This is a genomic window from Amycolatopsis pigmentata, from assembly GCF_042684065.1.
Taxonomy (GTDB): Bacteria; Actinomycetota; Actinomycetes; order Mycobacteriales; family Pseudonocardiaceae; genus Amycolatopsis_E; species Amycolatopsis_E pigmentata.
Window position 1 is genome coordinate 1 of sequence record NZ_JBHUKR010000023.1, and the last position, 114316, is coordinate 114316.

100 protein-coding genes and 3 pseudogenes (1 of these 103 cut by a window edge) are annotated in these 114316 nt (G+C 67.8%); 44 read left to right on the top strand and 59 right to left on the bottom strand.

Going from position 1 to position 114316, the window contains the following annotated elements; translation table 11 throughout:
- The first annotated feature begins 143 nt into the window (after window positions 1-143).
- Window positions 144-449: a hypothetical protein gene (locus ACFSXZ_RS35800; RefSeq protein WP_378270452.1), complete on the top strand. Its 306-nt coding sequence runs from the start codon at window positions 144-146 to the stop codon at window positions 447-449.
- A 142-nt stretch (window positions 450-591) separates the two neighbouring features.
- Here the strand turns inward: ACFSXZ_RS35800 and ACFSXZ_RS35805 are convergent, their stop codons facing one another.
- From ACFSXZ_RS35805 to ACFSXZ_RS35840, 8 genes are all read right to left on the bottom strand, one after another.
- Entirely contained in the window at window positions 592-1605 is a 1014-nt protein-coding gene (locus tag ACFSXZ_RS35805; RefSeq protein ID WP_378270453.1) for an NADP-dependent oxidoreductase, read from the bottom strand.
- 28 nt (window positions 1606-1633) lie between these two features.
- Window positions 1634-2848 (bottom strand): TetR/AcrR family transcriptional regulator, encoded by a 1215-nt coding sequence (locus ACFSXZ_RS35810; protein WP_378270455.1) that lies wholly within the window; start codon window positions 2846-2848, stop codon window positions 1634-1636.
- A gap of 84 nt (window positions 2849-2932) precedes the next feature.
- The gene (locus ACFSXZ_RS35815; protein ID WP_378270457.1) at window positions 2933-3814 is read right to left on the bottom strand and encodes an SMP-30/gluconolactonase/LRE family protein; all 882 of its coding nucleotides are present in this window, start codon (window positions 3812-3814) and stop codon (window positions 2933-2935) included.
- A 42-nt stretch (window positions 3815-3856) separates the two neighbouring features.
- On the bottom strand, window positions 3857-5458 hold the full coding sequence (locus tag ACFSXZ_RS35820) for an AMP-binding protein (protein WP_378270458.1): 1602 nt from the start codon (window positions 5456-5458) through the stop codon (window positions 3857-3859).
- A gap of 24 nt (window positions 5459-5482) precedes the next feature.
- Entirely contained in the window at window positions 5483-6460 is a 978-nt protein-coding gene (locus ACFSXZ_RS35825) for an LLM class flavin-dependent oxidoreductase (RefSeq protein WP_378270459.1), read from the bottom strand.
- A gap of 233 nt (window positions 6461-6693) precedes the next feature.
- On the bottom strand, window positions 6694-7269 hold the full coding sequence (locus ACFSXZ_RS35830) for a carboxymuconolactone decarboxylase family protein (RefSeq protein ID WP_378270460.1): 576 nt from the start codon (window positions 7267-7269) through the stop codon (window positions 6694-6696).
- Window positions 7266-8498: an acetyl-CoA acetyltransferase gene (locus tag ACFSXZ_RS35835; RefSeq protein WP_378270461.1), complete on the bottom strand. Its 1233-nt coding sequence runs from the start codon at window positions 8496-8498 to the stop codon at window positions 7266-7268. Before ACFSXZ_RS35835 ends, ACFSXZ_RS35830 begins: the two co-directional genes overlap by 4 nt.
- A 154-nt stretch (window positions 8499-8652) precedes the next feature.
- On the bottom strand, window positions 8653-9402 hold the full coding sequence (locus ACFSXZ_RS35840; RefSeq protein ID WP_378270462.1) for a glucose 1-dehydrogenase: 750 nt from the start codon (window positions 9400-9402) through the stop codon (window positions 8653-8655).
- A 147-nt stretch (window positions 9403-9549) separates the two neighbouring features.
- Here ACFSXZ_RS35840 and ACFSXZ_RS35845 point away from each other — a divergent pair, with 147 nt between their 5' ends.
- The gene (locus ACFSXZ_RS35845) at window positions 9550-9900 is read left to right on the top strand and encodes a Dabb family protein (protein ID WP_378270463.1); all 351 of its coding nucleotides are present in this window, start codon (window positions 9550-9552) and stop codon (window positions 9898-9900) included.
- On the opposite strand, the gene ACFSXZ_RS35850 is transcribed toward ACFSXZ_RS35845, so the two are convergent.
- The 5 genes from ACFSXZ_RS35850 to ACFSXZ_RS35870 all read right to left on the bottom strand — a co-directional run bounded on the left by ACFSXZ_RS35850 (window position 9884) and on the right by ACFSXZ_RS35870 (window position 15685).
- On the bottom strand, window positions 9884-10909 hold the full coding sequence (locus tag ACFSXZ_RS35850) for an ABC transporter permease (RefSeq protein WP_378270465.1): 1026 nt from the start codon (window positions 10907-10909) through the stop codon (window positions 9884-9886). The two genes, ACFSXZ_RS35845 and ACFSXZ_RS35850, sit on opposite strands and share 17 nt — an antisense overlap.
- Window positions 10906-11889 carry an ABC transporter permease gene (locus ACFSXZ_RS35855; RefSeq protein ID WP_378270467.1) on the bottom strand — a complete coding sequence of 328 codons (984 nt, stop codon included), beginning with the start codon at window positions 11887-11889 and terminating at the stop codon, window positions 10906-10908. The genes ACFSXZ_RS35850 and ACFSXZ_RS35855 overlap by 4 nt, the downstream gene beginning before the upstream one ends.
- The gene (locus tag ACFSXZ_RS35860) at window positions 11882-13429 is read right to left on the bottom strand and encodes a sugar ABC transporter ATP-binding protein (RefSeq protein WP_378270469.1); all 1548 of its coding nucleotides are present in this window, start codon (window positions 13427-13429) and stop codon (window positions 11882-11884) included. The genes ACFSXZ_RS35855 and ACFSXZ_RS35860 overlap by 8 nt, the downstream gene beginning before the upstream one ends.
- 29 nt (window positions 13430-13458) lie before the next feature.
- On the bottom strand, window positions 13459-14487 hold the full coding sequence (locus ACFSXZ_RS35865) for a sugar ABC transporter substrate-binding protein (protein ID WP_378270470.1): 1029 nt from the start codon (window positions 14485-14487) through the stop codon (window positions 13459-13461).
- 169 nt (window positions 14488-14656) lie between these two features.
- On the bottom strand, window positions 14657-15685 hold the full coding sequence (locus ACFSXZ_RS35870) for a LacI family DNA-binding transcriptional regulator (RefSeq protein ID WP_378270471.1): 1029 nt from the start codon (window positions 15683-15685) through the stop codon (window positions 14657-14659).
- Window positions 15686-15748: 63 nt separating this feature from the next.
- Between ACFSXZ_RS35870 and hisD the strand changes: the two genes are divergently transcribed.
- The 5 genes from hisD to ACFSXZ_RS35895 are packed head-to-tail and all read left to right on the top strand — an operon-like array spanning window position 15749 to window position 20900.
- Window positions 15749-17071 (top strand): histidinol dehydrogenase, encoded by a 1323-nt coding sequence (hisD, locus tag ACFSXZ_RS35875; RefSeq protein ID WP_378270473.1) that lies wholly within the window; start codon window positions 15749-15751, stop codon window positions 17069-17071.
- Window positions 17068-17529, top strand: a complete 462-nt coding sequence (locus tag ACFSXZ_RS35880) for an acyl-CoA thioesterase (protein ID WP_378270475.1) — start codon at window positions 17068-17070, stop codon at window positions 17527-17529. The genes hisD and ACFSXZ_RS35880 overlap by 4 nt, the downstream gene beginning before the upstream one ends.
- On the top strand, window positions 17529-18266 hold the full coding sequence (locus tag ACFSXZ_RS35885; protein ID WP_378270477.1) for an SDR family NAD(P)-dependent oxidoreductase: 738 nt from the start codon (window positions 17529-17531) through the stop codon (window positions 18264-18266). The genes ACFSXZ_RS35880 and ACFSXZ_RS35885 overlap by 1 nt, the downstream gene beginning before the upstream one ends.
- Before the next feature lie 36 nt (window positions 18267-18302).
- Window positions 18303-19073: an SDR family oxidoreductase gene (locus ACFSXZ_RS35890; RefSeq protein ID WP_378270479.1), complete on the top strand. Its 771-nt coding sequence runs from the start codon at window positions 18303-18305 to the stop codon at window positions 19071-19073.
- Window positions 19074-19097: 24 nt separating this feature from the next.
- Window positions 19098-20900, top strand: coding sequence for an acyl-CoA dehydrogenase (locus ACFSXZ_RS35895; RefSeq protein WP_378270480.1), 1803 nt, complete (start codon window positions 19098-19100; stop codon window positions 20898-20900).
- Window positions 20901-20961: 61 nt separating this feature from the next.
- On the opposite strand, the gene ACFSXZ_RS35900 is transcribed toward ACFSXZ_RS35895, so the two are convergent.
- A complete protein-coding gene (locus ACFSXZ_RS35900) occupies window positions 20962-21555 on the bottom strand; it encodes a TetR/AcrR family transcriptional regulator (protein ID WP_378270481.1) in 594 nt (197 codons plus the stop codon).
- A gap of 105 nt (window positions 21556-21660) precedes the next feature.
- On the opposite strand from ACFSXZ_RS35900, the gene ACFSXZ_RS35905 reads away from it, so the two are divergent.
- Together ACFSXZ_RS35905 and ACFSXZ_RS35910 are read left to right on the top strand one after the other, a co-directional pair.
- Complete coding sequence (locus tag ACFSXZ_RS35905; RefSeq protein ID WP_378270483.1) at window positions 21661-22407, top strand: SDR family oxidoreductase; 747 nt, start codon at window positions 21661-21663, stop codon at window positions 22405-22407.
- A gap of 198 nt (window positions 22408-22605) precedes the next feature.
- A pseudogene (locus ACFSXZ_RS35910) lies at window positions 22606-22665 on the top strand (hypothetical protein); the annotation flags it as partial.
- On the opposite strand, the gene ACFSXZ_RS35915 reads toward ACFSXZ_RS35910, so the two are convergent.
- Window positions 22661-23476 (bottom strand): NADPH-dependent F420 reductase, encoded by an 816-nt coding sequence (locus tag ACFSXZ_RS35915; protein WP_378270485.1) that lies wholly within the window; start codon window positions 23474-23476, stop codon window positions 22661-22663. The pseudogene ACFSXZ_RS35910 and the gene ACFSXZ_RS35915 sit on opposite strands and share 5 nt — an antisense overlap.
- A 142-nt stretch (window positions 23477-23618) precedes the next feature.
- On the opposite strand from ACFSXZ_RS35915, the gene ACFSXZ_RS35920 reads away from it, so the two are divergent.
- Window positions 23619-24464, top strand: a complete 846-nt coding sequence (locus tag ACFSXZ_RS35920; RefSeq protein ID WP_378270487.1) for a LysR family transcriptional regulator — start codon at window positions 23619-23621, stop codon at window positions 24462-24464.
- Here the strand turns inward: ACFSXZ_RS35920 and ACFSXZ_RS35925 are convergent.
- Window positions 24431-25324 carry an NADP-dependent oxidoreductase gene (locus ACFSXZ_RS35925; RefSeq protein ID WP_378270488.1) on the bottom strand — a complete coding sequence of 298 codons (894 nt, stop codon included), beginning with the start codon at window positions 25322-25324 and terminating at the stop codon, window positions 24431-24433. The two genes, ACFSXZ_RS35920 and ACFSXZ_RS35925, sit on opposite strands and share 34 nt — an antisense overlap.
- 70 nt (window positions 25325-25394) lie before the next feature.
- Here ACFSXZ_RS35925 and ACFSXZ_RS35930 point away from each other — a divergent pair, with 70 nt between their 5' ends.
- Entirely contained in the window at window positions 25395-26003 is a 609-nt protein-coding gene (locus tag ACFSXZ_RS35930) for a TetR/AcrR family transcriptional regulator (protein ID WP_378270489.1), read from the top strand.
- A 65-nt stretch (window positions 26004-26068) separates the two neighbouring features.
- Here the strand turns inward: ACFSXZ_RS35930 and ACFSXZ_RS35935 are convergent, their stop codons facing one another.
- The 10 genes from ACFSXZ_RS35935 to ACFSXZ_RS35980 all read right to left on the bottom strand — a co-directional run bounded on the left by ACFSXZ_RS35935 (window position 26069) and on the right by ACFSXZ_RS35980 (window position 38014).
- Window positions 26069-26623 carry a hypothetical protein gene (locus ACFSXZ_RS35935; RefSeq protein ID WP_378270491.1) on the bottom strand — a complete coding sequence of 185 codons (555 nt, stop codon included), beginning with the start codon at window positions 26621-26623 and terminating at the stop codon, window positions 26069-26071.
- Between the two features lie 7 nt (window positions 26624-26630).
- Window positions 26631-30956, bottom strand: coding sequence for a DUF6531 domain-containing protein (locus tag ACFSXZ_RS35940; RefSeq protein WP_378270492.1), 4326 nt, complete (start codon window positions 30954-30956; stop codon window positions 26631-26633).
- An 88-nt stretch (window positions 30957-31044) separates the two neighbouring features.
- A complete protein-coding gene (locus tag ACFSXZ_RS35945; protein WP_378270494.1) occupies window positions 31045-31671 on the bottom strand; it encodes a hypothetical protein in 627 nt (208 codons plus the stop codon).
- A 206-nt stretch (window positions 31672-31877) separates the two neighbouring features.
- On the bottom strand, window positions 31878-32339 hold the full coding sequence (locus tag ACFSXZ_RS35950; protein ID WP_378270738.1) for a phage tail protein: 462 nt from the start codon (window positions 32337-32339) through the stop codon (window positions 31878-31880).
- Window positions 32340-32429: 90 nt separating this feature from the next.
- Window positions 32430-33803 (bottom strand): acetyl-CoA carboxylase biotin carboxylase subunit, encoded by a 1374-nt coding sequence (locus ACFSXZ_RS35955; protein WP_378270495.1) that lies wholly within the window; start codon window positions 33801-33803, stop codon window positions 32430-32432.
- Window positions 33800-34327 (bottom strand): acetyl-CoA carboxylase biotin carboxyl carrier protein, encoded by a 528-nt coding sequence (locus tag ACFSXZ_RS35960; protein ID WP_378270497.1) that lies wholly within the window; start codon window positions 34325-34327, stop codon window positions 33800-33802. Before ACFSXZ_RS35960 ends, ACFSXZ_RS35955 begins: the two co-directional genes overlap by 4 nt.
- Before the next feature lie 42 nt (window positions 34328-34369).
- Window positions 34370-35860: a hypothetical protein gene (locus ACFSXZ_RS35965; RefSeq protein ID WP_378270499.1), complete on the bottom strand. Its 1491-nt coding sequence runs from the start codon at window positions 35858-35860 to the stop codon at window positions 34370-34372.
- A gap of 108 nt (window positions 35861-35968) precedes the next feature.
- Window positions 35969-36430, bottom strand: coding sequence for a hypothetical protein (locus tag ACFSXZ_RS35970; RefSeq protein ID WP_378270501.1), 462 nt, complete (start codon window positions 36428-36430; stop codon window positions 35969-35971).
- 194 nt (window positions 36431-36624) lie between these two features.
- Window positions 36625-36939, bottom strand: coding sequence for a hypothetical protein (locus tag ACFSXZ_RS35975; protein WP_378270502.1), 315 nt, complete (start codon window positions 36937-36939; stop codon window positions 36625-36627).
- Window positions 36940-37075: 136 nt separating this feature from the next.
- On the bottom strand, window positions 37076-38014 hold the full coding sequence (locus ACFSXZ_RS35980; protein ID WP_378270503.1) for a DMT family transporter: 939 nt from the start codon (window positions 38012-38014) through the stop codon (window positions 37076-37078).
- 80 nt (window positions 38015-38094) lie between these two features.
- Here ACFSXZ_RS35980 and ACFSXZ_RS35985 point away from each other — a divergent pair, with 80 nt between their 5' ends.
- The 4 genes from ACFSXZ_RS35985 to ACFSXZ_RS36000 all read left to right on the top strand — a co-directional run bounded on the left by ACFSXZ_RS35985 (window position 38095) and on the right by ACFSXZ_RS36000 (window position 41698).
- The gene (locus ACFSXZ_RS35985) at window positions 38095-39036 is read left to right on the top strand and encodes a LysR family transcriptional regulator (RefSeq protein WP_378270504.1); all 942 of its coding nucleotides are present in this window, start codon (window positions 38095-38097) and stop codon (window positions 39034-39036) included.
- 159 nt (window positions 39037-39195) lie between these two features.
- Window positions 39196-39822 (top strand): GntR family transcriptional regulator, encoded by a 627-nt coding sequence (locus ACFSXZ_RS35990; RefSeq protein ID WP_378270506.1) that lies wholly within the window; start codon window positions 39196-39198, stop codon window positions 39820-39822.
- A gap of 20 nt (window positions 39823-39842) precedes the next feature.
- Window positions 39843-41084 carry an alpha-hydroxy acid oxidase gene (locus ACFSXZ_RS35995; RefSeq protein WP_378270508.1) on the top strand — a complete coding sequence of 414 codons (1242 nt, stop codon included), beginning with the start codon at window positions 39843-39845 and terminating at the stop codon, window positions 41082-41084.
- A gap of 26 nt (window positions 41085-41110) precedes the next feature.
- Window positions 41111-41698: a nuclear transport factor 2 family protein gene (locus tag ACFSXZ_RS36000; protein ID WP_378270509.1), complete on the top strand. Its 588-nt coding sequence runs from the start codon at window positions 41111-41113 to the stop codon at window positions 41696-41698.
- Here the strand turns inward: ACFSXZ_RS36000 and ACFSXZ_RS36005 are convergent.
- Window positions 41683-42588 carry an NAD(P)-dependent oxidoreductase gene (locus ACFSXZ_RS36005; protein WP_378270510.1) on the bottom strand — a complete coding sequence of 302 codons (906 nt, stop codon included), beginning with the start codon at window positions 42586-42588 and terminating at the stop codon, window positions 41683-41685. The genes ACFSXZ_RS36000 and ACFSXZ_RS36005 overlap by 16 nt on opposite strands.
- On the bottom strand, window positions 42585-43673 hold the full coding sequence (locus ACFSXZ_RS36010; protein WP_378270511.1) for an alcohol dehydrogenase catalytic domain-containing protein: 1089 nt from the start codon (window positions 43671-43673) through the stop codon (window positions 42585-42587). Before ACFSXZ_RS36010 ends, ACFSXZ_RS36005 begins: the two co-directional genes overlap by 4 nt.
- Window positions 43674-43976: 303 nt before the next feature.
- On the opposite strand from ACFSXZ_RS36010, the gene ACFSXZ_RS36015 reads away from it, so the two are divergent.
- Window positions 43977-45020 carry a LacI family DNA-binding transcriptional regulator gene (locus ACFSXZ_RS36015; protein ID WP_378270512.1) on the top strand — a complete coding sequence of 348 codons (1044 nt, stop codon included), beginning with the start codon at window positions 43977-43979 and terminating at the stop codon, window positions 45018-45020.
- Between the two features lie 397 nt (window positions 45021-45417).
- On the opposite strand, the gene ACFSXZ_RS36020 is transcribed toward ACFSXZ_RS36015, so the two are convergent.
- Window positions 45418-46272 (bottom strand): LLM class flavin-dependent oxidoreductase, encoded by an 855-nt coding sequence (locus ACFSXZ_RS36020; RefSeq protein WP_378270514.1) that lies wholly within the window; start codon window positions 46270-46272, stop codon window positions 45418-45420.
- 59 nt (window positions 46273-46331) lie between these two features.
- Complete coding sequence (locus ACFSXZ_RS36025; protein ID WP_378270515.1) at window positions 46332-47354, bottom strand: methyltransferase; 1023 nt, start codon at window positions 47352-47354, stop codon at window positions 46332-46334.
- 93 nt (window positions 47355-47447) lie between these two features.
- Between ACFSXZ_RS36025 and ACFSXZ_RS36030 the strand changes: the two genes are divergently transcribed.
- Window positions 47448-48431 carry a helix-turn-helix domain-containing protein gene (locus tag ACFSXZ_RS36030; RefSeq protein WP_378270517.1) on the top strand — a complete coding sequence of 328 codons (984 nt, stop codon included), beginning with the start codon at window positions 47448-47450 and terminating at the stop codon, window positions 48429-48431.
- 50 nt (window positions 48432-48481) lie between these two features.
- On the opposite strand, the gene ACFSXZ_RS36035 is transcribed toward ACFSXZ_RS36030, so the two are convergent.
- Together ACFSXZ_RS36035 and ACFSXZ_RS36040 are read right to left on the bottom strand one after the other, a co-directional pair.
- The gene (locus ACFSXZ_RS36035; protein WP_378270518.1) at window positions 48482-48874 is read right to left on the bottom strand and encodes a hypothetical protein; all 393 of its coding nucleotides are present in this window, start codon (window positions 48872-48874) and stop codon (window positions 48482-48484) included.
- A 281-nt stretch (window positions 48875-49155) separates the two neighbouring features.
- Complete coding sequence (locus tag ACFSXZ_RS36040) at window positions 49156-49974, bottom strand: SDR family oxidoreductase (protein WP_378270519.1); 819 nt, start codon at window positions 49972-49974, stop codon at window positions 49156-49158.
- 345 nt (window positions 49975-50319) lie between these two features.
- Here ACFSXZ_RS36040 and ACFSXZ_RS36045 point away from each other — a divergent pair, with 345 nt between their 5' ends.
- Window positions 50320-50778, top strand: a complete 459-nt coding sequence (locus tag ACFSXZ_RS36045; RefSeq protein WP_378270520.1) for a hypothetical protein — start codon at window positions 50320-50322, stop codon at window positions 50776-50778.
- A gap of 90 nt (window positions 50779-50868) precedes the next feature.
- Here the strand turns inward: ACFSXZ_RS36045 and ACFSXZ_RS36050 are convergent, their stop codons facing one another.
- The 4 genes from ACFSXZ_RS36050 to ACFSXZ_RS36065 all read right to left on the bottom strand — a co-directional run bounded on the left by ACFSXZ_RS36050 (window position 50869) and on the right by ACFSXZ_RS36065 (window position 54918).
- Window positions 50869-51552 carry a TetR/AcrR family transcriptional regulator gene (locus ACFSXZ_RS36050; RefSeq protein WP_378270521.1) on the bottom strand — a complete coding sequence of 228 codons (684 nt, stop codon included), beginning with the start codon at window positions 51550-51552 and terminating at the stop codon, window positions 50869-50871.
- Window positions 51553-51923: 371 nt separating this feature from the next.
- Window positions 51924-52097 (bottom strand): hypothetical protein, encoded by a 174-nt coding sequence (locus tag ACFSXZ_RS36055; protein WP_378270523.1) that lies wholly within the window; start codon window positions 52095-52097, stop codon window positions 51924-51926.
- Between the two features lie 343 nt (window positions 52098-52440).
- Entirely contained in the window at window positions 52441-54141 is a 1701-nt protein-coding gene (locus tag ACFSXZ_RS36060) for a DEAD/DEAH box helicase (protein WP_378270525.1), read from the bottom strand.
- A 213-nt stretch (window positions 54142-54354) separates the two neighbouring features.
- Entirely contained in the window at window positions 54355-54918 is a 564-nt protein-coding gene (locus ACFSXZ_RS36065) for a MarR family winged helix-turn-helix transcriptional regulator (RefSeq protein WP_378270527.1), read from the bottom strand.
- Between the two features lie 27 nt (window positions 54919-54945).
- On the opposite strand from ACFSXZ_RS36065, the gene ACFSXZ_RS36070 reads away from it, so the two are divergent.
- Window positions 54946-55704: an SDR family NAD(P)-dependent oxidoreductase gene (locus ACFSXZ_RS36070; RefSeq protein ID WP_378270529.1), complete on the top strand. Its 759-nt coding sequence runs from the start codon at window positions 54946-54948 to the stop codon at window positions 55702-55704.
- A 77-nt stretch (window positions 55705-55781) separates the two neighbouring features.
- On the opposite strand, the gene ACFSXZ_RS36075 is transcribed toward ACFSXZ_RS36070, so the two are convergent.
- Both ACFSXZ_RS36075 and ACFSXZ_RS36080 read right to left on the bottom strand, forming a co-directional pair.
- A complete protein-coding gene (locus ACFSXZ_RS36075; RefSeq protein ID WP_378270530.1) occupies window positions 55782-56606 on the bottom strand; it encodes a helix-turn-helix transcriptional regulator in 825 nt (274 codons plus the stop codon).
- Window positions 56607-56708: 102 nt separating this feature from the next.
- Window positions 56709-57290 (bottom strand): TetR/AcrR family transcriptional regulator, encoded by a 582-nt coding sequence (locus tag ACFSXZ_RS36080; RefSeq protein WP_378270531.1) that lies wholly within the window; start codon window positions 57288-57290, stop codon window positions 56709-56711.
- Window positions 57291-57374: 84 nt separating this feature from the next.
- Between ACFSXZ_RS36080 and ACFSXZ_RS36085 the strand changes: the two genes are divergently transcribed.
- Together ACFSXZ_RS36085 and ACFSXZ_RS36090 are read left to right on the top strand one after the other, a co-directional pair.
- Window positions 57375-58079: an SDR family NAD(P)-dependent oxidoreductase gene (locus tag ACFSXZ_RS36085; protein ID WP_378270533.1), complete on the top strand. Its 705-nt coding sequence runs from the start codon at window positions 57375-57377 to the stop codon at window positions 58077-58079.
- Window positions 58080-58209: 130 nt separating this feature from the next.
- The gene (locus ACFSXZ_RS36090; RefSeq protein ID WP_378270534.1) at window positions 58210-58539 is read left to right on the top strand and encodes a hypothetical protein; all 330 of its coding nucleotides are present in this window, start codon (window positions 58210-58212) and stop codon (window positions 58537-58539) included.
- Here the strand turns inward: ACFSXZ_RS36090 and ACFSXZ_RS36095 are convergent.
- Window positions 58515-58943 carry a MarR family winged helix-turn-helix transcriptional regulator gene (locus ACFSXZ_RS36095; protein WP_378270535.1) on the bottom strand — a complete coding sequence of 143 codons (429 nt, stop codon included), beginning with the start codon at window positions 58941-58943 and terminating at the stop codon, window positions 58515-58517. The genes ACFSXZ_RS36090 and ACFSXZ_RS36095 overlap by 25 nt on opposite strands.
- Window positions 58944-59032: 89 nt before the next feature.
- Here ACFSXZ_RS36095 and ACFSXZ_RS36100 point away from each other — a divergent pair, with 89 nt between their 5' ends.
- Window positions 59033-59674: an MBL fold metallo-hydrolase gene (locus ACFSXZ_RS36100; RefSeq protein WP_378270536.1), complete on the top strand. Its 642-nt coding sequence runs from the start codon at window positions 59033-59035 to the stop codon at window positions 59672-59674.
- 52 nt (window positions 59675-59726) lie between these two features.
- On the opposite strand, the gene ACFSXZ_RS36105 is transcribed toward ACFSXZ_RS36100, so the two are convergent.
- Window positions 59727-60581, bottom strand: coding sequence for an EamA family transporter (locus ACFSXZ_RS36105; RefSeq protein ID WP_378270537.1), 855 nt, complete (start codon window positions 60579-60581; stop codon window positions 59727-59729).
- Window positions 60582-60664: 83 nt separating this feature from the next.
- Here ACFSXZ_RS36105 and ACFSXZ_RS36110 point away from each other — a divergent pair, with 83 nt between their 5' ends.
- The 4 genes and pseudogenes from ACFSXZ_RS36110 (at window position 60665) to ACFSXZ_RS36125 (ending at window position 65122) form a co-directional block, all read left to right on the top strand.
- Window positions 60665-61552: a LysR family transcriptional regulator gene (locus ACFSXZ_RS36110; RefSeq protein WP_378270538.1), complete on the top strand. Its 888-nt coding sequence runs from the start codon at window positions 60665-60667 to the stop codon at window positions 61550-61552.
- Between the two features lie 313 nt (window positions 61553-61865).
- Window positions 61866-62009 (top strand): annotated as a pseudogene (locus ACFSXZ_RS36115) (SDR family NAD(P)-dependent oxidoreductase); the annotation flags it as partial.
- Between the two features lie 276 nt (window positions 62010-62285).
- The gene (locus tag ACFSXZ_RS36120; RefSeq protein ID WP_378270740.1) at window positions 62286-64553 is read left to right on the top strand and encodes an ATP-binding protein; all 2268 of its coding nucleotides are present in this window, start codon (window positions 62286-62288) and stop codon (window positions 64551-64553) included.
- 146 nt (window positions 64554-64699) lie between these two features.
- On the top strand, window positions 64700-65122 hold the full coding sequence (locus ACFSXZ_RS36125) for a maltose acetyltransferase domain-containing protein (RefSeq protein WP_449224303.1): 423 nt from the start codon (window positions 64700-64702) through the stop codon (window positions 65120-65122).
- A 157-nt stretch (window positions 65123-65279) separates the two neighbouring features.
- On the opposite strand, the gene ACFSXZ_RS36130 is transcribed toward ACFSXZ_RS36125, so the two are convergent.
- From ACFSXZ_RS36130 to ACFSXZ_RS36145, 4 genes are all read right to left on the bottom strand, one after another.
- Window positions 65280-67097 (bottom strand): FtsX-like permease family protein, encoded by a 1818-nt coding sequence (locus tag ACFSXZ_RS36130; protein ID WP_378270541.1) that lies wholly within the window; start codon window positions 67095-67097, stop codon window positions 65280-65282.
- Window positions 67097-67843: an ABC transporter ATP-binding protein gene (locus tag ACFSXZ_RS36135; protein ID WP_378270543.1), complete on the bottom strand. Its 747-nt coding sequence runs from the start codon at window positions 67841-67843 to the stop codon at window positions 67097-67099. Before ACFSXZ_RS36135 ends, ACFSXZ_RS36130 begins: the two co-directional genes overlap by 1 nt.
- 169 nt (window positions 67844-68012) lie before the next feature.
- Window positions 68013-69026: a Leu/Phe/Val dehydrogenase gene (locus tag ACFSXZ_RS36140; protein WP_378270544.1), complete on the bottom strand. Its 1014-nt coding sequence runs from the start codon at window positions 69024-69026 to the stop codon at window positions 68013-68015.
- Window positions 69027-69063: 37 nt separating this feature from the next.
- Entirely contained in the window at window positions 69064-71355 is a 2292-nt protein-coding gene (locus tag ACFSXZ_RS36145) for a hypothetical protein (RefSeq protein ID WP_378270545.1), read from the bottom strand.
- 531 nt (window positions 71356-71886) lie between these two features.
- On the opposite strand from ACFSXZ_RS36145, the gene ACFSXZ_RS36150 reads away from it, so the two are divergent.
- The 15 genes from ACFSXZ_RS36150 (at window position 71887) to ACFSXZ_RS36220 (ending at window position 92095) form a co-directional block, all read left to right on the top strand.
- Window positions 71887-73209 (top strand): lysine N(6)-hydroxylase/L-ornithine N(5)-oxygenase family protein, encoded by a 1323-nt coding sequence (locus tag ACFSXZ_RS36150; protein WP_378270546.1) that lies wholly within the window; start codon window positions 71887-71889, stop codon window positions 73207-73209.
- Complete coding sequence (locus ACFSXZ_RS36155; protein WP_378270547.1) at window positions 73206-74279, top strand: NAD(P)/FAD-dependent oxidoreductase; 1074 nt, start codon at window positions 73206-73208, stop codon at window positions 74277-74279. The genes ACFSXZ_RS36150 and ACFSXZ_RS36155 overlap by 4 nt, the downstream gene beginning before the upstream one ends.
- A complete protein-coding gene (locus tag ACFSXZ_RS36160; protein ID WP_378270548.1) occupies window positions 74276-76537 on the top strand; it encodes a class I tRNA ligase family protein in 2262 nt (753 codons plus the stop codon). The genes ACFSXZ_RS36155 and ACFSXZ_RS36160 overlap by 4 nt, the downstream gene beginning before the upstream one ends.
- On the top strand, window positions 76534-79827 hold the full coding sequence (locus tag ACFSXZ_RS36165; RefSeq protein WP_378270550.1) for a non-ribosomal peptide synthetase: 3294 nt from the start codon (window positions 76534-76536) through the stop codon (window positions 79825-79827). The genes ACFSXZ_RS36160 and ACFSXZ_RS36165 overlap by 4 nt, the downstream gene beginning before the upstream one ends.
- Window positions 79824-81368, top strand: coding sequence for an AMP-binding protein (locus ACFSXZ_RS36170; RefSeq protein ID WP_378270552.1), 1545 nt, complete (start codon window positions 79824-79826; stop codon window positions 81366-81368). Before ACFSXZ_RS36165 ends, ACFSXZ_RS36170 begins: the two co-directional genes overlap by 4 nt.
- The gene (locus ACFSXZ_RS36175; protein WP_378270553.1) at window positions 81355-81639 is read left to right on the top strand and encodes an acyl carrier protein; all 285 of its coding nucleotides are present in this window, start codon (window positions 81355-81357) and stop codon (window positions 81637-81639) included. The genes ACFSXZ_RS36170 and ACFSXZ_RS36175 overlap by 14 nt, the downstream gene beginning before the upstream one ends.
- Window positions 81640-81702: 63 nt before the next feature.
- A complete protein-coding gene (locus ACFSXZ_RS36180; RefSeq protein ID WP_378270555.1) occupies window positions 81703-82314 on the top strand; it encodes a GNAT family N-acetyltransferase in 612 nt (203 codons plus the stop codon).
- On the top strand, window positions 82311-83369 hold the full coding sequence (locus ACFSXZ_RS36185; RefSeq protein ID WP_378270556.1) for a C45 family autoproteolytic acyltransferase/hydolase: 1059 nt from the start codon (window positions 82311-82313) through the stop codon (window positions 83367-83369). Before ACFSXZ_RS36180 ends, ACFSXZ_RS36185 begins: the two co-directional genes overlap by 4 nt.
- Window positions 83362-84123, top strand: a complete 762-nt coding sequence (locus ACFSXZ_RS36190; RefSeq protein WP_378270557.1) for a thioesterase II family protein — start codon at window positions 83362-83364, stop codon at window positions 84121-84123. The genes ACFSXZ_RS36185 and ACFSXZ_RS36190 overlap by 8 nt, the downstream gene beginning before the upstream one ends.
- Before the next feature lies 1 nt (window position 84124).
- Window positions 84125-85069 (top strand): hypothetical protein, encoded by a 945-nt coding sequence (locus ACFSXZ_RS36195; protein ID WP_378270559.1) that lies wholly within the window; start codon window positions 84125-84127, stop codon window positions 85067-85069.
- Window positions 85070-85074: 5 nt separating this feature from the next.
- Window positions 85075-87303: an iron-containing redox enzyme family protein gene (locus ACFSXZ_RS36200; RefSeq protein ID WP_378270561.1), complete on the top strand. Its 2229-nt coding sequence runs from the start codon at window positions 85075-85077 to the stop codon at window positions 87301-87303.
- A complete protein-coding gene (locus tag ACFSXZ_RS36205; RefSeq protein WP_378270563.1) occupies window positions 87303-88355 on the top strand; it encodes a saccharopine dehydrogenase in 1053 nt (350 codons plus the stop codon). The genes ACFSXZ_RS36200 and ACFSXZ_RS36205 overlap by 1 nt, the downstream gene beginning before the upstream one ends.
- Window positions 88348-89547: a saccharopine dehydrogenase family protein gene (locus ACFSXZ_RS36210; RefSeq protein ID WP_378270564.1), complete on the top strand. Its 1200-nt coding sequence runs from the start codon at window positions 88348-88350 to the stop codon at window positions 89545-89547. Before ACFSXZ_RS36205 ends, ACFSXZ_RS36210 begins: the two co-directional genes overlap by 8 nt.
- Entirely contained in the window at window positions 89544-90863 is a 1320-nt protein-coding gene (locus ACFSXZ_RS36215; RefSeq protein WP_378270565.1) for an ATP-grasp domain-containing protein, read from the top strand. The genes ACFSXZ_RS36210 and ACFSXZ_RS36215 overlap by 4 nt, the downstream gene beginning before the upstream one ends.
- Window positions 90860-92095 (top strand): MFS transporter, encoded by a 1236-nt coding sequence (locus ACFSXZ_RS36220; protein WP_378270566.1) that lies wholly within the window; start codon window positions 90860-90862, stop codon window positions 92093-92095. The genes ACFSXZ_RS36215 and ACFSXZ_RS36220 overlap by 4 nt, the downstream gene beginning before the upstream one ends.
- Window positions 92096-92164: 69 nt before the next feature.
- Here the strand turns inward: ACFSXZ_RS36220 and ACFSXZ_RS36225 are convergent, their stop codons facing one another.
- The 8 genes from ACFSXZ_RS36225 to ACFSXZ_RS36260 all read right to left on the bottom strand — a co-directional run bounded on the left by ACFSXZ_RS36225 (window position 92165) and on the right by ACFSXZ_RS36260 (window position 99775).
- Window positions 92165-93724: a beta-N-acetylhexosaminidase gene (locus ACFSXZ_RS36225; RefSeq protein ID WP_378270567.1), complete on the bottom strand. Its 1560-nt coding sequence runs from the start codon at window positions 93722-93724 to the stop codon at window positions 92165-92167.
- Window positions 93725-93939: 215 nt separating this feature from the next.
- Window positions 93940-94239: a response regulator transcription factor gene (locus tag ACFSXZ_RS36230; protein ID WP_378270741.1), complete on the bottom strand. Its 300-nt coding sequence runs from the start codon at window positions 94237-94239 to the stop codon at window positions 93940-93942.
- Between the two features lie 7 nt (window positions 94240-94246).
- Window positions 94247-95260, bottom strand: coding sequence for an LCP family protein (locus ACFSXZ_RS36235; RefSeq protein ID WP_378270569.1), 1014 nt, complete (start codon window positions 95258-95260; stop codon window positions 94247-94249).
- On the bottom strand, window positions 95257-95775 hold the full coding sequence (locus ACFSXZ_RS36240) for a SigE family RNA polymerase sigma factor (RefSeq protein WP_378270570.1): 519 nt from the start codon (window positions 95773-95775) through the stop codon (window positions 95257-95259). The genes ACFSXZ_RS36235 and ACFSXZ_RS36240 overlap by 4 nt, the downstream gene beginning before the upstream one ends.
- A 281-nt stretch (window positions 95776-96056) precedes the next feature.
- The gene (locus ACFSXZ_RS36245) at window positions 96057-97124 is read right to left on the bottom strand and encodes an aldo/keto reductase (RefSeq protein ID WP_378270572.1); all 1068 of its coding nucleotides are present in this window, start codon (window positions 97122-97124) and stop codon (window positions 96057-96059) included.
- A gap of 58 nt (window positions 97125-97182) precedes the next feature.
- Window positions 97183-98073 (bottom strand): helix-turn-helix transcriptional regulator, encoded by an 891-nt coding sequence (locus tag ACFSXZ_RS36250; RefSeq protein ID WP_378270574.1) that lies wholly within the window; start codon window positions 98071-98073, stop codon window positions 97183-97185.
- Window positions 98074-98186: 113 nt separating this feature from the next.
- Entirely contained in the window at window positions 98187-98999 is an 813-nt protein-coding gene (locus ACFSXZ_RS36255; protein ID WP_378270575.1) for an SAM-dependent methyltransferase, read from the bottom strand.
- Window positions 99000-99070: 71 nt separating this feature from the next.
- A complete protein-coding gene (locus ACFSXZ_RS36260; protein WP_378270576.1) occupies window positions 99071-99775 on the bottom strand; it encodes a histidine phosphatase family protein in 705 nt (234 codons plus the stop codon).
- Window positions 99776-100394: 619 nt separating this feature from the next.
- Between ACFSXZ_RS36260 and ACFSXZ_RS36265 the strand changes: the two genes are divergently transcribed.
- The gene (locus tag ACFSXZ_RS36265; protein WP_378270577.1) at window positions 100395-101429 is read left to right on the top strand and encodes an SAM-dependent methyltransferase; all 1035 of its coding nucleotides are present in this window, start codon (window positions 100395-100397) and stop codon (window positions 101427-101429) included.
- Window positions 101430-101663: 234 nt separating this feature from the next.
- Here the strand turns inward: ACFSXZ_RS36265 and ACFSXZ_RS36270 are convergent, their stop codons facing one another.
- Window positions 101664-102764, bottom strand: a complete 1101-nt coding sequence (locus tag ACFSXZ_RS36270) for a GlxA family transcriptional regulator (protein WP_378270578.1) — start codon at window positions 102762-102764, stop codon at window positions 101664-101666.
- 121 nt (window positions 102765-102885) lie between these two features.
- Between ACFSXZ_RS36270 and ACFSXZ_RS36275 the strand changes: the two genes are divergently transcribed.
- Complete coding sequence (locus ACFSXZ_RS36275) at window positions 102886-103815, top strand: NADP-dependent oxidoreductase (protein ID WP_378270743.1); 930 nt, start codon at window positions 102886-102888, stop codon at window positions 103813-103815.
- A gap of 227 nt (window positions 103816-104042) precedes the next feature.
- Here ACFSXZ_RS36275 and ACFSXZ_RS36280 read toward each other — a convergent pair whose 3' ends face one another.
- Window positions 104043-104666: a TetR/AcrR family transcriptional regulator gene (locus ACFSXZ_RS36280; RefSeq protein ID WP_378270579.1), complete on the bottom strand. Its 624-nt coding sequence runs from the start codon at window positions 104664-104666 to the stop codon at window positions 104043-104045.
- 76 nt (window positions 104667-104742) lie between these two features.
- Between ACFSXZ_RS36280 and ACFSXZ_RS36285 the strand changes: the two genes are divergently transcribed.
- Window positions 104743-105558 carry an alpha/beta fold hydrolase gene (locus tag ACFSXZ_RS36285; RefSeq protein WP_378270580.1) on the top strand — a complete coding sequence of 272 codons (816 nt, stop codon included), beginning with the start codon at window positions 104743-104745 and terminating at the stop codon, window positions 105556-105558.
- Here ACFSXZ_RS36285 and ACFSXZ_RS36290 read toward each other — a convergent pair.
- From ACFSXZ_RS36290 to ACFSXZ_RS36310, 5 genes and pseudogenes are all read right to left on the bottom strand, one after another.
- Window positions 105499-105822, bottom strand: coding sequence for an MFS transporter (locus ACFSXZ_RS36290; protein WP_378270581.1), 324 nt, complete (start codon window positions 105820-105822; stop codon window positions 105499-105501). The two genes, ACFSXZ_RS36285 and ACFSXZ_RS36290, sit on opposite strands and share 60 nt — an antisense overlap.
- A gap of 512 nt (window positions 105823-106334) precedes the next feature.
- Window positions 106335-107174 (bottom strand): SAM-dependent methyltransferase, encoded by an 840-nt coding sequence (locus tag ACFSXZ_RS36295; protein ID WP_378270583.1) that lies wholly within the window; start codon window positions 107172-107174, stop codon window positions 106335-106337.
- Between the two features lie 17 nt (window positions 107175-107191).
- Window positions 107192-110146, bottom strand: coding sequence for a non-ribosomal peptide synthetase (locus ACFSXZ_RS36300; RefSeq protein ID WP_378270584.1), 2955 nt, complete (start codon window positions 110144-110146; stop codon window positions 107192-107194).
- Between the two features lie 94 nt (window positions 110147-110240).
- Entirely contained in the window at window positions 110241-111287 is a 1047-nt protein-coding gene (locus ACFSXZ_RS36305) for an LLM class F420-dependent oxidoreductase (RefSeq protein ID WP_378270586.1), read from the bottom strand.
- 34 nt (window positions 111288-111321) lie between these two features.
- Window positions 111322-114316 (bottom strand): annotated as a pseudogene (locus ACFSXZ_RS36310) (SDR family NAD(P)-dependent oxidoreductase); its annotated part runs 8171 nt beyond the window's last position; the annotation flags it as partial.

The following is a 114316-nucleotide window of genomic DNA, read 5'->3' on the forward strand; positions in this document are numbered from 1 at the left end:
GCCGAAGGCGAGGCGGTAGTCGTCGCGTTCGCCGGTGTGGGTGGCGGCCTGTTGGGCTTCGGCGAGGTGGGCATCGGCGGTGTCGGCATCGCCCGCGCGGGCGGCGGCGAGGCCGGATTTGAGGTGCAGGTTTCCCCAGGTCGGTGCTGCGACGTCTGCTGGACCTGCGGGAGAGCGGCGCGTGGTTCTTCCAACCCGTGTTCTCCGACAGCCGGTTGGTGGTCGTGGCCGGGGCGCGTTTGTGGCCGGGTGGGTGGTCGGACGCGATCGCGATCCGCACCGAGACCGACGCGAAAGGCTTCCGCTGCGACCCGGTGGGCGGGGTGGTCTGGAACCGCGATGGCGGTGTGGCCGATGTGCTCGACGGCTTGCTCGAGCTTCCGGCCCCGCACGAACCGAACGCCCCACGACTGGTCACGGCACACGGCCCCCGCCTGTGGACGCCCTAATCAACCGCCTGCAGCGCTGGCTGTTCCCTGCTGTCCTTGAATCGGCCTGCGAAATGCCGGGTGAGCCGGCACGATGGACGACCAGTCGATCATGGTCACCGACCATGGGCCGCCCGGGGCCCGAAGCCGGAACCTAGGGAATTCAGTGCGCGATCCTGACCAGCGCCTTGCCGGTCGTCTTCCCGGTGAGGATCGCCAGGAGCGCTTCGGGCGCGTTCTCGAGGCCCTCGAAAATCGTCTCGTCGTAAACCAGACGGCCGCTGCGGACCAGCGGCGCCACCGTCGCGATGAACTCATCGCGGATCGCCTCGTGGTCGAACACCAGTAGTCCCTGAAGCCGGAGGCGCTTCTGGAGGACCATGACCAGGTTGCGCGGGGCGGGTTGCGAAGCGGTCGGGAGGTTGTAGGTGGAACTGGCGCCGCAGAGCGCGAACCTCGCGTGGAGGTTCGCCGCGCCGATCGCGGCCTCCAGGTGCTCGCCGCCCACGTTGTCGAAGTACACGTCGAGCCCGTCCGGCGCTGCCTTGGCCACCTGGTCCTTCAGACGTCCCTCGTGGTAGTCGAACGCGGCGTCGAAGCCGAGCCGTTCGGTCAGCAGCGCGACCTTTTCCGCGGAGCCCGCGCTGCCGATAACCTGCGCGGCACCACCGATTTTGGCGAGTTGGCCGGCGATCTGGCCGACCGCGCCCGCGGCACCCGAGACCCACACGGTGTCCCCGGCGCGGACCTCCGCCACCTTGTGCACGCCCACATAGGCGGTCATGCCGGTCATGCCGAGAACACCCAGGTACGCGCCCAGCGGTGCCTCGTCGGCCGACACCTTCTCCACGGAGCCGGCGTCGAGGAGCGCGTATTCACGCCAACCCGCGGAATGCAGGACGATGTCACCCTTACTCAGGCCGGCCGCCCGCGACGCGACGACCTCACCGATCGCGCCACCCTCGAGGGGCGCGCCGAGCGCGTAGGGTTCGATATAGGTCTTGACCTCGTTCATGCGCCCGCGCATGTACGGATCCACGCTCATCAGGAGATTGCGGACCACGAGCCTGCCTTCGCCCGGATCCGGCACCTCGGTTTCGGCGAGCCGGAAGTTCGACGGTTCCGGCCAGCCGGACGGACGGGAAGCCAATTCGATCTGACGTGACCGATAGCTCACGGGGAACTCCTCTTGAAATAGTGAGAACTCAGGTTTTTTCGCGTTGTCCGACGCGGTCCAGTCCCAGCGTGGCGAACGCGGCGGACGTCAGTTCGGCGGCGAAATTCGGATATTCGCGGAGGTGCGGGATCCGCACGCAGTCGTCGACGATCGTCTTGGCGGTGTTGACCAGCACGGCCGCCAGTGCTTCGGGAACCTCGGGCCGGGTGACCGCCATCCAGCGTTGCCATTCGCCGAGATAGTCGGCCCGGATCCGGTCGAACCGCTCGTTGACCGGTTCCGGCAGGTAGAGACGCTCGGTGAGCGAGACCGCCAGGAGGTCGGTCGCTTCGAGCGCGACACGGAGATAGCCCTCGACCAGAGCGGCGAGTACGCACTCGTCGGAGCGCGCTGTGCGCATCGCGCGTGTCATCTCCAGTGCCTGCCATTCCTGGAGCCGCATGACCGCGGCGACCAGGATGTCGGCCTTGTTGTCGAAGTACCGGTACAGCGCCGGCCCGACGACACCGATTTCGCTTCCGATGTCATCGATGCTGACTCCGGCGTAGCCGTGATGCCGGAAGGCATTCGCCGCCGAAGAAATGAGTTGTTCACGGCGTGAGCCCGACGTTCTGGCCACGCCGTCGTCGCCGGCTTCCGCGCCCGGAACCGCCGCGGGTTCCGCGAGAACCCGTTTGCTCGCGGCGATCAGTTCGCGGGTGATGCGCTGGCGCGAAAGCGCATGCTCGTAGTGGCCGTGGCTCGACAGAAGACTCATCAGGACCCAGCTCCTGATATCCGCGGCCGCGTCGCCGAGATCGGCGTACTCGGATTTGATCAGCAGCGCTTCGAATTGATTCGCGATCCACCGTGTCTGGGCACGCACGCGGCGATAGTCGTCGGCGCCGAGATGGCGGGCTTCGCGTTGCCACAACAATGACAGCCGGCGACTCTCCAGCGCGGCCTCGGTGAGCGCGGTGAGACTGTCGTCGAGGTCGCGTTCCTCGGCGGGCTTCACCGTGAGCTCGGTCAGCGTCTCGATCATCCGCTGTTGATCCTCGAGCACGACGTGGGCCAGCAGCGCCTGTTTGTTTTCGTAGTGACGATAAAGGGCGCGTGCGGTGATCCCGCTCGCCTCGGCGATGTCGTCCATGCGAACGGAATGGAAACCGCGTGCGCTGAAGAGCTCGCCCGCGTTCTTGGCGATCTGAAGCCGCCGGTCGCGGGGGCGTGCCCTGGCTGGTTCCGCGATTTCCTTGTCCATTGCTGCTGTCTCCTTTTGGCCGGTCGAGTGATCATATCGACCGCGTGTCGTCCCGACTCGTCGTCGCGGAGGAACACCTCGGCCTCAGACCGCCGCGACGCCCGACCTGGCCGGCGCACCGACGCGCCCGACGTCGGCGGTGGCGATCACCCCGGACGAGCGCCCCTCGCTGTAATCCTCCGGCGTGGTGTAGTTGAGGCTCATGTACAGCGTGCCGAGGTTCTCACCGCCGAAGGCGCAGGCGGTCGACTGGGCGCCCGAGACGGGGACCTTGTCGGTGATCTCCCCACCCTCCACGACGCGGTAGAACCCGCAGTCGTCGCCCAGGGCCGGAGAGTTTCCGAACCACACGCCCCCGTCGCTGTCGAGGGCGATGCCGTCGGGGTGATACGAATCGCCGAGTTGCGCCCACACTCGTTTGCCCGACAACGAACCGTCCGGCCTTACGTCGAAAGCGCTGATCCGGTGTAAGAAGGTTTCGGCCACCAGGAGAACCCCTTCGGGGTCGAAAGCCATCCCGTTGGGGAAGACGACCTCGCCGTCGACACGGTGCACGCCCCCTTGCGGATCGATGTGGGCCAGGTTGGTCGGTTTGGGATCCTCCGCGCCGAGGGCGAATCCGAAGTTGCCGGCGTAGGCATGCCCGCCCGGGGTGACGAGCATGTCGTTGCCGAGGCCACCGGCGATACCGCTGAAGTCCGCGTACGTGCTCACCGTCGAATCGGTGGCGATCCGTTGCACCGTGGCGTCGGCCTGGGACACCACCAGGACGGAACCGTCGGGAAGAAAGCCCAGCCCCCCGGGCGCGCCGGGAATCTCCGCGACGACGTTCGCCGTTCCGTCGGCGGAGAAGGTGAGGACTTCCTTGCTGAAGAAGTCACTGGCCCACAGCGCTCCCGCGTGCCAGCGCAGGGCTTCGAGGAACTGGTGGCCCGACGCGAATCGCGTCAGATCGTGCGGTTTCATCGTTGTCTCCATTCCGGATTGGACGGTTGCCCGCCGAAGGTCCTACTGGGCTCGAACCGGGGCGCTCTCGGCGCGCGCGAGTTCGCGGAGCTTGAACTTCTGCACCTTGCCACTGGCATTGCGCGGGAGATCATCGAGCAGGATCAGGCGTTCGGGCAGCTTCTGACGCGCGATCTGCCGGGCCGCCAGCCAGTCGACGATCTCGGGCAGGGTGACCTGCTCTCCCGGCTGGGGGACGACCACCGCGCAGATACGCTCGACGAGGACGGGATCCGGCGAGGCGACGACGGCGATCTCCGCGATCTTCGGGTGTTCGAACAGGTGGTCCTCGATCTCCCTGGCGCTGATGTTCTCCCCGCCCCGGAGGATGATGTCCTTCTTCCGGCCGACGATCTCGACGTAACCGTCCGGATCGATGCGGGCGAGGTCGCCGGTACGGAACCAGCCGTCGGCGGTGAAGGCGTCGGGGTTCAACGAATGGTCGAGATAGCCGAGGAACATCTCCGGCCCCCGCAACAGAAGCTCCCCATCGGATCCCAGACGAGCTTCGGTCTCACCGTAGGGCCGCCCGTCCGTGTGAGCACGCTTGTCGAGCACGTCCTCTTCGTTGCTGCCGATGGCCGTGGGGAACTCGGTGGACCCGTAGCCCCGGCTGACCGTGCAGTCCAAAGTGGTCGTCGCCGCCTTGATCAGTTCCGGGGGCACGTCCGCGCCCCCGCAGGCGAAGACCCGGAGCGAGCGGAGATCGTACTCGGGCCGCGACGGGTGATGGAGAATCCCATGGAGGAACGGCGTGGCCGCCACGACGAAGCTGCACCGGTGGTCACTGATGAGCTCCAGCGCCTTTCCGGGCTCCCAGATGTCGAGCAGGACGACGGTGGTGCCGAGCATGAACGGCAGCTGTATCCCGCAGAGTAGACCCGTGATGTGGCCGACCGGGGAGGGCATGAAGACGATGTCGTTTCCCGACAGGCCATAGAAGTCGATGATGCTGCGGTTCTCGAAGTCGATCGTGTTGTGACTGTGCAAGGCGCCTTTGGGAGCCGACGTCGTGCCGGAGGTGTAGAGCAGCAACGCGATGTCGTTGCCGTCGCGGCCGGGCGTCTCGACGGGGCCGGCCTGCCCCTCGTCGAGCAGTTCTTCGAATCGGCAGAAGGAATCGCCGGGCGCGGCGCCGACCACGACGACGGTCCGCAACTCGGGGAGGCCGGCCCGGATGTCGTCGATCATGCCCGGATAGTCGAAGTTCCGGAACCGCCGCGGGACCACGACGATCCTCGAACCGGCCTGGTGCAGGATGAACTTCGTCTCGTTGTGGCGATAGATGGGGATGATCGGGTTGCTGACCGCCCCGAGCCGCAGCGCGGCGAGATGGACGATGACCGCCTCGACCCAGTTCGGAAGCATCCACGACACGACGTCACCGGCGACCACGCCACGGCCGTGCAACGCGGAAGCCAGGCGGTTGACGCTGTCGTTCAGCTCGCCGTAGGACCAGGAACGACCCCGGTCCACGACCGCGATCTTCTCCGGTGCCTTGACCGCGGACTCGGCCAGGTAGTCGTCGGTCAGGTTCCCCTGCCAGAAACCCTGTGCGGTGTACCGGTGGATGAGGTCCGCGTCGAGCCTCGTTTTCGCCTTCATTGCTGTCTCCTGGAGTCCCTGGCGTCACCGCCCGTGGAAGGCCGCCGCGAACGCTTCCAGCTCACGCGCGATGTCGCGGCCGGCTGGCTGGAAGGACACCGTGGTGCACCCGTTGGCTTCGAATTCCGCGAACCTGTCCTGCCACTGCTTCGCACTGGCCCCCAGGCCGGAGGCGGCCATCAGCTCGCTCGTGACGAACGGCCTGTCGACCTCGTTGACCTCGACGAGGTGACGATCGTGGACGGCGAGATGGCGGACATTCTCCGGAATGGCGTCGTACGCCGCGGCCCATTCCCCACCGCCATCGGGGAGAAGCTCGTCGAGCTTCCCGTGCTCCAGCGCCCAGTGCAGGAGTTGCCCGGCGCCATGTCCGGCCGCGTCGATGACCCGCTCCGATCCCGGGTCCTCCCCCTCTTCCAGGACCGTCCCCACGGTCATCATCGACTGCCGGGCGAAGCCGGGCACCGGGCTGGAAATCCGCAGCACCTCCGCGTCCAGGTCACGCGCCACCTGGAGACCCTTCGGTCCTTCGGCGGCGATCGCCCACCGCACGGTGATGGGCCGGGCAGGCGCGAACCGCTCGTCCGGGTGGATCATCCGGGTGATCGCGCCGTCCCACTCCACCTGCTCACCACGAAGAAGCGCGCGCACGACCTCCACATAGCGCCGGACCTTGGCCCAGGGCACCGGAGGCCGCCCCATCGCCAGCTGCCCGGTGAACCCGGAGCCGACTCCCACGATCACGCGCTCGGGGCCGATCGCGGCCACGAGGGTGGCGATGGCGGACGCCGTGACCATGGGGTGCCGCAGACTCGGGATCAGGACGCCCGACCCCAGTTGGATCCGCTCGGTGATGTCGGCGGCGCGACACAACTGGACCCACATGTCCGGATAGAGCGCGGGCGAGTCGTAACAGACCGCCCTCTCGTATCCGAGCTCCTCGGCGATTCGCATGTGCTGCGGCGTCTCGAGCGACGTGGCGAGGGAACAGGCCAGCTTCATTGCTTTGTCTCTTTCGGTCGAGGTGAACCCGGGGATGGTTGGAGGATCACCGCGGTTTTCTTGCCGAAGTGTGCCGACGGTCACCAGTTAAGGTGACTCGTACGCCAATGTCAATCGTCAATAACTTTTAAACTCCATCAAGGCTTGGTGATCGAGTGACGCCAGAATCCACATATATTCCCTACTTGAAGGGCTGTATGAGCGTTCAACAGCCAAGGTGGTCTCCCGTTAGTCTATGAACGCTCACGAACCGAATCGCTGGAAGGCAAAGTGGTGAGGTCGCGGACTCCGGCGAAGTCTCCGGAGATGCCCAGGGTGTTGACGACCGCCGCGACCATAACGGTGTTGCCCGCGATGAACAGGACCTCCAGCACCTCCCGGATGGAGAAGTGACCGGACAGCCTCGTGAGCAGATCCCCTCCGATCGCTCCGGTGTCCCACAGTTGATCGGCCGCCTCGATGACCGTCCGCTCCCGCGCGCTCCACCCAGTGGAAGGCTCCTCCCCCGCCAGGGACGCGATCTCGTCCGGCACAAGGCCTGCCCGGAGACCGGCCCCCACGTGCTCGCCCCACTGGAGCGGAGTCCCCGTTCGCCACGACAGGCGAAGCGTCAACACCTCGCGTTCGCGGTCGGTCAACGTCGTCCCAGCCATCAGCCGCCCGGTGAACCGGTACCAGTTGCGCAGCAGCGGTTCGTGGTGGGCCAGAACGAGGAACAACGGACTTTCGTACTCCGACGGATCGAGCAACGCCCGGGTCTTGCGTTCCCACTGACCGGGCGCGACCGGAGGGAGGCCAGGGCCGGTCATCCAGCGCGCTCCACGACGAAGGAAACCGCCGAGGTCGCCGACCCACCGAGATTCAACGTCCCCGCTCGCGCCGCGCCCTCGACCTGGTAGTCACCGGCGGTCCCGGACACCTGCCGGGCGGCGTCGAGCAGCATTCGCACGCCCGTCGCGCCGAGCGGGTGCCCCAGCCCGATCAGCCCTCCGCTCGGATTGACCGGCAGCGGCCCGTCGAAGTCGGTCTCGCCCTTCTCGACCGCGACCCAGGATTCGCCCGGCGCCGTGATCCCGAAGTGGTCGAGCGCCAGGTATTCCGTGATGGAGTAGCAGTCGTGGGTTTCGATGACATCCAGGTCGCGCGGGCCGTCGACACCCGCCCGGCGGTAGGCGCTCGTGATCGCCGACCTGACGAACGGGAAGACGTAGCGATCATCCTGGCTGGCGCGGAACTTGTCCTCGAGCAGGAGAGGTGCCGTGCTGTGGCCCCAACCGCCGATGACCGGAACGCCGGCCATCGAGATCGACCGCCGGGCGAGGTGACGTTCGGTGAATGACGCCGAGGCCAGCACCACCGCGGCCCCGCCGTCGGTGATGCGTCCACAGTCCTGCTTGCGCAGCAGTCCCGAGACCACGGGGTTGGTCTCGTCATCCTCACCGAAACTCACCGCGTCGAGATCCCAGGAACGCGTCTGCGCCTTCGGGTTCCGCCGGGCGTTGGTCAGATTCTTCTCGGCGATCCGGCCGAGATGGGCATGGTCGATCCCGTAGCGCCGCTGGTACTCGTCGGCCATCTTCCCGAAGAGCCGTGTCACCGGCAGGGACTCGTCGACGACCTCCCTCCCCAGCCAGGTGCCGGCACGCATGCGCTCGGCCGCTTCGCGCCCCGGGACGTTCCGCATGATCTCCACGCCGGTGACCACGACGACTTCGCTGCGACCCGCTTCGATCTCCGCCATCGCCTGCAGGATGGCGACGCCGCCCGAGGCACACGCCGATTCGTGCCGCACGGTGGGCAGTCCGGCGAAGTCCGGGTGCACCGAGACCGCCATGCCGCCGAGAAGCGCCTGGCCGGAGAAGATCTCCGCCCCGAAATTGGCGATGTGGATCGAGTCGACGGCCGAGGTCTCGACCTCCGCGTCCCGCAGGGCACCGAGAATCGACGCCTCGAGCATGCCGAACAGGTCGTCGGCAGGCCACTTGAGCTGGAAGTCGGTCTGGTGGCCGCCGAGGATGAAAACTCGCCGATCGGACACGTGAAGCTCCTTTGTGGAGGGAGAGAACCACGGGGACCGGGGAGCGTGTATCGAGCATCCCCGCTAGTCCATCACTGCTAACTTTGTATCATCAGTCAACTTCTTGTCAACCAAGAGAGCACGCGCCTATGTCAACCACAACTAACGCGATGCACTACTGGGCGAGCATCGCGCCATCGACCACGAGTTCGGTGCCGGAAACGTAGGACGCGGCGTCCGAGGCGAGGAACGCGACGGCCTCGGAGACCTCGCGGGGAGCCGCCATGCGGCCGATCGGGATGTCCGCCACGACTTTCGCCTGGACCTCGGCCGAGAACGCCTCTTGCAGCATCGGCGTCAGGATCGCGCCCGGGTGGATCGAGTTCGCGCGGACGCCGTACCGGCCGTACTCGGACGCGACGGACTTCGTCATGCCCCGCACCGCGAACTTCGAGCCGGTGTAGGCGATATTGGGCGACTGGGGCTGGTGGGCGAAGCCGGCGATCGAGGAGATGTTGACGATCGAGCCACCGCCCTGTTCGACCATGCCGGGCAGAACCGCCTTCATGCCAAGGAAGATCCCGCGCATGTCGACGTCGACGGTTCGCTGGTACTCCTCGGCCGAGAGGTCGGCGGTGCGCGTGTTGGACCCGGCCAGGCCCGCGTTGCCGACCAGCACGTTCGGCGCCCCGAACCGCCGGGTCGTGGCATCGACGGCGTGAGCCCAATCCTGCTCGTCGGCCACATCGAGGCGGACGAAGAACGCGTTCTCGCCGAGTTCCGCGGCCAGCGCCGCACCCAGGTCGTCGGCGATGTCGGCCAGGACGACCTTGGCGCCGCGTTCGACGAACAGCCGCGCGTGCGCCTCGCCCATGCCCATCGAGGCACCGGTGATGACGGCGATCTTGCCGGAGAGCTGGTTCATGACTCCTGCTTCCTGATAGAGGTCGACTGTGACACAGTCGTTTCCGTTAGCGATCGTTGACAAGGTATCGTTCTCATTGCTCATAGCAAGGTAGTCTTGTCCTGATCAAGATTAGTGATCAGAGACTTAACCCCGGAGGTCGACCGCATGCTGATCCACTGCCTGACCGTCAGGTTCAAGGAAACGGCGACGCCCCAGCAGATCGAGACGTTCCACGCGGCCCTCGCGGCCCTGCCGGACCAGATCGACCTGCCCTTCCACGCACGGCACGGGCACGACCGCGGTGAGCGGCCGGCGAACGCCGACTACGCGGTGGTCTCCGAGTTCGAAAGTGCCGAGGACTTCTCCCGCTTCCTCGAACACCCAGCGCACAAAGCCATTCCCCGGGACGCCGTGGAATCGTTCAACAGCGTCCAGTTCATGGTCGAGCCTTACAGTGCCGATCGTTACCAATCCGACCACAGCCACGGCGGAAACGGTTCTATCCAGCCAGATTGATTGGGGTCCGTCTCCGCCTACTTTTGGTCGGATTGGTAACCCTGCCGCGAGCCCGCGCCTGCCGCAGGAGGTGCGGGCTGACCGCGATTCCGATGAGGACGAGCAGGCCACCGGTCAGCAGGTCCTGGACGTAGGACTGGGCCTCGGTCACCACGAGAAGCTCTTCCAGCAGTGCCATCGAGAAGACACCCGCCGCCATTCCGGCCGCACTCCCCTCGCCGCCGGCCAGCCGGACTCCGCCCAGCAACACGGCGGTCGCGGCGAAGATCAGGCTGGAAAAGCCGCCATAGGCCGGATTCGCGCTCGAGAGCCCGTACCCGAGGAGCGCCCCCGACAGCCCGGCCAGCCCGGCGCTCAGCCCGAAGGTCTCGATCAGGATCCGCTGGGTCCGGACTCCGGCGACCTCGGCGGCGCGGCGATCGCCGCCCGTGGCCTTCAGGTCACGCCCCCACCGCGTGCCACGGACGAGAAGCCCTGTCGCGACGAACAAACCCACGGCGACGAGGCTTCTGATCGACGCGAGTCCGGCGATGGGCTCATCGAGTCGCAAGCCCACCGTGTAGTTCTCGTACGGAACGCTCTTCCCGCCGCCCAGCACCAGGATCAGGCCACTGACCACAATGAACGCTCCGAGTGTCACGGGTACCGAGTTCAACTTCGCCGCCGCGACCAGGAATCCGTTGACCAGACCGATCGCGGCCGCGGCCGTCACGGCCAGAGCCAGTCCGGCCCACGGGTTCGCCTGACCGGTCTGGACCGCGATCATGGCGCCGAGGCCGTAGATGGCGGGCAGCGACAGGTCGAACTCGCCCGCGACCATCAACAGGCCGAGCCCGAGCGCCAGCGGACCGTAGGCCGCGAACGTCTGCCCGATGTTGAAGAAGTTCACGGCCGAAAGCGCCGTGCCACCGAAGGCCGGAGCGAGGACCAGTGCGATGAGGAACGACGACGTCAGCCAATAAGGCGCCGGAATTCTCCTGGTGATACCAACGACTTCTCGCGCGCTCATCGGGCCGCCCTCGACTTCGCCGACAGGAAAACGAACACCATGACCAACAGTCCTTTGAGAGCGAGTTGCATTCCCGTGGAATAGCCCCGGATCAGGAAGAGATCGGTCACCGTCGCGATGATCATCACACCCGCCAGTGTCCGTGGCACGGAACCTCGTCCGCCCTGCACGGCATTGCCCCCTACCACGGCCGCGGCGGTGGCGTCGAAGGTCAGGGTGCCCTGCGCGGCCAGGTTCGCGCTGGTGATCGAGGCCGCCTGCACCAGGCCCGCCAAGGCGACGCACACACCGGCCACGGCGAACGCGGCGGTGAGGATGGCCGTCACCGGTAGACCGGCAACGTAGGCGGCCTGCCGGTTCTGGCCCACGAGGTAGATCCCCCGTCCCCATGAAGTGCGGCTGAGCAACCCGTGGACGGCGGCCGCCACGGCCGCGAACAGGTAGACGCCCATCGGGAGTCCCAGCACGTTCCGGCTCAACAAATCGAGCCCGGGGAAACCGGCGGGCGCCAGGACATTGTTGCCGCCGGACAGTTCGGCGGCGACGGCCGCTTGGAGGGAACCCGCGCCGATCGTGATGATCACGGGGTTGACGCCCCATGCGCCGATCGCCCACCCCTGTGCCGCGAAAACCAGCGCACCGGCCACCAAGGTCACGACGATGGCGATGAGCAGCCCCCGGTCGAGCAACGACAGGAACAGCATTCCCGAGGTCGCCGCGGTGACACCGAGCGACAGCGAGAACAGGCTGCCACTGACCATGATGAGGGTGGCCGCGATCGCGACCGGTCCGATGACCGCGACCGAGGCGACGATCGCCTTGGCGTTCTCCCAGGTCGCGAAACCGTCCGTGGTGACCGACGCGATCACGAGCAGCCCGATGGCCACCGGCGCGGCGATCCAGCGCCGTGAAACGCGTTTCCGGGCAGAGCCTGGCCTTGTGCTCGCGCTGGGCGGTGCCGCGCTGATCTGCTCAGTCATCCTGGCCCCCTCCAGCGAGTGGTCTGGTCATCGCGTGGAGCACGTCACCCGGACTCACGTCACCGGTGTCGGCCGCCATCACGACACGTCCCGATGCCATGGCGATGATCTTCGAGCCCAGATCGAAGATCTCGTCGAGTTCGGTCGAGGCGACCAGCACGACACTTCCAGCCGCCGCCGCCCGCTTGATCACCTGGTGGATCTCCGCCCTTCCGGCGACATCGACCCCGCGCGTCGGTTCGTCGAGCAGCAAGACGTCCGGACGTGGTTCGAGCATGCGGCCGATGAGCACCTTCTGCTGGTTTCCTCCGCTCAGATCACCCACGGCGGTGTGCAGTTTGTCGTCGCTGACGCCGACCAGCCGCGCCATCGCGCGGGCGATGGCAAGGGTTCTCCGCCGGATGAGAACGCCCAGCCGGGCGATCTCGGTCAGCCGTGTCGCCGTGAGGTTGTGGTGCACCGTGTCGGCGAGGAACAACCCCTCGCCACGGCGGTCGTCCGTCACGAAGCGGACACCGGCCCGTCGCGCCCGGCGTGGGGAACCGAGTGGCGACATTCCGCCGGCCCGAACCGTTCCCCGCGCCTCGGGAATGAGACCGGCCAGCGCGCGGAGCACCTCGCCGGCGCCGGAACCCACCTGTCCGGCGAGGGCCACGATCGTGCCGCCCGGCACGTCGAGGTCGAACGGTCGCACCCGGCCGGGGACGGTCAATCCCTCGACGACCAGTGAGGTCGTGACCGGCACGGGCTCTGGTCCGGGCAGGGGCGCCCCGGGCGTGCTCACGGTCCCGGCCTCGCCGATGATCAGCCGGACGAGCTTCTCGCGGTCGAGGTCGGCAACGGGATGATCGCCCTTGAGCTCTCCGTCGCCGAAGACCACGACCCGATCGCAGAGATCGAGAACCTCACCCAGCCGATGCGAGACATAAAGCACGCTACGGCCCTGGCGGACCAGGCTCCGCACCGCGCGGAACACGTGCTCGATCTCGACGTCGCTCAACGTGGCGGTCGGCTCGTCGAGGATCAGCAGCTTGGCATCGCGAGCGATCAGCCTCCCGATCTCGACGAGTTGCCGCTCCCCGATGCGCAGTGTCCCGGCCCGATCACGGGGAGAGACACGCTCGAGGCCCAACTCACGCAGGATCTCGTGACACCGCGCTCGACGGGCCGGACCACCCCCGATGAAGCGGGTGTCGCGGTGCCCCAGGAACATGTTCTCCTCGACGGTCAGCTGGGGCACCAACGACAGCTCCTGGTCGACGATCGCGATCCCGGCGATCTGGCTGTCGAGCGTGCTTTTGAAGCGCCGTGGAGCGCCCTCGAACTCCAGGGAACCGGCGTCAGGATGGACCAGGCCGGTCAGGATCTTGACGAACGTGCTCTTGCCCGCGCCGTTCTGGCCGCAGATGCCCACGATCTCGCCGGCCGCCACGTCGAGCGAAACGCCGCGCAATGCTCGGACCGCCCCGTAGGACTTGCTGAGATCCGACGTGACCAGCAACGGCCGGTCGTCCGCTTTCGACTGGTAGGACTCCGTCATGACATCAGGCTGAGTCATGTCACCAGCCCTTAGAACGTGCACACGTCGGCGAATTCGTCGACGTTGGACCGAGTGATTTTCTCCTCCTTGACGAAGGAGTTCTTCTCGAACTGCTGTCCATTGAGGATCGACAGGACTACCTTCGCCGCGGCCTTGGCCTCGGTCGAGGGAGCCGAGGTGCCCGTGCCGTACAGTTCGCCGGAACGCAACAACGCGGGCCCCTCGGCCGAGCAGTTCGAAGCGACCACGATCACGCCGTCCTTGGCCGACGCGCCGAGCGGCTTACCCGCCTGCTTGACGGCGCGAATCGCCCCCGCGGCCATGTAGTCGGCGTTGGCGTAGATGCCCTGGATCCCGCCCTTGGCGTTGTATTCGGCAAGCAGTTGCGCGGCAAGCTGCTGAGTCTTCTGTGGATCCCATTGCGCGTCCTGAAAGGACACGATCTTGTACTCGGGCGAATTCGCCATCTCTTTCCTGAACCCGTCCAGGGTTTCCTGCACGGTCGGCGACGATTGTGTCCCCTGCAGGACGACGACGTTGCCGGCGGCGTATCCCGCTTGCTTCAAGCCCGCGACCAGATTCTGCGCGGCGAACTTCCCGAGCGAGGGATTGTCGCTGCGGACGTTGGCCGTCAAGTCCTTCTGGACCACCTCGGGCAGGGGGCCGACGACGTTCACGAGCTTCACTCCGGCGGCGGCCGCCCGTTCGATCGCGGGAATCGCGGCATTGCCGTCGGCCGCGCCCATGACCAGCACATCCGGCTTCTTGGCCACGAGCTGACTGATGTGCTGGTTGTCCTCCGCCTGGTTGAAATTCGACGTCAGCACCGTGGTCTTGACGCCCGCGGCGCTCATCTCGGCCTCGAAGGCCTTGATCCAGGCCGCGCACCACGCGTTGCTCTCGGCGCACATCTGCACCCCGACCGACTTCGCGGAAGCCCCGCTCGCGTTGCCGGATCCGTTGCCCTGACCACCACAGGCCGCGAGACTCACGGCCAGGGCCGTGGCGGTCGTCAGCCGCACGATGCGCTTGAGTCCGGTGAATTGGTTGCCGTCCATGTATCCGCTCTCCTTTGAGCCACCACGCGTCCGCGACGACGCCCTGGTTCCGGCGCCAAGTAAGACAGGCCACCTCAGCGTTGTCAATAGTCGCTCATCACGAGCGATGGTGACTTCTTGACAAAAATCCCTTAGATTCAGGGCGAAAGAGTAACTATGTCAGGGACGGCTAACTCGCTTGTCCACCTGCTGGAGGCGCGTGCGTGCCACGTGCGACCAACTCGACCGGCACGCGCACGAGAGTGTTGTCCCGCGACTCGCCCAGGAGGCGCCCAGTGAGCAGGTCGACACTGCGCGAAGCGAGATCTTGGAGGTCGCAGCGCACCGTCGTGAGATCGACCAGCGGCCACGCGGCCATGGCGATGTCGTCGAAGCCCACCACGGTGACCTCCGACGGCACGGCCAGGCCCAGTTCGCGGGCCGCCGAGAGCGCGCCCAGGGCAACGACGTCGTTCGCGCAGACGATGGCCGTCGGTCGAGGACTCAGGGAAAGCAGCTCACGCGCCAGCCGGCACGCCGTGTCGTGCTCGAAGGCGGAAGCGCGACGGATGAAGCGGCGCGTCAACGGCTTTCCGAGCGCGCGCAGGGCATCCCGCAAACCGGCCGCCCGGTCTCGCCCGGTCGAGGTGTCGACCGGACCGAAGACGGCGCCGATCGCCTGATGCCCGAGATCCACGAGAAGACGCGCGACCTGCGCCGAGCCGTCGACGTTGTCGAACGTGCAACTGGGCGACTCGGGGTGGTCCAAGACCCGGTTGACGAGCACGTGGGGCACCGCTCGCTCGGTCAGGTCCCGGGGCAAAGTGGAGTCGCGCGTGGTCGTCGTCAGCATGACGCCGTCGTAGGACCCATCGGCCAGCTGATCCACCAGCGCTCTGGAGTCCGAAGGGTCGGGACGATCGCTCACCAGCACTGTGCGGAGATTCTGGGCGAGCAACGCCTGCCGCAGAGGCTCGACGAGCTCCGGGTAGTACGGATTCGTCAGCTCCGCCGCCACCACGGCGACGCGGCGGGTTCGCTGAGTGGAAAGAGCGCGGCCACTGTCGCTCGGAAGGTAGTTCAAGGCCTCGGCCGCGGCGAGGACGGCTTCCCGGGTTTCCGGAGAGGTGCCCGGCAGATTCCTCAGCGCGCGCGACACCGTCGCCTGCGAGACACCGGCAAGCCGGGCGACGTCGTGCCCGGTCACGGTCTTCGCCATATCGCCTCCTTTGACATGTATACGTATACAAGCCAGAGTGCGTTCTGCGAAGGGAGACCGCACATGCCCACCTATCTCAAACAGGCGGCCGAGCCGGCCGCCGGCCACCGCCCCTCGTCCGGCTCCGTGGCGGACGTGGTCCGCGATGTCATCGCCGACGTCCGAAAGCGAGGCGACGAGGCGGTCCGCGAGTACTCCGCGAAGTTCGACTCGTGGTCACCGGACGACTTTCGCCTCGCTCCGGCCAAGATCGAGGAAATCGTGGCCGGGGTCGATGCCGGAGTCATCGACGACATCCGGGCGGTCCAGTCGCGGGTGCGCGCTTTCGCCCGGCACCAGAAGGACTCACTGCGGGACTTCGAGGTGGAGTCCGAGCCCGGTGTCCTACTTGGACAGAAGAACATCCCGGTAGGGCGGGTCGGCGCCTATGTTCCGGGCGGACGGTATCCGCTCGTGGCGTCGGCGCACATGACCGTGGTCACCGCGAAGGTCGCCGGTGTCGAGCATGTCACGGCGTGCACTCCGCCTATCCGCGGAGAGATCCCGGCCGCCACGGTGGCCGCGATGCATCTCGCCGGGGCCGACGAGATCCTGCTTCTCGGTGGAACGCAGGCGGTGGCGGCGATGGCCGTCGGTACCGAGACGATCGGCAAGGTCGACCTGCTGGCCGGTCCCGGCAACGCCTATGTGGCCGAGGCCAAGCGCCAGCTCTTCGGTGAGGTCGGCATCGACCTCTTCGCCGGGCCGACGGAAACCTTGATCGTCGCGGACGACTCCGCCGATCCCTTCGTGGTCGCGGTGGATCTGTTGAGCCAGGCCGAACACGGCCCTGATTCGCCGGCGGTCCTCGTGACGACGAGCCGCGCGCTGGGGGAACGCGTCATCGCCCTGGTGGAACGGATCCTGGTCGAAATGCCCACGGCCGACTTCGCGGGTCCGGCTTGGCGGAACCACGGCGCGGTCGTCGTCACCGGCGACCTCGACGAGGCCTATCGGGTGGCGGACGAGTACGCGAGCGAGCATGTGCAGATCCTCACCCGGGAGCCGCGGCGGGCGCTGGAGCGGATGCGCAACTTCGGCGCCCTCTTCCTGGGGGAAGGCACCTGCGTCTCCTACGGTGACAAGGTGATCGGAACCAACCACACCCTCCCCACGCGCGGCGCCGCCCGGTATACCGGCGGGTTGTGGGTCGGCAAGTACCTCAAGACAGTCACCTACCAGGAGGTGACGGACCCGGCGGCCAGCGCGAGGCTTGGTGCGCTCTGCGGCCGCGCCGCCCGCGTCGAGTTCTTCGAGGGACACGCCCGGTCGGGCGATGTGCGAGCGTGGAAGTACGCGGGAGCGCCGCTTCCCTGGGCGCCCTCGGGCATCTCCGGAGGTCGATGATGGGCAACGACGGACAGCTGCGCGAACGACGCAAGAGTGACTACCCGGTGCTTCGCCCGGCGCCGCTGCGCTGGTCCGATGTGGACACCTACGGCCATGTGAACAACGCGGTCCACTACCTGCTGATGGACACCGTGATCAACGGGTGGGTCGGCGAGGCCGTCGGCGTGGACATCCGCACGGAGCTCTCGGGGTTCGCCGTCGTCGCGGAAACCGGCTGCCGGTACTTTCGCGAGATCCACTTCACCGCCACGCCGGAGCTCGGGATCCGGTTGGAGGGCACCGGTCGCTCGAGTGTCCGGTACGAGGTCGGCTTCTTCATCGACGACGAAGGGCCGGCCGCGGTCGGGCGATTCGTGCACGTGTACGTCGATCACGTCACGCGCCGCCCCACCGGGATACCCGCGGAGGTCGGCAAGGCACTCGAAGCACTGCGAGAACCCGGAAAGGCGTCCTGATGGCAAACCTGAGCTTCGACTTCAGCGGCCGCACGGTCGTGGTGACCGGCGCCGCGCGCGGAATCGGCCGGGCGATCGGCGAACACTTCCATGCCGCCGGGGCGAAGGTCTATCTGGTCGATTTCGACGCCGCGGAGGTCGAATCGGCGTCGCGGGAGATCGGCGCGATCGGCTTGGCCGCCGATGTCTCCGACACCGGCCAGGTCAACGCCGTCGTGGAGCGGGTCATCGCCGACACCGGCCGGATCGACGTGCTGGTCAACAACGCGGGGATTCTCCGTGACGCGATGGTGTGGAAGCTCACCGACGAGGACTATGAAGCCGTCATGGCGGTCCACGCCGGCGGCACCTTCCGCTTCACCCGCGCCGTGGTCCCGCACTTCCGCGAGCGAGGAACGGGCAGGATCATCAACGTGACGTCCTACACCGGCCTTCGCGGTAATCTCGGCCAGTCCAACTACGCCATGGCGAAGGCCGGGATCATCGGCTTCACCAAGACGACGGCCAAGGAACTCGCCCGTTTCGGGATCACCGTGAACGCGATATCGCCGAACGCGCAGACACGGATGATCGAATCGGTTCCCGCCGACAAGCTGGCTCAACTGACCGAGGCGACCCCGATGGGCCGCTACGGGACTCCCGAGGAGATGACGGCCGCGGTCGCCTTCCTTGCCTCCGACGAGGCCGCCTATGTCACCGGCGTCGTGCTGCCCGTCGACGGCGGCATTTCCATCTGACCGGGTCCAACCGGCCACGATCTCTGTGGAGCGCGCATGAACACTCTCTTCGATCTCACCGGGCGCACCGCCGTCGTCACCGGCGGCAGTCGCGGCGTCGGCCTGATGGCCGCACGCGGCCTGCTCCAGGCCGGTGCGAAGGTCGTCATCTCCTCCCGCAAAGCGGACGCCTGCCGGCAGGCCTGCGAAGAACTCTCCGACTTCGGCGAGGTCAGTGCCGTGCCGGCCGATCTGTCGACCGAGGACGAATGCCGGAGACTGGCGTCGGAGGTCGCGCTTCGCCACGACGCCTTGCACATCCTGGTGAACAACGCCGGCGCGACCTGGGGCGCGCCACTCGCCGAGTTCCCGGCATCGGCCTGGGACAAGGTTCTCGATCTCAACCTCAAGTCGCCGTTCTACCTCACACGCGCCTTCCTGCCGCTACTGGAGAAAGCGGCCGACGCGGCCGATCCAGCGCGCGTCATCAACATCGGGTCGATCGACGGGCTCAGCGTGCCCGGTATGCCCACCTACGCCTACTCCTCCAGCAAGGCTGGTCTGCACCACCTGACCCGTGTCCTCGCCGCCGAACTGGGGCCCCGCGCGATCACCTGCAACGCCATCGCTCCCGGCTGGTTTCCCTCGAAGATGATGGCGAAGACGCTGGAAGAGCACGGTGAGGAGTTCAGGGCCCGTGCCCCGCTGGGACGCGTCGGCGAACCTGACGACATCGCCGGCGCGGTCGTCTACCTTGGATCCCGGGCCGCCAGCTACGTCACCGGGATCGTCCTCCCGGTCGACGGCGGCGTCACCTTGACCCGCTGACCCTCCTCGCATCGGAAGCCGCCCATGCCCACGCGATCACTGCTGCTGTCCCGCCGCGACATCGACTTCCTCCTCTACGACTGGCTCGATGTCCAATCGCTGACTTCCCGCAAGCGCTTCGCGGAACATGCACGCGAAACTTTCGACGCCGTACTCGACGTTTGCGCCGACCTCGCCGAGGAGAAGTTCGCACCGCACAACAAGAAGAACGACACCGACGAACCCGAAATCGCCGACGGCGAGGTCCGGTTGAACCCCGAGGTCAAGCCGGCGCTCGACGCCCTCGCCGAGACCGGCCTCCTGGCCGCCACCGCGGATGCGGAGGTCGGCGGGCTCCAGCTCCCCCAGGTGATCCAGACCGCCTGTGCCGCGTGGTTCGCGGCGGCGAACATCGCGACCTGGAGCTACGCGATGCTCACCATCGCGAACGCCAACCTCCTGCTCGAACACGGTTCGGCCAAGCAGGTCGAGATGTTCGTCCGTCCGATGCTCGAAGGCCGCTTTCACGGCACGATGTGCCTTTCGGAACCCCAGGCCGGCTCGTCACTCGCCGACATCAGCACGCGCGCCGAACCCCGCGACGACGGCACCTACCGGATCTTCGGCAACAAGATGTGGATCTCGGGCGGCGACCACGAACTCGGGGAGAACATCGTCCACCTCGTGCTCGCGAAAATCCCCGGCGGACCGCCTGGCGTCAAGGGAATCTCGCTGTTCCTCGTGCCGAAATACCTGGTGGCAGAAGACGGTTCGCTCGCTGATCGCAACGATGTCGTCGTCGCCGGACTCAACCACAAGATGGGCTACCGGGGCACCGTCAACACGTTGCTGAACTTCGGCGAGGGCGCGCACACGCCCAGCGGACAGGCCGGAGCGGTCGGATACCTGGTCGGCGAACCGCATCGCGGGCTCGCCTCCATGTTCCACATGATGAACGAGGCCAGGGTCGGCGTCGGAATGGGCGCGACAGCACTGGGCTACACCGGATATCTGAAGTCACTCGCGTACGCACGCGACCGGACACAGGGCAGGCTTCCCGCCGCCAAGGACCCGGCTTCGCCTCCGGTCGCGCTGACCGCGCATGCCGACGTGCGCCGAATGCTCCTCGCACAGAAGTCCTTTGTGGAGGGTTCTCTCGCGCTGATCCTGTTCTGCGGTAAGTTACTCGACGATCAACGAACAGCCGAGACCGAAGCCGAACGCGCTCGGATCAGCCTGCTTCTCGATGTCCTCACCCCGATCGCGAAAAGCTGGCCGTCGCAGTGGTGCCTGCACGCGAACGACCTCGCGATCCAGATCCATGGTGGCTATGGCTACACGCGTGAGTACGACGTCGAGCAGCACTACCGCGACAACCGGCTCAACCCGATTCATGAAGGTACCCACGGTATCCAGGCCATCGACCTGCTCGGGCGCAAGACCACCATCGCGAACGGTGCCGCACTCGGCGCACTCGAAGCACTGATCCGGTCCACTGTGGACAGATCTCGCACCGCGGGCACCGAAGCGGCCGAACTCGGCGCCGAACTGGACGGCGCGCTGACCCGGCTGATCGACGTCACCCGGCGGCTCCACGCCGAGCCGGACACGAACCTCAAGCTCGCGAACGCCTCCGTCTATCTCGAGGCGGCCGGCCACATCGTGCTGGCCTGGATCTGGCTCGAACAATTCCTCGCGGCCGGAACGGGCGACGACGACCTCCGGCGCGGCAAGCGGCATACCGCCCGCTACTTCTACCGCTACGAACTCCCCCGCACCCGGCCACAACTCGACCTGCTCGCCACGCTCGACGATACGACCGTCGACCTCGACCCGGACTGGCTCTGACCGCGAATGATGCGCCATGCTCTCTTCGGATTGAGGGCATAAAGGGGTGTACCCGGCGCTGTCAGCGTCCGACGGAGCGCTCGATCATCTCGAGCGCGGCGGTCTTGGCGAGCCACAGCTCTTCCTCGCCGATGCCTGACTTGTGCAGGAATTCGATCCCTTGCATGACGGCGATCAACGCCCGGGCGGTCGACTCCGGATCGATGTCGTCGTCGATCTCGCCGCTCTCCTGAGCCTCGGTGATCCGCCGGGCGAACAAGGCGAGCGTTTCGGAGTAGGCCCGGCACGCGCGGGCTCGGACCCCCTCGTCCCGCGCGCTCAGAGCCGCGGCGCTGTTGGCCATCAGGCAGCCCTGCGGCGGTAGGTCCAGGCGGCCGCCGTCCTCGAACGTGACCGCCGACATGACCCCGTGCCACGGGCTCGGGTCCTGGCTGACGGCGGTCTCCAACCCCGTGGACTGACGGGCGCAGTAGTCGTCGAGGATCCGGAGGAACAGGTCACGCTTGCTGCCGAAGGCACCGTAGAGGCTCTGCGTCCCCAACCCTGTCGCATCCGTGAGGTCCTGGACCGACGTGGCCGCGTAACCGCCCTGCCAGAACGTGTCCCGCGCGGCCTCGAGGACGGCCTGCTCGTCGAACTTCCTCGGCCTCGCCATGGGCCGACCGTACCAGTTATGGATCGATCGCTCAAATTTGACAAACGGCGGAGGTCTCGTGTGTATTTGAGCGAACGTTCCATAATTTGCCGAAGGGACACGCACATGACGACACGACCGCTCGAGGGCAAAACCGCGCTGGTGACCGGGGGTTCCAGAGGCGTCGGCGCCGGTATCGTCGCCCGACTGGCAGCGGACGGCGCGAAAGTCGCGTTCACCTACGCCCGTTCCGCCGACCGCGCGAAGGCCGTGGCGGCCGAGGCCGTCGCGGCGGGGGGCATCGCCCACCCGATCCACGCCGACAGCAGGCACGAGCAGGACATCGAGGCCGCCGTCGCGCGGACCGCCGACCGCTTCGGCGGCCTGGACATCCTCGTCAACAATGCCGGCGTCGGCAGCTTCGCCCCGATCACCGACCTGAAGATCGACGAGATCGACGCGATGCTGACGATCAACGTACGGTCCACCATCATCGCCATCCGCGAGGCGCTCGCACACATGGACGACGGCGGACGGATCATCAACATCGGCAGCATCAACGCCGACCGCACGCCGTTCCCCGGTCAATCCGTCTACGCCCTGACCAAGGGCGCGGTGTCGAGCCTCACCCGCGGGCTCGCGCACGAACTGGCGCCGCGCGGAATCACGGTCAACAACGTCCAGCCCGGCCCGATCGACACCGAAGCGAACCCGGCCGACGGCCCCTTCGCGACGGCCTTGCTCGGAGTCATGGCGACCGACCGATTCGGCACCGCGGCCGAGATCGGCGCCTTCGTCTCATACCTCGCCGGGCCTGACGCCGCCTACATCACCGGCTCCAGCCTGAACGTCGACGGAGGCTTCACCGCGTGATCTCCGAAGGCACTTCATCGCGCGGCCTTCCCGGTGGGCCGAGCGCGTGCACCCGAGCTGTCGCGACGGCGCTCATGAGCGGGATGCCGACGGTGATACCGACCTGCTGACTCATCGCCCGGGGGCTCGATCTCGACGACGACGAGACACCGCAACTGGAAGGACGAGGCGACGCGGGCGGTCGCGTCCCTGCGCCTGGTGGCGCGGCGGCACAAGGACGACCGCCAACTGGCGGAACTCATCGGCGAACTGATCATGAACAGCCAGGAGTTCGCCGCGTTGTGGGCGAAGCACCGGAGTCACTGGGCCGGAACGGGCCCAGCAGTCGATGGAGCCCCGCGGCCGTGCGGTTGAGCGCCACGATGTCCTCGAAGATCGCGTCGCTCGGTTCCCAGGAACGGATGATCGCGAGGATCGCCTCGCGTCGCACCCTCGCGGCGTCGTGATCGGCGAGCGCGAGGGCCTTCTGTAGCTGTTCGGCGTTCAGTTCGGTGCAGTAGGCCGGTGTTCCCGCTTGCATGCGCCAGGCGTCGTCGACGGTACCCGCGTCGACCGGATCGAACCCGGTGTCATCGACCAGTCCCATCACGAGTTTCTTGGCAGCGGGATCGGTTCCCGCGACGGGCAGGGCGAGCCGGTCGGCGGCTCCCGGCGGCCTGCCCTTGTCCGCGAGTGTCGTCTGGACGAGCGCGTTCCACGCTCGGACGACCGGGCGGCCGAGTTGCCGCTCGATCCAGACGGCTTGGGGTGTGCCGCTGTCCATCTCCTCGATGCGGCCGTCCCGGCTCGGGAGGTAATTCGATGTGTCGGCAACGGGAACCTCGTCAGGAAGGCGATCGCCGATCGGCTTGAGGTCCGGCACACGACCGAACGGGATGGACGTGATGAGCACTTCGACGCCGCGGTGAACCTCGTCGAGGGTGGTCGCGACGACTCCCGACTCCGCCGCCAGCTCGGTGATACTCGCCGGCCCGCGCGTGTTCGCGATCCGCACGGCATGTCCGGCCGCGCTGAGCTTGCGCGCGAGATTGGCCCCGATACCGCCGGTGCCGATGATACCGATCCTCAAGGCACTGCCCCTTCTCCGTTTTCCAGCCGGGCCGGGGCCCGGTCCGCGTTGCTCCGTGCTCGCTGGTGTTCCCCGGCAAGGGTGGCAACCGAGGCAGCCGGGCGCGATGACGAAGAAGGCTTCGATCATTACCCTGTGAGTCATGAAACGGATCGAGGTCCGCGAGCTCGAGTACTTCTTGGCCGTGGCCGGCACGCTGCACTTCGCCCGCGCGGCAGAACAGCTCGGCATCGAGCCTCCTCCGTTGTCCCGGGCGATCGCACAGCTCGAACGGCGGCTGGGCGTCAGCCTCTTCGAGCGGACGAGCCGCCGCGTGGAACTGACCGCGGCCGGCCGTGTGTTCAAGGCCGAGGCGCGCACCACGCTGCGCTCCCTCGACCGCGCTGTCCGCCGGGTGCGGCAGGTCGGCCGTGGCGCGCTGCGCATCGCGACTCCGCCGGGAACCGGCTCGGGTCTGTTGCGCGAGATGGTCCGTGGCTACGTCGCCCTCTTCGGCCGCGACACCATCGAACTCGTCTTCGCCACGGACCAGACCGTCGCGGTCCGCGACGGCCGGGCCGACATCGCACTGGTCTGCTCCACCGAGGACCTGACCGGCTTGGACGTTCAGAACGTCACCACCGAACACCCGGTGGCCCTCGTTCCGGCCGACCATCCTTTCGCGACCCGGGAAACGCTGACCCCGGCCTGCCTGCTCCGCGACCCGGCCTACGCCACCGAACTCCCACCCCTCGGCTTGGACGCCCTTGTCGACCTGGTGGCCACCGGGCAACTGATCGCGGTCGTCGGCGACAGCGCCGTCGACCGGCTCGGACGGCATGTCGCCGCCGTGCCGGTGACCGGGCTTTCTCCCACCGATGTCCTGCTGGCCTGGCCGGCCGACTCGCATGACCCTCGAATCGCAAGCCTGCTCGAACTGGCCGGACAGCTCGCGATTCAGGATCCCCAACGAGTTCAGACGACCACGACCCGCCGCCCGCGGGTGTGACCGGCGCGGCTGTCGATGTGCGCCTGCGCGGCCTCGGCGAGCGTGTACGACTTCTCGACCGGGATGGAGAGCCTTCCCCGCGAAATGAGGTCGACGGCCTCGGCGAGCGCTTCGTGCCTGTTCCCGGCCACGCCGGAGAACCGGACACCGAACTCCGGCGCACCGAGATCGGCGATGGAGATCACCTTCCGCGGATCCCCGGTCAGCTCGACGAGTTCGCGGATCACGCCCGAGCCGGCCAGATCCAGAGCCGCGTCGACAGGGCCGAGTCGCCGCACCCGCTCGACCCAGCCCTCGCCGTAGGTCGTGGCAAGGGCACCAAGGCCACGCAGATAGTCCTGGTTCGCCACGCCCGCCGTGCCGATCACCGTGATGCCGCGGTCGCGGGCGATCTGCAGCACCGCCGATCCGACTCCTCCGGCCGCACCGCTGACCAGCAGCGTCTGCCCTGACCGCACGCCGACCTCGCGGATGATGCGCAGCGCGGTCTCCACCACCGACGGGTACCCGGCCGCTTCTTCGAACGTCAACTCCTCGGGCATCCGGGCCCAGGCCGACAGCACGGCGAACTCGGCATAGGTGCTCGCGCCTTCGCCGAACACGTGGTCGCCGACCTCGACCCCGCTGACGCCCTCGCCGACCTCGTCCACCACACCGGACGCGTCCTGCCCGACTCCGGCCGGCAGTTCGATCGGACGGGACGCCTGGAACTGGCCTTCACGAATCCTCCAGTCGACGGCGTTCACGCCCGCCGCCCGCACGGCGATACGCACCTGGCCGGGGCCCGCGTGAGGCTCCTCGGCGTCTACGAGTCGCAGGACGTCCGGACCCCCGAACTCGGCGAAGCTCACCTTCTTCATGCCGCCGACCGTAACACTAACGGTTAGCTTTTAACAACGGATACACCTTTGTATCTGTTAGTATCAACACATGACCGCGCCGTCCGGACGTCGTGAACGCAAGAAGGCGGCGACCCGTCAGAAGATCGCCGACACCGCCCTGCGGCTCTTCCTGGAACGCGGGTTCGACGCGGTGGGCATCCGCGACGTGGCCGCCGAGGCCGACGTGGCCGTCACCACGCTCTTCTCCCACTTCGCCTCGAAAGAGGCGCTGGTGTTCGAGCAGGACGAAAACTTCGAGCAACGCCTCACGCAGGCGGTCACCGACCGGGCGCCACACGAACCGCTCATCCCTGTGCTGCGCCACGAGATCCAGGCCATCGTGCGACATTGCACAGCGAAGGACGCCGCCCCGATCTGGCGCCTCATCGACGAGTCACCTGCCTTGCGGCAGTACGAAGACTCGATGAGGCGGCGCCATGCCGCCTCGCTGGCAACGGCCATCGCCGCCGATCCCGACCTGGCACAGACCACGACGGCCTGCCGGACGATCGCGCTGTTCGCGGTCGATGCCGTTTCGCTGGCCCGTGAGGCGGCCGACCCGGAAGCCGCGGTGGAGGAGATCTTCCGGATGATCGAAGCGGCCTGGGAGGTCACCTGCCCGTCTCGACCCGCGCGAAAAACCGTTTCGTCGCGATAGGACGTGCCCGGCCATCACGGGTCGCTGACGTTGCCACGCGCGGCCCGCCCATGGACTCGCGGGCTCTACTTCGTTTTCGGCTCCAGGCTCCTGGCCCGGTTCTTCGCGATGTTCCGTGTCTTCTTGGTCCTGGCGGACTCGGCGAGCAGCGCGAGCACCGGCAGCGACGTCGACTCTTCGGCCAGGACACGTTGCATCCAGTCCGTGACTTCCGCCAACTCGGCCGCCCCGGGCACGTGACCGTCCTTTATGGACAGATAGCACGACCAATCGTGGACGCGGCGGCGGATGAACTCCCGGTTCCCCTCGGTCGCGAGCCGGTTCGCCTCGGTCAGGATTCCGGCGGACCACTCCCGGAACACGGCGGGATCGGTCGTGTCCATCGCGACCTTGTCGATGAGGTCGACGACCGCCGTCTTGGACACCATCTCGACGGGATCGCGCAGGATCGCGGCCACGATCGCGCGGTCGCGGTCATGGCTCCGGGAGCCGGCGACCACCGAAACGACGCGCTGGTAGGCGGACGAGCGCACGTGCTCGTCCGCGATCGCCTCGTCGACATCCACGTCGACGAGGCCGGCCTCGGTCAGCAATGCGGTCAGATCGGTGCGTAGCGTCATGCGTCCATCACTTGTCACAGGGTTTGGCGTTGGCGGCCTCACGCCGCTCGCGTTCGGCCCGCTCCTCCGCCTGGTTGCGCCTGCCGAGCTTCCGGACGGCCTTCCTGACCTCCGACTTGTAGTGTTCCACCACTTGCCGCTGCGTGCGCGTGAGCTCCGGCTGGCCGTCGATGGGATGACCGTTCGGGCCGATCCGGACCTCGCGGCCGCCGCCGGTGACGTGGGCGTGCGCCGGTTTGTCGACGTCGTACTCGTGCACCACGATCCGCACGCCGTTCTTGATGACATCGAGAAGCGACAGCCCGACCGGGTCCAGCCACGTGAAGGGGTTGGGGACGTAGCTGTGCGGCGTGTAACCACCGGCGAGACCGACCGGGTCAGCGCTGAAGTACCGCGCGGTTTCCGGGTCGTAGTAACGGAAATAGTTGTAGTTGAGCCCGGATTCCGGATCGGCGTACTGGCCGGGGAACCGCAACGGCGTCATCGCGGTGCCGCCGTGCGCGACCGGCAGTCCCCACGCGGTGTTCTGCCCGAACCACGCCAGATTCCCCTGCTCGTCCAGCAATTCGGTCGGGGTACCGACCAGATCCGTGACGATCGCGAAGAATTTCTCGTCGAGTTCCCGCCGCCCGCCGGTGCGGCTTCGCTCCACCTGGACCAGTGGCCGGTGGGAGGACGGATCATAGTCCCAGCTCACCGTCTGCCGGTTGGTGATCTGCTCGGCGAGCGTGGTGCCGTCCCAGATGAAGTCGACCCGCTCGACGACCTGGCCGTGGGCGTGCCGCTCCTTCGCGATCCGCCTGCCCAGGGCGTCATAACGGTAGCGCCAGTGGGTTTTGTCCGGCGTGATCAGACCGACCAACTGGTCATCGGCGTTCCAGGTGTACTCCCACACCTCGCCGCCACGCTCCTTGCGCGTGACCCTGCCCTGGCCGTCGTACTGGTAACGCAACGCCCCCGCCTCCTGGAGCAGGGTTCCCGTGTATCGCCACTGCGCGGACGGTGCGTCGCCCGTCCTGCCCGCGTCGGTCAGGTTGCCCGCCGCGTCGTAGGTGTAATGCTCGGACCACCGTTGGCCGTCCACCCGCTCGATCCGGCCGAACCGGTCGAGGCCGAACCGGCGCGATCCGTTGATCCGGTCGGCGATCGCGGTGAGGTTGCCGTCCGTCCGGTACTGGAAAACCCTGTGCTGCACGGGTTTGTCCGCGGCGCCGCCGTTTCCGGCCAGCACGGTCTGGCTGACGAGCTGATCATTCACGTCCCACGCATGCGCCAGGCGGAGACCCGCTGGAGTCGTCCGGACGATTTCGCGGCCCGCGGCGTCGTAGGCGAACGCCAGTGTCCGGCTGCCGTTGCGCAGGGCCACTGGTGAGCCGGCGTCGTCGAACTCCCATTTCGAGACCGTGCCACCCGGGGTCCGCCTGCCGACACACCGGCCCAGCGCGTCGTATTCCGACGTGACCGTCCGGCCGTTCACCGTCTCGGTCAGCACGCGACCGAGGGCGTCCCTGGTCAGCACGATCTCCGAGTCACGACTGGACGCGGACACGAGCCGGCCGGCCGCGTCGTAGGCGAAGGTCATCGTGTCCGTCGGAGACCGTGTCGCCACGATCTGGCCGCGAACATCGCGTTGGTAGGTGGTGGTCTGCCCGGCGCCGTTCGTCCTGCCGACGAGCCGGCCTGCCGCGTCCCGTTCATAGGTGGTCACGCGGCCGTTGAAGTCGGTCTCGCGCACCAGCAGGCCGGCCGGGTCGTACTCGTACCGCCATACGGCGCCCTGCGCGTTGGTGACCGTGGTCAGATTCAACTCGGTGTCGTAACCGAACTCGATACGGCTGCCGTCCGCGTTCACCTGTGCGATCGGAAGATCGAAATGGGTGGTGGCGACCGACAGCAGCGGGCCGTCCCCGACGGAGTATTCGGCGAAGTTGCCCTCCGGGTCGTGCCGCCACCGTTCGACCGTCCCGTCCGGCCTGGTCCTGGTCAGTGGCTGCCCCTCCACGGTCCAGGTCGTCCTGGTCGTGTTGCCCAGCGGGTCGGTCTCTTCGGTTACGCGGCCGAATTCGTCCCGGATGATCCGCGTCGTGTGGCCGAGCGGGTTGGTCACCGCGACCGGGAGGCCACGGGCGTCCGTCTCGATCCGGTGCACGCGGCCCAGCGCATCGGTTTCGGTCCGGCGATGTCCGAGTTCGTTGTAGCCGTATCGGGTGACCGCGCCCGTGGGATCCGTTTCCTCGATGATGTTGCCACGCTCGTCACGCCGGTAATGCCATCGCGCGCCGTCCGTGCCGGTGATCGCGACGGGCAGGCCGTGTTCGTCCTGGATCATTCCGGTGCTGCTGCCGTCCGCGTAGACGATCCGCACGGGCTCGTCGGTCAGGCCGTACTCGTACCGGGTGGTGCGGCCCGACGGATCCGTTTCCGCGGTGACCCGCCCGTAGTCGTCGTGCTCGAACCGGCTCGTCGCACCGAGCGGGTCGACCTGGCGGATCAGCTGCCAGTTCCGGTCGAAATGGTAGGTGCTGCCCGCACCGAGCGAGTTGCGGTAGGTGGTGACCTTCGCCTGCCGGTCGTACTCGATCGAGCAGGCGAGCGCCCCGCCACTGCCCTCGGTGCGGACGACCTGGCCGGCCTGGTTGTAGTGGTAGGAGTACCAGTGGCCGTTGCGGTCGGTCCATTTGGTGACCCTGCCGTGGCCGTCGTATTCGAACCGCATCGCGCGTCCGGACGAGTTCCCGACTTCCGACAGGTTCCCCTCGGCGTCGTAGGTGTAGCTGACCAAGGGGATGTCAGCGCCTGCCGCGCGGGTCATGCGCAGCCCGGTCAGCCGGCCGTCCACCGTGTCGACGGCGATGCGGTAGCCGCCGGAATGTTCGATCGCCGTCGGTGTCCCCGCCGCGTCCCGGGCGACGGTGATGCGATTCCCGTTGCGATCGGTGATCGCGGAAAGCAGCACCCGCGTGGTCGCGCCGGTTCCCGCCGTGAAGCCGAAATGGCGGATGTGCCCGTCGGCCGGGCTGGTGATGGTGAACTCGCGGCCGGAAAGGGCGTGCAACGGCCAGCGCGCGCCGTGCGACGGGAGCACCGGCGTGCCGTCGGCCGACGGCGGCGGGTAGGTCAGCGTGACCCCGTCCGCGCCGACGTAACAGACGCCGTCCGCGTCCAGCTCGACCCTTTGGTCCAATGTGGACGCCCAGGACGAGCCGAACGACCGCCCGAGACGGTAGGACGAGAGGTGCGTCCGGCGAAGCAACAGCGGCAACACACCAGGAAGTTCGACATCGGTCTGGGACATCAGCATTTCGCCGGTGGCGAGGTCGATCGGGTCGCCGCCGGTGCACTTCCCGTCGTTGGGGCGGCCGTCCTTCGCCGGATCGGTGCCCTCGCGCGCGTTGGTGTCGTTCGGCTTACCGCCCGGCCCGTCGCCGGAGGGCGTGGTCCCGGTGTCGTCGGCACCCGATGGCTGGGTTCCGTCGCGGGTGGTGCCGTGTGGCTCGTCGCCGTGTGTGGTGGGAGTGTCCCCGGCGGAGGAGGCGTGGGTCGAGCCGTCGCCTGCGAGGTGGGGTTCTTCGCCCGGGCGGCCGTGCAGCTCGGCCATGACCTTCTTGACCGCGGCGAAGATCTCTTCGAGCTTGCTCATCATCGGCCGGAGCTTCTCGACCGAGTTGATCAGCTTCTTGATGACACCGGTGATCTTTTCGATCCAGGCGGAGACCTGTTCGACGACCTGAGCCACCACCACGGGGGTTCCCAGGCCCAGCGAGCAGACCTCTTCGAGGGCGTCCTGGATGAAGTCGCCGACGGCCTGGGTGACCATGTCGCGGACCAGGCCGCGCACGGCGCCGGTGATCACCCCGACGATCTCCACCACCGTGGAAATCGTGTTCGCGCAGGTCGCGGCCGCGTTGATGTGGTCGATCTTGTTCTTGAGGTTCGCGCGGTAGGTGTCGGCGGCCTGACCGGTCCAGTTCGCGGTGTCCTTCTCCACCGTGGCAGCCAGATCCCGCGCCGCCTTGCTGACGGCCTCCCCGACGTTCTTCCACGTCGCCGAATACGCCGCGATCTGATCCGCGTCCCCCGCCAGATGGTTCAGCGCGTCCTGCAACGGCTGCACATGCTCGATCAACCAGTTCAGGCCGTAGGAGATCAGCGTGCCGACCGGGTTCATCGCCATCGTCAGCAGGTCCATCCCGGCCCCGAACGCGGCGATCCCGCCCTCGATCCAGGACCCCGACTGCACCCCGTCATACACCCCGGCGGCGTCGTCGAGAACGTTGATACCGGTGTGCCAGTTCGTCGAGTCCTGCTTCTGCGCCACCAGCGGATTGCTCATGACAGGCCCAGGCCCGGATCGGTCATCGTATCCCCCAGTGGTTCGGTCGGCTGCTCAGTCGGACGCAGCCAGCATGCCATCCGGTTCCCTAGTTGGGGCGCGGATGAGGGGTGCGACCGTCCGCGCGTTCCACGATGCTGTATCTGTCGTAGGAATCCAGCGGTTTGGTCCGGTCCAGGTCGGCCATCGTCACCGTAGCGGCAGCGAGGTCGAGTCTCAGGAAGGTCGAGCGGCTGACCACCTTGGGATAGACACATTCGAACCAGAGCTCGACGAGCATTTCGTCCCCTTCGGACGACCGGTCGAACGAAATCTTGTCGGTCGTCTCATGGGTGATGCCGGAGTCGAGGGTCCACTGGATACCGCCGGGCTCCATGATCGACGGCCAGTACTTGACGGGTGTCAGGTCCGCCGCAACCGGCTCGTAGTAGGTACCGCAACCGCGAATCGGCTTGTCTCCCACGTTCTGCAGGGCGTAGTCGATGCTGACGATGACCCTGCCTGCCTGTTGAGGATCGGGTGCCGCCGACCAGCTGGCCATGGTCGAGTCGACCTTGACGACCTGTCTCTGCTCGTCCTGCACCTGTTTTGTGAGGTTGAGGGAGCGGGTCGTCAGCACGATGTTCGCGACGACTGTGGCGACTCCGGTCAGCGCGATGACGACCTGCGAGGCCAGCCCCAAGCGCCCGTTGGCCTTACTGTCGGACTCGGCCACTGGGTCTCCTTGGCTTGATCGCTGTACCGGGTGCGGGATCGTAACGCGCACGGTCCCTGTTACCAATCCGACCAAAAGGAGGCGGATACGGTCCGCAACCGAACCGCTTGCGGAGACCCGTTTCCGCCGTGGCTGTGGTCGGGTTGGTAACGATCGGCACAGCACAGCCAGTCAGCGACGCCGGTTCGGCCCGCCGGTCCCCGAGATCAGTGCTCGTTCTTGATCACGAAGTAGGAGCCGCGGATGGTCCCGGCCAGCTTCGACTTCTGCCGGGCGAACTTGAACGAGGAGAGTTCCTCGGGGATTTCCATCCCGTCGGAGAGCTTGAACCCGACCGCCCGTTTCCCGGAGTCGCCGAGGGCGTACATCACGTTGACCGACAGACCGTTTTCATAGAAGACGTAAGCCATCCGGATGTTCTCGACCTCGAACTCGGTCGCCTCGAGCGGGCGAGCGGAGATGACGATGCCGCGCTCCTCCTCGAGGATCCGGTGCACCCAGTCGATGGTCGGCGTGGCGTCGCTCGCGGCTTCGACGGTGAAGACGTGGCCGTACTTGTTCTTGAAGTACCGGGCCTCGTTCGCCCGCAGGCCGGCCAGCGCGTCCGCGACGGGTGACGACTCCAGGCCGATGGTCGACACGGTGCCGAAGTCCACGGCATAGGGCATGACGAAATCCTCCGCGTTCACTTCCGGTCGGTGGCGTCGAACCACACCAGCGTATGCGCTGGTAGCGGCGTCAGGCGACCCGGAAACCGGTTACGAGGCCGCCACCGGCACGGGAACGAAGTCGTCCAGCACGTCCGCGATCAGATGGGTGGTGACGGCGCCCGCGGCGAACTCGGGGCGGCTCACGAGGAACTCCAGGAAGTCCACTGTGGTGTCGACACCCTCGACGACGAACCGGCGCAACGACCGGCGCATCCGCTGCACCGCCTCCTCGCGGGTCGAGCCGTAGACGACGAGCTTGGCCAGCAGCGAGTCGTAGTGAATCGGCACGAGGTAACCCTCGTAGGCGTGCGTGTCGAGCCGCACGTTCGGCCCGGCGGGCGGCTGCCAGCGGGTGATCCGGCCCGCGTTGGGACGGAACCCCTCCGCCGCGACCTCGGCGGTGATCCGGCACTCGATCGCGTGGCCCCGGAAGGTGAGATCGTCCTGGCCGAACCGCAGCGGCTCACCCGCGGCGACCCGGAACTGTTCTCCGACGAGGTCGATCCCGCTGATCATCTCGCTGACCGGGTGCTCCACCTGGATACGGGTGTTCATCTCCAGGAAGTAGAACTCGTGAGTGTTCGCGTCGTAGAGGAACTCCACCGTGCCGGCGTTCTCGTAGCGCAGGCTCGCCGCGAGCTTGACGGCGGCCGCGCGGATCTCCTCCCGTACCGGCTCCGGGATCCCGGGCGCGGGGGCCTCCTCGACGACCTTCTGGTTGCGCCGCTGCAGCGAGCAGTCCCGCTCGCCGACGTGGACGACGTGGCCGTGGCGGTCACCGAGCAGTTGCACCTCGACATGGCGGGCGTCGGCCACGAACCGTTCGAGGTAGAGGGTGGAGTCGCCGAACGCGGCCTGCGCCTCGGCGGCCGCGGCGGCGAGCACGGTCGGCAGATCGGCCACGTCCGTGACGACCTTCATGCCGCGGCCGCCACCGCCGGCCGACGCCTTGACGATCACCGGCAGGCCGATCCGCAGGGCGAGTTCGACGGCCTCGTCGACCGACTCGATGCGCTCGCTGCCCGGCAGCGTGGGCACCCCCAGCTCGCGAGCGAGCTGCCGGGCACGGATCTTGTCCCCCATCCGCCGCAGGTGTTCGGGCCCCGGCCCGACGAACACGATCCCGGCCGCGGCGCAGCCTTCGGCCAGCGCGGGCGACTCGGCCAGGAAGCCGTAGCCGGGGTGCAGCGCGTCGCATCCGGTGCCGACGGCGGCGGTGATGACCGCCCCGACGTTGAGATAGCTGTCCGCGGGCCGGGCCGGGCCGATGCACACCGTGCGGTCGGCCATGCGGGCCGGCAGACTCTCGCGGTCCGCGTCGGACACGGCCAGCACGGTCTCGAACCCGAGTTCGTGACAGGCATTCAGGACCCGGACGGCGATCTCACCACGGTTGGCGACGAGGACCCGCGACACGCTCATTCAAGGCCTTCCGGCCGGACCCGGAACAGGACCGCGCCGAACTCCACGAGTTGGGCGTCGGACACGCAGACCTCCGCGACCGTGCCCCGCACCCCGGCCGGCACGGCGTGGAAGGTCTTCATGACCTCGACCAACGCCACCGTCGTGGTCTCCTCGACGACGGCGCCGACCGTCACGAAGGGCGGTTTCCCGGGCTCGGGCTGGGCATAGAAAATCCCCATCGTCGGCGCGGTGATCTCCAGGAGACCGGGAGCCGACGGGCTCGGGACGGCGGCCGGTTGGGCTTGCTGGGGCGGGGCCTCCGCGGGGACAGCCGCGGCGGTGGCGACGACCGGGGCCTGGGCGGGCACCGTCAGGGCGGCCGGAGCGGACGCCGGCGGCTCGCCCTTGCCGATCGTCACTTTGAGCTCGCCGACCTGAACCTCCAGGAAGTCGAACGTCGAACGGTCCAGGCTCTCGACGAGCCGGACCACCTGCTCGACCGTCGTGTCGTCCAGGGCGCCCCCGTTCAGGGCTTCGCTCATGTCAACTCCCAACTTCGAGGCGATTACCGGCGTTCAAGGCGGTTACTGGCGGACGACGACCGAGTCCGGCCCGCGCTGGACCCGGACATACCGGATGGAGGAGGTGTCGCGCAGGCGCTCGACCAGTTCGACCAGGGGCAGGCCGGCCGAGGAGTACCGCCGCGGTGGGCCGGCGGCCCGCATCCGGTCGATCTCGGTGGTGCCCTGCATGATCGCTCGCAGGATCATCTCCTCGTCGGAGAGTCCGGGAGCGCCGAACACCTGCCGGGCCTCCTGCAGCGTCAGGTCCGCGGACGGCCGCCGGTCGAGCACCTCCAGCTCCTTCGCCCGGGGCAGCGAGAGGAACCGGTCCCGCAGGTTCTGGTCCATCCAGGTGTAGCCGGAGTCCTCGCCGTAGCGACCCTGCGCGAAGCGGACGAGTTCGTCGATCACCACCCCGTACCGCTCCCCGGAGGCGACGTTGATGGCCGCCTGGGTGGCCACGTACTGCGAGTAGGGCGTGATCATGATCGGGTAACCGAGGTCCTCCCGGATCTGCACACACTCCTCGAGCACCTCGTCGATGCGGTGGTCCATCCGGATCTCCGCGAGCTGGTGACGCAGGTTCGAGATGACGCCACCGGGGATCTGGTGGCGGTAGTGGTTCAGGTCGTGCCGCAGCGGGGCGCCCAGGGGAAGTCCGTCCTGCCGGGCGAACCCTTCGAGCCGCTGCGAAACGGACCTGAGCAGTTCCTCGTCCACCGTCGGGGTGAGCCCCATGACGCGGGCGTTGCGGGCCACGTCGAGCACTGACGGCTGCGCCGAGCCGTCGGCCAGCGGCGGCACGCCGCAGTGCACCGTGCGAACCCCGAGCTCCAGCGCCGCCAGGTAGACCAGGGGCGCGAGCCCGGTGATGCAGTGCGAGTGCAACTCCACCGGGATGTCACCGGCCTCGGCCAGCACCACGGGCAGCAGGTTGCGGATGCGGTCGACGGTGAGCAGCCCACCCGCGTCCTTGATGTAGATGACGTCCGGCCGCAAGGCCGCGCACCGGCGGGTCACCTGGGCGAAGTGCTCGTCGGTGTGGCGCGGGGAAATCGTGTAGCAGACCGCGATTGCGACCTTCAGGCCCAGCTCACGAGCGAACGGCACGGCCGTCGGAAGCTGCCGGGACAGTTGGTCGGCGGTGTTGGCCGAAAGCTGGGCGCGGTTCAGCACACCGATCTCGGCGAGTTGCCGCGAGAACAGTTCACCGAGCACCGGCGGGGTCGGCGTGCCGAAGCTGTTGAGGTTGCCGCCCGCGCCGCCCATGCACGTTTTCGGCGTGCGGGTGATGGTGCGGGCGAGCATGCGCATGGTCTCCCACGGGTCCTCGCGCAGGTCCCGCACCATCTTCTTGAAGAAGATCGGGTTCGCCGGCACCTCGATGACGTCGAAACCGGCGCGGTCGAGATCGCCGCCCAGCGCCTCCATCATCCCGTGCCGGATGCCCATCGCCCACAGGCTCTGCGAGCCGTCGCGAAATGTCGTGTCGACGAACCGGACTTCGTTCACCAGCGCTCCTTTTGCTGCTCAGCGAGTGACGCCGAAACCGGCGACCGGGATGATGGCGAGGGCTTCGATCGGGAACGATCCGGGAAACTCTGATCAGTTTTAAAATAATTAGCGGCAATCGTGATGGCAATGATCCTTCCGCCACGTGGAACCCACCGGTCGCTCCCCCTCAGGCGTTGATTCGGCCGGCCGCGCTGGACCGCCCGCTCGGCGGACACGTCCGATACCACCCACCACGGCAACCCCGCCCGCGATCGGGCGTCCACGGCGCATGCGCACGACTTCGCCGAACCGGCGCCGCGCCGTGTCCCGGGCCATCGCCCTGCTGGCCGCCGCGGCCACCACGGCCGTGATGGTGGCCGCCCGCGCGACCGCGGCCGACGACGGCCCCGTGATCACCCGCGTGAGCGAGGCCGACCGCGCCGCGGCGCTGGCCCACTGGACACCCGAGCGGATGCGGCAATGGGCGGACCACGACTCCCTGCCCCCGGCGTCCTCGTCGACGACAACGAAAACGTCCTGCTCACCCAACGGCGCGACTCGAACCCGGCCTTCGACGGGCTCTGGCACCTGCCCTTCTTCCCATCCAGGGCTTCGCGGTTCTGCCGCATTTCTCCGACTTGTTGTTCATTCTCAGAATTTTGGAGCTGGTCAACTCGTTCCACCAAATCAAATTCACGGAAGTGTTTGAGATACTGCCGCAAAATTCCGATCGCGAGCCCCTCGGTGAGCAGGTCACTCGCCACCACATTCATGCCCCGGCATCAGTTCAGCCCTTCCCGGATCTCCGCGCTGAGATGCGCATGGCCGCCCAAGCCACGGCCACCACGGTCAGCAGTGGTGCGATACCGGCGACGGTGAGCGCCATGATCACCGGTAACCCGGCGTGCGGAGGTGGGGCGCCGGGCGGAACGGGCGGTGGGGTGAAGCGGAGGCGTGAGTTCATGTGATGCCAGCGGGGTCACTTCCAGATAGATGACTCGCCAACTACCCGCCCAGGCCACCAGCGCCGTTCCCAGCAACCACCACACGCCACGCTCGAGTTTCCAGCGCCGCGACGCGTCCGCCTGTTCGATCATGTCGTCACCGGGCAATTTCGAGAATCACCGCACACTCTCCATGCCGTCAGCTTATGTTGACGACAACAAGTCGTCAAAATAAGCTGACGGACAGCTGGCGCACGGGTAGAAATCCCGTGTGGTGCCGATGGGCCGATCAGACGCCGGTAGGTGCCGGGGTGCGCGTCGTCGGGTCGTCTTCCATGGTTGCGGCGGTGGTGGTGCGGTGGGTGCGTTCGATGGCCTGGCCCCAGTATGTGCCGGCGATCAAGAGCACGGCGCCGATGGAGGCCCACACGGTGAGCCGTTCGCCTCCGAGAATGACTCCGATCGCGACGGCCCAGATCGGTTCGGTGCCCAGCAGCAGGCTGGCCCGGCTGGCGGAGGTGCGTTGCACGGCCCAGGTCTGGGCGAGGAAGGCGAACAAGCCGCAGAACAGGGCGAGATAGATCAGCTCCGACCAGGTGGAGGCACTGCTGCGGGCCAAGCCGGGCAGGTAAACGAGGGCGGGCACCAAGAACAACGCCGAACCGACGACGGTCTGCACGATCGTCAGGCGGAACGGGTCCATGGAGCGGCGCGCGGTGAGCCGTCCGACGAGCGCGAGATGCCCGGCTCGTACGACCGCGGCGGCGAGCACCAGGGCGTCGCCGAGCCGTAGTGCGTGCAGTCCGGTGCTGGAGGTGAGCAACCCGACGGCCAGCACGCACAGGCCGGCGGCGACGAAGAAGGTCCAGGGCAGTCTGCGGCTTGTCGCGGTCCGGTCCAGCAGCGGCGTCAGCACAATGGTCAGGCTGATGATCAACCCGGCGTTCGCGGCGCTGGTGTGCGCGACCCCATAAGTCTCCAGTGCCAGAACGGCTGCCTGCGTGACCCCCAACAGCGACCCCACGCGGACCTCCGCACGGGTCCAGCGGCGCGCCCGGCGACGGAAGACGACCGCCGCTCCGCAGGCGAGCGCGGAAATCGCGTACCGGGCGAAGAGCACGGTGGTCACGGCGAGCGCGCCGGTGGCTGTTTTGGCCACCAAATAGCTGGAACCCCAGACCAGGGCGGTGAGGAACAGGACAACATCGGTACGGCGTGCAACGGGCATATCCCTACGCTGCGCCATCAGCATCTTGTAGACAACAACCAACGTCTAAAGCGAAGTTGTAGTAGCCCTACACTATCGGCGTGGACGAGCGACAGCTTCGGATCCTGCGCGAACTGGGAGAACTGGGCAGTGTGAGTGCGGTCGCCGAGGCACTGCACGTGACGCCTTCCGCGATCTCCCAGCAGTTACGCCTGTTGCAGCGCTCGATCCCCATCCCGCTCACCGAACGCGCCGGGCGCCGGGTGGTGCTGACCGAGCCCGGGCAAGCCCTGGCCCGTGCGGCCATCGAGGTGGAGACGGCTCTGGCCCGGGCACGACACACCATCACCGACTTCGCCGAACAACCCGACGGCGACGTCTCGCTTGCGGCGTTCCACAGCGCGGCCTCTGCGTTCTTTCCCCTGCTGCTGCGCAACCTCGCCGGGCCGGGACACCCGCGCCTGGCTCTCGCCGACGAAGACGTCGCGCAGGACCGCTTCCCCATCCTCACCCGTGACTACGACCTGGTTCTCGCCCACCGGCTCGCCCACAGTCCGCCCTGGCCTCGCACCGTCGCCGCCGGCACCCTGCTGCGAGAGCCTCTCGATGTCGCTCTGCCGACCGGCCACCCGCTGGCCTCGAAAACGCTGCTGTCGCCCCATGACGTGGCCGACCAGCCGTGGATCACCGTCCACGACGGTTTCCCGCTCATGTCCACCATCGAAGCCATCGCCTGTGTCGCCGGCCGCAGCCTCGACATCGCCCACCGCATCGACGAATTCTCCGTAGCCGCCGAGGCCGTGGCCGCCGGCGCCGGCCTGGCGCTGATGCCACGCTGGACGGTCCGCGACCACCCGAATGTCGTCCTGCGGCCGCTGGGCACAGTCCACGCCCGACGCCACATCGACGTCCTCCACCGACCAGAACGCACCGCGCGACGAGCCGTCCGGACCATTCTCGCCGAGTTGCGGCGCGCCGCCGCCGAGATCCAAAGCAAGGACTCCTCCGCGTCCCACCCCCGTGGCACGTCCGCAACCCCCTAAAACCGAGAGGGCACAACTGCCGTGTCGCTCCCGCGTCTTCCGGATAACCGATCCGTACCGGAGTGCTCCTGACCAGCCACGAGTCCACGATGCTCTCTTCGGCGATTGGTTGACAATCTGCTACATTGTCAACCAATCGCCGGACAGGACGGGGACGCGATGGCAGCGAAGCAACACGCGGGCATACTCCCCGAGGCGATCTATGAGGACCTGCGGTCGCGCATCATCGCGCAGGAGGTCCCGCCCGGCTCGACAGTGACCGAGTCCACGGTCGCCGCGCGGTTCGGCGTCGCCCGCCAGACCGCGAAGGTCGCGATCGCGCGCCTCGTCACCGAGGGGCTGTTGCGCCGGGAGACACACAAGGCCGCGCGCGTGCCCGAACTCGCCGCGGCCGAGATCGCCGACATCTACGACAGCCGCGCCGTCGTCGAGTGTGCCGCGGTCGCCCGGATCGAGGGCATCCCCGCGGCCGCACTCGCCGCCCATCGCGCCCTGATCGAGGCCGGCGCCGACTTCGCCCACCAGGACATCGCGTTCCATCGCGCGCTCGTCGCCGGCCAGTCCAGTTCGCGGCTCGCCCGCATGCACGCGCTCATCATGGGCGAGGTCGAACTCTGCATCGGACAGGTGCAGGCCGCCCACCTGCTCAGCGCCGAGGATGTCGCGGAACAGCACCAGGGCATCCTCGACGCCATTCTCGCCGGCGATTCCGATCGCGCGGCCCATCTCACGGCCGAGCACATCGCGGTCAGTCGCGACCGGCTGCTCGCGCACGTCGAATCCTGAATCCTCCCGAAAGGCACACCATGGTGACCCGTCAGGCTCCCAAGCCGCGCGAACTACTCGAACTGATGAAGTTCAAAAAGCCGGAGTTCAACGCCAAAAAGCGCCGGCTGGACGCGGCGCTCACGATCAACGACCTCCGCGCGATCGCGAAGCGCCGCACCCCCAAGGCCGCGTTCGACTACACGGACGGCTCCGCCGACGACGAGATCTCGCTGGCCCGCGCACGCCAGGCCTTCCTCGACGTCGAGTTCAGCCCCTCGATCCTGCGCGGCCTGCCCGACACCGTCGACACGTCGACGGAGATCTTCGGCGGCCCGTCGGCCTTGCCGTTCGCGATCGCGCCGACCGGCTTCACCCGGCTCATGCAGACCGAGGGCGAAATCGCCGGCGCCACGGCCGCGGCCGCCGCCGGCATCCCGTTCACGCTCTCCACGCTCGGCACGACGTCGATCGAGAAGGTCAAGGAGGCCAACCCCAAAGGCCGCAACTGGTTCCAGCTCTACGTCATGCGCGAGCGGGAAATCTCCTACGACCTCACGAGGCGTGCCGCCAGGGCCGGCTTCGACACGCTGTTCTTCACCGTCGACACTCCCGTCGCGGGCGCACGCCTGCGCGACAAGCGCAACGGCTTCTCGATCCCGCCGCAGCTGACCCTCGGCACGATCGCCAACGCGATCCCGCGGCCCTGGTGGTGGTGGGACTTCCTGACCACGCCCAAGCTCGAGTTCGCATCGCTGACCTCGACCGGCGGCACGGTCGGCGAACTGCTCAACGCCGCCATGGACCCGACGATCTCCTTCGACGACCTCACAGTCATCCGCGAGCTGTTTCCCGGCAAGATCGTCGTCAAGGGCGTGCAGAACCTCGCCGACGCGAAGAAGCTCGTCGACCTCGGCGTCGACGGCATCGTGCTGTCGAACCACGGCGGCCGCCAGCTCGACCGCGCACCGGTCCCGTTCCACCTCCTGCCGGAGGTGGTCCGCGAGGTCGGCAAGGACACCGCGATCGCGATCGACACCGGCATCATGTCGGGCGCGGACATCGTCGCCTCGATCGCTCTCGGCGCGAAGTTCACTCTCGTGGGCCGCGCCTACCTTTACGGACTCATGGCCGGCGGCCGCGAAGGCGTCGACCGCATGATCTCCATTCTGCGCGACCAGATCGAGCGCACGATGAAGTTGCTCGGCGTCACGACCCTCGATGAACTCGCGCCCACGCACGTGACACAGCTCGAGAGGTTGGTCCCGCGAGCGAAAGCCTAGCCGCCGTATCGAAGTCCACGGCTCGCGTGCGGCCGGCGCGCTGGTTCCACCTTGTGTTCTCCGTGCGGTATCCGTGCGCGGGCCTCGTATTGCGTTCTCCTTCGCGCGTGTGGCAAGTTGCAAACGATTGCATCGCCACCGGCGACAGCGGGGCGCGCGTGCAGGCGCTGGAGGACCGAAACGCGATCATCGACCTGCTGACGCAGTATGGCCAGGCCCTCGACTACGGCGACTTCGATCGACTGGTGGACTGCTTCACCGATGACGCGGTGCGGGAAAACCGGCGACCGGACGGTTCGGTCCATCGCTGGGAAGGCCGCGAGGGCACGCTCGATTTCGCGAGCCGCCACTCACACGCTCCTGACCTCTGTCACAAGCACCTCGCGCTCAACCCGCACATCGAACTGCGCGGCGACACCGCCGACGTCGTGAGCTACATGTTCCGTTTCGACGCGGGAGACGGCGAGAAGTCGTTCATCTGGGGCCTCAGCCGGTATCTGGACACGATGAAGCGGGGTGCCGACGGACGCTGGCGCATTCAGCACCGCATTTCGGAGATCGAGGACCAGTGGCCGGGTCGATTTGTGCTGACGGGCCATCAGGAGAAAGCCTGAGGCGGTGTCCGATCGCGCAGGTAGACCGCCACCGCGGCCATGTCACGGTCTCCGAGGCCCTGGTCGATCGCACGCACCGCGGTGTCGAGATTGACCGCGGCCTGGGGCATCGGCGCACCGACCTCGTCGGCCAATGCGGTGATCAGCCTCAGGTCCTTGGCCGCCAGGGTCAAGGCGAACTGGGTGATCGAGGTATCGGGACTGGCGTAGTTGTCCCGGCGGTACTTGACCATCGGCGCGGCGATCGCACTGTTACAGAACACCTCGTAGGCCTCGGCCCGGTCGATGCCGGAGCGTTCGGCCAGCACCAGCGACTCCGACACCGCCTGTCCGAGCGCGTAGATCACGTTGTTCACCGCGAGTTTCATGACCGCGCCGGCACCGGAATCTCCCAGGTGGTAGATCGTGGCGCTCATCGATCGCAGCAGCGGACGCAGTTCCTCGACGACGTCGGCGGGGCCCCCGACCATGAGGGTGAGCCCGGCTGTTTCCGCGGCCTTCACCGACCCCGACACGGGGGAATCGACGGCGGTTCCCCCAACCACCCGGACGGCCTGGGCCAGCCAGGCGGTGCCCGCGGGTCCGGTGGTGCCCATGTCGAGTGCCACCTTGTCCGGCGACCAGCCGGCCAGCAGGCCTTGCGGACCCTCGTAGACGGCGCGCAGGGCCGGCTCGTCCGCGAGCATTGTGACGACGATGTCCGCGCCGACGGCAGCTTCACGCGGGCTGCCGGCCACCGTGACCCCCTCGGTCGCGGCGGCGAAGTCCTCGGCGGTGCCGCGGGTGGGGTTGTAGACGACGACGGGAAACCCGGCCCCGGCGATGTTGGCCGCCATCGGCAGGCCCATGCGACCCAGGCCCAGGAACGCGACCTTCTTCGGGTTCCTCATGACGCCACCGTCTTCCGGGTCTCGGCCGCCCATGGGTCGACCAAGGTTTTGATTCGGGTACCGCGTCGCTCGGCCAGCGGCCGCAGGCCCTCTTCGACCAGTTCGCCGAGCGAGAGCGCCACCGGTGCGACATCGGTCCATCCGCCCTCGCGGGAGGCCAAGAGCCGCAACGCTTCGGGCAGATCGAGTCCGCAGACGTGGGCGCTCGTGCCGATCAGCTCGACCTCGCGGAGAGAAACGTCGCGAACATCGATCTCCCGAGGGCCGTGCTGTAAGCCGACCATGACCAGCCGCGTGCCGCGCGTCGCCAGGCTTGACGCCTGCTCGAATCCCGCCGCGCTGCCGGAGACTTCGTAGATGACCGACGGAATGATGTCGTTGGCGGCCAGCACATCCTCGACGCTGCCCTGGCCCCCGGCCCGCACCGTGTGAGTGGCTCCCAGGGCACGGGCGATCCGCAGTCGCCCGGCGTCGAGGTCGGAGACCACGACACTGCCGCAGAGGTCGGCGGCCGCGTAGGTCAGAAACGCGCCGATACCACCGGCGCCGAGGATGACCGCTGATTCGCCAGGTGCCAGGCGACCGCGCCGCATCGCGTGGACCGCGATCGACATCGGCTGCGCCAGCGCGGCGGTATCGACCGTGATGCCGAGTCCGGAAGCGTCGATGCACGTCGACGCCGGCACCGCGACGTACTGGGCCAGCGCCCCGTTCCGGTTCAGGCCCAGGGTCGAGTACTGCCGGCACAGATTGGTCATCGCGCGTTCGCACCAGAAGCACTCGCCGCAGGAAATGCCCGCGCCGGACACCACGAGCGCGCCCGGTTCGAATCCTTCGACGCCGGCGCCCTTGTCCTCGACGATGCCGGCCAGTTCGTGGCCGGGGATCATCGGGCCGACATGCCCGGAGACGGGATGAGCGTGATCGATCGGGAACAGGTGCGGGCCCGAGTCGAACTCATGGGCGTCGGTTCCGCAGATGCCGACCGCGGACACCTTCAACAGCAGCTCCCCGGGTCCCGCTTCGGCATCCGGGACCTCCTCCACACGGACGTCGCCGCGGCCATAGAACACTGCTGCGCGCACGATTGCCTCCCTCCCACCACTCGACGGCGATGTACTTGGTTTCCAGGAATTCGTGGATGCCGTCGCGGCCAAGCCCACTCTGCTTGACCCCGCCCAACGGCGCGGCCGGATCGGAGATCAGGCCGCGGGCGAACCGCAATTGCAATCGATTGCCAATAGGAGGCTAGGGCGGTACGGGGAATTCCGTCAAGGACTCGGTAGCGAAGCCGCTCCCGGAACAGGAGAGTTCTGTGCAAACAGTTGCAGACCGCGTACAGTGATGGAGGCCGCGCGGTCCGCGGTCTGCCATGTCGAGGGAGGCGCATGCCGGACGTCACGCTCAAGGACGTCGCCGTTCGGGCCGGCGTTCATGTCGGCACCGCGTCAAGGGCCCTTGATCCGAAGCGCCGCCATCTGGTCAATGCCGAGACCCGTCAACGGGTTGAAGCCGCCGCCGGCGAACTGGGCTACCGGGTCAACGTCCTGGCCCGAAGCCTGCGCAAGGGCAGCACCGGCATGATCGGGGCCGTCGTGGCCGATCTGGGCAACCCGTTCCTGCCCCCGATGCTGCGCGGCCTTGACGAAGTACTCGGCCCGCGCGGCTACATGATCGCCGTCTCCGAGACACATGAGGATCCCGAGACGTTCCGCCGGGTCTGCGAGCAACTCATCGCGCGCCGCGTCGATGGCATCGTCATCAGCGCCGCCCATGTCGGCGACGGCGATTTCATCTCCACTTTGGAACAGTCGTTGCCGGTGGTCCTTGCCGTGCGGCGGGTCAGCGGCGGCGGCCACCACACGGTCACGCACGACGACATCCTCGGCGCGCGACTGGTGACCGAATACCTGGTCAACCTGGGTCATCAGCGGTTGGCGCAACTCCGTGGCCCCGACGACGTGTCGTCGTTCGCGGGTCGCTCACGCGGTTTCCAGGAAGTGATCGCGGAACACGGATGCACCGAGGTCGTCACCCACGGCCGTGCCGGTGAACCGACCACCGCCGAAGGCAAGCGACTGGCGGCGGCGCTGCTGGCAGCCGACGTGGACCGGCCGACCGCGATCTTCGCGCAGAACGATCTGATGGCCATCGGGGCGCTGGAAGCACTCGGCGAAGCGGGACTGCGCTGCCCCGATGACGTATCGATCGTCGGTTACAACGACGCCCCGCTGACCGAGCACCTGACGCCACCGCTGACCACCGTGCGACTTCCCAGCAATGCCCTGGGACGACGGGTCGCGGCGATGATGCTCGACCAACTCGACCAGACCAACGAACCGCCCAACACCGTTCAACTGGAACCGGAACTGGTGATCCGCGCTTCGGCCGCCGCCCCCGCGCGTGACGGCAGCCGCCGGATGAGCGCCTGAGTCGTCCTCGCTTTTCGGAGACGCCCTCGGGTTCAGGCTCAGCTCCGGCCGTTGCAATCGTTTGCGTACTTTTGCTAGCGTCACCTTGACCGCTCTGACCTCGATGGAGAGACAGCTTCCCATGGTTGAAGTTTCGAACACGGCCCGGCAGCTTTCCGCTCCCGGTCGGATGGGCGTCGAGAGCTGCCATTTTGTGATCAATACAGGAGACCGGAGGCGCGCTCATCGACACTGTTGTCGCAATCGTTTGCCGTCTACCACGGAGCGACCACAAGATCAAAAAGAGGGTTTTCGCAGGCCCTGACCTGCGAAAACCCTCTTGGTCGCCGGGACGACAGGAGGTGAACCTGTGCCCCTCCCCCAACGGCTCGCCGGCAGCCGCCGCCGGTCAGTAGGCTCAGAGCACGATCTCGGCGAGACGCCTTACCTCGTCGAGATCGTCGGTGCCGGTGTTGAAGATGATGTCCGTCGCGCCGATGTCGGCGAACGAGGTGATCGCCTCCTTCACCTTCACCGGCGAATCGCACACTCCGTTGACGACCGCGCCGGCGATTTCCGCTCCGGAAGCGCTGTAGTAGTCGTGGACGTTACGCTTGCCCGCCTCACCGTCACCAAGGGCGAAGTACGCCAGCGCCACCATGCGCGGCGCACCCTCGCGACCGGCCCGCGCCCAGGCGTCCCGAGCCGCCTCGAAGGCCGGGGCGACGAACGACGCGGGCAGCGAGCCGCCGACATAGCCCTGACCCCAGCGGGCCATCCGGTCCATCGCGGCCGGCGCGAACGCGCCGAACAGCATGGGCAACTGCCGGCCACCCACCGGCACGGCCGCGTTCGGGCCACCGCCTACGGGCGCGCCCCGCCAGATCTTCCGGAACCGTTCGAGGTCACCGTCGAACCGCGCGCCTCGCCCACGCGGACCGTAGCCCTCGGCGAGGAAATCGTCCTCACGCTGACCGACACCGAACCCGACGGTCAGCCGGCCACCGGACACGCCGTCGATGCCGGCGAGTTCCTTGGCCAGCAACGGCGCCGGCCACGCGGGGCCGATCAACACGCCGCTGATCAGTTCGGCGCGGCTCGTCACGGCCGCGGCAGCGGCGAGCGCGACCGTGTCGGCGACACCGGGATAGGCATTGCGGCCGACCGTGCCCAGACTGGCGAAACCGGCATCGTCGGCTTCGCGGGCCCAGGCGGGAATGACGGAGGGGCGCACGTTGCGCACCTGGTTGGGCAGTCCGATGCCGATTTTCATGAAGGTCCGATCTCCTTGTCTCCGGCTGCATTCGGCAAGATTGGTAGTGCGGTTTCCGCTCAGGCGGCCACGAGTTCGAGGCCTTGGTAGCCGGCCCCCACCGGGTAGGTCTTGGTGCGCCGCCAGCCGGTGGCGGCGAACAACGCGTCGAACTCGCCGAGGTCTCGTTCCATGCCGTGGGTCATCGTGAGCATGCTCATGTCGGAGATGGTGGCGAAGTCGGGCTTGCCGATCTCGCCGACGACCATCTCGACGACCAGTGCCCGCGTGCCCTCGTGCGCGGCGGAGCGGCAGTTGCGCAGAATGGTGCGGCACTGGTCGTCGTCCCAGTCGTGCAGGACGGTCTTGAGCAGATAGAGATCCGCCGGCGGGACCTCGGTGAAGAAGTCGCCCCCCAATGCCGAGAAGCGGTCGGCCATACCCCGGCCTGCGGCTTCCCGCTCGGCCGCGGGGGCGACGTGCGGCAGGTCGAGCACCTGGCCGCGCAATCGGGGGTCGGCGGCCAGCAGCGCCAGGACGAACTGGCCCTCCGCACCACCGACATCGACCACAGTGGACACTCCGGTGGTGTCGAGCGCGGCCACCGCGCCCTGCGTGACCAGCCCGGAGATGTCCGCCATCGAGCGAGAGAACAAGGCCGCCTCCGCGGCATTCTCCGGTCGCGCGAAGTATTCGAAGACGTCCGCGCCGAGGGCGGCGGACGCCTGGGAGACCCCTTGGCGCACGGCATCGGGGAACCGCGCCAGTGACTGCCAATGCGCGTGCCCGGTCTGCACGAGCACCAGTGACCGCAAGGATCCCGGCATCCCGTCGCACAGCAGGCGGCCGGGTCCGGTGAGGGCGAAACGCTGCTCGCCCTGATAGCCGAGCAGGCCGAGCGAGGCGGCGGCGCGCAGCAGCCGGTAGGTCGCCTGCGGGTGACTGCCCGCCTGCCGGGCCACCTCCTCCGCGGTCGCCGCGCCCTGGGCCAGGTGCTCGGGCACGCGCAGTGCGACCAGTGCGTGCAGCACCTGCGCGATGACACCGCCCGCCAGCAGGTCCATCACGGCGGCGGCGTCCGCGGCCGGATCGTCGTTCGTCACAGCTCGTCCTTTCCTTGGAGGAGCCGACTCTAGGAATTCGCGCACCCACTAGGCTTGGACCATCACGACATCCGGATGGAACTTCAGCGCCAGATGACCAGTGCCACCCCCCGCGCCCCGGGCCGGAGCTTCACCGTCGACGTCACCGTGCCGCAAACCCCGCGACGGGGGTTCGACGACTTCCGCCGGGGCTGGGACACCCAGGTGGGCGGCGCGTTCCCCTTGCCGGCCTTCGACACCGGCGACACCGGCGACTTCCGGGTCAGCGTGCGCGCCTCCAAGGTGGCCGACACGGTCATCGCCGACCTCTACAGCGAGTCGATGGCCGGCCACACCCGGGCCGGCGGCGGCCAGGACGAAGACCGGGTGCTCATCCACGTCCTGCGGCGCGGCGCGTGGCAGTTCGCCGGACCCCGCGGCGGCGAGGTCAGCGTGCCGGCCGGCCACTTCATCGTCCGCGCCACCGGCACCGCCCGGTTCCTGGTGAAGCCGCGCACGACGGCGACCGTGCTGATCCTGCCCGGCCCGGTGCTCCGGCCGCTGCTCCGCGAGCGGCACCTCGTCGGGCCGGCCGACTCGCCCGAGGTGCGTGTGCTGCTGGCCCACGCCGGAATGCTCGAGGCCACGCTGGGTGAGCTGACTCCCGCGGGAGTACGGGCCTCCCGCGACGCGCTGGTCGAACTCGCGAAGGGCCTGGCGGGTCAGGGGTTCGACGACCACGAACCACGACTCGCACCCGCGCTGGCCCAAGCGGCGAAGGATCTGATCGAGGGCAGGCTGACCGATCCCGGCCTCTCACCGTCCTCGGTGGCTCGCGAGCTCAACGTCTCGCTCCGGACGCTGCAGCGGGCCACCGCCGTGGCCGGCGACTCGATCGCCGACCACATCCGCCGCCGCAGGCTGGAACAGGCCCGCCTCGAACTGGCCGGCCCCGCGACGACCGTCCGGACCATTTCGGAAATCGCCGCCCGCTGGCAGTTCGCCGACAGCAGCCACTTCACCCGCTCGTTCAAGCGTCAGTACGGGCAGACGCCGAGCGAGTACGCCCGGTCCCGCCGCGCTACCGCCGAGCGCTGACCACGTCCTGGCCCGGGGTGACTGGGCCGATTTCGTCGGCCGGGATGGGCTCAGTTGATGTCGATGTGGTCAAGGCACATGGGATTGTTGGGACGAGTATAAACGGTCGACGGACCGAAGTTGAGCGTAGGCTGATCACTGTTGCAGTCATGCAGGGAAACAGAGAAGTCTCCCGTGGAAACCTTTTCGAGGTAGACGTCCTGGTCGTTAGGCTGGGCATAGCTATGTGTCCCATGGTTTACCCAGCAATCTTCAAAAGAGTGCGTGATCAAACCGAAGACGGTGTGCCCCGAGATGTGCACGGCGCCCGCCCGCCCACAGTCGACCCTGTCTATCGCATACGCGTTTCCCGCCGGCAGAAGGAAAATCGCGCCCACGACCCCCGTGGTCAGGATCGCGGAAAACTTCGCCAATTTTTTGACCCCGCGCAACATGTCCTCCATTTTCGAATTACCTCGGGGGGACCCTATCCATGAGCGCGGCGCGGCACAACCCGGCCGAGCGGCGCGAAGCACCTCGGACGGAATATTTGCCGCAGGGGTGAGAACTTGAAACGAGTCTTTCGCCGATGGGGAAATCCGCGGGCGGTACCGGCCGTGTGCCGCCGTCCCAGGTGAGCTACCGTGCCGGCCACCAGCGCGTATCCCTGACCCGTGACCAGAACCGCCCCACGCGGGTCAGGCATGCGCTGTCGCTGGGCGCTGACCACGCCCGGACGACCAGGTCAAGCGACCTCTTCGGGGGCCGGGGCGGGTACGGATTCGAGAAGGCTGTTCATCCGCATTTCCAGGAACCGCCGGATGAAGCCGTCGGTGTAGATCCAGGTTGCCCGTGCTTCCATGCCGGCGACGACCATTTCGCCGACGTCATCGATGTTCACGCCCGATTTGAAGTACGCCTCGGTCTCTTCGCGGACGTCTTCCGGCAGGGCGATGGATTGGCCCGCGCCCACGGACTTGGTGTTTTCAAGAATGTTGGTGTCGACGTAGGCGGGGCAGAGCACGCTCACGTCGATGCCGTACTCGCTCACCGCCAGCTTCAGGGACTCCGAAAGCCCGACCACCGCGAACTTGCTGGTCGTGTACAGCACGTTCGGGCCGGCGACCAGACCGGCTCCCGACGCGGTGTTCACGACGTAGCCGCCCTCACCGCGTTCGATCATGCGCGGCAAAAAGGTCTGGAGCCCGTTGACCACGCCGTGGAGATTGATGTCGAGCGTCAGATCCCACTTTTCGTAGTTCAGCGTCGGCACCGACGAGGACGGCGCGATGCCGGCGTTGTTGAACAATAGGTCGACGGGGCCGAGCTTCGACTCGGCCCGATCGGCGATCGACGCGTATCCCGTGCGGTCACGCACGTCCAGCCGAAAGATTTCGACGTCCGTCAGGCGCGACAACTCCTCCTTGCCGGAGGTCAACGCTGCCTCGTTGATGTCGGTCAGGGCGAGGCGCACGCCACGCTTCGCCAGCGAGCGTGCGATACCCAGGCCAATGCCCTGGCCACCGCCGGTGATGAAGGCGACCGAACCTTTCCATTCCCGCACAGGACTACCTTTCCTTCGATGGATACACAACACGAACTTAACGATCAACTGAGCCTATGTTAATCAGCATAGCGCACTTCTGGCGATCTCGCCGCCGCGGGTTCGAGCGGCTGCCTATGTTGGTTGACCGAGACTTGTTCACTCTGATTTACTTCTGCTCGGCCGAGCCTTGAGGAGCTCATCGACAGCCCGGTGCGAGACGGCGCGGGCAACGACCACCACAGCGTCAGGCGCGACGACGCGCTCGGCCTGACCCATTGCCTGACACCGGTTTCCGGCAAACCCGGCGGCCTTCGAACGCTCGACCGACAGGCCACCTCCGGCCACTGGACGCGAAGGAGATCCATGCCCGAAAACCAGAAGCAGAAACCCTTTGCAAGCCATGATGAACGCTCGATCCGCGCTCCGCTGCTGTTCGCCGAATTTTCCCGTGTGCGGCAGGTCGTCTCGCTGCTCGTCATCCCGATCGTGTTCGGCGTCGTGGCCGCCCTTACCCTGAAATGGACGGCACCTGCCTGGTGGACGTGGCAGGCTCTCGGTGCGCTCGGCGCCGTCCTCGCCGGACTCGAGCACCGGCGCCGACGGTCGGCCGCCCTGCGCGGAGCCGTCGGCGGGCTACTCGCCGCCATGACCGTTGTCTGCTTCCGCGTCTTCCTTACCGGCGAGGACGTGACGGAGTTCAACCCGGTTTCCTTCCCGTTGTTCGCGGTGATCGCGTCCGCCGGACTGCACGCGGGCGGTGCGATGCTGCGGCGGCCCGCCAGGCCCGCTCCGGATGTAACAACCCATGAAAGAGCCAGGTAAGGAGTATTCGATGTCCGATGCCACAACCGCGAAATCGCGGTCCGTTTCCGGTCCACGGCTGCTGTGGCTTAGCGGGAAGCGCCTGTCCGCTCAGTCGGAGGTGTCGTCCGGGTTCCTGTCAAGGGTCTTCGTGTCCGCGCGCTGAGTGGTCGCCGAGGCCGGCGGTGTGAGCCAGATACTGGTGAGGTTGCCGTCGAACACGTTCGCCAGCGACCGCAGGACCTCAGGCAGGTCGAAGCTGTCGGGGTCGACGAGCGACTGAAGGTGGATGCCGAGGAGCGCTCCATTGAGCGCCACCGCGAAGGCCCGCTCCTGTTTTGTGGCCGTCTCGGGGTCCGCGTCCTTCGGGCGTTGCGCGCGCAACCAGTCCTCGAAGCCTTCGCGACGACGGCCGAGGAACTCCTGGTACTGGGTGCGGACGGCCCGGGAACCGCTGAGCGCCTTGGCCAGGATCATGAACAGCAGCGGCAGATTGGCGTCCTCGGCCAACGACGCGACGTCGTCGAACAACTCGGCGAGTGGCGGCACGGTCTGGTAGCGGTCCGGTGGGACGTGCCGGTTGATGGCGCGTTCCACAACGGCCATCACCAGACCCTCCTTGTTCTTGAAGTGCCACGGGATGGATCCACGGCTGATGCCGGAGCGTTCCGCGACGTCCACGAAGGACGTGCGGTCGAAACCGCGTTCGGCGAACAGCTCTTCGGCAGCGTCCAGAATGCGGCGACGACTCTCCTCGCCGATCTCGTAGATGCGGCTTCGTCCTTGTGAACCCACGGTCGCGAGTCTAGATGCTGCGGGTCATGACCTTGGTGACGGTTGGCGGGGGCCTGAGGTAAGGGGACGGGTCTTTCGACGGCAGGGTGAGAAGTGCCACCAACTGTCATGTGGGGCCTCAGGACATAAGCGACAGATCGTTCCAGCGTCGCCGGTCGGACCGGGTCCCTAGCTCTGAGCGAAGACCGACGGCGTGCGGGTCGCTGTGATCGCGAACAGCTCAGCGGGACCGGCTGTCGACGCTGGGGAGATCGCCCCCCGGTCACCGTGCGCGATTATCGCGTCGGCCAGCCGCTGGCTGCCGCCGTCGGCGAGGTCGGCGTTGTCGAAGCCGAGTAGATCGCGCAGGCTCGTCCGAGTCGGCGTCGTGATCAGCCAGCCGCTTCAGCGCGGTCAGCTTCGCACCGGGCCTTCAGAGCGTTTCCGAGCTCGTCGAGCTTCGCCTCGACCTTCCTTATCGCAGCGCCGGACACCCACAGCGGGACACCGGCGAAGCTCTCCTCCTGACGGAACACAACATGCCCGTCTTCGCCGTCCTCGATCATGTGCAGCATAGCAAGGCCGTGGCGTGCACAGGGTCGCGCGACGCTTTCCGGCGATCAGGGGCAAAGTCCGCCCTGCCCCCTGTGACCTGGCGGCGGATCACGCGAAGGGATCGCATAAATGATAGCCGGCCGGAGCCACGCTAGAATGAAAAACCGCGGACGGCGCATCCATCTACTGGTCACCCACCCCCCCGGCGCACACGAAATCCAAATAGCCAGAACCGAATCTCGCCCGCACTTGTAGCGGGACAAATGGTGACTGGGGTACGACCGCGACCCGATCGGCACCGGGGTGGACGGCCGGATGGCCGGCGGCTCAGCGGCCAGTGCTCCTGCATCGTCGTCAGATGTGGACTTCTCGCACGAGGATTCGGGCGGCCTCCACCGCTCCCGCGCAATCGAGTGAGGTCGACGCGTACTGCTCACACAGAAGATCCTCGCTGAGCCAGTTGTCGAACTTCCGGGTTGCTTTGTTCTTGACCTTCCGCGCGATTTCCCCGGGTTCGGGTACCGGTCCACAAGCGACCGCGTCGACCGCGGTGAGCGCCTCGGGCCGGGTGGTGCCGACGATCCGCAGGGCGGCGCCGTCGGCCGAGGCGTTCATGCCGGTGGCGCACAGGATCACGGCAAGGGTGTTCAGTTGGCGGTCGCCGGTCCAAGGAAAGAGCAGAGTATCGGCGCCATCGGCAAGAAGAGGAGCCTCGTCCAGCCTGAAGGCGGCGTACGCTCGCCTTGCTTGTTCCACCAGCACACGGGTTTGCGCGTCCGCGTAGCCGGGAGTGTGGTCGTCTTCCAGGAACGCCCGCATGCGGCGCCGGACTTCGGGGTGCACAACGCGATACTCCTCGGGCGCCTGGAACGCGGCGAAGAAGCCGTGGTCGTTGACGGTGGCTTCTCCGTGTCCGCCCAGCGAAAGATCCCCGTCGCCGGCCTGTGTGAGCACGTCTTGAGAGCTCAGCACCCGCAGTAGTTCCGCGAACTGCTCAGCCGTGACGGACGAGAACGGGCTGCCCTGGCCACATAGGACGCGGTATGCCTCGACGGGATGCACGCCGCCGTGCTGGGCGACCAGCGAGAGGAGTTGCTGGATCAGCGCCGACAGGTGCAGACGGGCGGGCTCGGGCGGTTCACACCAGCGCTGGAAAAGCAGTTCGATCGACGCGATCGTCTGCACGAGAGGCAAATGCAGCCGATCGAGCGGCGGGGTCTGGGCGTCGCTCCGCACAGCGGAGCAGCCAACCCGGAGCACGGCAGGTTCGTCGCGACTGCCGGAGCACTCGAGCCGTTGCCGCAGGGCGGCCACCGAAGGCGGTGGGCCGATCCGTCCGGCCTTGTCGTCGATGGAGCTCCGCAGTCGCAGCCGGAGGTCCTGGCCGATCGCCCGCGACTTCAGGACGGTGACCCGGTCGCCGTCGTCCGGGCGTACTGACATGTTCCCGAGGGTCGCGGAAAGCCCGATTCTGGGCACCCGCCGCTTCAGCGTGGTCTCGAGCCGATGGAGCTGGGACAGCAGCTGGGAACCGCGCTCGGTGCCCAGGAACGAGTGGAGCTCGTCGATGACGACGTACCGCAGTGCGGCGAAGATCGAGCGAATCCGCTTTCCCCACAACACGAACATGGCCTCCAGCGACTCCGGGGTGATCAACAGAATTCCGGAAGGCGCGCGCGGAACTGCCTGTTCGCGAGTGCCCGAGACATCTCCGTGCCAGCGGTGGGCCGGGATTTCGAGTGCCTCGCACAACTCGTCGACCCGGTGGAACCGGTCGTTGATCAGCGCTTCGAGTGGACCTATGTACAGTGCGCGGACACCCGGCCCAGCCGGCTCGGCGAGTTCGGAGCAGATGGGCAGGAAGGCCGCCGCTGTCCTGCCCGCCGGGGTCGCGGCAGCGACAAGAACATCGGTGCCGCCGTCGAGCACGGCCGGAATGAGCGCATCCTGGATATCGTGGAGCGTGCTCCAGCCCCGCTGCCATACCCACTGCTGGACCCGAGGATGCAACAGTCCGAAATGGAGGGCCTTGGAGAGCGCGATCAACCCTGCCAAGCGTTCCCTCCGTCATCACACGACCAGCCACCGTGGTGATCGGTACGCCCCGGGCAGGAGTTACCGGCGTGATCCAATCGTCACCAAGCACGCCGGCCACCGGAATCGACACCACGGTCGTTCCCTCGAACTCGATATTCGAACGCTCCTCGTCGCCACGTTTCGCCGGTTCCGGCTACCCAGAGGACACTGTGGACAACAACGGCGCTGCCCCTACACGTCGCCGCCGCGAAGGGCCGGTTCTTCGCTTCGCTGAGGGGATTCGTGCTCGCCGGCACTCGGTGACCCCTCGAAGTTCGTGAGCAACTGCCGGAGCAGATCCGAAAGCTGCTCGCGAGCCTCGGGCCCGATGGCGTCGACGATGCCGGCCGTCGCCTTGGTGTGGGCGAGCACGGCCTTGGTGGCCAGGTCCTTACCGCGCGCGGTGAGGGTCACCAGCAGGTTCCTCCGGTCACCGGAGGACAGCCTGCGCGTGATGAGTTCCCGTTCCTCCAGCTTGCCGAGCCGCTTGGTCAGTCCGCCCGCGGACATCATCAGCGACTCGTTCAGCACGGTCGGCGTGACCTCGTGGGGCGGGCCGGCGCGGAGAAGCGATGCCAGCACATCGAATTCGCCCGGGTCGAGCCCGAGCGGGGCCAGGGTGTCGGCCGCCAGCCGCTCCAGGTGCCGGGCGATCCGGGGAGGGTGGGGTGCCTCCCCCTGGGTAACGTGCCTCTTCTTGCCTCTCCGGCGGATGGCCAGGATCGAGACGCAAGCCGGGCTTCTGGCCCCGCACACACTCGGCAGAAGAATGAGGAACTACCCATGAGTTCATCCCTCGCCCTGATCACCGGCGGGAACCGCGGCCTGGGCCGGGCCACCGCACTGGCGCTGGCTGCCGACGGTTCCGACGTGGTGCTGACCTACCGCTCTCACGTTCGCGAGGCCGAAACCGTCGCGGACGAAGTGCGCGCGGCGGGCCGCAAGGCCGCGGTGCTGCGACTCGACACGGGCGACGCGGACAGCTTCGCCGCTTTCGAGAAGGACCTTGCTGGAGTACTGGAGCAGCACTGGGACCGCACCACCATCGACCACCTCGTCAACAACGCCGGGCACGCCGTGATCACCCCACTCGGCGAAACCTCGCGGGAGGAGGTGAAAGGCCTCGTCGATGTGCAGTTCACCGGGGTCTATTTCCTGACCCAGCAGCTCGTCCCCCGGATCGCCGACGGCGGAGCGATCGTGAACCTCTCCAGCCTCCTGGCCCGCGTGGCCGACGGCCCGTGGTCGGCCTACGCCGCGCTGAAGTCGGCCGTCGAGACCTTGACCCGCTACTGGGCCATCGAACTGGGACCGCGCGGCATCAGGGTCAACACGGTCGCCCCGGGTCCCATCGCCACCGACTTCGCCGGCGGATTCCTCCGCGACAACGACGACGCGCGGGAACAGGTCGGACAGGGAGCGGTGCTCGGCCGCCTCGGCACGCCCGAGGAAATCGGATCGGTTGTCACCGCGGTACTTTCCGGCCGTTTCGGGTGGGTCACCGGGCAGCGCATCGAGGTCTCCGGCGGATTCCGGCCCTGACGCCCAGGCACCCCGCCTGCCCTCATGCCCGGTGGACGGCAGGCGGGGACGCCCTCGCGCCTTTCCGGTGCCGAAGCTCACGCCGCCGATGACAGCAGCGCGAGTTGCTTCTGGGTCTCTGTCCCCGGAACAGGCTTCAACAACATCAGGCGTTGCCGCCCGTCCTCGCTGAACACGTTGCGGCACTCGAACGTGACGAGCCCGAGTTCCGGATGCAGAAGGCGTTTCCGCTCCTGCCTGCGGACCGCGACGTCGTGGGTGGACCACAGCTCGGCGAACTCCTCGCTGCGCTGGAGCAAAACGGCGACCATCTGCTTTGCTTCCGGATCGTGGCCCCGCTGGGCGACCACCGCACGCAGATCGGCCACCAGCATGCGCGAGTGCCCGGGATGGTCCTCCTCGAGATAAGTCGCCCTGGTCCGCGGATCGGTGAACCACCGGTACAGGAAACTCGCGGCGAGGCCCTGCCCGAGCGGGATTTCCCCCAGCACGACGGACGAAAGCCGGTTCTGCGCCAGCGGCACGTACAGATCGCTGAAGACCCGCGCGGGCACGGAGTCCAGTTGCTCCAGAAGCTCCGCCATCGCGGGCTGGACACCCTGACCGGCTCCGTCGGCGGACACCGGGACCGGCCGCCCCGCGAGATGGTAAAGATGGCTGTGCTCGTCCTCGTCGAGCCGCAGGACCTGCGCCAGCGCGGCGAGGATCTGTGTCGAGGGTTGCGTGCCGCGGCCCTGTTCCAGCTCGGTGTAATACTCGACCGACGTGCCGGCGAGCTGTGCGACCTCGGATCGCCGCAGGCCGGGTACGCGCCGTCGGCTTCCGGGCGCCAAACCTACGTCGCCGGGCCGCATCCGGGCGCGTCGGGATTTGAGGAATCCCCCCAGCTCATCGAGTTCCATATCCCTGGTCTGTCGCTCTCGTGTGGTACCGGTCAGGTCGGTTCACCGTACCCCGGGCGCGGCCGCGGGGACCTCGTCACGCTGGGCGCACCGGTTGCGGTGTCAGCCGCGGACCGCGGCGAGGCAATCGTCGTAGAGGTCCATGATCTCGCCCTTGCCCCCGTTGTCGACCCACGTCATCGTCGCGGCATCCAGGCACGCGAGCGCCGTCGCGATCACCGCGCGGGCCCTCAGGACGGTATCCGTTCGCGCCGCGAGGAACGGCAGCAGATCTTCTTGAAACCGTAACCGCTTTTCCAGCCAACCGGCACGCAATGACGCGGTGTGGTGCAGGAGCCGGAACCGCTCCAGCGCCTGTTCGCGACTGTCGTGCAGGGCGAGCACGGCGGCGAGTCCAGCGCGCAGCACCGTCCAGGCATCGGCTTCGGCGGGCTGCTTTTCGATCGTGTCGACCAGGACCTCCCCGAACCGGTTCTCGCGACCGCCGAGGAGGTCTTCCTTGGTACCGAAATAGCGGAACAGGGTGCGCTGGGAGACACCGGCCTCTCGAGCGATCTGGGCCATGGTCGTCTCGTCGTAGCCCTGCTCGGTGAACAGGCGCAGCGCCGTGGCGAGGATTTCCCGGGAGGCCAGCTGCCGGGTCCGGTCCCACAGCGTGGTCGGCGTCGTGTCCTCTCGCGTCATGTCACCAGGTTAGTCGAGCACTGCCAGCCGGACACTCAGACGAGGTTTGGCAGTCACTGCCAGAAAGACGTATGCTGTCCAACTATGACCACACGTACAGCTTTGATCACCGGTGGCACCAGCGGAATCGGCAAGGCGACCGCCGAACTGCTCCACTCCCGCGGCTACCGCGTCATGGTCACCGGCGTCAGCAATGTCACGGGTGCGGGACTGCCCGATGGTGTCGCGGTCGTCCGGGCCGACGCCCGGTCCTTGCCGGATATCGACCACGCGATCGACCAGGCGCGTGACCAGTTCGGCGCCCTTGACCTGCTCTTCCTCAACGCGGGTATTTCCCGCCCCGGAACGATCGGGTCAACCGACGAAAAGGCCTTCGATGACCTGTTCGACGTCAACGTCAAAGGCAACTTCTTCACCCTGCAGAAGGCGCTTCCGCTCCTCAACGAGGGCGCGTCGGTCGTATTCACGGTGGGCGCCGGGGAAGGAATCGGTGCCGCCATGATGGCGGCCAAGGGCGCACTGCTGCCGCTCATGCGGTCCCTCGCGCTCGAACTCGCTCCCCGCCGCATTCGCGTCAACGCCGTCAGTCCCGGTCTGATCGACACTCCGGTCTACGGCAAGCTGGGTGTCACTCCGGACATGATCGACACCTGGCGCCAGAACATTCCGCTCGGCCGTGTCGGCGATCCCTTCGACATCGCCGAGGCCGTGGCCTTCCTGGCGTCCGACGCCGCGAGCTATATCACCGGTGACAACCTCATCGTCTCCGGCGGAATGGGCGTGCACTGACCACCGATCCACACGACCATCCTCGAAAGGGCACCACCCATGACCATGTCCGTCTCGAAGGCGATCGCGAACGTTCTCACGCTCAGCCTCGTCGAGCTGGCCTGCTGCGGTTCACATGCCGGGTCACCGGGTGAGTCCGGAATTCGGGAAGCTGGGCAAGGAGGAGGTGTACGCCGCGCTCGGACTCGGCTTCCACGTCCGCGGTGAGCAGCGACGTCCCGGCCAGTCGCGATTCGGGGCGCTCAGCTCCCCGCGCGCGTTCGGCGGTTTCGGTGCCGGATCCACCGGCTGCTGGGTCGACCCGGACTACGACCTCGGCATCTCATTCCTGTCCACCGGGCTCCTCGAGGAATCCCGCCACGTGGAACGAACCGGGCAACTGTCCGACATGATCATCAGCGTCCTCGTCTGGAGCCGTTCATTACCGAATCCTGGTCACCGTGACCTTTCGGTGAGATGAGTGGTGAGCCGGATCAGCAGAGGCACACAGTCCCGCAGTCGCTGCCGCTCGTGCGGGGTGAGCGCATCGTGAATGGCGCCACTGAGCGAGGTGGCGCGCTGCGCGCGTTCCTGTCGCAGACGTGCACGGCCGGAATTCGTGATGTGCAGCAGCAGTTTGCGGCCGTCGTCGGAGTGGGGTTCGGCACGGACCAACGCGGCTCCGAGCAACTCCTTGACGGACTTGGTGGCCGACTGGTGCGTCACGTTGCGTCGGTGTGCCAGATCAGCCGTGGTCTGCGGGCCGTCACGGTCGAGGTAACCGAGGATGGCCGCCTCGCCGGCGGGCATGGTGTCGACGGCCCGTACGGCACGGACCAGAGCGCCGACCGCCTGCCGCAGGTCTTCGGCCAGTGTGTCGTTCATCGCGCCATCCTACCCAAAGCATCCACCCTACTTGTACAGTCTAGTTGTACAGTTAAGGTGTATTCCCGGCGAAGGGTTCCCAGCACTTCATGCAGCTCACCAAGTTTGGCCACGCTTGCGTGCGCGTCGAGACGAACAACCACCGCCTGGTGATCGACCCGGGCGGCCTCACCGACCCACAAGCGCTCGACGGTGCCGATGCGGTCCTGGTCACCCACGAACACTTCGACCACTTCTCCGAGAAGACGCTTCGCAAGGCCACGGACCGGAACCCGGCCTTGCGGATCTGGACCAACACCTCGGTCGCCCGGAAGTTGGACGACCTGGGCGCGCGAGTCACCACCGTGGGCGAAGGCGCGGTCTTCACCGCGGCCGGCTTCGAGGTGAAGGTCCATGGCACCTGGCACGCGGTCATCCATCCTGACATTCCCCGGGTCACCAACATCGGTTTCCTGATCGACGATGCCCTTTTCCATCCCGGCGACGCCCTCACCGTTCCGGACGTCACCGTCGACACCCTGCTGCTGCCGGTGCACGGTCCTTGGTCCACCACCGGGCAACTGATCGACTATGTCCGAGAAGTGGCCCCCCGCCGGGCACTCGCCATCCATGACGGCGCCCTCAACGACATCGGCACCGCAATGGTCGGCGGGCTACTGGGCACCAATGGACCTGGTGCCGGAGCCCCGTACGACCGACTGGTCCCAGGTGCCTCGGTGACGATCGGTTGATCGTGGCACCGTGCCCGGCTCGGGCTCGATCGATGAATCCTGCGCAGGACCTTCAAGCCGTCTCCGGCACAGGTTCCCGCCTCCCGCCCCGCTCGGCACCGATGCCGGCCGCCACGACGAAAAGCACGCCTGCCGCGGCCACCGCGTCCGGCATCTGATGCAGTACCACCAGCCCGATCGCGAGGGCGATCGCCGGCTCCAAGCTCATCAGCGTCCCGAACGCGGACGTGGTGAGACGCCGCAGAGCGAGCAACTCCAGGCTGAACGGCACCAGCGGCAGCAGGATCGCGAGCCCGACTCCGCCCAGCAACAACTGCCAGGTCAGGTGACCGACCACGTCTGCCCCGTACGCGAGCGTTGCCACGATGCCCGCCACCGGCATCGATATGGCCAACCCTCGCACGCCGGACACTTCATCACCGACCCGCTGGGTCAACAGGATGTAGCTCGCCCAGCAGCACGCCGACGCCAGTGCGTAGCCCACGCCCAGCAGGTCCGCACCACCCTGCCACGGCCGGGTCAGCAGCACCACGCCGACCGCCGCGACGACCGGCCACAGCTTCTTCCCACCGCGGCCGTGGATGATCGCCACGGTGAGCGGTCCGAGGAACTCCAGCGCACTGGCCGTGCCCAGCGGCAGGCGGGCCACCGCCTCCATGAACAGCATGGTCATGCACGCGGTGACCACGCCCAGTCCCACGCAGGCCAGGAACGTCCGCCGACGGAACGATGACGGCCGTGGTCGCACCACCACGAGGATCAACACACCCGCCAAGGTGAGCCGGAGCCACGCGGTGCCCAGGGGACCGATGCGATCGAGCAGGCCGACGGACACGGCGAGTCCGAGTTGGACGCACAGCATGGCGACGACCGCCATGGTCGCCCCGGACCGGGTGGAGGACAGCACCCGATCAGGAAACCTGCCCGAACCGTTTATGTCTACGTGCTGATCCTGGACGCATCGTCCAGATATCCTGAACAATGCGAGTCATGGACACGCGCAGGCTGCGGTTTCTCCTCGAACTCTCGCGCCAGGGGTCGATGCGGGCGGTGGCCGATGTGCTCGGCACCACGACATCGACGGTCTCGCAGCAGATCGCCGTGCTGGCCAAGGAAACCGGCGCGCCGCTCCTCGAACCGGACGGCCGTCACGTGCGCCTGACCCCGGCGGGCCGACGGCTGGCCGAGCACGCCGTGACGATCTTGGCCGCCGTCGAAGCCGCTCGCGTCGCCCTCGACCCGCAGGCCGAACCAGCGGGTAGCGTCCGCGTCGCCGGGTTCGCCACAGCCGTCCGGCGTTCCGTGCTGCCCGCGGCGGCCACACTCGCCGAACACCACCCTCGCGTGCGCCTCCACGTCAGCGAATACGAGACCGCCGAGACGCTGAACGCGCTGCTCGCGGACGACATCGACCTAGGACTTGTCTACGACTACGACCTCGCGCCCGCCACCCTTGACCCAGCACTCGCCGTCAATCCACTGTGGACCATGTCGTGGGGCCTCGGCGTTCCCGCACCCGACGCGGACCGGGTACGCGGCGAAGGGACCCTCGCGGTCTTCAACGCCTTCCGCGACCGCGACTGGATCGGCAATTCCCGTAACAGTGCTGACGAGGACGTGGTCCGTACGCTCGCGTCCATGGCCGGGTTCACGCCCCGGGTCACGCACCGCGCGGACAGTCTCGAACTGGTCGAAGACCTCATCACCGCCTCCGGCGACAGTGTCGGCCTGCTACCGATGGACCACCCCACCTCTGGCGGCGTAACCGTGTTGCCCCTGGCCGGCCCGGATGTCCGGCAACGAGCGTTCGCGTGCACTCGCCACGGCCGCGCCGCCTGGCCACCGCTCGCGCTGGTACTGAAACTGCTGACCCACTGAAGGTCCGCTGACCCAGGGCCTCGGTTCGGAGCCCCGCAGCACCAGCCGGGTGGGCAAGCTCGTGATGCGCTCGGCCGGTGCCTCTCCCGCCGGCGACCGCAGCACGATCGCCATCGCGGGGAACCTGGATGTGGGTGAAGGCTTTGGCGACCTGGTACCCGGTCGCCAGCGCCGCACGCGCGATCTGGCTGCCGACCTCGCCCGCGCCGATGATGCCGATTGTGGTCATGACGGTGGACACCTCGAAGTCTGGTGGGGACGGGCTTGTGTGTATTTGAGCGACCGTTCCATAATTTGCCGAAGGGACACGCACATGACGACACGACCGCTCGAGGGCAAAACCGCGCTGGTGACCGGGGGTTCCAGAGGCGTCGGCGCCGGTATCGTCGCCCGGCTGGCAGCGGACGGCGCGAAAGTCGCGTTCACCCAAGAACAGTCGCGAGTGGACAGACTGGCAAGTTCGCTTACCTCCTCCCCGAGAGGAATACCGGAGACGGACACCAAAGGAACATCACGCCGAGCGCAGCGCCGAAAGCCGCACCAGTGGTCGCGGGTGACGGACTTCGATCACGACGAAAACTCCGAACAGGACAATCGTTTTCGCGATTCTCCTCTGCAAGGCGGAGGTTGTTTGCCCACGGAGGCCGCGTAGCTATCATGCGAGTGAGGGGTTTCGTGGTGAATGTGGTGACGGATTGTGCCGAACCGGGCACTGGACAACCTTCCCGCCGACATGACGAGCTTCGTCGGGCGTCGAAGCGCGACCGGCGAAGTGAAACAGCTGCTGTCAAAGGGGCGTTTGGTCACTTTGACCGGTGCCGGGGGGACGGGTAAGTCGCGGTTGGCCCTTCACGTCGGACGGAATCTGCGGCGGACATTCTCCGACGGTGTGTGGCTGATCGAGTTGGCCGCGGTGCGCAACCCAGCGTTGCTGGGGGACACGATCGCGACGGCCTTGGGCTTGGCCGACCGGTCGAGCCGCGATCCGGAAAACGTCTTGTCCAGTTATCTCGCGGATAAGCGACTGCTGCTGGTGTTGGACAATTGCGAACATTTGTCGAGCGAATGCGCGCACTTGACGGACGCACTGTTGCGTGCCGCGCCGGGACTGCGGGTGCTGGCCACGAGCCGGGAGCCGCTGGGCATCGCCGGGGAGCAGTTGTGGCAGGTTCCTCCACTGTCCGTACCACCGCCGGCCGACTCCATACCGGAGGGTGGCTGGGAACAGTATGAGGCGTTGACCTTGCTCGAGGCGCGGGCGACGGCCGTGACACCACACTTCACCCTGGATGCGGACAACCTCGAGGCGGCGGCACGGTTGTGTCAGCAACTCGACGGGCTGCCGCTGGCGATCGAACTCGCCGCGGTGCGGCTTCGGATAATGAGTGTCACCGACGTCCTCACCCGACTCGAAAACCGCTTTCGGTTGCTCAGTAGTGGCAATCGTGCCGCCCCCTCCCGTCATCAGACCCTGCGCGCGGCGGTGGACTGGAGTTACGACCTGTGTTCCGGGTTGGAGCGGACGTTGTGGGCTCGGCTGTCGGTGTTCACCGGCGCTTTCTCCTTGGCTGCCGCTGAGCAGGTGTGCGTAGGCGATGGCGTGCGCAAGGACGACGTATTAGACGGCGTCACCGGTCTGGTGGACAAGTCCTTGTTGGTCAGGAACGAGACCGGAAACGGTGCACCCTACCGGATGTTGGAGACCATCCGCGAGTACGGACAGCAACGGCTGACCGGCAAGGACGGTGTCATGGTGCGTTGTCGGCATCGGGACTATTACCTGCGCCTGGCGGAGCAGGCGCAGGCGAACTGGTTCGGACCCGACCAGGTGGAATGGCTGGACCGATTCCAGGCCGAGAAGTCGAACGTGCAGGCGGCGCTCGAGTTCTGCATCAGCCGGCCCACCGAGGTTCGCACCGGTCTGCGAATGACGGGTAGCCTGCTCTGGTACTGGATACAGCGCGACATCCGCGATGGACGCGCATGGTTGGACCGGGCTCTGGCAGCCGACACCGAACCCAGCCGCGAGCGGGCCAAGGCCCTCCGGGCCGTTGGCTGGATCTCGAACGCCCAAGGCGACACCGGTCATGCCCTCGCCGGCCTCGACGAAGCCGTCGCGCTCGCACGGAATTTCGACGACGAGCAAGGGCTTGGTTTCGCGCTGCAGTTCATCGGGCTGGGCAAGTTCCTCGAAGGCAAGCTGCCCGAGGCGGCCGCCGCCTATGAACAAGCTCTGAAGCACTACCGAAGTACCGGCACGGTGAACTCCACCAGGGCCGTGGGGCTGGCCGAATACGGCACGATCGTCGCTCTGCAGGGCGATCAGGAGCGCGCCGTGACGTTGTGCCGGGAAAGCGTCGCTCTTTGCCGGGATCAGGGCGAACAATGGGCGTGCGCGTGGGGTCTGATGCACCTCGCTATCGTTCACTGGCTCCGTGGTGACCTCACCGAAGTAGGGGCGCACGCCAAGGAAGCGCTCCGGCTCCGGCAGATCCTTCGTGATCACCCTGGTATCGCCTGGTGCGTCGAAATATCGGCCTGGGTGGCGGCGGCCAAGGACGAGCCATACCGTGCGGCCGTCTTGTTCGGCATCGCCGACACAATGTGGGCCGAAATCGGTCAGTGGCTGGGTACTTGGCAGACCGGCCGCGATGTGAGCAATCACGCCCAGCATCAAGCCCGGCAAGCCCTCGGGCGAAGCGAGTATGACGCGGCCTTCCGACAGGGCCGGAGCTTTACCGGTGATGCGGCGATCGCCTACACCCTGGACGAGCGCCCAGCGCCACCCCTCACCGCGGCCGCTGCCGGTCTGTCGCAACTGACCCGACGTGAGCGAGAAGTCGCCACACTGGTCGCCGAGGGCATGGCGAACAAAGAAATCGCCGTCAAACTGGTCATCGCCCGGCGTACCGCGGAAGCTCATGTCGAGAACATTCTCACCAAGCTGGGCTTCACCTCCCGAGTCCAGATCGCGGCCTGGGTCAACCAACAGCACGGTTGATCCGGAAACCTCCCGCGGCGGACTCTCCCGCACATGATGCGGCTGCCCGGCCGGATGGTGGATCATCGATCCCCCGGGACAGCCGACCAGACCGGCCGGCATTGGCCGTCCGGAAAGGACACGATGTGGGCGAACAGAAAGATCGGATGCTGCGCGGGGACTGGTACCTGGACGAACCCGGCCTCGCCGCGGAACGACGGCGCTGCTGGCGGATGCTCGACAGGTTCAACGCCACCGGAGCGGTCGACGACGCCGAGCGCCGACGCATCCTGGAAGAACTGCTCGCCAAGTTCAGCCCTGGCGCCTCCGTCCTGCCGCGGTTCCACTGCAGCTACGGCACACTGATCAGCATCGGTGCCAACAGCTTCGTCAACAACGACGCACTCTTCATGGACGACGCCCTGATCACCATCGGCGACAACGCGTGGCTCGGCGCCGGCGTCATCGTCTGCCCAGGCGTGACCATCGAGGAGAACGCGGTCATCGGCGCGGGTAGCGTGGTCGTCCGGGACATACCGGACCAGGTGATCGCCGCGGGAAACCCGGCACGGACGATCCGCCGTCTGTGACCTTTCCCGGGCAGCGTAAGAGGCGCCCTGCGGGAAATCACGGGAAACCGTGAAACGCCGACCACACCGTCCCACCTTCGACCGCGACCACAGCCTGACCGTCCGATCGACGAGCCCAAGGGCTCGGGCCTCGGGCCACGCCTCGTCGATCACCAGGTTATTCGCGCGTTCCCGCCAGTGCGATCGGTGTGGGCCGTGTCGCGGCGAGGGTCGTCCCTACGCTCGTTGCCCCGACGACCAGGAACGCGCCGAGGACGGTGAGCCAGAAGATGCCCCACGGCATGACCATCGTGCCCGCGACACCGCTGATGCCGATCAGCGTGGCCAGTGCCGCGACCCAGCCGAGCCCGAGGCCGGTGAGGCTGACGACGAGCGACTCCAGTAGCGCGGTGCCGATGACCTGGCGGCGCGTGAAGCCGGTCAGCCGGGCGACGGCGAACTCGCGCCGGCGTTCCCCGGTGGCGATGACGACGGCGTTGACCACGGCGATCACGGCGTAGAGCGCGGCCAGTCCCATGACGGCCTTCATCACGCCGGCGTTGAGGGTGTCCTGCGCCCGGTCCCCCGCGGCGAGCCATTCGTCCACAGTGGACACCGGTTGCGGCAGCGCGCCGGCCACGGTGGCGGGGTTGGCACCCGGCTGAAGCTGCACGATCGACTGCGCGGGCCCGAGCGCGGCAGGCGGGACGAGATCACGCGGGAGCAGGTATTCCGCGCCGCCGTTGAGCGTCGGCGGCAACACCGCCACCACGCGTGCGGTGATCTGCCGTCCTCCGACGGTGATTCCGACGGTGGTGCCGAGGTCGCCACCCGCCGCGGCGACCGCGAGTCCGTGCATGTCGGCGTACGATCCGGCGGTCGGTGGCCGGTGCGCCCGGGCGTAGTCGGCAGGGTCGATGGCGAGTGCTTTCACCTCGTTGGTGTCGGTCTCGGCGCCATCCCCGTAGTTGCTGACGGTGGTGACCTCGATCGACAGGGCGTATTCGGTCGACGCGCTCGCGACGCCGGGTGTGCCGGACGTGACGGGCCCCGCCGCGACGAGGTCGCCGTGCACGTCGTCGGCGAGTTGCCGTCGCGCGCCGTCGGACAGCGCTTCGAACGTGCCCGCCAGCCCGATGACGAGCGCGACCAGGATCAGAAGCGGCGCCGCGGTGGACGCGCTGCGTCGGACGCCATCGCGCAGGTTCGCTCGTGCGAGCCTGCCGAGCGTTGACCTGCCCGCCAGGCTTCCGGTGATCCGGCCGACCAGTGGCACGATTTTCGGGCTCAACGCGGTCAGCGCGAGCGCGAGCGCGACCGTGGAGTTGAGCGCCAGGGGGATCGCGCCGTTGGGCTGATCCACCACGGTCGCGATCGACATCAGTGTGATCGCCGTGATGAGGAACAGGACTCCCCAGAACCAGCGGGCGAACGTCATGACCTTGGCGCCGGCGCCGGTTTCCCGCAGTGCCTCCAGAGGGCGCACTCGCGACGCGCGGCGCGAGGCGGCGAGCACCCCGAACTGAGCGACGAGGACGCCGATTCCCAAGGAAACCCAAAGGATCCAGCCGTGCCACTTGGCGCCGAACGAATCCGGGAGGAATCCGAGACTCGCGAGCAGCGAAGTCTGCGCGCTCATCGCGATCCGCCCGACGGGCACGCCGAGCACCGTGCCGATGACACCGAGCAGGAGCGCCTCGGACAGCAGCAACCGTCGCACCTGCCCGCGGCTGCCGCCGATAAGGCGTAACAGCGCGAGATCGCGACGCCGCTGGGCGATGGTGAACGCGAACGTGGAACTGACGATGAAGACGGCGAGGAACGTCGAGACGCCGAGCGACAGCCCGAGTATCGCGATGGCCTCGCCGTAGTCCCCGGCGGACACGACGATCAGCAGCGACGACTGCACGATCGCGACGCCGAGCGTCACGGTGATGATCGCCCCGACGAACAGCTGCCAGCGTTCCCGGAACGTGGCCAAGGACAGGTTCAACATCACGCCTCCAACTCGGCGAGCCGGTCGGCGACCTGGGCCGTGGACGGACGGGTCAGGTGTCCGACGATGCGTCCATCCGACAGGAACAGCACGGAGTCGGCGGCGGCCGCCGCCGCGGGGTCGTGGGTGACCATCACGATGGTCTGCTTCGAGTCGTCGACGAGGGCACGCAGCAAGCCGAGTACAGTGCGCGCGGAACGGGAGTCCAGTGCTCCGGTCGGCTCATCGGCGAACAGGACCGAGGGTCGCGTGATCATGGCGCGGGCGATCGCGACGCGCTGTTGCTGACCGCCGGAGAGTTCGCGTGGCCGGTGCCGCAGCCGCTCCCCGAGGCCGATCTCGGTGAGGATCGCGCGCACGTCTTTCATCGACACCTTGCTGCCCGCCAGTCGCAGTGGCAGTGCGACGTTCTGCTCGGCGCTCAGCGAGCTGACGAGATTGAAGCTTTGGAAAACGAACCCGATTTCCTTACGCCGCAACGCCGTGAGCGCGCTCTCGGACGCGGCGCTCAGTTCGCGTTCGCCGAGCATCACCTGGCCGCTGGTGGGACGTTCGAGGCCGGCCGCGCAGTGCAGCAGCGTGGACTTGCCCGAACCGGACGGTCCCATCACCGCGGTCCAGGTGCCCCGCGCGAAACCGACGCGGACGCCGTCCAGTGCGCGTACTCGCGCGTGTTTGCCGCCGTATTCTCGCACCACGTCACGGAGTTCGACTGCCGTGTCGACGGTCGTTTCAGTCCTGATCATCGTGTTTCCCTCGTCCTTTCTCGGTAGGGAAACACTACGAATCGAATCGCCGTGGGGCGTCACCCCGCAGAGCCAACTCGGGGTAGCTCGCACGAGCGACAGGACGCGGCGTCGTGATCAGGCTGGTGTGTCACCAGGGGCGCACTCCGTGGCGCGGTGACCTGAGGCGTCATGACTTGAGCCGGGCCTCGGCGAGGTCGTGTGCGGCCCGCGTGGTGGAGATGCCCTCCCGATGCGCGCGATCGAGGACATCGGCGATCACGTCTCCGATGCTCAGTACCCGGGTCCTGGCCTGATCGAAATCATGGCCGAGTAGTTGCTCCGCCAAGAAGATCAGGCCGCCGGCGTTGACGCAGAAGTCGGGGGCGTAGACGATGTCGCGTTCGGCCAGATCGTCGGCACGCTCCGGGGAATCGAGGACGTTGTTCGCCCCGCCCGCGATCACACCGCATCGGAGCGAGCCGACCGTTTCGCCGGTGATGATCCCACCGAGCGCGCACGGGGCCAGCACGTCGCATTCGAGGGCCGGCAGGCCGGCGGGTTCGACGACCCGCGCCCCTGTCTCGGCGGCGACGGACTCGGCCCGGCCGGGAAGGACATCGGCGACGGTCACGTGTGCTCCTTCGGTGGAGAGCAGCCGCACCAACGAGGCGCCGACGTTCCCCGCGCCTTGGACGTTCACGCGCAGGCCGCGGAGATCGGTCCGGCCGGAGCGATGGCGAACGCACGCGCGGATTCCTTCCACGACACCGAGCGCGGTCATCGGCGACGGGTCGTCCTGCGCGCAGACCGGAGAGGTCTCCTCGCCGATCAGCGCGATGTCCGACTGCGTCGTGCCGACGTCGTTGACCGGGATGAACCGGCCACCGAGGGTCGCGATCGCCCGTCCGTGCGCGCGGAGCAAAGCATCCGTCTTGTCCTGGCGCGGGTCGCCGAGGATGACGCTCCAGCCACCGCCGAGGTCGAGCCCGGCCGCCGCTGCCTTGAGGGTCATCGCCTCGGCCAGGGCCGTGCACTCGGTGACCGCCGCGTCCTCACTGGGGTAAGGCCGCATGCGCACACCCCCGAGGGCGGCGCCCAGCGTCGTGTCGTGCACGGCGATGATCGAACGCAGGCCGCTTTCCTCGTCACGGCAGACGAGAAGGTTCTCGACCCCTTCCGCCTCCAGCATCTCCGTGCTCATACCCGCTCTCCCCTCGGCCCCCACGATGCGGCAGGAATCATAGCGATGCCGGCGGCAGCGGACAGCCGAGCGCGTCGAACTCGGATTCCGCCTCGGTCCGCGCGCCAGGCAGCAGCAACAGTGTGCACGCCCGCTCATGCCGCGCCCCGATCCGCTCCCAGCGTTCCACCGCGTCGCGCAGCGCCGCCGTATCGCGGTGCAGGCGTCCGTGTGCCCTGGCCAGGCATGCGGCGGCCCAGGCGTTCTCGCGCCCCGCGGGTGCGGCGGCGGTGAGCCACGCCGGCCCGTCGGGCAGGCCGGCCAGAACTGCCGCCTCGGCCGCGACAGCCCACGCATACGCGTCGTAGAACTGGTGCGGCGACTGGTCCCACGCGGGCGCGGTGCTGAGGTTCACCGCCGCGGAGACGGCCTCCCGGTAGGCTCCCCGCTGCAACGCCTCTCTCGGCAACGCGAACGCGGCGAAGCTCTCGTAGAGTCCACTGTGGACTCCGGCTTCGGACATCGTGTGGGCTCGCGCCAGCCAGTCGTCGTATTCGGCCTGTCGCGCGCGCAGGCCGTGCACCAGGCCGGCGGCGTGCACCGCGGGCGCCATCCAGCGCGCGCTCGGGCGCCCGACCCGATTCCACGCGTCCCACATGATTCCGGCGTATTTTCCCGCCTCGTCGAACCGGCCGCTCAACATCAGCGGGACGACGAACTTGCTCGCCCGCATGTACTCCCCGCGGAGCTCGTCCTCCCAGGACCGTTCGGCCGCGCGGATCGCACCGGGCAGTTCGCCCGCCGAAATCGCGACCAGGGGCACCACGTGCAAGGTGTCGACGATTTCGACGCCGATGCGCGGATCGTGCCGGGGCAGCCGGTCGAACAGCCGGAGACGCTCGTCGCAAGCCCGGTAGGCGTCGGCGAAACGGCCCGCCGAGCCATCGGCACTACTGACCGCGTCCAGCGCCCCGGAGACCAGGACCGCTTCCCCCGTCGCGCGGGCGGCGTCCAGTGCGACCTTGGTGAGGGCGAGATCCGGGGTGGTCTTGAGGCCGGTCGCGTTCCACGCCCTCGCCGCCGCGAGGTAGGCCTCGGTCAGTGGATCGGCGGTGACCGCCGCGGCCTGTTCGGCTTCCGCCATCAGCTCGCACAGGCGTTCGTGAGGCACCAGGTCGGTGAAGGTGGCGGGAAAGCGGTTCCCCACGCACACCGCATAGGCCAGCGCGATCGCCTGTCCCGCGGGGTCACCGCCGAGGCGCGACCGGCGCGCGGCCTCCACCAGCAGAGCCAACGCGGGTTCACCGCGATGTTCGGTCATGGCGACGTCGGCCGCCGTGCGCAGGTCCGCCGCGGCGGTGCGTTCGCCGGGCGCGACCGCCGCTGCCTGTTCGAAAGTGGCGCGCGCTTCGACCAGGAACTGCCGTGCGTAGAGCAGTTCGGCGAGCGCACGGGCGAGGGTGTGCGCGAGCGGGCCGGGGCCGGGAATCGCGCGGACCGCGGCCCGGAGATCGTCGGCGATCCGGTCGAACCGCGCACGCCACGGCTTACCTTCTTCGACGAGGCCAACCAGTTCGGCGGCCGTGGCCGTGGCCCACTCCTGTCGCCGCGCGACGGCCTCCGCCATTTCGCCGGAATCCGTCAGCCGTGTCAGCCCGAATTCCCGGACCGGGCGGGGCAGCCACCACCGGCCGTCTCGTTCGGCGAGCAGCTCCAGCGCGGCGAGGTGGTCCAGGCCCACGGAGGCCTCGTGCACCGGGACAGCGGTGAGTGCCGCCGCCATCTCGGTGTCGAATCCGCGGCAGAACAGGGAAATCGCCCGGAGCAGCCGCTGCTCTGCCACCGGAAGCAAGCCGTAGGTCGCGCCGAGGACATCGGAAAGGGCGCCCGAGCGTGTGGCGGCGAAAATGTCCGCACCTTTGCGTGCCGCCAGCAGTGCGACGGCAAGCGGCACCGGCGACTCGTCGCGGTGCGCCTCGATCACCCGCTCTCCTTCGAGACCGAGAGGATTCTCCGCGGTGAACAGAATGACCAGTTCGGGACAACCCGCCAGCAGTAGCGTGGCGAGCGACGCGGCCTCGGCGGGGCTGGCGTCACAATGATCGAGCACGAGCAGGGAACGGCCTTGGCGTAGTGCGGTGCACAGCGCTTCGGCCAGCGGCTCCGCGGGTCGTTCGGTGACGTCCAGGGCGGTCGCGACGGCTTGGGCGAAGGTGCCGGGAAGCGGCCCCAATTCGGCGATCCGGACACCCGCGGGGAATTCGGCGGCCGCGTGCCGCGCGCCGGCCACCGCCAACCGGGTCTTCCCCGCCCCGGGCGGCCCGGTGACAGTTACGAGCTGGTGTGTCACCAGAGTTTCCGCAAGGAATGAGAATCCTTTTCGGACATTCGGCGTCCGCTCGGCGGGCCGCGGGTTCGCGATTCGGTTCACTTCCGCCATGATGCCCAAGGGTTCACCTTCCGACAAGTGAGTGCGGACCCGGATCCCGCGCCCATGTTTTGGACATGATCAACGGAAAACCCGGAAGGACTCTCACTCGTTCGGGCTAATATTTCCCGCGCACTCCGCGAACTTGTGCGCTGATCGGCGGCAGCCGCTCCTCCCTTCGCCCAAACAACCAGCAGGTGGAACGGCGATTCCACCATGATGGTGGGAAGATCACAAACTCTGTGCTAGCGTTGAATCCGTTGGGGCGCGGCCTGGACAAACCAGTTGACGCACAGCGGGGGAACCGGGGAGGTAATTCATCCGGGTTCGACATGCCCCACGAAGTAGTCGCGATCGTCGACACCCTTATCGACGTTTCACAACAGGGGGATTTGGCATGTCCAAAAACAGTGGGGAAAATTCACGCGAAGAAACCGATGGCCGGAGGTCCCGGTGAGCGGCGGCGGCACATCGGGTGATTCCCGTCCCGAGCACTACCGCTGCGTCGGTGTCGGGGTCGGGCCGGCGAATCTGAGCCTGGCGTCGTTGCTGTACGGGAAACCCCAGATGACGAACCTCTTCCTCGACCGGAAGGACCGGTTCGGCTGGCACGACGGCCAGCAGATCGCGGGTGCCAAGCTGCAGGTCTCGCTGCTGAAGGACCTGGTGACGCTCTCCGATCCGACCAGCAGGTTCTCTTTTCTGTCCTATTTACACGAGCACGGTCGTATCTACCATTTCGTGAATGCTCAGTTCGATTCCGTGCCGCGCCAGGAGTTCCGCAACTACCTGGCGTGGGCGAGCCGGATCAACGAGAACGTCGTGTTCGGGGAAGAAGTGCTCGGCATCGAGTTCGAGCACGTTTTCACCGTGCACACCAGCCGACGGGTGGTGACCGCGGAAAACATCGTCGTGGGTGTCGGCAATCAGCCGTGGGTCCCGGAACCGGCGCGCGGCCAGTTGGGCGGCACGCAGTTCCATGTCTCGGATTACGCCGAGAGATCGGCCGATCTCGCGGGAAAGCGCGTCGCCGTGGTCGGTGGCGGCCAGTCGGGCGCGGAGGCGTTTCTCGAGTTGATCTCCCGGCCGCCCGCCGCCCTGCCGAGGCGGGTCACCTGGATCTCCCGGCGGCGCAATTACTTCCCCATCGACGACACCCCGTTCACCAACGAATACTACGTGCCGAGCTATTCGGACTATTTCTTCGAGCTCGAACGCCCGACCCGGATCGCGCTCAACGAGCAGAACGTGCTGACCAGCGACGGGATCTCGGAAGCCACGCTCCGCGAGGTCTATCAGCGCTGCTATACGCGCCGGTTCATCGAGGGCAGCGCGGACCTGTTCGCGCTGCTGCCCAACCGCACCGTCACCGAGGTGCGAGCCGATCGCGGCGGGTGGGACCTGACCGTGACCGGTAACGACGATCCCGGTCAGGTCGAGCATGTGGAGGCCGATCACGTGGTGTGGGCGACGGGCTTCCGGTCCGCGCCCACGGACTTCCTGGCGCCGATCGCGCATCGTCTCGGCCGCGAGGGCGAGGAGTTCCGGGTCGACCGCGACTTCGCCGTCGAGTGGGACGGTCCCCGGAACCGCAGCGTGTTCCTGCAGAACGGGGCACGCGGCCAGCGCGGTCTCGCCGACCCCAATCTGAGCCTGGTGGCGTGGCGGAGCCAGCGCATTCTCGACCGCCTCCTCGGCGTGGTGTCCAATGACCAGTTGGATTCGTTCATCGGCTGGTCGGCCAAGCAGCGTTCCGCCGAACTGCGCGGGGCGTGAGCGCGGTGACCGGTACCGGCAAACGGATCGACATCGCGGTGCTGGGCGCGGGCATCATCGGTTGCCTGACGGCGCGGGAAATCGTGCGCCGCTCCCCCGGCGCTTCGGTGCTGCTGCTCGATCGCGACGCGGTCGGGGGCGGGGCGAGCCTGCGCTCCGCCGGGCTGCACACCCCGCGCGGGGCGACGCCGCGGGTGCGCCGGATGACCCGGTACAGCCATCGTTTCTACGCCGACCTGCGACGCGCCCGGCCCGGCCTGCCGATCCATCCGATTCCCATGACCGTGATCGGTCCGGACGACGGGCAGGGGCTGGAGGACACGTATCTCGCCGAGTGCCACGCGGTACCCGCGCGGGAGTTGCCCGAAGGCGTCCGGGTTCCGGACGGGAGCGCGGCGTGGGACATCAGCGGCGGGCACTACGCCGCCGTGCCCGCGGTGGCGCAGGCGGTGGTGACCGACCTGGGAAGCGAGGCCGACGTCCGCGAGGCCGTGCGCGTGGAGTGCCTGGATGTCACGGCGGACGACGTACGGCTCCGCCTCGGCACCGGAGAGACGGTCGCGGCGGGTCGGGTCGTGCTGGCGCCGGGCCCCTGGTTGTCCGACCCGGCGTGGGCCGGCCTCGTCGCACCGCTGCGCGCGCGGGTGAAGAAGGTGGTCGCGTTGCACGTCCGGCGCCGGCCGGCGGCGGGTGAGCGCGCGGTGTTGTTCCAGCAGGAGGACGCCTTCCTGCTGCCGCTGCCCGAGCGCGGACACTGGCTCTTCAGCTACACCTGCCCCGAATGGGACGCCGACCCCGACTCGCCCGCCACCGGGCTGACCGCGGAGAACCTCCGCGAGGCCAAGGAAATCCTCCGGCGCTACGCGCCCGGGATGGTGGACGCCTGTGCCTCGGGCCGGGTGTTCTGCGACGCCTACAGCGGCACCGGCGAACCGGTGGTCCGCCCGCTCGACGAGAACCGGCGCGTGATCTTCGCCGGCGCCGCCAACGGCTCGGGCTACCGGCTGGCGCCCGCCATCGGGGCCGAAGCGGCCGACCTTCTACAGCCTCCAGCAGGGAGTGGATCGTGAACATCAGTACCTTCAGCGAGGAAGCGCTGAGCAAGTCGTTCGGCATCGACACCTCCGCCGTCGACCCGGGCGCGGTGGCCGAAATCGGCGTGGGCGCCGCGTGGGGACGCGTCGCGCCCGGCGTGCGATCGCTGACCCACCAGCATGACGAGACCGAGACGTGGGTGATCGTCACCGGTGCGGGCGAGTTGACCGTGGACGGCGAACAGTACCCTGTCGGGGCCCGGTCGGTGGTCCGGTTCGACCCGTTCGAAACCCATTACGTGACCAACACCGGCGAAACCGACCTCCTGCTGGTGTCGTTCTTCTGGCGCGACGGGCCGCGTGCCGCGGAAGCCGCCACGCTACCCGGCCGCCGGGGCTTCGGGCGGCGCCCGGTGTTCGTGTTCTCCTCGGCCCCCACGCCCAACGGCGACCTGCACCTCGGTCACCTGGCGGGCCCGTTCTTCGCTGCCGATGCCTACACGCGGTTCCAGCGGATGAACGGCGTCGACGCGTGGCACCTGTGCGGCAGCGACGACTTCCAGAACTACGTCGTGGCCGCCGCCGAGAAGGAGGGCCGCACACCGGCCGAGACCGCGGCCCACTACAGCGGGCGGATCCGGGAAACCCTGGCCGCGATGGATATCGAAGTCCACCAGTACACCGCGACGAGCGCCGACGAGACCTACCCCGACGCGTTACGGGCCTTTTTCACCCGGCTCCTGGCCGCGGACGAGGTACGGGCGGAGGAGGCCGCGGCGCTGTTCGACCCGGTCACCGGGGCCTACCTCTACGAGGCGGGGGTGACCGGGACCTGCCCGTCCTGCGGCGAGCGCACTGGCGGCAACATCTGCGAGGGCTGCCGTGAGCCGAACTCGGTCGCCGATCTCGTCGACCCGGTGTCGACCGCGTCCCAGGCGACCCCGAACGAGGGCACCGTGAAGCGATACTCGCTCGCGCTGCACGAACTGGCCGGTTATGTGACCGAACACCACCGGCGTGGCCGCGTGCCCGCGTCGGTGAAGGAACTCGCCGGACGGGTCTTCGCCCGCGAACGGCTCGATGTGCCGCTGACGCATCCCGCCGAGTGGGGCGTCGTGCCCGCCGAAGCGGGAACGGAGGGCCAGGTCATCTGGTCGTGGGTCGACTACGCGTTCAGCATCCTCCACGGCGTCGAGGCGCTGGGAGAGACGACCGGCCACGGCTGGCGTTCGGCCGAGCCCGGCGCGGACTGGAAGATCGTGCACTTCCTCGGGGCGGACGGCAGCTTCTTCCACCCCATCGTGATCCCCGCCCTCTACCGGGCGGCCTACCCCGGCTGGGAGCCCGGAATCGACTACCACCTCAACGAGTTCTATCTGCTCCAGCACAGCAAGTTCTCCACCAGCAGGCGCCACGCGGTGTGGGGCCGGGACGTGCTCAGCCCATCCACTGTGGACGGTGTGCGGCTTTACCTCGCGCTGACCCGGCCCGAAGGCAGGCGTACCAACTTCGACCCCGGCGAGTTCGACGCCTTCGTCGAAGAGCGCCTCGGTACGCAGTGGCAAGGTTGGCTGACCGACCTCGGCGAGCGCATCGAGCGGCGGTACGGCGGCAAGGCGCCCGACGCGGGAGTCTGGACGCCCGAGCACAGCGCGTTCCTCGCCCGCCTCACCGAACGGCTCGCGGAACTGACCCGCAGCCTGGGGCAAGACGGATTTTCGCTCAACCAGGCCGCGGAGGCTCTCCTCGGCCTCGTCGACGACGTCCGGGCGTTTTCCCGGAGCGAGGCGCCAGCGGCCGACGTCGACCCGTGGCGGGACGAGGCCCGCACGGCCGTCGCGCTCGAACTCGCCGCGGCTCGTCTGCTGGCCATCTGCGGTACCCCGGTGATGCCCAGGTTCGCGACGGCGCTCGCCGGGGCGCTTGGTGAACCTCCGGCAACCCGGTGGCCGCGCTCGGTCCGGCTCGTGTCCGCTGGCACGACCATCGACCTGGCCGGGCGGGTCTTCTTCGGCGAGAAGGAGGATTCTCCCCTGCTGCCCTGGCTTTCCACCGTGGTGCGGGAGGTGCTGCGGCTGCCCGCCGACGCGCCGGTGCACGACCGGTCGCTGGTCGACCTGGGCATGCAGTCGATGCAGGCCGTCGCGCTCCAGTACCAGCTGACCGAGGCGCTGGGCGCGGACGTACCGCTCGCCGGCCTGCTCAGCGGCCAAGACGTCGCGGACCTGGCGTCGTCTCTGGCGCGTGACCTGCCCGAGGACGTGGTCCGGGAGCACGCGGAGGTGGCGCGATGAGCCCCGCCGAGGTACTGCGGGAGTTGCGGGCCCGTGGCCTGAGCATCGAGGCCACCGGTGGGGACCTGCGGTTGCAGGGTCCGCGCGAGCGCATGGACGCCGAACTGATCGGCCTGATCAAGGCGAACAAGCCCGCGTTGCTGTCCTGTCTGGACACCTCGCCCGCGTTCGGCATCACCGCGTTGCAGCGCGGCTATCTCATCGGCCGCGAGGAGCACGTGGAGATCGGCGCCACCGCCAGCCACGTGTACCACGAGATCGAGGGCTGCTGGGACCTCGACCGCCTGGAGGAGGCGCTGCGCTCGGTGGTGGCCCGCCACGGCATCCTGCGTACCCGGTTCAACGACGACGGCACGCAGGTCGAGCAGCGCTCGGCCGAGGTGGGAATAGGGCGACACGACCTGCGTGGGCAGGCCCCCGAGGCGCAGCAGGCTCATCGCCGGGCCATGCGGGAGGAACGGGGGCACCGCATGCTGCCCGCGGACGAGGCGCCCCTGCTGGCTGTGGACGTCACCGTCCTCGCCGACGACAGGATGGTGCTGCACGTCGATCACGACGGCCTGATCCTGGACGCGATCAGCATGTTCCTGTTCTTCCGGCACTGGTGGTCGGCCTACGAGCACGGCCGGGTCGAGGACGACGGGCCGGAGGCGTCCTTCTCCGACTATGTGGCGGCACAGGAGCGGGCGCGCACCCGGGCTCCCGCCGAGCGTTCGCGCCAGTACTGGCTCGAACGGCTCGACGACCTGGCGCCGCACCCGGACCTTCCCTTGCGCACCAGCCCGTCGGGCATCACACGGCCACGCTTCACGGCCCATTTCGCCCGGCTCGACGAGACACAATGGACAGCGTTGAAGGCCCGTGCCGCCGACGCCGGCCTGACTCCGTCCGGCGTGCTCCTCGCCGCGTACGCCGAAACGCTCGCGAGTTGGGGCGCGGGAAACCGGTTCACGCTCAACACGACGGTGGCCAACCGGCCGCCGATCCATCCCCGGATCCACACCGCGCTCGGCAATTTCGGGGAGACCATGCTGGTGCAGGTCGCGCTCGACGGTGAGACGTTCGCCCAGCGGGCCCTGGCGATCCAGGCATCGCTGCGGGAATCGCTGGACAACCGGCATTTCTCCGGTATCGATGTGCTGCGGGAGTTCGCCCGGATGGACGGCGCGGACGCGCGCATGCCCTACACCTTCAACAGCGCCATCGGTTACGACGGCGCGGACGGCTCGGCGCTGGAACTGTTCGGACCCGAGGTCTGGACCTCGAGCCAGACGCCACAGGTGTGGCTGGACGTCTCACCGTTCGAGCAGCACGGCGGCCTGGTGGTGCAGTTCGACAGCGTCAACGGGCTGTTCCCGGACGGCCTGATCGAAGCGCTGGTGAGCGGATACCAACGGTTGCTCGAACTGCTGCTCGACAAGACGTCCTGGCAGGAGCGGCTGTTCGACCTGCTGCCCGAGGACCAGCGCCGCAGCCGGGCCGAAGCGAACCGCACCGAGATCCCCGTCCCGGGTTCACAACTGTTGCAGGATGCGTTCCTGGCTCGCGCCGAGGCCGCGCCGGACGCCTCGGCGATCTTCACCTCCACCGGGCGCGTCACCTACGGCGAGCTTCGTGCGCACGCCCTCCGCGCCGCGGAATGGTTGCGGCACAACGGAATTCGTCGCGACGAACCGGTCGGCCTCGTGATGACACGCGGTCCGGAACAGGTGGCCGGCATCCTCGCCGCGGTCATCGCCGGAGCGGCGTACCTGCCGGTCGACGCGACGTTGCCCGCCGAACGGCGGGAGTACCTGTTGCGGGACTCCGGCGCGCGGTGCGTGCTCACCAACGCGGGCCACCAGGACGGCACCCGTGCCGTGCTGGCCCTGGATCTCGCCGAGCCCGCGAACCCGGCGGGTCCCCTCGAACACGCGCCCGGCGCGTCGCCCGATGATCTGGCCTACGTGCTCTACACCTCGGGCACCACGGGCGAGCCCAAGGGCGTGATGGTCACGCATCGCAACGTCGCCAACGTCGTCGCGGACTGCAACCGGCGCTTCGGGATCGGGCCTGCCGACCGGTTCTTCGCGATCAGCGCGTTCAATTTCGATCTCTCGGTCTACGACGTGTTCGGCGCACTCTCGGCGGGAGCCGCTCTGGTGCTCCCGGACGCCGAGCGTGCGGCGGACCCGGCGCACTGGTTGTCGTTGTGCGGCGAAACCGGGGTCACGGTGTGGAATTCGGTACCCGCGATCGTCTCGCTGCTGCACGAACACGTGGAGACCGAGGGCGCCGAGGCGCCGGAGGCGCTTCGGCTGGTGATGATGAGCGGCGACCGGTTGCCGCCCGCCCTGCCCGCCGCGCTGCGGAAGCTCAAACCCGGTCTGGAAGTGGTCTCGCTCGGCGGGCCGACCGAGACCACCATCTGGAACATCCTGCACCCGGTCGGCGAGGACGAGGACGGCTCCGAGAGCATTCCTTACGGCAAGCCGAACGCGAACAACCGGGCCTACATTGTGGACAGTGCGGGCCGCGACCTGCCGAACTGGGTCACCGGTGAAATCTGTGCCGCCGGTATGGGTCTCGCCCGCGGCTACTGGGGTGACCCGGCACGCACCGCGGAGCGGTTCTTCCACGACGCGGTGCGCGGTGAGCGGCTCTACCGCACCGGCGACCTCGGCCGTTACCTGCCCAGCGGGGAGATCGAGATCCTCGGCCGCGCCGACTTCCAGATCAAGGTGAACGGATACCGGATCGAAGCGGGTGAGGTGGAGACCCGCCTGGTCGCGCTCGCCCCGGTGCGGCACGCCGTGGTGGCCCGGGAAACGGGGACGAACGGCGACCGGCTCGTGGCACACCTGGTGCCCGCCGGTGACGAGCGGCCGAACGCCACCACGCTCGGCGAGGAATTGCGGCGGGTCCTCCCCCACTACATGGTGCCCGCGGCCGTGTATTGGCACGAGAGCCTGCCGTTGACCCGCAACGGAAAGGTGGACCGCGCGAAGCTGCTGCGGTGGCGACCTGCGGCACCCGAGCCGGTGGCCGAGGGCGAAGGAGCGGACACTCAACTGGAACGCGAAGTCGCCGCCTTGTGGACGAAGGTGCTCAAGAGCGCCACCGAGCCGGGTGTCACGACCACGCTGTTCGAACTCGGCGGCGATTCACTGGCCGCCGCACGCATCCTCGCCGGAGTACGCAAGCGGTTCGGCGTGACCCTCACGCTCGACCGGTTGCCCGAAGTGGACACCGTACGCACCATGGCGGCCCGGATCGCCGCGACACCAGCCAGGAAGGGGGCGCGGCGATGACAACCTCGATGACAACCTCGATCCTCAACCACATCAACACCGAACCACCACGGGCCGGGCACCGGCTCTCGGTCGCCCGGCTCGACCGGACCGAAGAGTTCGACCTCCAGGACGTGCACGCGATGGCCGGGCGGCTCGCGGGCGCGCTGCTCGAACTGGGCGTCGCCCGGGGCGACCGGGTCGGTGTGCTCGCGCCGAACTGCCTGGAGTGGGTGCTGCTCGACCTCGCCGCGCTGCGGATCGGGGCGGTGACCGTCGGGTTCGATCCGGCGAAGTTCGAGCCCGACCCAGCGCTGATCGAGCGTTACGGGCTGGCCGTGTTCTTCGCTCACGGCGCCGACGACGCGGCGCCCCGACTGCTGCCGGTCGCCGAGGCGCGAACGCTCGCACAGTCGGCGGAGGCGCCCGAGCCGGTCCGCTACGAACCGGAGGACTTCACGACGATCAAGCTCACCTCGGGCAGCACCGGGGAGCCGAAGGGCCTGACGGCCTCGGTCGGCAGCATCGACAGTGGGATAACCGCGGTGCAGGAGATCTTCGCCCACGGCGAGGACGACAACCTGTTCGTGTTCCTGCCCCTGTCGGTGCTCCAACAGAGGTACTGGATCTATTCCGCGCTGCGCTTCGGCCACGACGTCACGCTCAGCACGTATGAGGCGGCGTTCGTGACGCTGCGGCGGGCCCGCCCCACGGTCGTGATGGGCGTGCCTGGCTTCTTCGAGACCGCGAAGAGCTATATCGAGCGACAGGTGCAGCGTTCCGGGCCCGAGACCGCGCCCGCCGAAGCCCTCGCCGAGGGCGCGCGGAAGGTCTTCGGGGACCGGATCCGTTACCTGTGGACGGGGTCGGCGCCCGCGGGCTCGGAGGTCCTGCGGTTCTTCACCGACGCGGGCCTGCCGATCTACGAGGGCTACGGCCTGAACGAAACCTGCATCGTGACGAAGAACCATCCCGGCGCGCACCGGCCCGGCAGCGTGGGCAAAGTGTTGCCCCACAAGGAAGTGCTGCTCGACCACGAGGGTGTGATCAGTGTCCGGAGCCGGTATCCGGTCTGCCACCGTTATGAATACGCGCCGCCCGGCGTGTCGGAACGCGTTTTCGGTGAGAACGGCACGGTGCGCACCGGTGATCTCGGCTACCTCGACGAGGACGGCTATCTCTACATCCGCGGCCGCGCGGACGACGTGATCGTGCTGGAGAACGGTAGGAAAGTGGTCGTGCGTCCGATCGAGGAGCACATGCGCGCGTCCAGGGAGATCGAGGAATGCGTGGTGTTCTGCCCCACGCAGACCTATCTCGTGGCGGTGGTCTCGCCCGCGGCGGTGCCCGTCGACGAGGCCGCCGTGGCCGAACAACTCGCCCGCACCAACGCCGCGTTCGGCCAGGACGAACAGATTCGCAAGGTCGTCATCGCCCGTGAACCCTTCAGCGTCGACAACGGCCTGCTGACCTCACAGTTCAAACCGCTGCGTGCCCGTATCGCCGAGCGCTACCACCACGAGATCCACGACATCCACGGGAGTATCCATGTCTGCTGCTGAACCGGGCCACGCCGGCGCGGTCGAGAACGCGGTCCGCGAGAACCTGACACGGGTCCTCGGGAACGGCCTCGCGCCCGAGGCCATCGAACCTGACGTCGACCTGGCCGACGACTACGGCCTGACGTCGATGAAAAAGGTCGTGTTCCTCATGGCCGCCTGCGACGACACCGGCGTCGCGCTGGAGTCCTTCACCGAGCCCGACGTGGCGGCGATGCGGACACTCCGGGACGTGACGAGCGCGCTGGCCCGCCACACCGGGGCGGTGGCCTGAGATGACACCCCTTGTGTCCACTCGCGCCACGATCGCCGGGGCGCGCAAACTCGCGGAGGAAAAATGCTGAACTGGGCCGAACGCGCTCGCGTCGAACTGGCCAACGAGCACGTCCTGCTGCGGCCGATCGCCGAAGGGGACCGGGAGCCGCTGCGCGAGCAGGCGATGGATCCGGCCATCTGGCGCTACTTCGTCCAGCTGATCGAAACCGACGAAGAATTCGACGCGTTCTTCGACAACGCGGTCGACGACCAGGCGGCGGGGCAACGCGTGGTCTACGTGATCACCGATCGCCGGTCCGGGCTGGTCGCGGGCAGCATGAGCTTCTGCGCCATCGCCGAAAGCGCCGGCCGGCTGGAGATCGGCTGGTCCTGGCTCGGGGTGAAGTTCCATGGTCAAGGGGTCAACCGCTGGGCGAAGTTCCTCATGATGCGGGAGGCCTTCGAGGATCTGGGCGCCGAGCGGGTCGAGTTCAAGACCGACGCGCTGAACCTGCAGGCGCGCCAGGGGCTCCGCAACATCGGGGCGACCGAGGAAGGCATCCTGCGCAGTTTCAACCCGATGCCGGGCGGGCGCCGCCGGGACGCCGTGTACTACAGCGTGCTGCGGGGCGAATGGCCTTCCGTGCGGGACCAGTTGCTGGCCGGGCCGAAGGTGAGGCTCCGCGAATCATGACGTTGCCGTTCGTGCGCCTCCGCGGTGACGCCTTCGAGCGCGGCCGGGCACACGGCGAGGCGCTGGCGCGGCGGTTGCGGGCCTTCCTCGACGACGGCCTGTGCCGTCTCGACGCGTTGCTGGAGGAACCGGTCCGGCTCGACCGCCTGCGCCCGCTTCTCGGGAGCTACCGTGCCGCGATCGAAGCCGCCACGCCGGAACTGGCCGAGGAAATGCGCGGCCTCGCCGTCGGAGCCGGCATCACCGAAGACGAGGCCACCCTGCTGCAGGTCCGCCGGGAAATCCTGGGCTACCAACGGGTCCCGACGCTCGGCGACTGCACCACCTACGCCCGTTCCACCGGGCAGGAGCCGGTACTGGCACAGACCGTGGACCTCAACGGCGACCTCGACGAGCACATCGCCGTCCTCGACGTCTCGACGGGCCCGCGGCGCTCGCTCGTGCTGAGCTTCGGCGGGTTGCTCGGCTATCTCGGCGTGAACACCGACGGGCTCGCGATCGGTCTGAACCTCGTGCTCGGCGGCGACTGGCGGCCCGGCCTGCCGCCGTACCTGGCGATCCGGCATCTCCTGGACACCGCGGGCAGTGTCGACGAGGCGGTGGAGATCCTGCGCGGGCTACGCCTGGCCAGTTCCCGGTCGCTCACCCTGTGCGATGCGCGGACGACGGCCTGGGTCGAGGTGCTCGGCGACGAGATGCGGGTCCGCGAGGGCCCGGAGTCCTTCCACACCAACCACTTTCTCCATCCGGATTTCGCCGGGCACGACGAGCTGAACGTGTTCGCCCGCAACTTCTCCCGCCTGCGGTTGAAGACCTGTCAAGGCGGCGTCGCGGAGCTGCCCGCCGAGGCCGACGGCGAGGATCACTTCGCCTTGCTGGCCACCGCGCCGATCCGGGTCGAGGGTACCGGCGACCTTCGCCGGGAACGGACGGTCGCGGCGGTCGTGGTGTGGCCCCGCCGGGGCGAGTTGCTCGTCCGACCCGGTGATCCGGTGCTGTCCACCACCCGCTCCTTCGCATTCGACCGACCGGAAAAGGAGGCGACGGATGCCTGAACCCGAATGGTTCGTCTCCCGCGGTGACAACCGTCACGCACGCGTGTTCTGCTTCCCCTACGCCGGGGGCGATCCCCGCACCTACCTCAGCTGGCAGCCCGGCCTCGACGCCGATGCCGACATCGTGGCCGTTTGCCCGCCGGGCAAGGCCCACCGGGCGCACGAGCCGTTGCCACCGTTCGACGCGCTGGCCGAGAAGGCCGCGGCGGCGATCGCGGAGTCGGCGCGCACCGATCCTCGTCCGATTCACCTGTTCGGGCACAGCTTCGGCGGGCTGCTGGCGTTCGAAGTGGCCCGCAGGCTCCGCGATCTGCCGAACCTGCGGCATCTCGTCGTATCGGGCATCTCCGCGCCGTCGCTGCTGCCGTCGCGGCGGGTCCGGGACATCGCGAAGCTGGAGGGCAGGGAGTTCGCCGAGGCGCTGGCGTTCTTCGGGCAGTTCCCGCCCGAGGTGGTCGCCGACGAAGACGTACTCGCGCTGTTGCTGCCCGGGCTCAAGGCGGACTTCGAGCTGGCGGTCGGCTACCGCTACCGTCCGGCCCCGCCATTGGAGATCGGTGTCTCGGTGCTCGTCGGCCGCGAAGATCCGCACGTCGGCGAGGCCGAAGTCGAACCGTGGCACCGCGAATGCGCCGCGCCGCCCGCGCACCACCGGGCCGACGGGGGCCATTTCTACTTCGACCCCGACCCCGCACCGGTCGTCGACCTGCTCCGGTCGGTCGCCGGTGCCGACCGGCACGTGGAGGTGATCTGAAGTGGACAGTGCGGGGGTTTTTCTGCGAGGGCCACGATACGTGCTCGGTGAGGAGGAACTGGACCACACCGAACTGCCGGATCTGGAAGCGAAGGCCGAGAAATTCGGCCTCGCGCCCAATGCCTCGCTCTGGGGCTGGGGCAGCGTCTTCCGGACCACGCGCGATCTCGGCGAACTGGCCGTCGACGCCGGTGCCGCGACACTGCGCGCCACCGGAACGAATCCTGCCGACATCGACGCACTCGTGTTCTGCTCGACGTTCGTGCCCGGCAAGCCGGAGGGCCACGGCACGTTCGTCCGAACCGTGCTGACCGACCTCGGACTGGGCGACATCCCCGTCTACGGCCTGAGCCTCAACCGCTGTGTGAACCTGCTCGCCGGGATCGACATCGCCTGCGCGCTGGTGGCCGCCCGCCGCTACCGGCGGATTCTCGTGGTCACCGCGGACCGCGTGTTCGACGAGGCCGACCGCATCACCGGTTACGCGCTCTTCAGCGACGGTTCGGCGGGGTGCCTGATCACCGCCGACGGCGCGCACGAGGACGCCTACGAGGTACTTGGGTGCGCGAACGCCCAGGAAACCGCTTCCCTGGACTGGTCCGCGGAGATCAGCTCCGACCTTGCGCGGCAGGTCAACGAGAGCCTGTTCGGTCCGCTGGACATGAAGGTCGGCGAACTCGACGCCCTGCTGCACGCCAACATCTTCCTGCCGTTGCTGGTGATGAAGGAGCGGCAGGCGGGTTTCTCCCCCGATCAGCTGCACACCGCCAACGTCCCCCGCGTCGGGCACTGTTTCGCCGCCGATCCGGTGCTCAACCTCGCCGACCGGGAAGAAGCCGGACGGATCCGGCCCGGCGGCTGCTATCTGCTGGCGTCCAGCATCCCCGGATCCCGCCTCGGCGTTCTGCTCCGCAAACCGGCTCACGACCAGCAAGACAAGAGGTAAGGTTGATGCCCCCCAAGCAAACGTTCGTGCCGCCCGACACCACCACCGCGCTGCCGGGACTTCCGTTCCACGTCGGCGCCAAGGCCCGCGAGACGGCGATGGCCGTGCTCGCCGACGAGCCCCGCGAACTGTTCCGTGTCCTGATGCACGGGCAGGAGTCCGAGTCGACCCTGCTGGTGGCACGGCACGTGCTCGAGGCGTTCTTGACCCGCGGCCGGAAACTGGCGGAAGCGGGACGGCCGTCCGGGGACTTCGCCGGAGCGGTCGCCGCGCTGGTCGAAAGGGCCCGCGACGAACTCGCGCCGCGGCTGGACGAGTTGAGCGCCGAAGGCCCGGAAGTGCGAGCCGAGATACTGCGCCAGCGTGGCGTGCTCGGCCTGCTGGCCGGGTGCTGGCTGGATGTCGTGTCCCAGCCCGCGACCCAGCCCGCGGTCGTGGTCAACGAGCTCTTCGCCCAGCATTTCGTGCTCCGCGGTGGCGGCGACGCACGCGGTTCCGCCCGGTACCGGCGCTCCCGCGCGCTGGAGGACGCGGGTGCGGCGCTGGGCGACGTCGCCGCGGCCGATTTCCTCGATCAAGCGCGGGCGCGCGACCTCACGATTCTGCTCGGGTGTTTTCCGCTGGCGCTCGCGGTGCTGCCCGCGAACTTCCTGCCGGAGGTCGTCGGCGTGCACTACGCGTCTTACGCACTCGGTGTCGACGACCGGATGCTCGGCACCTCACCGCCGCTTCCCGAACCCGACCTGCGCGCGCTGCTCGCCGAATACGCGCGGCTCGCGAGCGACGACGAACTCGACCGGGTCTTCGCGGCCGTGGTGCTCACCCTCGCGCTGGAGCGACAGCACGTCGCGATGCTCGGTGAGCTCGCCGAATTCCGGAGGTCGCAGTCGCTGGAGTCGAAGGTCGCGGAGATCATCGCGCGGCACGCTCCGCTCGCCGGACGCCAGCACGGGACGATCCGGGTCGGCGGACTGTCGCTTGTGGACATATTCGGCCACTTCGGCCGGGCGGCCGGACAGGTCGACGAGAGGGCGCTGACCACGTTTCTCACCGAGTTCCGCGAATCGCCGTTCCTGAGAGCACGGCCGGACGGCGACTGCGCCTTCCTCGCCGCGATCCGGTTCGGCGGCCCGATGTTCGGCATCTTCGCTGAGACCGAGGCACGAGCACTCGCCGAATGGGTGGCCACCGTCCAGGCCGGCGAACGTCCGGACATCGTGGTGCCACCGAACACCGCGGGCGACGCGCACGCCCGCTCCTGGCGTGACGCGATCGCCGAGGCTCGGCCCGCCGATATCGTGGTGTCCGAAGAGGAACCCGCGGATCACCGAGAGTTCTTCTACCGCCTGGTCAACATCGAAAACTTCCCCAACACGCTGCCGCTGGCCGCCGCGCGGGCGGAGAAATGCTTCCAGGAAGCCGAAATCCTCTTCGAGCACGGCGCGGGCGGCTACTATACCGACGCGAGCTTCTTCGAATACAGCCCCGACGCCCTCTATCAACGAGCTGAGCGAATCTACTGGGAGAAGCTGGTGGACCCGTATCGGCCGCTGACCGAGATCCCCGATGTCGACGAGGTGCTGTTCCGGCAGAACACCTACCACCTGACCTACCTCATCGACGGGGCGTGGCTGCACCGGCTCGGCAGAACCGGCAGACAGGAGCGGGAAAGCGACGCCATGCTTTTCGCCATCTACGCCGACGAAATGGGAAACGGAGACGTCCGCAAGAACCATCTCACCCTCACCCGGCGCGCTCTGGCCAGCATGGGCATCGATCTTCCGCACATTCGCGACGCGGCCTTCATGGACCAGGACGACCTGCCCGACGACCTCTACGGGTTCGCGTTGCAACAACTGTGCATGTGTCTTTTCCCGGACCGCTTCTACAACGAGATCCTCGGCTACAACCTCGCCATCGAGATGTTCGGCTCGGGCGAGATGCGGCTGCACGAGATCCAGAAACTGCGCCACCACGGCTTCGACGACTGCTACGAGCAGGCGCATCTGACCATCGACAACTTCTCGGCGGGCCACGCGAAACAGGCGGCCGACATCATCGTCAGCTACCTCGACCGGGTTCGGCGAACCAGCGGCGAAGCCGCCATCGCCGGGGAATGGCGGCGGATCTGGCGTGGCTACGCGTCGTTCGCGTACTTCCTGGAACAGCCGCTGCTCAAGGAAATCGCCACCGCCGGGCCGGCCGGGGAAACCACGGCGGAGCTGGTGCTCTGATGACCGTGCGAATCACGATGCGGCACGAAACCCGGCCGACCGAGCGGCGGGCGCCGATCTCCCCCGGCGACGCCGCCGTCCTGGTCGGTGCCGGAATCGTCCTCACCGTCGAGAAATCGGCACAACGCGTGTTCCCCGACGAGGAATACGCGGCCGCGGGATGTGTGCTCGCGCCGCCCGGCAGCTGGCGGGACGCGCCGGTGGACGAATTCGTCGTCGGGCTGAAGGAACTGCCGGACGAACCGGCCGCGCTCCGCCACCGGCACATCTATTTCGGCCATGCCTACAAGAAGCAGCGCCATGCCCACACGCTGCTGCGCAGGTTCACCGAAGGCGGCGGCGCGTTGCTGGACCTGGAATTCCTCGTCGCCGCCGACGGACGGCGACTCGCCGCCTTCGGATACTGGGCCGGGTATGCGGGCGCGGCGCTGGCCGTGCTGCACAGTCGTGGACGACTCGGGGCACCCCTGGAACCGGGCGGCAAGGAGGAGCTGGACGACGCGCTGCGGTCGGCCGGCGCACCCGTGCGGGCACTGGTGATCGGCGCGCTCGGGCGCTGCGGGCGAGGCGCGTGCGCCGCGCTGGAAGTCGCGGGCGCCGACCCGACCCGTTGGGACATCGAAGAAACCCGCGTTCTCGACATCCCCGCGATCCTCGAGCACGACGTCCTCGTGAACGCCGTGCTCGCCACCGGGCCCGGCACGCCGTTGCTCACGGACGAAACACTGCGGTGGCCCCGCCGCCTGTCGGTGGTCTCCGACGTCACCTGCGACGTCGACTCGCCTTTCCACACCCTGCCGATCTACGACGAGGTCACCACCTGGACCGACCCGGTGCGCAGGCTCGGCGACGCGAGCGCTCCTCTGGACCTCATCGCGATCGACAACCTGCCGTCGCTGCTGCCGCGCGAGGCCAGCCTCGACTTTTCCGCCCAGCTGGTACCGCATCTGCGCTCGCTCGACCCGATGTCGCCCGGCTGGCGACGCTGCCTGGACACCTTCGACGAGGTCACCGCGAACCTCGGCCTTCGACGGGAGGATTCCCATGCCTGAGAGACTTCCTGGAACCGTCCACTGGATCGGCACCGGCTTGTCGACCGGTCGCGGCCTGAAGGTGCTGACGGGTGTCGCGTCCCGGGTCGTCGTGTGGGGCCGGACGGCCGAGCGCGCCGATGAGTGCCTGCGCCGCGTGGGCGCCACCGGCCTCGCGGAGGCGCGAGCGTTCGACCATGGCGCGCTGGCAAGGGAAATCGCGCCGGGTGACGTCGTCGTCTCGATGCTCCCGGGCACGGAACACGCCGGGGTGCTGCGGACGAGTCTCGATTCCGGTGCGCATTTCGCGTGCAGCAGCTACACCTCGGAAGAGATCCGGGACGGCGCCGGGCGAGCGGCCGAAGCCGGGCTGTCCGTGCTCACCGAGTCCGGGCTGGACCCGGGAATCGACCACCTCTTCGCGGACCTGCTCGTCGACGCGGCGAAAAAGGCGCTTGGAGACACCGAACCCGCTACGGCGAGCTTCACCTCGTACTGCGGCGGTGTACCCGCCGAGCCGAACGAGTTTCGATACCGCTTCAGCTGGGCGCCCCGGGGGGTGCTGACCGCGTTGCGGTCACCGGCCCGATACATCGAAGGGGGCGTCGAACTCCTCGCCCCACTGCCGTGGGAGGTCACGCGTTCCCTCCCCCTCGGTCAGGAGAAGTTCGAGGTATATCCCAACCGTGACAGCCTGCCCTACGTCGACGGATACGGCATTCCGGCGGCATGGCGACTCGACACCTTCGTGCGGGGCACGCTGCGGCTCGACGGTTGGCTGTCCGCGTGGGAGGACGTGTTCGCGGAGGTCCGGTCGGGTGACGACGACCGCATCACCGCACTGGCGCGGGACCTCGCGGCCCGGTACCCGACCACCGCCACCGACCGGGACCGGGTGGTCCTGACGGTCGCGCTCACCGTCGTTCGCGACGACGGAAAGCGCTGGTCAGGGGAATACCGGCTGGATCTCACCGGCGATCCCGCCGACAGCGCGATGTCCCGCTGCGTGTCGGTGCCGCTGGCCTTCGGGGTCCGCGAGATCCTCTCCGGCGCCCTCCCGCCAGGACTGACCCAAGCCGCCCCGAACGCCGCGGCCGCCGCGCGCCTGCTCGATCACCTGCGCGACCACGGAATTCCCCTCAGCCACCACCAAGACCTTGACGATCTTGGCGATGCCCGCGAGGCATCGCCGGAAGAGGAGCAGCGCGCATGACCCGGTCCACGCCAGCGGCACCCGGTGCCTTCATCCTGACCGGCTCGTTTCCGGTGATCCGGCGTAACCCGCTCTACCTCGACGAGCTGACCCGGCGCGGCCTGAAAATCCTCGTGATCACCGCCGAGTCCTACCGCGGCCAGGCCACCGGGGCGATGTCCGATCCCACGAACCCGGCCTCACAGATCACCGAGATCGCCTACGTGTCCGGCGATTTCACCGTGCAGGGGGCGTTCGTCGCGGGCGCCGTCGCCCACACCACCGCCTGGCGCGAGCGCTACCGGATCGTCGGCGCCTATGCCGTCGGGGACTACCTCGCCGAGCCCACCGGGCTGCTCTGCGACGGCCTGGGTGTGCCATCACCCGGGCTGCGGGCGAGCCGCGCCTGTCGCAGCAAGTACCTTCAGCGGTGGTACGTGCCCGAACTGAGCCCCCGGTCGCTGACCATTCCCACCGGGCAACGGGATTCGGCCGATCTCCACGCGGTCACCTATCCCGCCGTGGTGAAGCCGGCCGCCCGCGCTTCGAGTTCCGGTGTCGAGACGGTGCTGGACGAGACAGAGCTGCGAGAACGGATCGCACATTATCCGGACCACGAAGTGGTACTGGTCGAGCAGAAGGTCATGGGCCCGGAGTACTCCGTGGAAAGCCTTGTGCAGCACGGTCGTGTCCTGTTCGCGTCCCCGACCACCAAGGAGACCACCGACTCGCACGCCCGTACCTTCGTCGAACTCGCGCACAGCGTGCCGACGCCGGACCAGGACGTGCACGACCGGCTGCTCAAGGCCAACGAGATTCTGCTGGAGCGCCTCGGTTTCTCCGACGGGATCGCGCACTCGGAGTGGCGGGTCGGCGAGGACGGACAGCCGGTCCTGATGGAGATCGCCGGCCGCACACCCGGCGACGGGCTGCTGGTCCTCTATCACCTCGCCACCGGTGTGCCGCTGGAGCCCGAGATCATCCGCATCGCCCTCGGCGAGGAGGCGTCCTACCCGGCGCCACGCCGCTTCACGCGGCAGGTCTACCTCGAACACGAACCCGGTGTGCTCGCCGATGTCACCGTCGACTGGCCCGGCGTCGAGCCGGTGTGGATCGGCGAAAGCGGTGTGTGGCCGGAGATCCCGCCAGGCCTCGACGACGGGCCCACCCTGCGCGCGGTGCTGGTGCTGAAGCCGCGTGGCAGCGCGCTGGTCCCGCCCGCCAGTTCCGACGACCGCTCGGTCACGTTCTTCATCGACGCCCCGGCCCCGGGGGAACTGGACGCGCTGGAGAAACAGGTCCGCGATGCCGTCACGATCACCGTGAACCGGACGTGACCGGCCGCCCGGAGCGCGCGAGCGTCGTCGCTGCCTTCCGCGAAGCTCCACCCGCGGTGAAGACACTGCTCGCGGGCGTCTTCATCAACCGCCTGAGCGGTTTTCTCAACATCTTTCTCGTTCTGTTCCTGCTTTCCAGCGGGTACGGCGAGGAACAGGCAGCACTGGCCGTCGGCGTCTACGGGGTAGGTGGCATCGCCGGGGTACTGGCCGGCGGTGTCCTCTCCGCCCGGATCGGCGCGCGCACCGCCACCGTGATCAGCATGAGCAGTGCGGGTGTGCTCATGGCTTCGATGCTGTACCTGCCCTCCTACGGGCTGATCCTCATCGCGGTGGCCCTGGCCAGCATGGCCGCGCAGTTCTACCGCCCGGCGTCGGCGGCCCTGTTGTCCGATCTGGTGTCCGAAGGCCGCCAGGTCATGATCTTCGCGATGTACCGGTTCTGCCTGAACCTCGGCGCGACCGTGGCCCCGTTGCTGGGCTTCGGTCTCTACCACCTGGGAGGCGACCGCTACGGAATGGTGTTCTGGTGCGAAGCCGTGGTCGCGGTGGCATATGCCCTCCTCGCCGGTTTCACGCTCCCTGGCCGCCATGACGCGCAGAAAACCGAGGTCGTCGTCCGCGGTGGCTACCGGGAAATGCTGCGCGACCGGAAATACCTGCTGTATCTCGTCGCGATGTTCTGCCAGGGCGCGGTATACGTGCAGTACCTCTCCACCCTCCCGCTGGATGTCCAGGCGAGCGGGATTCCCGTCCTCTGGTACACCCTGGCGGTCGCGCTCAACGGGTTGATGGTCATCGCGTTCGAATTGGTGGTCACCAAACACACGCAGGCGTGGCCGATCCGGCTGACCCTGGGCCTCGGCCTGGCGCTGATCGGGACCGGGGTCGCGGCCTACGGACTCCCCGCGGTCCCGGCGGTCATCCTGGGCGCCACGCTCGTCTGGTCACTCGGGGAGATCGTCGGTGGCCCCGCCACCTTCGCCTACCCCGGTATCCGGGCGCCGGCCCGGCTGAAGACCCAGTACATCGGCGCGTTCCAGTTGATGCTCTCCAGCGGTACCGCCGCCGGACCGGTGCTCGGCGCCTGGCTCTTCCTGCGTTTCGGGCACCACGTCTGGCCCGTGCTGGCGATCGGCTCGGTCCTTGCCACGGGCCTGACGGTGCTCGCCGTCCGGGGCGATCGCACGGACCCGGAACTCGCACCGGTCGCGGTCGACGCCCACGCGTGAGGGATTCCGGAACCGGGGGCTGACCGCGACGAGCGTCGCCGCGGTCAGCCTCACCCGGTCCCAGTACCGCTACTTCCAGTCCACCTGGGACGACCGGTAGAAGTCGATGCCCTCCTGCACCCAGCGCGGCGCCTGGTCGGCCAGCCGTTCGCGGTAGGTGTTCCAGTCGTGCGTCGACCGCGGCGACCACCCGATCTCGGCGATGCCCGGCAGGCGCGGGAACGCCATGAACTCGATCGCGTCGTTGTTGATCAGGGTCTCCGACCACAACGGCGCCTCGACACCGGCGACCTGCTGCTCGCTCACGCCCTGCACGGTCGTCGCCGGGTCCCAGTCGTAGGCGTCCCGCACCTCGACGTACCCGGCCCAGTGCAGGCCGAGCGGGCTGTCGGGGTTGTACTTCATGTCCAGGTACGCCTTGTTCGCCGGCGACATGAGGATCTTGTTGCCGCGCGCGGCCGCGGCCGCCGTCGCGTCGTCCTGGCCGTTGATACCCCAGAACTGCGGGATCGCGGTGAGCGGCGGGTTCGCCTTGACGATCTCGTTCCAGCCCTCGGCGAGCTTGCCGTACTTGGCGACGATCGGGAGCACCTTGCCTTCGAACTTCAGGTAGTCCGCCTCGGCGGTCGAATGCGCCTCGTCGCCGCCGATGTGCAGGTACCTGCCCGGGGTGATGGCCGCCAGCTCGCGGATCACGTCGTCGAGGAACTTGTAGGTGATGTCCTTGTCTACGCAGTACGAGCTGAAGCCGACCTCGATGCCCGTGTACAGCGGCGGAGCGACGCCGTCGCAGTTCAGCTCCGGGTAGGAGGCCAGCGCCGCGTTGGTGTGTCCCGGCATGTCGACTTCGGGAACGACCGTGATGTGCCGTGAAGCCGCGTACGCGACGATGTCCTTGTACTGGGCCTGGGTGTAGTAGCCGCCCGGGCCGCCGCCGACCTCGGTACTGCCGCCGTAACGGGCGAGGTTGGGCCAGCTCTTGATCTCGATGCGCCAGCCCTGGTCGTCGGCCAGGTGCAGGTGGAGCGTGTTGATCTTGTACTGGGAGATCTGGTCGATGTACAGCTTCACCTGGTCCGGGGTGAAGAAGTGGCGGGCCACGTCGAGCATCGCGCCGCGGTAGCCGAACCGCGGGTAGTCGGTGATGCTGCCGCCCGGCACCACCCACCGGCTGTGCCGCACGGTCTTCGCCTCGATCGTGGCGGGCAGCAGCTGGCGCAGGGTCTGCACGCCGGCGAACAGCCCGTCGGTGGTGTTGGCGCGGATGGTGACGCCGCGCCGGGTGACGTCGAGCCGGTAGCCCTGGTCGCCGACCTGCGCCGTCCTGGTGACGTCGAGTTCGATCTTCGGGCTCACCGCGAACGGGACGACGGGCAGCGGATATCCGGTGGCGGGCCGCAGCAGTCCGCCGAGGTAGTCGGCGACCTGCCGGGCGTCGCGGTCGGCGACGATGACCGTCGCCGGGGTGAGCCGGAAGTCGGCTCGGGGATCGGGTTTTGCCTGTACTGGAACGGGAATGACGTCGGCCAGCTGTTTTGTGCTCTGAGCCGCCACCGCGGGCTGGGCGAAGGCAGTGAGCGTCAGCAGGGCCGCGCCGAACAAACTCGCCAGGGACACGCGTCTACGCATCGGGCACTCCGGCTGTCGGGGAGTAGGTCCCAAAGGTATAGACCACTTCCGGCTCGCTACGGGCCGGTGCGGCCGCAGTTCCCCCGATCAGCCCCGCCCGTTCGTCGGTACCGGCGCACGCTCGTCGCCCTGCGCGACCGCGGTGATTCCGCGCGTGCCCGACCAGGCCGGCACGAGCATCAGCCTGCTGCGGCAGGCGATCGCGAGGGCGTACCTCAGCCGGGCGAGTCGGTGCCGCGGGTGACGGTCAGGGCCGCGACCTGGGCGCGGTTCTGGACGGCGAGTTTGTCGAAAATGTGCCGGAGGTGGGTCTTGACCGTCTCGATGGAGACGATGAGCCTGGCCGCGATTTGCCTTTTCGTCATTCCGGTCGCGACCAGCCGGGCGACCTCTCGCTCGGTGACACTCAGGGCGGCCGGCGGTGCGAGGGGGGCCGCCGGCGCGCCCTCCGGGCAGTCGCCCTGCCCGTTCGCAGGTGTCAGGTTCCCGCCCGAGGTCCTCGCTCCGCCGACCAGGGCCTGGTCAGTTGACGCAGGTGGCCCCGTCCGCGCCGGGTGTGTTCCCGGCCGGAGACGGGCTTTCGTCGTTCAGCAGTGCGGTGACCGAGGAACGCACCTGTGCGGCGTCCACGCCGATCGCCGCGACGCCGCCCTGCATGATCTGGTCGCCGACCGGGATGGTCGCCGAGCGCACCTGGTCGGAGTGCAGGCCGCGCAACTGTCCGGCGAAGGCGAGCAGGTCCCACCCGGGATCGACGTGCACGTCCTTGCGCGCCCGCTCGATCAGGCTGTTCACCACCTGCGGGTCGCCGAGTTGGCCGGTCAGCTTGTGCGCCAGGGAGCCCAGGAAGGCCCGCAGCCGGGCGACGCGGTCGAGATCCCCGTTCGGCAGGCCGTGCCGCTGCCGCAGGAACGCCAGCGCCGTGTCGCCCTGCACGGTCTGCGGTCCGGCGGGGAACGACGCGCCCGAGTACTGGTCGTGCGCGGCGGCCTTCAGGCACACCGGCACGCCGCCGACCGCGGTGCTCAGCTGGGCGAAGCCGCGCATGTCGACCGTCGCGTAGTGATCGACGTGCGCGCCGGTCAGCCCTTCCACCGCCGCCACGAGCTTGTCTGTCCCGCCTTGGCTGTAGGCCGTGGACAGCTTGAGTTGCCCGGCGCCGGGAACGTCGACCCAGCTGTCCCGTGGGAGCGAGATCAGGGCGCCGGTACCGTCTTTCCCGAGATGGGCGAGCACGATCGAATCAGCGTTGCCGGTGAGGTCCAGTCCGGTCAGCAGCACGTTCTGGCTTCCCGCAGCCGCGCCGGCGGCCGCCGGGACGATCGCCTGGTTCAGCAGTCGCGGCACGACCACCGCGGTCACGGCCGCCACGGCGACGGCCACGGCCGTGGCCACCACCAGCAGCGGTGTGCGGCGGCGCACCAGACGACCACCCTGGCGGCGCAGTTCGGCCAGCACGGTCTCCGAATCGACGGCGCGCCCGGCCTCGGCGGCCAGTGCATCGCGGATGATCGCTTCGGTCCGGTCGACGGTCATGACAGGGCCTCCTTCACGGTCCATTCCGGAAGATGGTCGACGGCCGCGCGCAACGTGCTCAGCGCGCGGGAAAGGTGGCTGCGCACGGTGCCCGGCGCGCAGCCGAGGACCTCGCCGATCTCGGCATCGGTGAGGTCCTCGTAGTAACGCAGCACGATCGCCGCCCGCTGCTTGCGCGGCAGCACGGCGATCCGCGCTCGCATCGCGTCGCGTTCGGCGTAGGAGATCGCGGGATCACGCACCGGCTGCCCTATCTCGTCCAGCGCGCCGTGCTCGACGGAGACGTCGCGGGTGGCCCGCCTACGGCGCCAGGACAGGTACTCGTTCGTCACCATGCGGCGTACGTACAGGTCCGGGGCCGCCAGCGACGCGATCTTCGCCCAGCGCCGCTGAACCCGCAGCAGAACCTCCTGAACGATGTCCTGCGCGAGGTGCGGGTCACAGGTCAGCGCGGTGGCATACCGCAGCAGCCGGTCGAGTCGCCCGGTGACGAACTCGTCGAAGCCGTCCGGCACTCGATGCTCCCTTCTGTGGTTCGGGCGTATGCACACCGGTAAACGCGGTGGGACCCGTCGGATGTTGAGTCCGCCGGCGAAATCGTCCGAGCGCCGCCGGCCGACGCCCAACATGATCTCGCAGCGCCAGAGCGGCGACCACAGCCGTGAGGCTGCGGCCTCCCTATCGCGAGGACGTGGCGGCACCGCAGGCGGTGTCGATTCCGACGTCGTGGCCCCCGGGTTCATGCCGGGGCGCGACCGCCTGTCTGCGCGAGGCTGCCTTGCCGCGCGCCCGCAGGTTAACCGGTCATATGGGTCGAACCAACCGCTGGGCGTTGGCTTGAGAGCACCGCGGAGCGGTTGGCGCGCTGCATCGCGAAACTCCACTCCGGGTATTCGGAGGTCAACGCGCTGACGCTGTCGAGGGTGACGAGTTCTTCCGCGCTCAGCACGACTTTGGTCGCGGCGATATTGTCTTCCAGTTGATCAATCCGCCGGGCGCCGATGATCACGCTCGTCACCACCTCTTGCGCCAGCAGCCACGCTATCGCTATCTGCGCGACTGAAACGCCGCGCGCGTTTGCCATCGGGCGCATGGCCTCGATGATCGCGAAGGCGTGCTCCTTGTCCACCGGGGGATAATCGAAGCTCGCACGCCGTCCGTCGCCCGCGCCTTCGCGACTGTATTTCCCCGACAGAAAACCACCCGCCAGCGGACTCCATACCATGAGGCCCACCCGCTCCGATTCCATCATGGGCACCAGTTCCCGCTCCAGCGCCCTGCCGGCGAGGGAATAATATGCCTGTAACGAGTCGAACCGGGCCAAACCCATCCGCTCTGAAATGCCCAGCGCCTTGGTGATCTGCCAGGCCGCCCAGTTGGAAACGCCGATATAGCGCACATGGCCCTGCCGCACGAGATCATCCAGCGCGCGCAGGCTTTCCTCTATCGGCGTTGCCGCGTCCCAGCCGTGAAGCTGGTAGAGGTCGATGTGGTCGATCCGCATCCGCTTCAGGCTGGCCTTGACCTGATCCAGGATATGCCGGCGCGACAAACCGGCGTCATTCGGCCCATCGCCCATGCGGCCGAGCACCTTGGTCGCGATGACCACGTCCTCACGCTTGACGCTCAGGGCTTTCAGCGCCTGACCCAGGATAGTCTCCGACTGACCGGTGCTGTAAACATTGGCGGTGTCGATGAAATTGATCCCGGCGTCGAGCGCGGAACCGAGAATCCGGTCCGCCTCGTGTTGCCGCGTATGGCCGATAGCCGCGTAGATATTCCCCTCGGCCTGACCAAAAGTCATTGTGCCAAGGCACAATTCGGAGACGAACAGGCCGGTGCGGCCGAACTGATTATAGTGCATGGTTCGCTATGTCCTTTGATGAATGTTCGGCTGAAGAAGGTTCAGGGTCCGGGCGAAATCAACCCCACTCGACCATCTCGGTCGGTAGCCTCTCCTGGCTAGCCGCCCACGACGCCAACAGGGCTAGACCGTCCGCGCTCGCCGTGCCGGTGGGCGCGGTGTAGACGTTCAGGAGCAGGCCGGGTTCGGCAGGCATCTCCATCGACTCGACGTCCAGGTCGAGCCGGCCCACTACCGGATGGTGCACACGCTTGCGTCCGGACCGGTGGAGCCGAACGTCCCGAGATGCCCACCGCTGCCGAAACAGTTCACTGCGTGTCGACAGTTCACCGACCAGGGCGACCAGCTCCTCGTCGTGCGGATTGCGGCCGGCTTCCATGCGGAGCTTCGCGGCCACATCGCAGACGATCCGGTCATAGTCGACGAAGAAGGTTTTTGCCGCTCCGGGATCCAGATACACGAACCGCGCGGTGTTCGCCGGCCGTCGCGTGTCGGCCAGCATCGGGGAATACAGCGCGCGGGCAAGTTGATTCATGGCCAGGACGTCATAACGGCCGTTGCAAATCCAAGCCGGCGCATCGGTGATGGCGTCGAGCACCTGCTGAAGCGCCGGGCGCACCGTCACGGCGGGTCGCCGGCGGCGTGGACCGCTGGGCGCCCTGGACTGCCGCGCAAGGTGGAACAGGTGATCGCGCTCGGCCTCGTCAAGTTGCAGGGCCGAGGCCAACGCGTCGAGCACCCCGTCGGAGGCGCCGGTGAGGTTGCCGCGCTCCAGACGCACGTAGTAGTCGACCGACACCCCTGCCAGCAGAGCTACCTCTTCGCGGCGCAGACCTTTGACCCGGCGGTTGCCGCCGTAGGCGGGCAGTCCGGCCCGCTCGGGCGCGATCCGCGCGCGACGCGAGCTCAGGAATTCCTTGATCTCGGTGCGCAGGTCGATCGTGGCCACCCCTTCACCGTAGGCCCTGCCCGCAGGCGAAGGGAGGTTCTGCTGGTACCCCGACGGCTACGCACCCCCTCACGCGGCATGCGCCCAGCGTCGTAGCAGGAAAGCTGCGGGGATTATGTTGTCGCCGCGCGCTTACGTCCGACGCCGGCCAGACTTCCGCGGCGGGCGCGCGCGTTGGGACTGTCGTCGCTGCCGGGATGCCAGTCGGGCGGGTACACGACGCCGGGCGCCACAAGTTCCAAGCCCGCAAAGAACTCGACGATCGTTTCCCTGGAACGGGGCGTGAGTGACGTCGCCGTGGCGGCGTAGCGAGCCATGAACTGCCTGTCCGGCGGGACAACGGTGTCCGGGTCGATCGTGCCGTGGCTCAGGGCGAGGTAACTCCCAGGGGCCATCCACTCGCGAAACCCAGCGACACACCGGGAGGCATCCTCGTCGCGCTCGACGAAGTGCAGCACTGCGATCATCAAGACGGCGACCGGCTCAGAGGCGTCGATGAGTCGGCGCGTGTCGGGGTCGGTCAGCACGGACGCAGGGTCGAGGACATCGGCCTCCACGCAGGCAAGCGACTCCTGACCGGCGTAGGTCTCCCGCAGGGCACTGACCACATGGGGATCGCTGTCGACGTAGACGACACGTGCGGATGGAAGGACTTCGTGGAGCGCGCCAGGCTCGGGCGCGGGCGCTCCGGCACCGAGATCGAGGAATTGCCGGATGCCTTGGGCCCAGCAGTATTGCGCGGCACGTAGCGCGAAGGCCCGGTTCTGTCGTGCCCATTCGCGAAGGTGAGGAGTGCCGCGCAGGGCAATCTCTACGAGTTGTCGGTCGGCCGCGGTGTGGTGCGAACCTCCGAGGAGGCTGTCGTAGAACCCGGCGGAGCTGGACCGTCCCGGGCCGGTACCTTCCGGCTGCTGTGCCTCGAACATCGCCATCCCTGGTCTCGCGTGGGCCGCTGAAAACGGCGAGGAAGCTTATTTCCGTTGTGGGGTTGGAAAGCTCAACTCCGACCGGCCGGAGCAGCGCGCGACGCCGGGCGCTTGTTGGATCCGAGCAGCGCCCAGCAGTAATGAGAACGGCTACCCCGCACCGGCCGGTATTGCCACCGGGAAAACCCGGCGTGAGCCAGGTCGTAATCCACTCGAACGCTGTCCTCGGCGGTGAGCCCCTGCAAGAGGAGCGCGGCCACAGCAGCGGTTTCGCGGTGACCGATCACGATCACATTGCGGCCTGCGCGACACCCACCACGCCCGGTGCCCACCTGCCCACCGCTGTGCTCGATAATCGCGGTCAGCGCGGCCGTAGCGCGGATCCAGTACTCCCGCCACGTCTCGGCCCCCTCGGCCAGCCGGTAATCCAAACCGTCGATGGGAGATCCTGTGGACAGCGCCATCACCTCGTCCCAGCGCCGCCCCTGCGCCTGACCGTAATCCGGATCGCGCAAACCCTGGTGCACCGTCACCGGTAGATCGAGCCGATGGGCCACAATCAGCGCGGTCTCGTGCGCGCGAGGCAGTGGCGAGGCATACAGGTCGGTGTATGGCTGGATTTCATGCTCGGCGGCCAACTCGGTCGCGAGTTGGTGGCCCTGATCGCGACCGAGGTCGCTCAGGCCCCGGTATTCTTCGGGCTCCCCCACGATCTCGGGGCGTCGCGACTCACCATGGCGGGCAAACGTCAGTGTCGGGCACGGCGCGACCTCCATCACACCTGCCGGCCTCGGGCCGGCAGGCTGTCCACCGGGAAGTGATGTCCGTAGCGGGCGATGTAGTCACGCTGGCACACAGATCTAGCGAACCCTTTCGCTGATGGCACCTGATCACCGTAACGCCGGATTGTGGGGAAGTCCAGATCGCTCGCCGAGGACGGCCCTGACAAACCGTTCAGCACTTTGGTTGACACACAAGGGCACCGGCCGGCACTGACTCTGCTCGTGGCCCGTATGACGCAGGCTGCGCGGGACGGCAAACCGAACCACGACGAAGACAGCATTCTGCCTTCCGATCCCTCCCCGAAGGACATTCGGCGCTGTTCCACCTGTTCGATCATCCACTTGGATTTTCCAGCATCAGGCCGCCAATTCGAGACGACTACCATTTCAACCACGAGGAGGAAAGGACGGATTGGAAATCTTTCGACCTCTGCGCCCGCGGTGAACCACAAGCGGATGGAACGGTACGGCATGTTGTCTGCGAACTCATTGACCCCAATCACCGTCCCTCACACACCGTCCAGCCGATCCGCCCCGGCGGACATCGAAAATCTGCCACCGCTCTTCTCGGATCACCCACTGTCACAAAGAATGAGCGCTCAGTGCCCAGGCCGTGGACACCTCCGTCAGAAGCACATCGTGGAGCTGGCGGACCGACGCGCAGGTCAACCGCGCCAACGAAAAGACGATCGGCCTGACACCGCCGCATCTGCTCAACTTCGGTATCATCTCCGTCGCGGTAACGCTCCGTCACCTGCAGCTGGATCGCTCTCGAGGAGGAAGACCGACCGTGACGCCACCTGTCGCGCCGTCTCAGCCAGCCGGCGCGGAGACTATCGCTCGGGTGCGCGAACTCTGGCTCTCTCGCCGACAGGCCTCCACGACCGCGGAGTACAAAGTGACGGGAACTGTGCCTCTCACCGTAGAAGATGCGAGCTTCGACGAATATATCGGCGTCGTCTCCCCACACATCCCGTATCTCGTGGCGGCTCAGCATGCAATGCTCGGCCGCATGGTGCGTTATCTGGTGAAACAGGGCATCACACAGTTCCTCGACCTCGGCTCCGGGATTCCCACACACGGTCACGTGCACGATGTCGCTCAGGCCGAGAACCCGGAATGCCGGGTGGTGTACGTGGACAACCAGGAATCCATCGTCGAAATCGGCCGAGAGCGCCTCGCGGGCAACGACCACGTCGCCTATCTGTGCTCAGACCTCTGCAACCCCACCGACGTCCTCAACGCGGCCGACACCCGCCGGCTCCTCGACTTCGAACGCCCCATAGCGGTACTGCTGATCGAGACGCTGCTCCACATCCCCGACTCGGACAATCCGAGCACCAACGTCGACGCGATCATATCCAGCTACATCGACGCCCTCGCCCCCGGCAGCTACCTGGGGATTTCGCACTTCAGCCAGACCCGGGACATCACCGCCGGCTACGCCATGGCCGACAAGCTGTTCGGTGCCAAACCACCAATGGTCTACCTGCGCGGACCAGACCGGATAGAAACCTTCTTCACCGAACTCGCCCTCGAACCGCCCGGCATCGTGCCCGTGCAACTCTGGCACCCCGACCCCGAGGATGTCCCGGACCACAACCCCCACCTCGGCGGCGTGTACGTCGGACTCGGCCGGAAACACTGAAAACGGTGGAGACGCAAAGCTCCATGGCCTGTCCCGTGCCAAACTCGCCAACTGGGCCCAGCAGCATGTCGTCTCCGGTCCGCGAGGCGAGTAGGCGCATAACCGCTAAGGGCAGCACCGAGTCGGTTTTCAAGCCCGCCGCACTGGGCAGTGCTTCGTTCGTCAGCCTCCTGCGAGGGTCGATCCCGTGATCGGCTCCGGCCCAGATCCGGTGGTGACGATCCGTGTCGAGTTTTACCCGGTCGCGCCCGGACCCGGGTCCGACGCGCGGAAGGTACGCCGGTAGGTCGACGGGGCGACCCCCGTCTCCGCCGCCAGGTGCCGACGCAGCGAGGTGGCGGTGGCGAAGCCAACCTCGTGGGCGACTCGATCCACCGGCAGGTCGCTGGACTCCAGCAGGTGCCGCGCCCGCCGCAGCCGCTGCTGGGTCAGCCAGCGGCCAGGACTCATGCCGGTCTCGTCTCGAAAGCGCCGGGCGAAGGTACGGGTGCTCATCGCCGCGTGGGTGGCCAGTTCGTCCAGCGACAGCAGCGATTCGAGGCGCTGCAGCGCCCAGTCACGCGTCGGCCCGGTACCGGTCGCACTCTCCGGCGGCACGGGCTGTTCGATGTACTGTGCCTGCCCGCCGTCCCGGTACGGTGGCATGACGCACTGGCGGGCGACCTGGTTGGCCACCTCGCTGCCGTGGTCCTGGCGCACCAGGTGCAGGCAGACGTCGACCCCGCTCGCCGCCCCGGCGGAGGTCAGCACGTCACCGTGGTCGACGAACAGCACGCCGGCATCGAGTTCGACCTGCGGGAACAGTTCCCGGAAGTAGTCGGCCAGCGCCCAGTGGGTGGTGGCCCGCCGCCCGTCCAGCAGACCGGCCGCGGCCAGCAGGAAGGCACCGGTGCAGATGGACACCAGACGGGTGCCGGGGCGCACGCGGGACAGCGCTGCGACGGCCCGCGTGTCCGGGGCGGCGGCCGAGGCCGGGGAGATCGCGTACGGGGGGATGACGAGGGTGTCCGCCTCGGGCAGTACCTCGGGACCGTGTCCGGGGGTGACGGTCAAGTCCGCGTCGGTACGTACGGGCTGTCCGTCCACGCTCGCGGACAACACCTCGTAACGGCCACCGGCTGATCCCAGGACTCGGTGCGGGATGCCGAGTTCGAAGGGGTAGACGCCGTCGAGGACAAGGACGACGACCTTGTGGACGTCCGGCCGCGGGCGGCGCATCCGGCGGTCGAGTTCGGTCGCGCGGTCGGCGAGGTCACGGGCCCGGGACGACGGAGCGCGGGCGAGCAAAGTGCTGCCGGCGCAGGGAACATCGCGGACGACAAAGTCGGGGGGCATGGCAAGAACATATCGGAAGATGACCTCCTTGCCATCGTCGCGAGTCGGGGCGTCCGGCCAGGATGACGACATGACTTCGACCGACACCGCCGAACACCCCGGCTCCACGGGCACCCCGGTGATGCTCGCCCTGCACCAAACCGCCCTTGGCGGCCCCGAGGTCCTGCGGTTGACCGAGCTCGCGCGGCCCACGCCCGGCCCGGGAGAGATCCTTGTCGCCGTGCACGCGGCCGGACTCAACCCCACGGACTTCAAACACCGCGCTCACCACATTTTCCTGCCGCCACCGCCGATGACCCTGGGGTGGGACGTCTCCGGCACCGTGGTGGGGACCGGCGTCGGCGTCACCCTGTTCCGGCCCGGTGACGAGGTGTTCGGCATGTTGCCGTACCCCTACGGCGCCGGTTCCCACGCGGAGTACGTGACCGGTCCCACCCGCGCCTTCGCGGCCAAGCCCGCCGGGATCGACCATGTCCAAGCGGCCGCTTTGCCGCTGGCCGCGCTCACCGCCTGGCAGGCTCTCGTCGACACCGCGGGTCTTCGGGCGGGGCAACGGGTGCTGATCCACGCCGCGGCCGGCGGTGTCGGTCATCTCGCGGTGCAGATCGCCAAGGAGCGCGGCGCGTATGTCACCGGCACCGCGAGTGCCGCCAAACATGACTTCCTGCGCGAGATCGGCGTGGATGCCTGCATCGACTACCGCACTGAGGACTTCACCGACACCGAACAGCGATACGACGTCGTCCTCGACGCCCTCGGCGGGGAAACCGCGACCCGTTCGGTGGGCGTGCTCCGTCCCGGTGGGATCCTGGTGTCCCTGGTACCGGGCGCCGAAGACACCCAGGCCGCCGCGGAGAAGGCGCGGGTCCGCGCCGTCACTCTGCTCGTCGAGCACGACCAGGCCGGGATCCGCGCTGTCGCCCGACTCGCTGACCGGGGAAAGCTCCGCGCGCACGTCTCCGGCACCTTCCCCCTCACCGAAGGCGCCCGGGCTCACGCCCTGGGAGAGACCGGACACACCACGGGCAAACTGGTCATCACCGTGCGCTGACCCCGACGGCTCGGCCATCGCCCATTCCGCGTCACAGTCAGCTCAGGGACTGAGCCAGTATCGGGCCCGTCCCTGAGCTGGTGATCTCCGACAGGCCCGCCGCCCTCGACCATCCATAGTGGACGGTGAGATCGCCCGGCCCCGCCGCCCCCGAGCCGGACAATCAGATGATGATTCTCTCGCCCGGCTGCACCGGTGTGCCCTCGTGATCCGCAGGCCACCAACAGCTAGGAGGACAAGGGATGATCGACCAGAGGGCCGGGTAGCGCGCCGGTCACGAGGATCTTCGCGGCGGCGCGCGTGGCAGCCGCAGCTGACGTGTCGTTCGTGATGGCGTGGCTGACGATGGCGCCTTCGTGCAGGCTCAGCAACTGCGTGGCGAGCGTGTCGACGTTCCCATCCGCTGCGCCCGCCTCGGTGAGCAGGTCGCGAAACAGGGCGCGCAACCACGCCTTCGTGGCGACGACGATTCGCCGGCCGGGATGGTCGGGGTGGGGCAACTCGGCGAAGGCGTTGATGAAGCTGCAGCCTCGGGTCCTCGGCGCGAGCCAGTCGGGGAGCACGTCGAACGGCACCAGTACGCGGGCCACGGGGTCGGGGGGCGCGTCCTGGAGGCGGGTGGTGACCATGTCGCGCCAGCGCCGGTCCCGGGCGCCCAGGTAGGCGGCGACGAGGTTGTCCTTCGACCCGAACCGGTCGTAGAGGGTCCGCTTGGTCACGCCGGACTCGGCGGCGATGGTGTCGACGCCGGTGGCATGGATGCCGTGCCAGTAGAACAGCTCCGAGGCAACGTCGAGAATCCGCTGGGCGCCCGGCGTCAGCGGTTGCTCCGGGCCGGTGTCGGTGCTCATCACCACTCCCGTTGACTTCACAGTTCTGTATACCTAGCCTCCGACAGGTGACTTCACAGATCAGTGTAGGAGAACCATGACCTGGTCCCTGGACAACGAGTTCGAAACACCGGGCGGGACGATCCGGTGGACGGCCCTGGGTAGCGGGGAGCCGCTCGTGCTCGTGCACGGCACTCCGTACTCGTCCTTCCTCTGGCGCGACCTCGCGCCGGCACTCGCCCGAACGCGGCGGGTCTACGTATTCGACCTGCTCGGTTTCGGCCAGTCCGAGCAACGCGAGGGCCAAGACCTCAGCCTGGCCGCGCACGCGCGGAACTTCGCCCGGCTCCTCGACCACTGGGAACTGTCCCACCCCAGCGTCGTGGCCCACGACATCGGCGGCGCGGTCACGCTGCGGAGCATGCTGCTGGAAGGGGCGAACTTCCGAGACCTCATCCTGTTCGACGCCGTGAGCGGCGGCGAGTGGGAACGCGGCCTCTTTCAGCTCATCCTGGAACACGCCGAGGTGTTCCGTCAGCTTCCGGGTTACGCCCACCGGGAACTGGTCGCCAGTCACATGCGCCACGCCACGAACATCGGCTACCGACCAGCAGTCCTCGACGCGTTTCTCGCCCCCTGGCGCGGCGAAACCGGCCAGGCCGCCTTCTACCGCCAGTACAGCCAGATCAAGCAGGACCACACGGTGGAGTACGAGCATCTGCTCGGCGAGATCGCCATCCCGACGCGCCTGATCTGGGGCACCGAGGATCACATCCTCCCACCCCATCACGCGCGATGGCTGCACGACCGGATCCCGCACGCCGAGCTGCACTGGATCGAAGGCGCCGGCCACCTACTGCAGGAAGACGCACCAGCACTCCTTCTGGCCCATCTCATGTCGACCTTCCAATAAGGTCACGACCAGCACGCGACGCTTGCCGATGATGTCCGCCAGGCGGCCGAAAACCGGTGTGAGGATCGAGGCCGCGAGCAGGTATGCCGTGAGCACCCAGCTGACATCGCCGGTGGTGGCGTGGAGATCGTGCGCGATGGTCCCCAGCGCGGGAGCGACGAGGGACTGCGAAGCCGAGAATGTCAGGCTCGCCAGCGAAAAGCACGAGACGGTGACGGTCGCGCTCCGACGGCCGGTTTCGGTTGTCAGTCGGGTGGTGGTCACGGGTTCAGGATTCTGATGTTCCCGGGGACGCGGTTGGCACCAGAGATCGCCCGCGCACTGATTGCGCGGGCGTCTATTCCGAAGTCGTCCATGGCAGCCTCGAAGAGCAACGCGTCGAAGAGGAGAACATCCTTTGCGTGCTCGACCGTCTTCTCAGGGAGGGACCCCTTTACGAGCCGGAAGAACTACCGCCTACTACGGATTAGGAACAGACAAGTGAACGCGACCAATATCACGGCGGAGGAACTGATTCCGCACCTTGCGGACGGCACCACCGTGGTATTCACCGTGTCCGCTGTGGAGGATCCCGAACGCAAGCCGGCCGTTGCCGCGCAAGCAGCAGCCCAGAACCAGTCCCGTCGTCGTCGGCCCGGCGCCAGAATGGCAACGTGTGGGCTGGTGGCCTTGCCACCATACTGGCGGCAAGGCCACCGGCTCTCGTTACTCCGGTCTCGGATAATGGCGCCGTCTGAAAGCTTTGCTCCTACCTCAGCCGGATCGCCGGCATCGGCTTATCGCGCACTGTGGCGGCTCGCCACCACGAGCAGGTAACCAAGGGCGTCGACGTCGACAAGGTCGGCTGGGCGAAACTGGTCGGACAGATCCCGCCGGCCGAACAGTTCCCGTTCGTTCTCCTCGCTCATGCCTGCCGCAAGTGCGCGGAAACTCTGCTTCACGCTGTGCTCGCTGATGTCCAGGATCTCCTTCGCGATCAGCCCGGTACGGCCCAGCATGCCTGCGTATTCTTCGACAGTCGCCGTAGTCATCATGAAGTCGCGGAGGAAAAGGTCCACGTGCCGCCGGTCCTCGGCGGGAATCGGAAACCGTTCGTGGAAGTCGGTCAGGACCAGTTTGCCACCTGGCCGGAGCACGCGGGCGATCTCGCGAAGTGTGTGTTCCCGGTCCGGCATATGGACCATCGACTCGATGGCGATAACGGCATCGAACTCGGCATCGGCGAACGGCATCGACGTCGCGTCGGCGTGCTCGAACCGCACGCGCTCGGCGGCCCCGGACCGGGCAGCCAGGTCACGAGCGAGCGCGACCTGCGCCTGACTGATGGTGATACCGGTGACCTTGGCACCGGTCCTCTCGGCCACCTGCAGCGCGGGGCCTCCGACCCCGCAGCCGACATCAAGCACGTGCTGCCCTTCGGCTTCACCGAGGCGGTCGGCGACCATCGCGGTCAGGCGGTGCCCGGCCTTGTCCAGGTTCATCTCCTCCCCCTCGTCCCAATATCCGAAGTGCAGGTTCGCGCGGAACGAGTCGCCGGTCAGCGTGGTGGTCAGGTGGTCGTAGAAGCGCCCGACATACTCCGGGACGGGGCGCGTGGTGGCCATGGGCGTGTTCATCCTGGTTCATTCTCCTGTCAGTGGAAGGTGCTTCGGTCGTAACTGGTGCGCCCGGCTCGATCCGGATTCCGGGCCAATGTGGCCATATTTTCTATGGTTGGTTTCGAAATAATCGCCGCCAGGTTCCTCAGCATCGCGTTGTCATCGATTTTCGCCACCTCTGTCGCTACCGACTTGACCATGGTCAGCAGTGCTACCGAATCGCCACCAAGCCGGCAGAAATCGCTGTCCGGTGCGAAGGCGGTACGGCTGATGCCGAGTATGCGCTCCCAGATCACCGCGACAGCCGCCTCGTTTTCGTCCCGCCACTGTGGCTCGGTGCCGGGCAACGCGTCGTTGCCGAACGGATCGGGCAACGCGGCCAGGTCGATCTTCCCGTTCCTGGTATGCCGGAGTTCGCCGGTGACCACGATCGCGGCCGGCACCAGATACGACGGCAGCACGCTGTCCGCGTAGGCGACCAGCTCCGCGGCCTCTATATCGGCGTTGGTGACGACATAGGCGCACAGTATCCGTCTGTCGGCATCACCGGACGGACGCGCCACTACCAAGGCCTCGTCGACCGCATGGTGCGTCATCAACGCATATTCGACCTCGGCCGGCTCGATACGATGGCCGCGAATCTTGACCTGGACATCAATACGTCCCAGGTGCTCCAGTTCACCGGCCGGCAGGAGCCGCACAAGGTCACCGGTGCGGTACGCCCTGGTGCCGTCGGCCAACCGGACGAACGCATCGCGATCCAGGTCGGGCCGGTTCCGGTAACCCATGGCCAGCTGAACGCCGGAGAGGAACAACTCCCCCGGCTCTCCCGGACTTACGAACGCGCGCCGCTCGTCCAAGACATGAACAGACATGTTGTCCACCGGGCGGCCGATCGGGACCGTGGCGCCGGTGTCGCGGTCCGCGTCGTAGGTGTGGGTGACACACCCGACGGTCGCTTCCGTCGGACCGTAATGGTTGACGATCCGGCAGCCGGGGCCGAACATTCTCTGCGCTTTCTCGGCCAGTGATGCCGGAAAACTCTCGCCTCCGACAACGAGCAGTCTGACGCCATCGGGGCGAACATCCAGGTCGGCGACCAGCCGCAGATGAGACGGCGTCAACTTGATCGAGTTGATGCTTCCGTCTCGCAGCATTTCCCGGATACGAACGGGAACAGCATCTTCCTCGTTCCCGAGGACGATGCGACCGCCTGCGAGCAGTACGGGAAAGATCGCGGTCATCGGCAGGTCGAACGCGAGTGAGGTGAAGAGCGGAAAAGCACTGTCGCGGTCGAGTCCGAACTCCCGGACCGCCCAGGTCGCGTAGTTTGCCGCGCTCCGATGGGAAATCTGCACGCCCTTGGGCCTGCCGGTCGATCCGGAAGTGTAGACAAGATAGGCAAGATCTCCGGGCAACGGCTCTTTTCGCTCCGGATCGGGCGCCTTGTGCCGATCGGCATCGATGTCGTCGACGATGATCTCGGCACATCCGGACGGCAACACGCCGGAGCGGCGGGCGGACCGGTCAGTCACCAGGACGGGCGACTTCGCGTCCATGACCAGATCACGCAGCCGTGGGGCCGGATGGCCGACATCCAAGGGCAAGAACGCCGCTCCGCACCTGAGCACGGCCACCATGGCCGCGATCGCGTCCACGGACCTGGGCAACAGGAGGCTCACCACCGCGCCGGGGCCCACGCCATGCGCGATGAGCGTGGCCGCGATGTCTGCGGCCCTCGCGTCCAGTTCCTGGTAGGTGACCTCCGCACCCCCCGCACGAATCGCTACCGACCGCGCGTTTTCCCGGAGGCTCGCGGTCAGCAGACCGGCCAGTGTCGATCCGTCATCCGGCGTCTGCCTGCCGTGGAGGGGACCCCCACCGTTGGCGAGGGCTCTTTCGACGGCGTCGAGTAACGCTCGGCCCCGCTCCACAAGGCCAGGCGCCGCATCACCGCCGAGGAAGAACTCGGTACGTCCCTCGACCTCGACCATCGTGAGGGTCGGAGCCACATGGGCACCCCACACGGGCAACGAATACACGGTGGTCGCGGTGAAACCGGCACAGCTGAACTCGGGCAGGTCCACTTTGCCCAAGTGGGTCAGCACGAAGGCGGCCTGGCTCCTGCCTTTGGTCATCTTGAGCAGAACGCCGGCCGGTAAGCGCCGGACAAGGTCGAGCATGCCGGCACTGGGCATGCTCACCAACTCGTCATTTTCATCGAGGGCCCTGAGCATCTGCTCGTGTACGGTTTCCCAGCCCATTCCCCTGCGCACCGACAATCTGGTGCCGAAGGCCAGGTTCCCGGTCGACCGTTCTTCGGGCCGGTGCCTGCGGAGGTCTACGGGAACGCCGTAGACGACTTCGTCCTCCCCAATCGCGTCGGTGAGTGCGACAGTGACCTTGGCCACCAGTGCGGGATGCGTCCCCTGAACGGTGCGACGAAGAAAAAAGCTTCCATGACGTTCGGGCTCGGGCGCACGCAGCGGTGGTCGCCCGGCGGGTTTGCGAACAGACCGGCTGGAGGGCCGGAGGTCGCGCAGCAGGTCGGCATCGGTCACGGTCGAACGGGCTTCTCGTAGCGGTTCACCACGAAGGGCGCGGAACACTTCCGCGATCCACATGAGCGCGCCTCGACCGTCCATCACGGCATGGTGGATACGGAAGACGAGTGCGGGACGCTCTCCCGTCAGGATGACGACCTCATTGTTGTCCTCGCCGCGTTTTCCTCCCAGCGGACGGAACAGTTCGCCGCTGTCGGCGAACGTCTCCCTGTCCAGACCATCGCCGGGCAGGACCCGGACTCTGGGCGGCGCACCGCCGTCCATCCAGTCGAGGCCCCGGCGGCCGGCGAGCACGAGCCGTGCTCCCGGGCAGGCCTCCGCGGCGCGCTGGACGGCGTCCTCGACCCGGTCCCGATCCAGGACGCCGGTTCCCTCGACGACAATCTGGATAAGGTAGTTCGACACTTCGGCGGGGGCCAAGAGCATTACGCGCTCCTGCACGGAGACTTTCTTGGCAAAGCGGTGATCGCCGGAGTCGGTCATGGTGTTCACAGTGGAGTTCCCCTTCGATACAGCCGGGTCAAAGCACACCGGCCAGTTCCGCGGCTTCGGCCGCGGTACGCAGTGACGCGACCGCGGCACTCGTCTCCGCCGGATAGGGAGCCACCGTCAACGTCGTGACGCCGACGTCGGCATACTGCCGGATCCGGTCGGTGATTCGTTCCTTCGATCCCAGCAATGACGTGCCGTCGATCAGGTCGAGTGGGACAGCCGCCATCGCGCCCCGGCGGTCGCCGGCGAGAAATCGCTCCCGAACCTCGGCCGCCTGCGCCTCGAAACCCATGCGCGCGGCCTGCTGATTGTAGAAGTTCCGCTTTCGGCTCCCCATGCCGCCGAGATAGAAAGCGGCATCGGGGCGAACGAGATCGGCACAACGCCGCCAATCCTCTCCGGGCACGAGCGGCATGCTCGGGGCGATGTCGATCTCGTCGAGAGACCGTCCCGCTACGGCGGCTCCCTTGGCCAGGTGCGCGATCTGCTCGGCGGCGTGCTCGACCGAGAAGAACAGCGGAAGCCAGCCATCGGCTATCTCACCGGTGAGTTCGAGATTGCGCGGTCCCATTGCGCCCAGATAGACCGGAATCGACCGTCGAACAGGATGCGTGTTGAGCCTGATCACCTTTCCGGATGATTCGGGTAACGGTAAGGGATAGTACTCACCACGGTAGTCGACGTGATCGCGCCGTAGCACCATCCGGACAATTTCGACGTACTCCCGGGTCCGGGCCAGCGGAGATCCGAAGGGGACTCCGAACCAGCCTTCCGACACCTGCGGGCCTGACACACCGAGACCGAGCCGGAACCGGCCGCCGGACAGTGAATCGAGCGTGGCGGCGGCCATCGCGGTGGCGGTCGGATTACGGGCGGGCATCTGCAGCACGGCGCTTCCGATGCCTATCCGGGTCGTGCGGCCGGCGATCCAGCCGAGCGCCGAGACCGCGTCCGTACCGAACGCCTCAGCCACCCACACGACGGAATAGCCAAGCCGCTCGGCCTCCTCGATCAGGGCCGACTGCGCCGCGTTGCCACGGGTGTCCCAGTATCTGAGGTTCACACCGATGCGCACGTCACCAACTGCTTTCCGTCCAGGGCTTCGTTTTTCATGGCAGTTCTTCCAGCCAGGCCGAGACCGCCGCGGCGGTGGTTCCGGCGTGTTCTTCGAGAAGGGTGTAGTGGTTTCCCGGCACGTCGCGGATCACGTCAGCCGGCACGTCGGTCCGCCATGCGGGGAAGTCCGTTATCAGGGATTCGCCGGCCCGGAGCAACAACGTCGGTGCGGCGAGTTTCCCCGGGCGCCAGTCATAGAACAGGTCGACGGACCATCGAAACGCCGAGAGGCGGCTCCGGTCGAACCGGACCGCCCGTCCCTCGCGCTCATACAGGAGCGAGAGGAATCGTTTGTGGTCCAGAGACAGGAAGGGATGGTCGAGCCGGTACGTGTCGAGCATGACGACACCTCGTACGCCCACGCCCGAGTGTTCGAGACCCCGCGCTACCTCATGGGCGAGGACACCGCCTGAGGAGGTGCCCACCAGGACCACCGGATCCGGGCCCACATGCTTGCGGACGGCGTCGATCTGCGCGGCGATGAAGTCGTTCGCGGTAGCCGGCAGGGGTTCATCGCCCGTGAATCCGGGTGGGGGAAGAGCCGAGACGGCGTGACCTCCGGCCAGTTCGGCCGCGAACTGCGCATAGACCTGCGGACCACCGAGAGGCACGATCGGCCCCAGACACATCAGGTGCGCGCCTCCCGTTCCCGTGACCAGGGACACCGGGTCCGCAAGACACGGTTCGTCGTCGGGATAGCTGAATTTGGGCCGCAGCGCCGCGACGCTGAGCAGCAGCGCGCCGCCTTCGTCGACCTTCCCCTTCCGCACGGCGTCCCGGTACATCCGGCTCACCTCGTCGGGCGGCCCGGAATCGGAGCCCTGGAGCCGCCCGCCGGCGAACTGGGTGTTGTCCGCGGCCACCGACTCCGCGAACTGCCCGGCCAGATACCGGCCCAGCGCCGGCGCGTCGGGATAATCGAAGATCAACGTAGGCGGCAGCGCGAGGCCAGTCAGGGTGGCCAGCCGGTTACGCAGATCGACCGCGGTGAGCGAATCGAACCCGAGTTCCACGAACGGCTGATCGCCATCGACGGTTTCACCGCCGACATGGCCAAGCGCGACCGCCGCCTGGAGACGCACGAGTTCGACGAGACGGTCCACGAGCGCCTGCCCCGAAAGGGCGGACAACTCGGCCGAAGAAGTGGGCACCGGCGCACCCTCGGGTACGGCTCGGCCGGATCGGCGGCGAGCCCGGAAGCCGCGCAGAACGGGCGGCAGATCCGCGTGGGCGCGCAGTGCCACACGATCGAGGTTGACCGGGACGAGAAAGGCCTCGTTCGTCGCCACAGCGGCGTCGAACAGCTTCAACCCGTCTTCCTCGCTCAGTGGCGGCATGCCGAGACTGGCCATCCGTCGCAAGTCGGTTTCCGCGAGCGTGGCCGTCATTCCGCCGTTCGGTGCCCAGGCTCCCCAGGCGAGCGAGAGAGCGGGCAAGCCCATTCGTCTCCGGCCGGCCGCCAGCGCGTCCAGAAACGCGTTCGCGGCCGCATAGTTGGGCTGCCCGAGCCCGCCGAGCACACTGGACACCGAGGAAAAAAGCACGAACGCCGCCAAATCGAGGTTCTTGGTCAGTTCGTGCAGATGCCAGGCGGCGTCCGCCTTCGGCCGCAGCACACCGGACAGACGATCCGGGGTCATCGAGCCGAGCATGCCGTCGTCCAGCACACCGGCCGCATGCACCACGGCTGTGAGGGGGTGTCGTGCGGGTAGGGACGCCAGTAGTTCCGCCAGCGCGCCGGAATCCGCGACGTCGCACTTGGCCACGGTTACGGACGCACCGTGCGCGGTCAGGTCCGCGACGAGTTCGTCCGCGCCGCCACTACGACTCGCCAGCACGAGGTGCCGGACGCCGCGCGCCACGACAAGATGCCGAGCGAGCACGGAACCCAGTCCACCGGTCCCTCCGGTGATCAGTACCGTGCCGTCCGGGTCCCAGGGACGCGCTGTGCCCGCTTGCGCTTCGACAGAGGTCGTGGCAGCCAGCCGTGGCACGAGAACACGCCCGGCCCGCACCGCGGTCTGCGGTTCCTCGGCCAGGATCGCCTCGGCCGGCAGGTCTCCGTCGTCGAGATCGACCAGGTGCAGACGGTCCGGGGTTTCCGACTGCGCGGAGCGCACGAGGCCCCACACGGCGGCGGCGACGGGATCAACGGTTTCATCGTCGCCGGCCGCGGTCGCGTGCCGCGTCACCACCACCAACCGGGTCGAACCAAGGTGTGCCCGGGTGAGAAAATCGTTGACCAGAGCCAGTGCCCGCGCGGTCACCTGGTGGACCGACGCGGGCATATCCGCGAGACTCGTCACCCCGACGGGCGCCACCACTATTTCCGGCAAGTTACCAATCCGACCAAAAGTAGGCGGAGACGGACCGCGGCCAATCTGGCTGTATGGACCCGTTTCCGCCGTGGCTGTGGTCGGATTGGTAACGATCGGCACAGTATCTCTATCGTCCAGCGTTGCGACGATGCCGGCACCGTTCGGGGAAAGAGTGCGGCTTTCCCCGTCTGTCAGCGATGTCAGCACCATCCACTTTCCCGGACGCGTGCGGCCCGATGGTTCGGCACGGGTGAGGGGCACCCAGTCGAGCTTGAACAGCGAGTCCGCCGTCGGAGAACGCATCGACCTGACCTGTTCGGGGAAGGCCTCGCGCAGCACGAACGACTCCGCGGACAGGACCACCTGCCCGCCCCCGTCGTAGACGACCAGTTCCACGGCACCCCGGCCGCTGGGCACGACCTGGACCCTTACGCCGGCCACGCCAGGAATGCGCAGGGACACACCACGCCACGCGAACGGGAGCCACCCGCCGCTATGGTCCGGACCATTGAGTACCGCGAAGGTACAGGCATGGGTAGCGGCGTCGAGCAGCCCCGGATGCAGTTCGAAGTCCTTGCCGTCGATGTAGTCGGGCAAAGCGGCCTCGGCGAAGATCGCCTCGCCGAGTCGCCAGGCGGCCCGCAGGCCACGGAAAGCCGGGCCATACACA

Excerpts from the sequence above, each read along its gene's own strand:
- ACFSXZ_RS35810 (WP_378270455.1), bottom strand. The coding sequence starts at position 2,848 with ATGGACAAGGAAATCGCGGAACCAGCCAGGGCACGCCCCCGCGACCGG.
- ACFSXZ_RS35815 (WP_378270457.1), bottom strand. The coding sequence starts at position 3,814 with ATGAAACCGCACGATCTGACGCGATTCGCGTCGGGCCACCAGTTCCTC.
- ACFSXZ_RS35820 (WP_378270458.1), bottom strand. The coding sequence starts at position 5,458 with ATGAAGGCGAAAACGAGGCTCGACGCGGACCTCATCCACCGGTACACC.
- ACFSXZ_RS35825 (WP_378270459.1), bottom strand. The coding sequence starts at position 6,460 with ATGAAGCTGGCCTGTTCCCTCGCCACGTCGCTCGAGACGCCGCAGCAC.
- ACFSXZ_RS35830 (WP_378270460.1), bottom strand. The coding sequence starts at position 7,269 with ATGACCGGCCCTGGCCTCCCTCCGGTCGCGCCCGGTCAGTGGGAACGC.
- ACFSXZ_RS35840 (WP_378270462.1), bottom strand. The coding sequence starts at position 9,402 with ATGAACCAGCTCTCCGGCAAGATCGCCGTCATCACCGGTGCCTCGATG.
- ACFSXZ_RS35845 (WP_378270463.1), top strand. The coding sequence starts at position 9,550 with ATGCTGATCCACTGCCTGACCGTCAGGTTCAAGGAAACGGCGACGCCC.
- ACFSXZ_RS35850 (WP_378270465.1), bottom strand. The coding sequence starts at position 10,909 with ATGAGCGCGCGAGAAGTCGTTGGTATCACCAGGAGAATTCCGGCGCCT.
- ACFSXZ_RS35855 (WP_378270467.1), bottom strand. The coding sequence starts at position 11,889 with ATGACTGAGCAGATCAGCGCGGCACCGCCCAGCGCGAGCACAAGGCCA.
- ACFSXZ_RS35860 (WP_378270469.1), bottom strand. The coding sequence starts at position 13,429 with ATGACGGAGTCCTACCAGTCGAAAGCGGACGACCGGCCGTTGCTGGTC.
- ACFSXZ_RS35865 (WP_378270470.1), bottom strand. The coding sequence starts at position 14,487 with ATGGACGGCAACCAATTCACCGGACTCAAGCGCATCGTGCGGCTGACG.
- ACFSXZ_RS35870 (WP_378270471.1), bottom strand. The coding sequence starts at position 15,685 with ATGGCGAAGACCGTGACCGGGCACGACGTCGCCCGGCTTGCCGGTGTC.
- hisD (WP_378270473.1), top strand. The coding sequence starts at position 15,749 with ATGCCCACCTATCTCAAACAGGCGGCCGAGCCGGCCGCCGGCCACCGC.
- ACFSXZ_RS35880 (WP_378270475.1), top strand. The coding sequence starts at position 17,068 with ATGATGGGCAACGACGGACAGCTGCGCGAACGACGCAAGAGTGACTAC.
- ACFSXZ_RS35885 (WP_378270477.1), top strand. The coding sequence starts at position 17,529 with ATGGCAAACCTGAGCTTCGACTTCAGCGGCCGCACGGTCGTGGTGACC.
- ACFSXZ_RS35890 (WP_378270479.1), top strand. The coding sequence starts at position 18,303 with ATGAACACTCTCTTCGATCTCACCGGGCGCACCGCCGTCGTCACCGGC.
- ACFSXZ_RS35895 (WP_378270480.1), top strand. The coding sequence starts at position 19,098 with ATGCCCACGCGATCACTGCTGCTGTCCCGCCGCGACATCGACTTCCTC.
- ACFSXZ_RS35900 (WP_378270481.1), bottom strand. The coding sequence starts at position 21,555 with ATGGCGAGGCCGAGGAAGTTCGACGAGCAGGCCGTCCTCGAGGCCGCG.
- ACFSXZ_RS35905 (WP_378270483.1), top strand. The coding sequence starts at position 21,661 with ATGACGACACGACCGCTCGAGGGCAAAACCGCGCTGGTGACCGGGGGT.
- ACFSXZ_RS35920 (WP_378270487.1), top strand. The coding sequence starts at position 23,619 with ATGAAACGGATCGAGGTCCGCGAGCTCGAGTACTTCTTGGCCGTGGCC.
- ACFSXZ_RS35925 (WP_378270488.1), bottom strand. The coding sequence starts at position 25,324 with ATGAAGAAGGTGAGCTTCGCCGAGTTCGGGGGTCCGGACGTCCTGCGA.
- ACFSXZ_RS35930 (WP_378270489.1), top strand. The coding sequence starts at position 25,395 with ATGACCGCGCCGTCCGGACGTCGTGAACGCAAGAAGGCGGCGACCCGT.
- ACFSXZ_RS35935 (WP_378270491.1), bottom strand. The coding sequence starts at position 26,623 with ATGACGCTACGCACCGATCTGACCGCATTGCTGACCGAGGCCGGCCTC.
- ACFSXZ_RS35940 (WP_378270492.1), bottom strand. The coding sequence starts at position 30,956 with ATGAGCAATCCGCTGGTGGCGCAGAAGCAGGACTCGACGAACTGGCAC.
- ACFSXZ_RS35950 (WP_378270738.1), bottom strand. The coding sequence starts at position 32,339 with ATGCCCTATGCCGTGGACTTCGGCACCGTGTCGACCATCGGCCTGGAG.
- ACFSXZ_RS35955 (WP_378270495.1), bottom strand. The coding sequence starts at position 33,803 with ATGAGCGTGTCGCGGGTCCTCGTCGCCAACCGTGGTGAGATCGCCGTC.
- ACFSXZ_RS35960 (WP_378270497.1), bottom strand. The coding sequence starts at position 34,327 with ATGAGCGAAGCCCTGAACGGGGGCGCCCTGGACGACACGACGGTCGAG.
- ACFSXZ_RS35975 (WP_378270502.1), bottom strand. The coding sequence starts at position 36,939 with ATGATCGAACAGGCGGACGCGTCGCGGCGCTGGAAACTCGAGCGTGGC.
- ACFSXZ_RS35980 (WP_378270503.1), bottom strand. The coding sequence starts at position 38,014 with ATGCCCGTTGCACGCCGTACCGATGTTGTCCTGTTCCTCACCGCCCTG.
- ACFSXZ_RS35990 (WP_378270506.1), top strand. The coding sequence starts at position 39,196 with ATGGCAGCGAAGCAACACGCGGGCATACTCCCCGAGGCGATCTATGAG.
- ACFSXZ_RS35995 (WP_378270508.1), top strand. The coding sequence starts at position 39,843 with ATGGTGACCCGTCAGGCTCCCAAGCCGCGCGAACTACTCGAACTGATG.
- ACFSXZ_RS36005 (WP_378270510.1), bottom strand. The coding sequence starts at position 42,588 with ATGAGGAACCCGAAGAAGGTCGCGTTCCTGGGCCTGGGTCGCATGGGC.
- ACFSXZ_RS36015 (WP_378270512.1), top strand. The coding sequence starts at position 43,977 with ATGCCGGACGTCACGCTCAAGGACGTCGCCGTTCGGGCCGGCGTTCAT.
- ACFSXZ_RS36020 (WP_378270514.1), bottom strand. The coding sequence starts at position 46,272 with ATGAAAATCGGCATCGGACTGCCCAACCAGGTGCGCAACGTGCGCCCC.
- ACFSXZ_RS36030 (WP_378270517.1), top strand. The coding sequence starts at position 47,448 with ATGACCAGTGCCACCCCCCGCGCCCCGGGCCGGAGCTTCACCGTCGAC.
- ACFSXZ_RS36035 (WP_378270518.1), bottom strand. The coding sequence starts at position 48,874 with ATGGAGGACATGTTGCGCGGGGTCAAAAAATTGGCGAAGTTTTCCGCG.
- ACFSXZ_RS36045 (WP_378270520.1), top strand. The coding sequence starts at position 50,320 with ATGCCCGAAAACCAGAAGCAGAAACCCTTTGCAAGCCATGATGAACGC.
- ACFSXZ_RS36055 (WP_378270523.1), bottom strand. The coding sequence starts at position 52,097 with ATGATCGAGGACGGCGAAGACGGGCATGTTGTGTTCCGTCAGGAGGAG.
- ACFSXZ_RS36070 (WP_378270529.1), top strand. The coding sequence starts at position 54,946 with ATGAGTTCATCCCTCGCCCTGATCACCGGCGGGAACCGCGGCCTGGGC.
- ACFSXZ_RS36075 (WP_378270530.1), bottom strand. The coding sequence starts at position 56,606 with ATGGAACTCGATGAGCTGGGGGGATTCCTCAAATCCCGACGCGCCCGG.
- ACFSXZ_RS36080 (WP_378270531.1), bottom strand. The coding sequence starts at position 57,290 with ATGACGCGAGAGGACACGACGCCGACCACGCTGTGGGACCGGACCCGG.
- ACFSXZ_RS36085 (WP_378270533.1), top strand. The coding sequence starts at position 57,375 with ATGACCACACGTACAGCTTTGATCACCGGTGGCACCAGCGGAATCGGC.
- ACFSXZ_RS36095 (WP_378270535.1), bottom strand. The coding sequence starts at position 58,943 with ATGAACGACACACTGGCCGAAGACCTGCGGCAGGCGGTCGGCGCTCTG.
- ACFSXZ_RS36100 (WP_378270536.1), top strand. The coding sequence starts at position 59,033 with ATGCAGCTCACCAAGTTTGGCCACGCTTGCGTGCGCGTCGAGACGAAC.
- ACFSXZ_RS36110 (WP_378270538.1), top strand. The coding sequence starts at position 60,665 with ATGGACACGCGCAGGCTGCGGTTTCTCCTCGAACTCTCGCGCCAGGGG.
- ACFSXZ_RS36120 (WP_378270740.1), top strand. The coding sequence starts at position 62,286 with ATGACGAGCTTCGTCGGGCGTCGAAGCGCGACCGGCGAAGTGAAACAG.
- ACFSXZ_RS36125 (WP_449224303.1), top strand. The coding sequence starts at position 64,700 with ATGCTGCGCGGGGACTGGTACCTGGACGAACCCGGCCTCGCCGCGGAA.
- ACFSXZ_RS36130 (WP_378270541.1), bottom strand. The coding sequence starts at position 67,097 with ATGTTGAACCTGTCCTTGGCCACGTTCCGGGAACGCTGGCAGCTGTTC.
- ACFSXZ_RS36135 (WP_378270543.1), bottom strand. The coding sequence starts at position 67,843 with ATGATCAGGACTGAAACGACCGTCGACACGGCAGTCGAACTCCGTGAC.
- ACFSXZ_RS36140 (WP_378270544.1), bottom strand. The coding sequence starts at position 69,026 with ATGAGCACGGAGATGCTGGAGGCGGAAGGGGTCGAGAACCTTCTCGTC.
- ACFSXZ_RS36165 (WP_378270550.1), top strand. The coding sequence starts at position 76,534 with ATGAGCCCCGCCGAGGTACTGCGGGAGTTGCGGGCCCGTGGCCTGAGC.
- ACFSXZ_RS36170 (WP_378270552.1), top strand. The coding sequence starts at position 79,824 with ATGACAACCTCGATGACAACCTCGATCCTCAACCACATCAACACCGAA.
- ACFSXZ_RS36175 (WP_378270553.1), top strand. The coding sequence starts at position 81,355 with ATGTCTGCTGCTGAACCGGGCCACGCCGGCGCGGTCGAGAACGCGGTC.
- ACFSXZ_RS36180 (WP_378270555.1), top strand. The coding sequence starts at position 81,703 with ATGCTGAACTGGGCCGAACGCGCTCGCGTCGAACTGGCCAACGAGCAC.
- ACFSXZ_RS36185 (WP_378270556.1), top strand. The coding sequence starts at position 82,311 with ATGACGTTGCCGTTCGTGCGCCTCCGCGGTGACGCCTTCGAGCGCGGC.
- ACFSXZ_RS36190 (WP_378270557.1), top strand. The coding sequence starts at position 83,362 with ATGCCTGAACCCGAATGGTTCGTCTCCCGCGGTGACAACCGTCACGCA.
- ACFSXZ_RS36200 (WP_378270561.1), top strand. The coding sequence starts at position 85,075 with ATGCCCCCCAAGCAAACGTTCGTGCCGCCCGACACCACCACCGCGCTG.
- ACFSXZ_RS36205 (WP_378270563.1), top strand. The coding sequence starts at position 87,303 with ATGACCGTGCGAATCACGATGCGGCACGAAACCCGGCCGACCGAGCGG.
- ACFSXZ_RS36210 (WP_378270564.1), top strand. The coding sequence starts at position 88,348 with ATGCCTGAGAGACTTCCTGGAACCGTCCACTGGATCGGCACCGGCTTG.
- ACFSXZ_RS36215 (WP_378270565.1), top strand. The coding sequence starts at position 89,544 with ATGACCCGGTCCACGCCAGCGGCACCCGGTGCCTTCATCCTGACCGGC.
- ACFSXZ_RS36225 (WP_378270567.1), bottom strand. The coding sequence starts at position 93,724 with ATGCGTAGACGCGTGTCCCTGGCGAGTTTGTTCGGCGCGGCCCTGCTG.
- ACFSXZ_RS36235 (WP_378270569.1), bottom strand. The coding sequence starts at position 95,260 with ATGACCGTCGACCGGACCGAAGCGATCATCCGCGATGCACTGGCCGCC.
- ACFSXZ_RS36245 (WP_378270572.1), bottom strand. The coding sequence starts at position 97,124 with ATGCACTATAATCAGTTCGGCCGCACCGGCCTGTTCGTCTCCGAATTG.
- ACFSXZ_RS36255 (WP_378270575.1), bottom strand. The coding sequence starts at position 98,999 with ATGTTCGAGGCACAGCAGCCGGAAGGTACCGGCCCGGGACGGTCCAGC.
- ACFSXZ_RS36260 (WP_378270576.1), bottom strand. The coding sequence starts at position 99,775 with ATGGAGGTCGCGCCGTGCCCGACACTGACGTTTGCCCGCCATGGTGAG.
- ACFSXZ_RS36270 (WP_378270578.1), bottom strand. The coding sequence starts at position 102,764 with ATGCCCCCCGACTTTGTCGTCCGCGATGTTCCCTGCGCCGGCAGCACT.
- ACFSXZ_RS36275 (WP_378270743.1), top strand. The coding sequence starts at position 102,886 with ATGCTCGCCCTGCACCAAACCGCCCTTGGCGGCCCCGAGGTCCTGCGG.
- ACFSXZ_RS36280 (WP_378270579.1), bottom strand. The coding sequence starts at position 104,666 with ATGAGCACCGACACCGGCCCGGAGCAACCGCTGACGCCGGGCGCCCAG.
- ACFSXZ_RS36285 (WP_378270580.1), top strand. The coding sequence starts at position 104,743 with ATGACCTGGTCCCTGGACAACGAGTTCGAAACACCGGGCGGGACGATC.
- ACFSXZ_RS36295 (WP_378270583.1), bottom strand. The coding sequence starts at position 107,174 with ATGAACACGCCCATGGCCACCACGCGCCCCGTCCCGGAGTATGTCGGG.
- ACFSXZ_RS36300 (WP_378270584.1), bottom strand. The coding sequence starts at position 110,146 with ATGCTCTTGGCCCCCGCCGAAGTGTCGAACTACCTTATCCAGATTGTC.